This is a genomic window from Vibrio maritimus, assembly GCF_021441885.1.
Classification (GTDB): domain Bacteria; phylum Pseudomonadota; class Gammaproteobacteria; order Enterobacterales; family Vibrionaceae; genus Vibrio; species Vibrio maritimus_B.
Window position 1 is genome coordinate 576,713 of record NZ_CP090438.1, and the last position, 115,343, is coordinate 692,055.

Sequence of the window (115,343 nt, forward strand, 5' to 3'; positions counted from 1 at the left end):
TTCTTCTTCTTAAAGACAGGCTTTTTATGCGTTGGGCGCATGCCGTCAATAAAACGCTCTTTGATGGTCTCTTTGGTATAACGACCGACACGATCCATCATTGGTTGGTCATGCGCCTCTACGATAGAGATCGCGATGCCTTTCTTCCCCGCACGAGCCGTACGACCGATGCGGTGCAGATAGATATCAGCACTGCGTGGTAAGTCGTAGTTAATCACGTGCGAAACATCCGGCAGGTCGATACCGCGAGCAGCAACGTCGGTTGCAAGCAGTACGTTAACACTGCCATCGCGGAAACGGCTGATGGCGTTGTTACGGCGATCTTGCGGCATCTCACCTTGGATCCAAGAACATGGGATCTGAGCACTATCGAGTTGCTGGCGCAGTTCACCAAGGCGCTCACGGGTTTTGACGAACACTATGGTGCGCTGAGCTTGCTCGGTCAGGATGTGTTTGAGCAGGTTAAGCTTGTGTGCGGCATCATCGGCACGGTGATACCACTGGGTGATCTTCTTGCGCTCACGCGTCGATGGCTGTGCTTCGAGTTCAGCAGGCTCTTTTAGAAGATCAGCTGTAAAGCCTTCGACACCGCGTCCCTCTAGCGTCGCTGAGAAAAGCAGTGTTTGTTTACGCCAGCGACATTCTGCTGATAGTCGATCAACCGTTGGGCCAAAGCCCAGATCAAGCATGCGGTCTGCTTCATCCAATACTAACCATTCAATGGCACGACAATCAAAGCGCTCTGCCTCGATATACTCCATCAAACGACCTGGCGTCGCTACGACGATATCTTGAGTCTCGGCAAGTGTGGAGGCGTGTGAGTCATAGGTAACACCGCCCGTGATGGTTGCGACTTTAAGTCGAGTGTATTTTGCCAGCGCTGTTGCCTGCTCTGCTACCTGCATCGCAAGTTCACGAGTGGGAGTCAGAATCAAAATACGTGCAGGGCCGGCTTTTTTACGAGGGAAGTCGAGCAAGTATTGAATTGCAGGAATAGCAAACGAGGCCGTTTTACCTGTGCCTGTTGGCGCTGAAGCGAGAATGTCACGTGCATCCAATGCTTGTGGAATAGCCTGAGCCTGGATCTCGGTAGGGCGGCTAAAGCCCATTTCTTCAATCGCTTCTAAAAGGATTGGATCTAAATCTAGTTCGGCAAAGGTTCTGATCACGGTAGTGTCTCCACAAGACGTAGGTTGCCCCTGAGCAAAAAAACATCGAACAGGGAAAAAGTAGGGCGGCTATTATACTCAAACCGAGGCGAGGCGCACTTACATTTTAAGGTAAAAATCTTTGGTTAGGGCAATAAAGTCCTCAGAGTATCCGCCAGATGCGCTATGAATGATGAGGCGTTCTTCATCACAGGCTTCGGAGCGCTTCGTCAGCGTAAACAGTAATCGGTTACACGGCTTGTTGATGGTCGCCTGTACATAGCAAATTCGATTCAAGTGCCAGCCTTTGTGCTTGGCAAGTGCGATGAATTGTTCCCCCTCGACTTTAGGTAGCACAAAGCTCGCACTTCCTTCTTTACTGAGGAGCTTGTCACAACGATCTAGCAAGTGCTCATGGGAGAGGGAATGTGTATGTCTCGCGGTTGCTCTCTGGCTATTTTTCGCGGTCTCTCCGCTATTGAAATACGGCGGATTGCAGATGATGCCATCGAAATTGTGTTCAAATGGTTGCGCCAATATATCGCTGTGGAGCACAGTGATGCGTTCATGCCATGGTGACTGCTGAATATTATAGGTTGCATCGACGATGGCGGTCTCATCGATATCGACAGCAGTGATTGCGGCATCGACAAATCGCTGGGCGAGCATCAAGGTGAGTAGTCCGGTGCCAGTACCAATATCCAATAGGGTGTTAGAGGAATGAAACCTTGCCCATGCCCCTAGTAAAACACCATCAGTGCTGACAGGCATTCCTGAGTTGCCATCGTGGATAGAGAACTGCTTGAATTGAAAGCCTTTGGTTTTTGTCGTGCTACAAGTCATAGTTTATTTTGTTAATCGTTTGCTTTTAAGGGTTTGTCACTATTGTTAAATTATTGAGTAGTGAAATGCTCTGTATGTAAGCGATGTGTGTGAGAAAATGGTCAAGATAAAAGTTTACCTTTTAGTTCAAAACTAGTGAATCGAACTGCCAGTTAACTGTAACAACAAATTAATGTAATGTTTATCACCGCTTCTATTGCTTATTAATCATCGATTGTTCATCATGCCCGCCTAATTTTACGTGGCAACTAAGAGTGCTGCGGCAGACACAACATAACAAGTAAGGGCATATCTGTGAAACAGACGTTAAAAACAACAGATATTATAGCAGTCGGCTTTATGCTGTTTGCTTTTTTCCTAGGCGCGGGCAACATCATTTTCCCACCTCTAGCGGGTCAATTGGCGGGTGAAAACTTGCTACCAGCCATGACTGGCTTTCTTCTCACTGCAGTAGGTCTTCCTCTTATTACCATTATTGCTGTTGCAGTGGCAGGGGGCTCTTGGGAGCACCTTACGAAAGATCTGCCGAAGAAAGCAGCAACGCTAATCGCTGTCCTTATCTTTATTATTATTGGCCCTGCTTTCGCAGCTCCGCGTACAGGTCTTGTGGCCTATGAAATGGCCATTCGTCCATTCTTTGCTGATGCGGCGCAAATGCACCTAACGATTTTCTCAATCTTGTTCTTTGCAGTAGCCATGTCATTTGCATGGTCACAGGGTAAGTTGATCGATGTAATCGGTAAGGTGTTAACTCCGGTATTGTTTATCGGTTTGATTGTTTTGGCGGGTGCGGTGTTTATTGACCCACAAGGCGAGATGATTGCGCCGGTTGGCGAGTACCTAAGTCAGCCACTAACAAAAGGTTTCCTTGAGGGTTACAACACAATGGACACCTTTGGTTCGTTGATGTTTGGTATGTTGATTGTTGATGCGCTGCGCAAGAAAGGCATTACTGAGCAAGCTGCAACCACTAAATACCTGATCAGCTCTGCGCTTATTGCTGCTGCGGGTCTAGCGTTTGTTTACATCTCATTGTTCTACTTGGGCGCAACCAGTGCAACGGTTGCAGCGGGTGCGGATAATGGCGGCGCTATCTTAAGTCAGTATGTGCAGGCTCTGTTTGGTCCATATGGTCAGATTGTTCTGTCTGTTATTGTCCTATTAGCTTGTTTGACGACGGCGATTGGTCTTATCTCGGCATGTTCAGATTACTTTAGCTCACTAACGTCAATCAGCTATCAGAAATGGGTCGTTATCATTGGTGTTGCGTGTGCGGTTGTAGCTAACATCGGTCTGGCTCAGCTGATTTCTCTGTCTGTCCCAGTGCTCTTCGCACTCTATCCGGTTGCTATTGCTCTAGTAGCACTGACGTTTGCTCGCAAGTACCTAGCAAACCCGAAATTGGCATACCGCGTGGTTATTCTTGTGTCTCTGTCGTTCGCTATGATTGATGCAGCAAAAGTAACGGGTATTGATGTGTCATTTTTCAATGCATTACCACTCTTTAGTGTTGGTATGGGCTGGGTAATGCCAACGGTTGCCGCTATCATCTGTATGTGCTTTGTAGGTCGTAACGATGAGAAGCTAGAGCAAGAAGCGGCTTAATCACTATGTATCAATATAAAAACGGCGCCTTGTTAGGCGCCGTTTTTTTGTCTTTCAAGCTTAAAGCGTTTGCTGATACTCGACGAGGATCTGCTCACACCAAGTGGCGATACGCTCATCACTCAACTCATATTGTGAGTCCTCGTCTAGAGCGAGACCAACAAATTGGCTACCATCTTCAGTTAGTGCTTTAGAAGCTTCGAACTCATAGCCTTGGTTATCCCAGTAGCCAATGAACTGTGCACCTGTTGGCTTAAGCTCTTCATGAAGCATTCCCATCGCATCCAGATACCATTCGCCATAGCCTTCTTGATCGCCTAAGCCGAACAATGCCACGACCTTGCCGCTTAGCGACACGCCACCGATTTGATCCCATATCCCGCCCCAGTCTTCTTGGAGTTCGCCGAAATCCCATGTAGAGATCCCTAAGATAAGTAGATCGTAGTCGCTCATCTTGGAAATAGGTGTGTCTTTTACGTTAAATATGTCCACAATATCTGGACCAATGATCTCGCGTATTTTTTCTGACGCCATCTCGGTGTAGCAGGTTGATGAACCGTAAAATAAACCTATTTTCATAACTTCACTGTGTCGCTGTTGTAATGAGTGGCAGTGATTCTACTCTGAATTCGCCCATCTTTGCAGCGCTTATTGGTCTGCTTGCTGTTTTTTATAGCATTCTTGTTTTTTCTCGCTTACTCTGTTGAAAGTACTGTATAAACATCCAAGAGGTAGTCGTGAGCGACGTGAATATCCAAGATCAGGGGCTAGTGGAACAATTCTTAGATTCCATGTGGATGGAGCGAGGACTGTCAGAAAACACCCTGGCATCTTATCGAAATGACTTGGTTAAGTTATTGAAGTGGATGCACGAACACAACTACAGGCTGGACTTTATCAGTTTATCTGGCTTGCAAGAGTACCAAATGTGGTTAACGGATCAGAACTACCAACAAAGCTCACGAGCTAGGATGCTGTCTGCGATTCGTCGCCTGTTCCAATATCTTCATAGGGAAAAGCTTCGCTCCGATGATCCCACCGCTCTATTGGTTAGCCCGAAGCTCCCGAAGCGTCTGCCGAAAGACCTGACCGAGGATCAAGTTACCGCCCTGTTGGAGTCGCCAGATCCTAACGACCCGATTGAGCTTCGCGACAAAGCCATGCTAGAGCTTCTTTACGCGACGGGACTTCGTGTCACCGAGTTAGTCAGCCTGACCATGGAAAACATCAGTCTGAGACAAGGCGTAGTGCGTGTGGTCGGTAAGGGCAACAAGGAGCGCTTGGTCCCTATGGGGGAAAATGCCGTGGACTGGATCTCGGAATTTATTGAAAAAGGTCGCCCACTACTTCTTGGCGAGAAAACGTCAGACGTGGTCTTCCCGAGCAAGCGCGCCAAACAAATGACCCGGCAAACCTTCTGGCATCGTATTAAGTTCTATGCAGTGTTGGCGGACATCGATACCGAATTGTTGTCGCCTCACGTGTTGCGACACGCTTTTGCGACGCATCTTTTGAACTATGGCGCAGATCTGCGTGTCGTACAGATGTTATTGGGGCATAGTGACTTATCTACGACACAAATTTATACTCATGTAGCAACAGAGCGATTGAAGAACATTCATAGCCAGCATCATCCAAGGGCTTAATTTAACGTTTTCTATACAAAGGTGATTTTAATGAGCGTACTACGCCGCTTAACTCTACTCTCTCTGCCATTTTTCGTAACAGCTTGCGGAGCTGAAGAGACGCAAGCTACTCAAGCCGCGCCAGTGCCAGCGGCGGTCGCAGCAGAGATGAACACTCAGGCAGATGAAGCGGCGATTCGAGATCGTTTTGCCAAAATTGGTATTGAGATTTCCGAGATCGTCCCATCTGATATCCCAGGTTTAATGGAAGTGAGAACCCCAGGAGGCATTCTGTTTGCTTCCCCTACAGGTGACCATTTTATTGCGGGTACGCTTTATTCCATTGATGCAGAAGGTAATTACAAAGACGTGATTGCTGAGCGCCAAGCGCCAATCAACGCAGAGAAAATCGCTGCGTTTTCTGACAGTGTGATTGAGTATAAAGCCAAAGACGAAAAGTACGTGGTGACTATCTTCACCGACATTACGTGTGGATACTGCGTTCGCCTGCATAGTCAAATGGAAGGCTATAACGATCTAGGCATCACAGTTCGTTACTTAGCTTACCCTCGCCAAGGTGCAACAGGTTCGGTGGCAGAGCAAATGGCTAAGATCTGGTGTTCAGAAGACCCAGCTGCGGCGATGCACGATGCAAAAGTGAATCGCAAAGAAGCGACCTTCGATGGCGACCTTAAACAGTGCCAAGAGACGGTTGCAAAGCACTACAACCTTGGCCGTGAACTGGGCATTAGCGGCACGCCAGCGATCTTCTTGCCAAACGGCGAAATGGTGGGTGGCTACCTTCCACCGGCAGACCTGATTAAACGTCTAGAACAAATCAAATAAGAACTAGGATAGGGGCTCCGATTACGGGGCCCAATATACTTTATGATAGAAATCCAACGTCGTCCTGAAGTCGATATTTCCGCACTTCCAGACTCCATTCCTGCTTTACTGCGCCGCTTATACATCAGTCGCGGCGTCTCTGATGCTTCTCAACTAGAAAAAGCCGCCAAAGGGTTACACTCCTACCAACAATTGGCGGGTATTGATGCCGCCGTTGCCCTGCTATTTGAGGCGATTGAGCAGCAAAAGCGCATTATTGTGGTTGGAGACTTTGATGCTGACGGTGCGACAAGTTCGGCGCTTTCAGTACTGGCTTTGCGTATGCTCGGGAGTCGCAATGTTGACTATTTGGTACCTAACCGATTTGAGGACGGCTATGGTTTGAGCCCGGAGGTCGTCGATCAGGCGATTGAGATTGGTGCTGAAGTGATCATGACGGTCGATAATGGCGTGTCTTCTATCTCGGGTGTTCAATATGCCAAAGATAATAACATCAAGGTGTTGGTTACGGATCATCACTTACCTGGCTCTGAGTTACCTAACGTTGATGCGATGGTAAACCCAAACCTCAATGAGTGTGGTTTCCCATCCAAAGCGCTGGCAGGCGTTGGGGTGGCATTTTATCTGATGATGGCACTGTGCGTTTATATGCGAAAGCGCAACTGGTTTGCTGAGCAGGGTATGGCTGAGCCTAAACTCATGGAGCTTATCGATTTGGTGGCACTTGGCACGGTCGCTGACGTTGTTCCTTTGGATGAGAATAACCGTATCTTGGTGCACCAAGGACTACAACGTATTCGTGCGGGCAAGGCCAGACCGGGTATTCAAGCTCTGATTGAGATTGCAAAACGTGATGCGCGAAAACTGGTGGCGGCTGATTTCGGTTTTGCGCTGGGTCCGCGTATCAATGCTGCGGGCCGCTTGGACGACATGTCGTTTGGCGTCGAGCTACTCATGTCGGATAACATCCATGCGGCGCGTCGTATGGCGAGCGAACTCGATGGTCTTAACCAAACCCGAAAAGATATCGAAGAAGGAATGAAGCAAGAGGCTCTGGCTTTTTGTGAGCGTTTGCAAATCAGTGACAAATCAGAGCTGCCTTATGGTCTAGCGCTGTTTCAGCGAGACTGGCATCAGGGCGTCATTGGTATCTTGGCATCTCGAATTAAAGATAAGTTTCACCGCCCTGTGATTGCGTTTGCAGATGGCGGCGAGGGCACGATCAAAGGCTCATGTCGCTCGATTCAAGGTTTGCATATGCGCGATGCGCTCGACAGAATTGATACGCAAAACCCTGGGCTAATTTTGAAGTTTGGCGGCCATGCGATGGCGGCGGGTCTCACCATCATGGAAAAAGACTTTGAGCGCTTTAGTAAGCTGTTTGATCAAGTGGTGCGTGAGGAGCTTGGCGATACCGCGCTGAAGGGAATTATTTTGTCAGACGGTGAGTTAACACCCGAAGAATTCTCTATGCACACGGCAGAACAGATTCGCGCTGGTGGTCCATGGGGACAAGCTTTCCCAGATCCTGTATTTGATGGTGAGTTTAAGGTGCTGCATCAAAAACTGGTTGGTGAGAAGCATCTTAAGCTGATGGTTGAGCCCATGCACAAAGGGTTTGGCACCAACATTATGCTGGATGCTATCGCCTTTAATGTGGATCTGCGACGCTGGCCAGATGCTTCTGTAAAAACCGTCACCCTTGCCTATAAACTGGATATCAACGAGTTTCGTGGAAACCAGTCACTGCAACTGATGGTTGACCATATTGAGCCTCGCTAGAGGCTCATGAAATAGGTCAAGGAAAATCGATATTTTCCTGTATCTTCGTCACATTTTTGAGTAGAATTCTGCGGTTAAATTCTACTCATAAATGCTGAGCAAATATGTTTGAAATCAATCCTATCAAAAACCGCCTACAGGATGTGTCTGAACGCACAAATATCCTGAGGGGGTATCTTTGACTATGACGCTAAGAAAGAGCGTCTAGAAGAAGTCAACGCAGAACTTGAACAACCGGATGTATGGAACGAGCCTGAGCGTGCGCAAGCACTAGGTAAAGAGCGTGCCTCATTAGAAGCGGTTGTTGAAACCATCGACCTTCTTGACCAAGGTGTAGAAGACGTAGACGGTCTTCTAGAGCTTGCGGTTGAAGAAGAAGATCAAGAGACCTTCGATGAAATTGAACCAGAACTTGCTGAACTGGAAGCCAAGCTGGAGAAGCTTGAGTTCCGTCGTATGTTCGCTGGTGATCACGATGCGTCAGATTGCTACATTGACTTGCAATCGGGCTCTGGTGGTACGGAAGCACAAGACTGGACCAACATGATGCTACGTATGTATCTTCGTTGGGCAGAAGCGAAAGGCTTCAAGACAGAAATCATTGAAGTATCAGAAGGTGAAGTTGCAGGCCTTAAAGGCGCAACTGTGAAGGTATCAGGCGAGTACGCTTATGGCTGGCTACGTACAGAGACAGGTGTTCACCGCCTGGTTCGTAAGTCTCCATTTGACTCAAGCGGCCGTCGTCACACTTCATTTGCGTCTGCGTTTGTTTATCCAGAGATTGATGACAACATTGATATCGAGATCAACCCGTCTGATCTTCGTATCGACGTATACCGCGCGTCTGGTGCGGGTGGTCAGCACGTTAACACCACGGAATCTGCGGTTCGTATTACCCACGTTCCTACTAACATCGTGGTTCAGTGTCAGAACGATCGTTCTCAGCATAAAAACAAAGACCAAGCGATGAAACAGCTACGTGCAAAACTGTTCGAGCATGAACTGCAAAAGCAAAATGCAGAGAAGCAAGCGAACGAAGATGCCAAATCTGACATCGGTTGGGGCAGCCAAATTCGCTCTTACGTACTTGATGATTCACGCATCAAAGACTTGCGTACTGGCATTGAAAATCGCAACACTCAAGCGGTTCTTGATGGCGACTTGGACAAATTTATCGAAGCTAGCCTAAAATCAGGCCTGTAAGCTTTTCACCACTTTTAAAACAGGATACATCGAAAAATGACTGATGCTGTTCAAAACGAAAACGCACAAGAAGAGAATAAGCTAATCGCTGAGCGTCGTAGCAAGCTGGATCACATCCGTAAAAGCTGCAAAGCGAACGGCCACCCAAATGATTTCCGTCGTGAGCACCTAGCTGGCGACCTTCAAGCGGAATTTGGTGAGAAGACAAAAGAAGAGCTAGAAGAGCTAAACCACGTAGTGGCAATTGCAGGCCGTGTTATGGCTAAGCGTGGTCCATTCTTAGCGATTCAAGAAACGTCTGGTCGCATCCAAGCATACGCAGCAAAAGATGTTCAAAAAGAGCTGAAAGAGAAATACCAAGGCCTTGATATCGGTGACATCATCGGTGTGAAAGGTGCACTGCACAAGTCTGGTAAAGGCGATCTTTACGTGAACATGGAAGAGTACGAGTTGCTAACGAAAGCACTTCGTCCACTACCAGAGAAGTTCCACGGTCTCACTGACCAAGAGATGCGTTACCGTCAGCGTTACGTTGACCTAATCGTTAACGAAGACTCTCGTCACGCGTTCATCATTCGCTCTAAGCTAGTATCGGCAATCCGTAACTTCATGAGCTCAAAAGGCTACCTAGAAGTTGAAACGCCAATGATGCACGTGATCCCTGGCGGCGCGACAGCACGTCCATTTATCACGCATCACAACGCGCTTGATATCGATATGTTCCTACGTGTAGCACCTGAGCTTTACCTAAAACGTCTAGTGGTTGGTGGCTTTGATCGCGTATTCGAGATCAACCGTAACTTCCGTAACGAAGGCCTATCGCCACGTCACAACCCAGAATTCACAATGATGGAATTCTACCAAGCGTATGCTGACTACAAAGATCTGATGGATCTCACTGAAGAGATGCTAAGCACGGTAGCGATGGATGTTCTAGGTTCAACGTCTATGCCTTACGGTGACGAAACCGTTGAGTTTGGTGGCACTTACGCTCGCATGAGCATGTTTGAAGCGATCAAGCACTACAACCCTGATCACGCTGAAATCCAAGCGCTAACAGAAGAAGACCTAACTAACCGTGACAAGATGGTCGCGATTGCGAAATCTGTACACGTTGAGGTTGAGACGTTCTGGACATGTGGTCAGCTTCTTGAAGAGATCTTTGGTGAGACGGCTGAGCCTCAGCTAATCCAGCCAACATTTATCACTGGCTACCCAGCTGATATCTCTCCACTGGCGCGTCGTAGCGATGACAACCCATTCTTCACTGACCGTTTTGAGTTCTTCATCGGTGGCCGTGAAGTTGCGAACGGCTTCTCTGAGCTTAACGATGCAGAAGACCAAGACGCACGCTTTAAAGCGCAGGTTGATGCGAAAGATGCAGGTGATGACGAAGCGATGTACTACGATGCAGACTACATTACTGCACTAGAGCACGGTCTACCACCAACAGCGGGTCAAGGTATCGGTATCGACCGTCTGGCGATGCTATTTACCAACACGCACACCATTCGCGACGTTATCCTATTCCCAGCGATGCGTCCGCAACAATAATCGTATATCCATCAGCAAGATGGTGAATGATTCCTACAAAGCCTCTCTTCGGAGAGGCTTTTTTCATGCCACATTTCCGAGAATGTTTATAGAAAAGTTAGAAATCGTACACTAGTCTTAATTATGAGACACATCTGTACGTTTTAAACGCGATTGCCGTGTTTGATAGATGGTTTTATTTGCATAGAATAAATCTATTGAATCTAAAAACAATAATAGGAATGATGTAATGGGAACCGAATTTCGGATGGATTCAATCCCCGGCTCGTTAGTGGTTGTAGGGGGCGTGTACGAGCCATGGCTCTCTGTATTGGAGCAGGCGGGATGGCGCTGTACCCAATGTTCAGATTTACGTAAAGCTGATGCGTTATTTTCAGAGATTGGTCCCTGTATTGGAATTGTAGACCTAACTCGCGATGATTTCAGCCTTAACGGGATTGCGAAACTAGTCAGCACGCACAAGCAGGTGCGTTGGATAGCCTTTATTCGCGAGTCTCAATTGGGCTCCGATACGATTTGCCAATTTATCGTTAACTTCTGCATCGACTTTTTTACGACACCTATTCCGGACTCACGATTGATGAGTACCATAGGACACCAACTGGGTATGCTCAAGCTCGAGCAGAAGGTGTGGCCGCATAATGGTAATGACAGCGATCTCGGGATTGTCGGGCAATCTTTACCAATAAGACGTTTACGCGATCAGATTCGTCGAATCGGGCCTACTGATGTCAGTATCATGATTCATGGCGAAGTTGGCGCTGGTAAAGAGTCTGTGGCGAAAGCGATTCACCGCTGTTCTGCTCGCTCACAAAAACCTTTTGTTGCGGTAAATTGTCGCGCATTCTCAGATGCTCGATTTGAGAATGAGTTTTTTGGGATGCACGATCCCGAACAAAGCTCGCTACTTGATCAAGCCTCTGGGGGAACGATCGTTCTCAACGATATCTTTACTCTACCCGCGAAACAGCAGCTTAACTTATTGAAGTTCTATCAAGATGGTCAAATAGAAACGGCGAAAGGAACCAAAGAGTTTGATGTGCGTATTCTGGCTGCCGATTCTTCGGATATTGAAAAAGCCCTGGGAGACGGCTCCTTCAATGAAGAGCTATTTCACTGTATCAATGTGCTTAGAATTAATGTCCCTAGCCTAAAAGAGCGCGCGACTGATATTTCTTTGCTCGTCGCGCATTACATCAACCAGTTTGCAAAAGAGTTTAACTCTCCTGTTAAGTCGATTGATGATGATGCCATTAAAACGCTTACTTACTACCACTGGCCAGGTAACGTTAAAGAGTTAATGAATCAAGTTAAACGTGCCGTACTCATGACTGAAGAAGAGGTGTTAGTTAAGAAGCACTTCGAACTTCCAGGTACATTCTCTGGCAAGCGGAGCCTCAAGAGCATACGAGAGCGTTCTGAACGTGATGCGCTTATCTTGGTGCTAGATAGCCATAACGGCCAGGTTACTTTAGCGGCAAAAGAGCTGGGTATTTCTCGAGCTACTATGTATAGATTGCTCAATAAGCACAATCTAATCACGGAAGAAACAATTTAACTTCCTCCAGTTATTCAGCTTAATCACCTAAAGGCGCTGTGGCGCCTTTATTTTTTCATACAGGTTGCAGTCTAAACTAGATGTTAGTCGCACTATGAATATCCAGTACAATATCGTGTTGTATATTTCCGGTTTAAAATTAATCACCATAGTTAAAGGTAAAAGCTATGTAATAGTCGGCCTTTAAGTCGTCATTCGGTTTGTAACTAGAGTTTTCCGTTGTTTTTAACTTTTTTTTATATGATATGTTGATTTAATATACGGATTGAATAAGAATTAACCGTGAGCAAGACGCTCAACCTATCAAATTTCAGGATTAATAAGTCAGTATGGAGGCACAGAAAATGATGAATCGTATTTCTTTTATCAACACTTGTGCTGCTTTCCGTACCGATGCTGAGCATATTATCGATCGTGATTCGATCGTAATTATGGCCGATAAACCGGTAGTAAAATCAGCGCAAGATTAATTAATCCGTAACCTTATGAGGCTGCGGAATAGCAGTCACGTAAGAGTCTAATTAACTACAAGACCGCTATTTCTCTCCTCTGTAATATTCCAATCAGGAGATTATTATGCGTACATCTGTTTATCTAACTATCGCAACTTGGCTTATTAAAGCAGACATTCAAAAAGAAGAACGTGAGTGGAAACGACGCTACCGTCGCAGTGCTTATCAACTTCCTTTACACAATGAGCACTTGTTGAGAGACATTGGCTTAGACAAAGAAGGTCGTCCTCTAGGTCGTGTCGCTGCACCTCAAGTTGTCGCTAAACGTAAAGCTCGTCATCTTCGTCGAGAATTACAGTCGCGAATAGCTACGTAAACCAAGGCGGGTAGTACGACTACCCGCCGACTATCAGAATATCGAGAAATATCTAATGAGTTGTGGTAGATATTCTCAATACCTAAGTTTAGGGGCATGGATTAGAATACTGTGCCCCTATTAATTGAAGCTCTTCTAGTAATTCATTTGAAAGCGTAACGTCGATACTGTCTATATTGCTTTTTAACTGAGTGAGATTTGTCGCTCCAATTATATTCGAAGCAACAAATGGACGTTGATTGACGAAAGCGAGCGCCATTTGCGCGGGATCTAAACCATGCTTATGAGCGAGCTCGACATAAGCTTGTGTTGCTTCGATGCCCTGCGGCGTAAAATAACGGACGAAGCGTTCAAATAGACTACAGCGAGCGCCTGTGGGCTTTTGTCCATTAAGATATTTACCGCTCAAGCAGCCAAAAGCGAGGGGAGAGTAGGCGAGCAGCTCGACGCCTTCATGGTGGCTGATTTCTGATAAACCCACCTCAAAACTGCGGTTCAGTAGGTTGTAAGGGTTTTGAATTGAGATGATTCTCGGTAGATCGTGCTTTTCAGCGAGCTTAAGGAGCGTCATCACCCCCCATGGGGTTTCATTCGAGACACCGATATAACGAATCTTTCCAGCTTTGATGAGCTCATTGAGCGCCTCTAGCGTTTCAATAAGTGTGACTTCCTCATTGCTTTCAGGGTAGGGGTAATTGAGCTGGCCAAAGCAATTGGTTTTCCGTTGTGGCCAGTGCAATTGGTACAAGTCGATATAGTCAGTCTTCAAGCGCGTTAAGCTGTCATCGATCGCTTGGTGAATGTTACGTCGATCTAAGCTCATATTATCGCGGATGTAAGGTACGTTACGTGGGCCTGCAACCTTGGTGGCGACAATAACTTTTTGGCGCTTGTCTGAGTGAGATAACCAGTCGCCGATATAGGACTCCGTCAATCCCTGAGTTTTTTGTTTAGGTGGGACGGGATACATCTCTGCGGTATCAATGAAATTGACGCCACGCTCAACGGCATAATCCAACTGGTCAAATGCATCTTGTTTGCTGTTCTGTTCACCAAAGGTCATGGTACCTAAACAGATTTTGCTCACTTCGAGCGAAGAATGTGGGAGCTTGTGGTATTTCATTGAGCCATCCTTGCTTGTCGTTGTTTGATTCCACTATACCCCGTTTTTATAAAAGATCTGTTCAATAAATGCGCAACTAGCCACTTATTGGCTAAACTGAGAGTTATCAGTAAAGCATTATCCACAAAAGAGAAGGAGGTGGACTATGCAAAAGCATCAGCTCGATCGATGGTTACATGGACACCACAAAGATTCTTATAAACCGCCTAGAGTGTTCGTAATTGGTTGTGCTGATATTTCACACTATCTACTTGCAGTGGAATACAAGCACAAACTTGAACCGATCAAAGAAGACGATGAGCCGATCCATTACGAGTCTTTAGACTCGGTAAAAGAAGCTCTGACCCGTCTAGGCGTCGAGAAAGCATATTTGCGACTTCATAATGCCTATGATGAGTGCGGAAGCGCTGAGATGAACCGGTATTGCGACATTGAACTGAATCTGCATTGAAAACCAGGGCAGATGTTAGACGAAATAAGTATCTAGTATGTAGCTAGTAAATTTTGCCCTGAGGTAAAAGCCTCGAGGTAGGGTTTTGATTGGCTGTCCGCTCGCACCATAAGCTTCGGTTTTAGCGCGGCTGTTGGCGGCTTTCGGGCGTATTTGTAATACCTCGCCGCTTCTGGCTGTTATTTGGTTGACCCCGCCAAGCGCGATAAGATCCATCAACTCTTCCCAGTCATTGCGCAGCAGCGTCTCTTCTTCTTCTGACGGGCTCCAGATAAGTGGAGAACCCACTCGTCTCTCTGCGACCGGAATTTCACGTTCACCTTCAACTGGCAGCCATAGCACGCGAGATAGTTTGTTTCTGATGTGACTCGTTTCCCAAGTCAAACCTGTGATGCCAGTCAAGGGCGCAACACACACAAAAGTTGATTCTAGAGGTTTACCGTTGTAGCCGACAGGAATGCTCTTTAGCTCGACACCGATTTCTGGAAAGTCTTGAACCGGCTTACTGCCAGCCGTGGCACCAAGATGCCATTCGAGAAGTTGTCCCACCCAGCCTTTATCTCGTTTGAGATTTTCAGGCACTTTCATATTTGCTTGCTCGGCAAGTTCGCCAAATGACACACCTGCGATGCTGCGAGCACGTTCGAGCAGTTCTGATTCTGTAGCTGGAGTCGTTTTCATGTTTGCTAGTACAGTTGGCTGGATAGACGAGATTGAGTTTACCACGTTAGCGTATTTGTGCTCTGTACAAAAAGAGATCACTCTGGTGGAAAGTTGATCTATTAATGACTTATCCACAGGTGGGATGGTAAATACCGGTGATTTATCGACTTCTGTATAAATAATCAGTGGTATTGTGCCTATAAAACACTTGATATATCAGGGTTTGTATGAATCTTATCAAATTCGATGTGGATAATTTAGCTTGTGGTTGATCTTTAACCGATCTGATCTCTTCGTTAATTTTTAAATCGCCAGTTCAAAAACTAATGATCAATGTTAATTTAAGTTACTGAATTTATGGTGGTAAAATTTAATTGGTGCATTATTGGCTTTTCTAGGGCTTTTATACTAAGTTGAGTTTTTCCTAGAGATCAAAGATTCTGCACACAGTTATTCACAGAAAAGGTGAATAAATGTGGTCTAGGTCTCATTGCTATGTTGATAACTGGCGTTTTGTTCGAATCTTATCCAATGGTTCTCAAAGAACTGGGAATTGTTCAAATTTACACATCCTTAAGTTTGCTCAAGTTGGGGATATGTGGAAAAATCAAGGTAATGAAAATTTAATTGAGGTTGGCCAGTGATAGATGGCGATGGTTACCGACTGAATGTTGGTATTGTAATCTGTAACAACCATGGTCAGGTCTTCTGGGCTAAACGATACGGACAACACTCATGGCAGTTCCCTCAGGGCGGTATTGACGAAGGTGAATCCCCTGAAGAGGCCATGTATCGAGAACTGTATGAAGAGGTGGGGCTCACTAAGAACGACGTCAAGGTCGTTGCGGTCAGTCGCCATTGGCTAAGATATAAGTTACCCAAGCGCTTGGTTCGCTGGGATTCGAAACCTGTCTGTATTGGGCAAAAACAGAAATGGTTTTTACTGCGTCTGGATTGTGATGAATCCAAGATCAACATGCAGCGCGGTAATACCCCTGAGTTTGATGGTTGGCGTTGGGTGAGCTATTGGTACCCAGTAAGACAAGTCGTTTCTTTTAAGCGTGATGTCTATCGCCGAGCGATGAAAGAATTTGCATCCTTGGCAATGCCGTTTAAGGAACGAAAATTTAAAGGCAAAAGAAAGCATCGAAGAGGGTAAGTATGCTATCGCAACTAAGGGATATAGTTGAGCACGTTTCAAAGGTTGAAGACGTGCATGCGGCCCTCGAGATGTTAGTACAACAAACATGTGCAGCCATGAACACCGAGTGCTGCACGATTTACCTTGCTAACAAAGATAAGCAGCGCTTAGAGTTGATGGCCACTCAAGGCCTCACCTTTGAGGGTGACACAATCCAAATCGGTTTTGATGAGGGCTTGGTGGGGTTGGTGAAGCGTACAGCAGAGCCTATCAACTTAGCCGAAGCTGCTAAACACCCTGCTTTCAAGTTTTTCCCAGAACTTGGTGAGGATGTCTACCACTCCTTCTTAGGCACACCAATTATTCATCGCAAGCAAGTACTTGGCGTATTGGTCGTGCAACAAAAAACATCCCGTCAGTTTAGTGAAATGGAAGAGTCTTTCCTTGTCACGCTGGCTGCGCAGGTTGCGGTTTTGATAGCCCACGCTATCGCTCAAGGACATGGATTCTTTGACGACAACGCAGTCCCTGTGATTAAAGGTATTGGCGCGTCATCCGGTGTGGCCATAGGCCCGATTTGGTGGGACAACACTCAGCCTGATCTTAGTGATGTTTTTCCCGCCTCTACTCTTGATGTTGCTAGAGAGCAAGAGCTTCTTTCTGTGGCGATTGAGAATGCGCTGGCCGATTTTAAGCGTATGCGTAAAAAGCTCGATCTCGAGCTGAACAAAGACGCGTTAGCCATATTCGATCTCTTTACCCACTTGCTCAACGATCCTATGTTGAGAAATGATCTCAAGGCGCAGATTCAAAAAGGCGATAAGGCCGATTGGGCCTTACGACAAGTGGTTGAGAGTTACGCTAATCGCTTTGCAAAAATGTCTGACGTCTATCTACGTGAACGTGCGCAGGATGTGAAAGAGCTTGGACAGCGCCTGCTGTTTTTCTTACATGATACTGAATACCCGATTCATGAATTTAGTGAGCCGGTGATCTTTGTCGTTCGAGAACTCACCGCCTCGATTCTCGCTTCTATCCCTAAAGAACAACTGCTCGCAGTCGTCTCTCTTGAGGGGGCTGCCAACTCGCACGCAGCGATTTTGTCGCGTGCAATGGGTATTCCTGCTGTAATGGGCGTAAACACCAACCCTGCACTGCTTAGTGGCAAGCTCGGTATCGTTGATGGGTACAGCGGTGAAATATTCCCAGACCCGAGCCATGAATTGCTCTCTGAATATCGTGAGTTGGTAACGGAAGAATCTGAGTTGTCTCAGATGGTGGAGTCAACCGCGGGGCTAGAAGCTGCTACCAAAGATGGTCAGCGTATCCAAGTGATGCTCAACGCAGGTTTGAGTGCCGATACCAGTATTTCTATTAATAAGAACGTAGACGGTGTTGGATTATATCGAACCGAGATCTCGTTCTTGCTTCAGCAGCAGTTTCCATCTGAGGAAGAGCAGCTACATCAGTATCGTTCTGTCCTGAGTGCTTATCCAAGCAAGCGAGTTGTGATGCGAACGCTAGATATTGGTGGAGATAAAGCGCTGCCGTATCTGCCAATTGATGAAGACAACCCATTTTTGGGCTGGCGTGGTATCCGCTTCACACTGGATCACCCTGATATATTCCTTATTCAGATCAGGGCGATGTTGCGCGCCAGCGTCGGCATTGATAATTTGAGTATCCTCTTGCCCATGGTGTCGTCGGTGCAAGAGTTTGATGATGCCGCGACATTGATTGAACAAGCTTATCAAGAGGTTCTCGTTGAGCACCCTAAGGTGAAGAAGCCGGAAATAGGTGTGATGATCGAAGTGCCCTCTATGCTCTACATCTTGCCGTTTATGGCTGAGCGGGTCGACTTTGTCTCGGTGGGAACCAATGATTTAACCCAGTATCTGCTAGCGGTTGATCGAAATAATGCTCAGGTTGCCGACATCTACGAAACCTTGCATCCATCCGTATTGGCAGCGATGAAACATATATTTGCAACCTGTCAGTCTTATCATCTACCTGTTTGTATTTGTGGTGAGCTTGCAGGCGATCCTATTGGTGCACTGCTGCTTGTTGGTTTGGGGTATGACACGTTAAGTATGAACACCTCAAACGTTGCTAAGGTAAAGTATTTGCTTCAACAAAGCTCGCTTGATGAGCTTAAGCAACTTGCTGACAAAGCGCTGATGCAACCTTATGGTAAAACCATCTACAATCAGATGCGCGAATACTTCGAGAATAAAGGGCTCGCGGGCTTTATTCGTGCAGGCAAATTTTAACTTTACTATTTTGGTCGTTTTGTGAATTACGAATTAATACTGCTTTTGTTGCTGCTTGGCGCTGTAGTAGGGACCATGTCTGGTCTTTTAGGGATTGGCGGTGGACTTATTGTGGTGCCCGCACTGGCGTTTTTGCTGCCGAAGTTTCACATATCCAGTGATGTGGTGATGCACATTGCGTTGGCTACTTCGCTTGCCTCTATCATTATTACCTCTGGCTCTTCTGCGCTGAATCACCTCAAATTGGGAAACGTAGATCTGTTTGTTATTAAGTGGTTGATGCCTGGTGTCGTCATCGGTGGTTTTGCTGGATCTTATGTTGCTGAGTGGATTCCCTCTCACTATCTGCCGAAAGTGTTCGCGTTTATTGTGCTTATGCTCGCCATTCAGATGTTTTTATCGATTAAGTCGCAATCCGTGCGTTCGCTGCCTTCACCTGCGGTGACGACATGTTGCGGTGCGGGTATTGGCATGATTTCCAGTCTAGCCGGGATTGGCGGTGGCTCAATGTCGGTGCCATTTTTGAGCAAACACGGTGTCGAAATGCGTAAAGCAGTAGGCTCATCCTCAGTGTGTGGTTGTGTGATTGCGATTGCCGGTATGATAGGGTTCGTGATTCATGGTGCGAAAGTGGACGGTTTACCAGAGTACAGCGTCGGCTACGTCTATTTGCCCGCGTTATTTGCGATTGCCGCGACGTCGATGATTACGACTCGTTTTGGTGCCAAGTTGGCTACGACCATGCCAACACCGAAACTAAAGAAGATTTTTGCGGTCTTTCTATTGTTCGTTGCATTCTCTATGATGTTCTAGCCCCAATTAATCAATAATTTTTAAGTGAGCGTTTTATGTCTCAGGGATATATCCAATTTCCTAATATTGACCCTGTTCTGTTTGAGTTAGGTCCTTTGTCGGTTCGCTGGTACGGTTTGATGTACCTGATTGGCTTTGCTTTTGCGCTATGGTTGGCAAATCGCCGCGCCGATAAGGCAGGCTCTGGTTGGACTCGTGAACAGGTTTCAGATCTGCTGTTTGCTGGCTTCCTTGGGGTCGTTATTGGCGGTCGCGTCGGTTACGTGCTGTTTTATGGCTTCGAAGAGTTGATGCAAGACCCGCTTTACCTGTTTAAGGTATGGACCGGTGGTATGTCATTCCACGGTGGGTTGTTGGGTGTCATCAGTGCGATGTTCTGGTATGCACGAAAAAATGGTCGCACCTTCTTTAATGTTGCTGATTTTATTGCACCGCTTGTACCATTTGGTTTAGGTATGGGGCGTTTAGGTAACTTCATGAACAGTGAACTTTGGGGACGAGTCACCGATGTGCCGTGGGCGATCATCTTTCCTAACGGTGGCCCGTTGCCGCGCCACCCATCACAACTCTATGAATTTGCCCTAGAAGGTGTGGTTCTGTTCTTCATCCTGAACTGGTTTATTCGCAAACCGCGTCCTGAAGGCTCTGTCTCAGGTTTGTTCTTGCTCGGTTATGGTACGTTTAGATTTATGGTAGAGTACGTCCGCGAGCCGGATGCGCATCTTGGCTTGTTCGGTGGATTTATCTCAATGGGACAAATCTTATCCCTACCAATGGTTATCATTGGTGCCTTGATGGTTGCGTGGGCTTACAAAGTGAATGGCGCAACCACCTCAAACGTTTCAAAGTAATAGGAATTGTCGTGAAGCAGTATTTAGACTTATGTCAGCGTATCGTTGACGAGGGTGTATGGGTAGAGAATGAGCGAACAGGTAAACGTTGTTTGACTGTTATTAATGCGGATCTTACCTACGATGTTGCCGGCAATGCCTTCCCGTTAGTCACAACACGTAAGAGCTTCTGGAAAGCGGCGGTCGCAGAGCTACTGGGTTACATTCGCGGTTATGATAATGCGGAAGATTTTCGCAAGCTTGGCACTAAGACATGGGATGCCAATGCAAACCTAAATGATGCGTGGCTAAACAATCCTTACCGTAAAGGTGAAGATGATATGGGCCGCGTTTACGGTGTTCAGGGCCGAGCTTGGGCAAAACCGGATGGTGGTCATATTGACCAACTGCGTAAGATTGTCGATGATCTGACGAATGGGGTCGATGATCGCGGAGAAATCCTTAATTTCTATAACCCTGGTGAGTTCCATATGGGTTGTCTGCGCCCTTGTATGTATAGCCACCATTTCTCATTATTGGGCGACACTCTATACCTAAATAGTACGCAACGTTCATGTGATGTACCGCTGGGCTTAAACTTTAATATGGTTCAGGTTTACGTGTTCTTGGCGATTATGGCTCAAATCACAGGTAAGAAACCTGGCTTGGCGTACCACAAAATTGTCAACGCGCATATTTATGAAGATCAGCTAGAACTGATGCGAGATGTGCAACTTAAGCGCGAACCACTGGCAGCGCCAACATTCCGTATTAACCCTGATATTAAGTCTCTTGAAGACCTTGAAACGTGGGTGACATTGGATGATTTTGAGGTGATTGGCTATGAGAGCCATGAACCTATTCGTTACCCGTTCTCTGTGTAACGTTGATTAGAAACGCCGAGCTTGATGCTCGGCGTTTTTCTTTCTGCTTGTCACCAGCTTATCGCCTCGCGCTCGGTGAAGAAACCAGCCGTAGGGCCATCCTCAGCCAGTGTTGCTAGCCAAATCGCGGTATCAGCGCCTTCCCGCGGTGTTTTCAGTTTGACGCTCTCTCCGTACTCAGGGAGCTCTTCTAGATTCATCCCCGAATCAACCCAGCCTGGGCAGTAAGAGTTCACTTTAATTCCAAAAGGCTCTAGCTCTTTAGCGAACAGAACTGTGTTGGCGTTGACACCAATCTTGGACGATTGATACGCAGCGCAGATGTCATCTCGCCAAGGGGAATGCATGTCGGACAACTGCGACAGTTGGGCTGCTTGACTGGAAACATTAACCACCCTAGCACTGTTCGACTTCTTGAGCAGCGGCGTCAGTGCTCGTGTCAGCAAGAAGGGACCGATCTGGTTGACTTCAATCACGCGTCGATAGGTGTCTTCATCGATCAGAGATGGATGCTTACCGAAATCGGTTAGGATAGAAGCGTTGTTGACCAAAACATCCAGGCGACCAAACTCTTCGTGGATTTTATTGGCGATGGCTGGAAACATCGATGACATGGCGAGATCAATTTTAACGTGTGACGCCATATAGCCTTTATGACGGAAGTCATTGGCTAGTGCGCCGCAAGATTGAATATCGGCCATGATGACATGGAATCCTTGTTCCATAAGCATTTCTGATGTGGCTAAACCGATGCCTTGATATGCACCAGTAACGAGAGCAATTTTGTGCATGATTGACCTTATTTGTGGCGTTCAATCAAGACAGTTTATCGGCGGGGAACAGAAGATGGCAGTAACATAGGGGGATGTTACTTAAAGGTTACTGCCAAAATGTGAAGGTAAAATGCTAGTCGTAGTAGTACTCTTCGGCGATCTCTTCTTCAACAATTTCTTCCTCGACGATTTCCTCTTCGACAACAACGTCTGTTGCCACTTCACAAGCACCCTCGTCATACGCCCCGTCTATGGTACCGACAACCGCACCGGTACCGCCACCAATAGCTGCGCCAGCCGCTGCACCACTGCCACCATCGACAATACCACCAACCACGGCACCAGTAATAGCGCCGTCTACCGCACCATCAATCGCCCCTTCTGCGGTTTGATCGCAGTAATAGGCGAAGCTAGGGGAAGCGATAAGTGAGGCTAGAAGTAGAATTTTTGTTTTCATGACAAGGTCCTAGGTTGAGTAACTGCGTATTAGAGTAAACAAGGAATGTGCACTGGGTAAGGTCGGCAGCGTCAATCTTGGGTTAGATTCTGGTTGTCGTATTGTTGGGGTGTATTGGGCTTGATCAGAAGTGTTTGTGTATCAATATCTGGAAGCCTAAACTCAAGTCCAGGGTGTAACTTGCTAAGCGGTAACACCTTGACTCATAATGAAATGAGTAATGATTAGGAGAGCAAATAATGCGAGTGTACATATGGATTTTAGTCGCCTTGCTGGTGGGGTGTAGCAGTGGACCAGATGAGATTAAAGTGGCGGATGAAAAGCTGCTTGTTAGCTACCAAGACGCTCGTAAAGACGCGACACCTTTCAAGGGTCAACCCGCTCGTTGGGGTGGTGTGGTGGCTAAGCTCACCAATCCTTCAGCGAATAGTAGTGAGCTGCAGATCAGCCATTTTGAGTTGGACTCTAAAGGAAGGCCAGATGAGACACGTCAAGGTAGCAGTCGCTTTGTGGTCAAAGTAGATCGCTTTTTGGACCCAAAAATCTTTATGTTAGGCAAACCGATGACGTTTGTTGGCACTATTGAGGGGCAAACTGAGATAAAAGTGGGTGAGCAGACCCTATCTGTCCCTGTGCTCAAAGCATCAAATTATTACCTTTGGACAGAAGATAAGCGCATCAAAACCTACTATGTCGGCGACCCGTTCTATAACTACTACTATGACAGATATTATTATTGGGATTACGTCGATGAAGCGGATCTCATCGAGCATTATGACGCCTATGATGCTTACGACGCTTATGATGCCTACGACTATGGCGATTTTTAGATAAAAAAAGACCCAGCTTTTTAGCTGGGTCTTTTTTTAAGTTTTAATCTTAGGCTGTTAGCGCGAGGATGGAACCAGGAATCACTACGAAGATAGAGACTAGGTAACCAGCAACCACCGCTTTGTTTTTAATGGCCATATCTGAGATGTAGTCCGCACCTTTCACTGGAAGCTCACGTAAGAACGGAATACCAAAGATGAACACCGTTGCCATAATGTTGAACACTAGGTGTACGAGGGCAATCTGTAGCGCAAATACAGCGTATTCACCAGATACCGCCGTCGCAGCAAGTAGACCCGTGATACATGTACCTATGTTCGCACCTAGTGTGAATGGGTATACATCACGAACCTTTAGAGCACCTGTACCTACTAGCGGTACCATCAAGCTTGTTGTCGTTGATGAAGACTGAACCAGTACAGTAACGATTGAGCCAGATACGATACCGTGAATTGGACCACGACCAATTGCGTTCTTTAGAATCTCGCGAGCACGGCCAACCATTAGGCTCTTCATCAGTTTTCCCATTACAGTGATAGCGACGAAGATAGTTGCGATACCCAGAACGATGAGTAGTACACCACCTGTGACGCTACCAAATGCGCTTAGCGGCTCTTGGATCGCGCTCACTACTGGCTTGGTGATTGGTTTGATGAAGTTAAGACCACCCATACTTACATCACCAGTTGCCATCATAGGTGAGACTAACCAGCTAGAGATCTTATCCAACACGCCGAACATCATTTCCAGCGGTAGGAAGATAGCCACTGCTAGTAGGTTGAAGAAGTCGTGAATCGTTGCACTTGCAAAAGCGCGTTTAAATTCTGTATTGCAACGAACGTGACCAAGGCTTACTAAGGTATTGGTTACGGTTGTACCAATGTTAGCACCCATGATCATTGGGATTGCTGTCGTGACAGGCAAGCCACCGGCTACCAGACCAACAATAATAGAAGTAACGGTACTAGAAGATTGGATAAGTGCCGTAGCAACCAAACCGATCATCAAACCTGCAACTGGGTGAGAAGCAAACTCGAACAGCACTTTTGCGTGCTCGCCAGTCGCCATTTTGAAGCCACTACCTACCATCGAAACAGCAAGTAGCAATAAGTAAAGCATGAATGCCAAGTTAGCCCAGCGCAGCCAACGCGTCGTAGTCGACATAGGAGTCGTCGCTGTAGTTGCTTGGTTCATCATAGTTTTCTCCGTTTGGCCTTGGTTAATCTATTTGCGGCCTGTTGTTGAATCTGACGCGATAGTAGAACTCGAATATTACAGAAATATGACGAAACTATTTCTATGTGAATTAAGTGCGATCTTAGGTTGGTTTTTAGTCTGTAAATTTGAATTTACGACTTTAAGTTATTGAATTTTATTGATTATATTCTATGTGAGAAAAAGAGATTAATCTGACCTGATTAATGAATTAAATCGATTTATATTGTCTTGTTTGTCAGTTATATGACAGTGGTGTGTCTAATGTGACAGTTGGTGGTTCGTAAAAACAGTATCATTTGCTTAATAATTTCGGTTTTAACGAATATTGTTGGATTGGGCAGATTTTGCTATAAATGTAGGTCACTCTTTTTAGGCGAAATAGCATGTCTCACCTTAACTATAATCATTTGTACTACTTCTGGATGGTGTGCAAACAAGGTTCGGTCACCAAAGCGGCAGACGCTCTGTTTTTAACCCCTCAAACGGTCACGGGGCAAATCAAAGCACTGGAAGAGCGCATGGATGGCAAGCTAACCAAGCGAAACGGGCGTAGTGTTGAACCTACAGAACTAGGTCAGCTGGTGTATAAGTATGCCGATCGTATGTTTGGCCTAAGTTATGAGATGCTCGACATCGTTAATTACAGTCAGCGCTCAAATTTACTGTTTGATGTCGGCGTTGCTGACGCGTTATCAAAACGCTTGGTGAGTAAGATTTTGATGACGACAATACCAGAAGACAACAATATTCATCTTCGCTGTTTTGAATCGACGCACGAGATGTTGTTAGAACAACTCGCTCAGCACAAGTTGGATATGATCCTGTCGGATTGTCCAGTTGATTCAAGTCAGAGTCCGGGGCTATTCAGCAAGAAGTTAGGGGAGAGTCGTATGAGCTTCTTTACTTCAGGACACATGAACAATGTTCGCTTTCCAGAAGTATTAGAGCAGACTCGCCTTCTTATCCCAGGTAGTCGTACCTCAATGGGACGAAAAGTGCTTCAATGGTTTGATCAACAGGGGATTCAACCTAACATTCTAGGCGAGTTTGATGATGTTGCTCTGATGAAGGCTTTCTCTATGTATAAAGATGACGTGATTTTCCTAGCGCCGAGTATCTACATGTCGGAAATTAAAGATCAGCGACATTTGCAGCTTATCGGCGACATAGAAGATATCAAAGAAGAGTACTACGTCATTTTTGCGGAGCGTATGATTCAACACCCTGCGGTGAAGAGTGTATGCGAAGCGGATTTTACTGACTTACTTGCGTTCTGAGTTTAGAGTCAGCTAACAAATTACTCTTTCCAATTACACTTAATTAAACAAAGCGTTACCATACACGTCCTAACCATGTAGAATGTGCTGGAAATTGCCAATGTTGCTCAAAAAGCAGCCAGTAGGTAGTAATCGGTGTCGCGAAAAGATTTAGAGGTAGACTATGAACTTGCAGGATATGGAGAAAAACTCAGCACAAGCGGTTGTACTCTTGAAAGCGATGGCTAATGAGAGGCGCCTGCAAATTCTGTGTATGCTACATAATACTGAGCTGTCTGTCGGTGAACTGTGTTCTCGTCTAGAGCTAAGTCAGTCTGCATTATCTCAACACTTAGCTTGGCTTCGTCGAGATGGCCTAGTGTCCACCCGAAAAGAAGCTCAAACGGTGTATTACACACTAAGCAGTGGTGAAGTACGTCAATTAATTGAAACACTACACGGTATGTATTGCAGTGATCACTAGTAGGTAGTGGAAGGCGCGAGCAACGAATGTTGCGAAAGAGCGCAGCGAAAGATACAACAGATACAAAAAAACCGGCATTAGCCGGTTTTTTTAACACAATACAAAGTCTAAATTATAGAGCTTTGATTGCAGCTGAGAAGCGTGCCTTGTGACGAGCAGCTTTATTCTTATGAATAAGGCCTTTAGTCGCCATGCGGTCAAGGATTGGAGTAACTTCTGCAAATGCTGAAGTTGCTGCTTCTTTGTCGCCAGCTTCGATAGCTGCGATTGTTTTCTTCATGTAAGTGCGCATCATAGAACGACGGCTAGCGTTGTGCTGGCGACGTTTCTCAGCTTGGATAGCGCGCTTCTTAGCAGATTTACTGTTTGCCAAGGGTCTAACTCCCAAAAACTTAGTTCGGTGACAATTTAAGGGCGAGGAATATCCCTCATTTGCGCTCAATTGTCAAATGATTTGTGCAAAAACCCGACGATATAAAACAACTTTTGATATCTGTGGGCTATCGCGGTTAAGATGGCGGGGATTCTAACAGTATTTTTCGACCAATGCTAATACTAATCCTCTCTTCAATAACAAAGGCTATTGAAACCGATAAATAGCAAAGCATTGGCTAGGTAATTCAGAGGTTATCGTGAGTAAACGCCTTCTTAAGTCAGGCATGATAGTGAGTGCCATGACGCTGGTGTCTCGAGTATTGGGACTGGTTCGTGATGTGGTGGTGGCGAATCTAATGGGGGCAGGGGCAAGCGCTGATGTCTTCTTCTTTGCCAATAAAATCCCCAACTTTCTTAGACGCCTTTTTGCAGAAGGCGCATTCTCTCAGGCATTTGTGCCGGTACTTACTGAATATCATGCCTCGGGTGATAAAGACAAAACTCGAGAGTTAATCGCCAAAGCCTCAGGGACGCTTGGCGTCATTGTTACCATAGTTACCTTGCTGGGTATTCTTGGCTCGAGTGTCGTGACGGCACTGTTTGGCTTTGGTTGGTTTCTTGATTGGCTCAACGATGGACCCGCAGCACCCAAGTTTGAACTCGCCAGTTTGATGCTCAAGATCACTTTCCCTTATCTTTGGTTCATCACCTTTGTCGCCTTGTCTGGGGCGATTCTCAATACCTTAGGTAAGTTTGCGGTTTCCTCTTTTACCCCTGTTTTTCTTAACGTGATGATCATTGCCAGTGCGTGGTTCATTTCACCTAACCTTGCTCAACCCGAGATTGGTTTAGCGATAGGGGTATTCTTAGGCGGCTTTGTCCAATTTGCGTTTCAAATTCCCTTCCTTATAAAAGAGGGGGTACTCGTTAAACCTAAATGGGGTTGGCGCGATCCCGGTGTAACTAAGATCCGCACCTTGATGATCCCTGCATTGTTCGGTGTATCGGTTAGCCAAATTAACTTGCTATTCGATACCTTCATTGCCAGTTTTCTTGCGACGGGCTCTATCAGTTGGCTCTATTACTCAGATCGCCTATTAGAGTTTCCGCTTGGTCTGTTTGGTATCGCTATTGCGACGGTGATTTTGCCTGCCCTGTCTCGTAAGCACGTGGATGCGCACAGCGAAGGCTTTGCCCATACCATGGATTGGGGGGTGCGTATGGTGATCCTACTCGGATTGCCTGCCATGTTAGGTTTGATGGTGCTCGCTAAGCCAATGTTGATGGTGTTGTTTATGCGCGGTGAGTTTACGCCTCACGATGTTGAGCAAGCGTCTTTGTCTCTCTTAGCTTATGCATCCGGCTTGCTTAACTTTATGCTGATCAAGGTGCTAGCTCCGGGCTATTACTCACGTCAAGACACAAAGACACCAGTGAAATATGGCATTATTGCTATGGCGTCCAACATGGTCTTCAATGCTATCTTTGCTTACTACTACGGGTATGTGGGTCTGGCGATGGCAACGGCCCTGTCTGCCTTCATTAACATGGCACTACTCTATCGTGGTCTTCACCGTCAAAATGTTTACCGTATAACCAAGAAAACCATTGGCTTTGTTATTCGTCTAGTGGTTGCGGTTGCAGCCATGGTGGCGGTCTTGCAGTGGCAGCTACAAGACATGCAGCAATGGCTAAGCTGGGGCTTATCAGAACGTATTTTGACCCTGACGGTTCTTATCGCTCTCGGTGGCGTCACTTACTTAGTTGCACTGCTTATCTTGGGAATTCGTCCTAAAGACGTAAAAGCAGCGACAGATTAACAATGATTGGTTATAATCCGTCAGTTTCACACTCGTAACATTTACTCAAGCAGGTGGTTTAGTCGTTTCATGGAACTCATTCGAGGCATACATAACCTTAAAAATCAGCACCATGGCTGCGTTTTAACCATCGGCAATTTTGATGGTGTTCACCTCGGACATCAGCGTGTACTGAATCAAGTTAAGCAGAAAGCATCGCAACTGGGTTTACCTGCGGTTGTCATGACATTTGAGCCTCAGCCTATGGAGCTGTTTGCCAAAGACAAAGCGCCAGCGCGTTTGACTCGGTTGCGTGATAAGTACGAGCTGCTTGAGAAAATGGAACTGGACCGCCTATTGTGTGTGAATTTTAATCAGCGATTTGCCAGCTTAACGGCGGAGTCTTTTATTCGAGACTTGTTGGTGGGTAAATTGGGTGTTAAGTTCCTTGTCATCGGCGATGACTTCCGCTTTGGTAAAGGGCGTGAAGGCAATTTCGAGATGCTTCAAAAAGCGGGCGAAGAGTTCGGTTTTGAGGTGGTGAATACGGCAAGTTTTCGTGTTGAAGAGACTCGAGTCAGTTCAACGGCCATTCGTCAGGCTCTTGCCAATGACGAGCTCGATGCAAGCGCAGAAATGTTGGGGCGTCACTATACTTTGTCCGGGCGTGTTGCCCATGGTCAAAAGCTAGCGCGTGGCTTTGGGTTTCCAACCGCCAATATTTCACTTAAGCGTTATGTCGTTCCTGTCCGCGGCGTTTATGCGGTGCAGGTGTTTGGTGTTGATGATAAGCCGCTACCGGGCATTGCCAATGTAGGTAAAAAGCCAACGGTTGCGGGGACAACGCCAGATCTTGAAGTGCATATCTTTGATTACGAGGGCAACCTCTATGGTCAACAAATTGAAGTGGCACTGCTTCATAAAATCCGTGATGAGAAAAAGTTCGAGTCATTGGAGCTGCTTAAGCAGCAAATAGAATTGGATGCTGATGTAGCAAGGGTGTGGCTACGTCAGTTTAAGGGTTAGCGGAAGATTCCACCGCTAACATAATGTCTAACTTTCGCCCAATACAACGGAATTAAGAATCGATGAGTGAGTATAAAGATACCCTGAACCTACCTGAAACAGGGTTTCCAATGCGCGGCAACCTGGCCAATCGTGAGCCAGAAATGCTTAAGCGTTGGTACAAAGAAGATCTTTACGGTGAGATCCGTAAAGCTAAAAAAGGCAAAAAATCCTTCGTGCTACACGATGGCCCTCCATATGCGAATGGTGACATTCACATTGGTCACGCTCTAAACAAGATTCTTAAAGACATTATTATTAAATCCAAAACACTTTCAGGTTTTGACGCACCATATATTCCAGGTTGGGATTGCCACGGTCTGCCTATCGAACTAATGGTAGAGAAGAAAGTGGGTAAGCCAGGTCAAAAAGTGACTGCGGCTGAATTCCGTGAGAAATGTCGCCAATACGCGGCAGGCCAGGTTGAAGGTCAAAAAGAGAGCTTCAAGCGTCTAGGTATTCTTGGTGAGTGGGACAAGCCTTACCGCACTATGGACTTTGCAACTGAAGCAAACATCATTCGTGCTCTAGGTAAGATTGCTGATAACGGCCACCTACTAAAAGGCTTCAAGCCAGTTCACTGGTGTACAGACTGTGGTTCTGCACTTGCTGAAGCTGAAGTAGAGTACAAAGATAAAGTGTCACCTTCTATCGATGTACGCTTTAAAGCGGCAGACGAAGCTGCGCTAGTGTCTAAGTTCGCACTAAGCGAAGGTCATGAAGGTCAGGGTGACATCTCAATTGTTATCTGGACGACCACACCATGGACGTTGCCAGCTAACCGTGCGGTATGTCTACGTGACGATCTTGAGTACGTACTTATCCAAACTGAGGGTGACAACCCTGAGCGTATTATCGTGGCTTCTGAGCTTGCGAAAGACGTGATGGATCGTGCGGGTATCGAGCACTTCCACAACCTTGGTTTTGCGAAAGGTGCGGATCTAGAGCTTTCTCAGTTTAACCACCCATTCTACGATTTCACTGTTCCGGCGATCCTGGGCGATCACGTAACGACTGAATCAGGTACCGGTGTGGTTCACACAGCACCAGGTCACGGTCAAGAAGACTTCGCGGTTGGTCAAAAATACGATCTAGAAGTGGCGAACCCAGTAGGCTCAAACGGCGTTTACTTGCCAGACACTGAGCTATTTGCCGGTCAACACGTGTTTAAAGCGAACGATGCGGTTGTAGAAGTACTAAAAGAAAAAGGTGCACTACTTCATCATCACGCATACGAGCATAGCTACCCACACTGCTGGCGCCATAAGACGCCAATCATCTTCCGTGCAACACCTCAGTGGTTCGTATCTATGGACCAAGCGGGTCTACGTGCAAAAGCACTAGAGTCAATCAAGGGTGTTGAGTGGATGCCTGAATGGGGTCAAAGCCGTATCGAAGGCATGATTGAGGGTCGTCCTGAGTGGTGTATCTCTCGTCAGCGTACTTGGGGTGTGCCAATCGCTCTATTCGTTCACAAAGAGACCGCAGAACTTCATCCAAACTCGCTAGAGCTGATTGAAAAAGTCGCTCAGCTAGTGGAAGAGAAAGGCATCCAAGCTTGGTGGGACGTAGAGATTGCAGACCTACTTGGCGATGACGCTGAGCAGTACGAGAAAGTTTTGGATACACTCGACGTTTGGTTCGATTCTGGTGTGACACACTACTCGGTTGTAGATTCTCGTGAAGAGTTCAATGGCAACAGTGCAGACCTATACCTAGAAGGTTCTGACCAACACCGTGGTTGGTTCCAGTCTTCGCTGATTTCATCTATCGCGATGAAAGACGAAGCGCCATACAAGCAAGTGCTAACGCACGGCTTCGTGGTGGATGGTCACGGCCGTAAGATGTCTAAGTCAATCGGTAACGTAGTTGCGCCAAAAGATGTGACTAACAAGCTAGGTGCAGACATCCTGCGTCTATGGGTTGCATCGACTGACTACACGGGTGAAGTTGCAGTTTCTGATGAAATCCTAAAACGCTCAGCAGATGCTTACCGTCGTATCCGTAACACGGCTCGCTTCTTCCTAGCAAACCTAAACGGTTTCAACCCAGAAACTGACCTAGTACCAGCAGAAGAGATGGTGGCACTGGATCGCTGGGCAGTTGGTCGCGCGCTAGCGGCTCAAGAAGAGATCGTAAAAGCATACGAAGAGTACAACACGCACGGCGTGACTCAGCGTCTAATGCAGTTCTGCTCTATCGAAATGGGCTCGTTCTACCTAGACGTGATTAAAGACCGTCAGTACACAGCGAAACTGGGCGGCCACGCACAGCGCAGCTGTCAGACAGCGCTTTACTACATCGTTGAAGCACTTGTTCGTTGGATGGCACCTATCATGTCGTTCACTGCTGATGAAATCTGGAACGAAATGCCAGGCAAGCGTGAGAAGTTTGTGTTCGCTGGCGAGTGGTTCGAAGGTTTGTTCGGTCTTGCTGAAGGCGAAGAGCTAAACAACGAATTCTGGGCTGAAATCCAAACGGTTCGTGATGCAGTAAACAAGCAGCTTGAAGCGGCGCGTAGCGAGAAAACCATCGGTGGTGCACTGCAGGCTGAAATCACACTGTTTGCTGATGATGCGCTAACTGCGAAGCTAAGCAAACTAGAAGACGAGCTACGTTTTGTATTGCTAACGTCTGCAGCAGCGGTCAAGCCAATGTCTGAGAAGACAGATGCAGCGAAAGCGACAGATCTAGAAGGTCTATTCGTTGAAGTAGCAGCTACTGAAAACGAGAAGTGTGACCGTTGTTGGCACCACACTCCTGACGTAGGTACTATCGCGGGTCACGAGAAGATTTGTGGTCGCTGCGTATCGAACGTAGACGGTGAAGGCGAAGTTCGTAAGTTCGCTTAATGGTAAGCTAACCGGAACTTTTGAAAGATTTAACAGCCCCAGTTTTTACTGGGGTTGTTTTTATCAGCTAACTGATTGAACATATAATTCATTGAGTGTTTGCTACCAAAGGTAGCGATAAAGGAAACAGATGAGCGAAACGGCAATCACATTTCGACAATCAGGTGTACGCTGGCTTTGGCTAGCGGTGGTGATTTTTATTGCTGATATCAGCATCAAGCTCGTAGTCATGGATAACATGGGTTACGGTTGGGCAAATCGAATTGAAATCTTGCCATTCTTCAATTTGCTCTACGTCCATAACTATGGTGCAGCATTTAGCTTCTTAAGCGACCAGGCAGGTTGGCAGCGCTGGCTGTTCACCGGCATCGCGTTTGTCGTCACCGGTATGCTAACGTACTGGATGAGCAAGCTTCCGGCAAAAGAGAAGTGGAACAACATTGCGTATGCCATGATCATCGGCGGCGCAGTAGGTAATGTCTTTGACCGCGTAGTTCATGGCTTTGTTGTCGACTACTTGGACTTCTACTGGGGCAACTATCATTGGCCTGCTTTCAACCTAGCAGACATGGCGATCTGTATTGGTGCGGCGATGATTATTATCGATAGCTTTCGCAATAAAGAGCAAAAGTAGCGCAGATAACGAATAACCTTAAGCGCTGTGCGTTGATATGCACGGCGCTTTTTTATATAACAAGCTAAATGATAAAGAGCTACTGTGCGTATCAATCAACACAGACTCAATAACACAAGGAAGCCGTAACGTGAGCATCATTTCCCAAGATAGCGCTGTCACCCTACATTTCACCATCAAGCTGAGCGATGGCTCAGTAGCCGACAGCACCCATAATATGGGTAAGCCTGCCAAATTTATTATTGGTGACGGTAGCTTAAGTGACAATTTTGAAAAATGCTTGGTGGGTTTGACGTCTGGTGACAACAAAGCCATTGAGTTAAAAGCCGCAGATGCGTTTGGTATGCCAAACCCAGACAATGTTCACCATATGGATCGCGCAAAGTTTGTAGGTGACTCTGAGGTTGAAGTCGGTACAATAATGGCCTTCTCAGGTCCTGATGGCATGGAGATCCCTGGTATCATTACGGATATTGCGGGCGATTCGGTAACGGTGGACTTTAATCACCCGTTAGCAGGCCAAGATGTCACCTTTGAAGTTGAAATTCTCGAAGTAGAATAAAACCACTCAGATAAATACGATAAGTAATAGCGGTTCCTCAATGAGTAATGAAATGAAAATTAAACTAGCTAACCCACGTGGCTTTTGTGCGGGTGTAGATCGCGCGATCAGCATTGTTGAGCGCGCGCTTGAGATGTATCAGCCGCCAATCTATGTTCGTCATGAAGTGGTACACAACCGTTTTGTGGTTGAAGGTCTAAAACAGCGTGGTGCGATCTTTGTTGAGGAACTGAATGAAGTGCCTGATGACAACATTGTGATCTTCTCAGCTCACGGTGTGTCTCAAGCGGTTCGTAAAGAAGCAAAAGCGCGTGAACTGACGGTGTTTGATGCGACTTGTCCGCTGGTAACTAAAGTCCATATGGAAGTGGCTCGTGCGAGTCGCCGTAATATGGAAGTAGTGCTTATTGGCCATGCAGGTCACCCAGAGGTGGAAGGGACAATGGGTCAGTACTCAAGTGAGACAGGCGGCATGTACCTTGTTGAGCGTCCAGAAGATGTATTAACGCTTGAGGTTAAAGACCCAAGCAACCTTCATTACGTGAGTCAAACCACACTGTCTGTGGATGAAACCGCGGATGTGATTGATAAGCTTCGCGAAGTGTTCCCTGATATCCAAGGTCCTCGTAAAGACGACATCTGCTATGCAACGCAAAATCGCCAAGATGCTGTCCGTGAACTCGCGGGTGCTGTGGATGTTATGGTTGTTGTAGGTTCTACTAACTCTTCGAATTCGACGCGTCTGAAAGAGCTTGCAGAAAAACTCGGCACACCGGCATACCTGACAGACACGCCTGATCTGATTGAAGCAGAGTGGTTTGAAGGAAAAGGACTGGTTGGTGTGACCGCGGGTGCGTCAGCGCCAGAGGAACTGGTTAATCAAATCATCGACAGAATCAAAGCGTTGGGCGCTGATGACGTGGAAGAAGTCTTGGGCCGTGAAGAGAACATGTTCTTTGAGGTGCCAAGAGAGCTTCAAGTGAAGGTTGTCGATTGATAGTGATATCAATGTCTATCGAATACGCCGCGTTTCTTACGCGGCGTTTTTTATTGCGTTTTTTTGTTGCATAAGAATAAAGAAAAACAACGAGTTCGTGCCTGTGCAATGACACTTATATGAACAAAAGTAAAAAAAGATTTCTATACCGAAATTGGACTTTACTCGCAGTCGTATTTTGGTATCCTACGCCGCGCTACCAGTAGGGTAGTTTTTTCGGAGATAACTATGAACAATACCGACCATCCTCCTAGTATGAAAGGAGAAGAATAGCCTCACGTCGGTAATTGCGATCTTCGCTCCTACCGTTGAGGTAGGTGTATTTCCTTTCTGTAACACCCTGATATTTTTCTCCTTTCTTCTATTTAGTCACTCTATAAGTGTGCTTGTTGCATGGCAGTTGTGCTGTGTCTAACTGTGCCCATAGAGAGCTGACGTTTTGATGGTCGTTACCAACGCTAATCGGGAGATTCGCCATGACGGTAATGAGCAATACATATATTGAAAATGCAGCACCTCGCTTCTCGGAAGAGGAGATCAGTGCAGCAACAAAAGCATTCCTACAATACGACACAGATCAGCAACTGAACTTACTGACAGTGATGCCGATTGATGAAGCAGTAGGTGTGCTACAACACTGTGCCCTAGGGCAAGTGCAATTTCTAATTGAAGAACTTGATCTGCAAGGTCACGATAAGCGAGCAAGACTGTTCGCTCACCATTTGGGGTTAATTCACTCAGAAGCGGAAACCACAGGTGGCTATCTAACAACAGGTGTACTCGAGCACGTTAAGCAGCGTATAGGCTGGATCATTACGTTGGCTCTATTGGGTATCGTATCTGGGCTTATTATTGCTCAGTATGAAGATACGCTTAGTCAGCTTGTACTGCTTGCCGTCTATATGCCGGTGATCGCCGCCGCTGGTGGTAATACAGGTACTCAGGCTGCGACCTTGGTCATTCGCGCCTTAGCGACAGGCGAGCTACGCAAAAGGCAGTGGCTTGACGTGTTGTGGAAAGAAAGCCGCGTGGCGGTCTGTCTTGCGGCTGCCGTTGCACTCGTAATGGTAGGGCGCATACTGGTCTTTGGCGATGCGAATTCAGCTGGCGGCTTTGATATTAACTTGATTGCGATGGCCATTGCCGTGGCGCTGTTTATTCAGGTCACAGTGTCCACGACATTGGGTGGCGTGCTACCAATCATTGCACGTGTATTCAAGTTGGATCCTGCTGTACTTGTGAGCCCAGTGCTAGCCTCTATCGTGGATATCTCAGGTATGTGGATTTACTTCACTGTGGTCAATCACTTCTTAGGATTGTCTTAACCACTCAAGAACTCGGCTATCTAATCGCAGAGAACGCAGAGCGCAGCTATTGCTGCGCTTTGTTGTTTGAGCGTTCTAACGAGAAACTGTAATCGACGACTTGTCGATAATAGGCTTTCTCGAACTGGGTGAGCGGCGACTCTACCGGTTTGCTCGTCGTAGGCTTCTGAGGGTGATAATCCGTCACAAATTGCACGAACAAGCTCTCACGCTCTCCTTTGCTACCCAGGCCAAATCCCATCATATTGTAAGTACCGAACAGTGAACCACTTTTGGCGACAATTGCGCCCTTTATAGGGGCTTTTCGCATGCTTGAGCGATACTTTAGCGTGCCGTTATTTCCTGAGACTGGCATCAATCGCGCGAGTTTTAATTGGCTGTCATTGTTATGGATGTAGCTAAGGACTTGCTGCATCTGATTGGCTGTCACACGGTTATTACGAGATAATCCTGAGCCATCTTCAAGCACGGCGAGTTCAAGATCGATGCCCGCTTTATCTTTCAAAATGGCTTTAATCGCTTCAGTACCGTTGTTAAAAGAGCCGGGCTCATTAAAGTAGGTCGCGCCTAGGGTTTTGGTGATGTTATCCGCATAGAGGTTGTTGGAATCTTTGAGCATGACAGCAAGCAGGTCATTCAGCGGACGAGAACGCTGGACGAACAGTGGCTTCTGGCTGGTTATGTTGGGCGTACCTACTCGCACTTCACCTGAGAGCGTGACGCCAAGGCGTTGTAACTCAGATTTAATTACGTCGACTGTAAATTGCTCAGGAGAAGAGACAGCAAATTTAAGGGGGATGGGGGACTGACGTTGCACCGCGCAGCCACTAATCGAGTACTGGTTATTTGGGCTGACTTCGAGCTCTAGGTCGCAATGACTTTGCTCTTGTTGTTGTTTGGATACGCTAAGCGCCGTAGTTGATGCACTGACAGGCTGGTGTGATGGGATATTCACACGTGTGGAACCATTGCTATTGGTGTAGAGCGCGCCTTGGACACAATTACCGTCAAGGGTAATGGCCGACGCTGGAGCGCTGTAGCAAACCCCAAGAATATCCCAAGGCCATCCTACACCACGCTGATAACCTGAAAAAGCCCGGTCATCCAACCAAATATTATTGAAGCGAGAACCTACTTCTGACTTAGCTTCTTTGAGCATAGTCGTCAGTGATGCTCGACTAAACGTTGGGTCTCCAGAATACTTGATGATCAGGTCATTGCCTGATGTATAAAGCGTGGTTTCAAATCGAAAACTATCAGGTAGCGTCAGCTTTGCTGCCAAAGCTGTGACCACTTTGAGCGTACTCGCTGGTGGAAAGAATTGATCGATATTTTCTGCGATAAGAGGCTGCTCTGGGCTTGAGAGTGGCGCGATTAGCTGCGCATTGCGACTACCATATGGTAAGTGCTTGCTGGCATCGATGCCGGTGGCAAATATCGACGATGAAAAAAGCAGAAGACAGCTGAGTGAGAGTTTTGGTGTCATGGCGATTCAAAGAAGAATGGGCTTAGTTTTAATGTAGGCTAGCAACCTATTAAGTCGAGATAAAGCGTTAAATTTTCGCAAAAAGTCGCTTTGAATGGTCTTTGTACTACACAGAGAAACGGACGTAAGGTCGCTCACACTTTCATACTATCGTTGGCGTGGTTTACCTTGCGAAATCAAAGCCAACTAGGCTATATTGTTGCGTTGCTCGAAGAGATCTATTCCGATCCTCTTAACTAAGAGCACTAAAGCCAGTGCAAGTAGTCGGGTGTTCCCATTACCTTAATATCCGAATCTCAGTGATTTGTATCCACGGATTGATTACACTAGGCTTAATCCAGTTTATTTTTCAAATTGTACTCAGGCTTGCTTGAGTAGGGTTTTATTGTCCAAAGGATGCTTTGGAAAAGAGGTTGTTATAATGGAAAAGGTTCCAATGACTGTACGTGGCGAACAGCAGCTACGTGAAGAGCTAGATCGTCTACTTAAACTTCGTCCACAGATTTCTGAAGCAATTGCAGAAGCGCGTGAACTTGGTGACCTGAAAGAGAACGCAGAATATCACGCGGCTCGTGAAGAGCAGGGCATCTGTGAAGCCCAAATTCGTGATATTGAATACAAGCTGTCGGTAGCGCAAGTTATCGATGTGACTAAGCTAGATAACACAGGCAAGATCATCTTTGGCTCTACTGTGACTCTCATTGATATCGATACGGATGCTGAGCAAACTTACCAAATCGTGGGTGATGACGAAGCTGATATTAAATCTGGTCGCATCTCAGTAAGCTCACCGATCGCGCGTGGCCTTATCGGTAAAATGGAAGGTGACGAAGTAACTATCGTAACTCCTGGTGGTCAAAAAGACTTCGAAATCGACAAGGTAGCTTACGTTTAAGCTGCGTTGTTGACTGAAAGGTCGAAAGAAAGTCGCCAATTTGGCGGCTTTTTTTGTGCCTGCATGATGGTGGCATCGAACTCGTTTGACAGATACACGTTGTCGGAAAAATGAAAAGGCCGCAGATGCGACCTTTTCCACTTTGAAACAAATTGTTTCTATAAAATCAACTGATCAACAAATTACTTGCGTGGCAGTTCGATTTTCTTTTGCTCTGACTGACGGTAAAGAACAAGAGTCTTACCGATAACCTGAACTTTTTCCGCTTTCGTTTCGCGCACAATAGCGTCGATAATCAGCAGTTTAGTTTCACGGTCTTCTGACGCCACCTTCACTTTGATCAGTTCGTGGTGGTCAAGAGCGATTTCGATTTCCGCTAGAACAGCCTCTGTTAGTCCATTTGCGCCCATAAGCACAACGGGTTTCAGTGCGTGTGCTAGGCCTTTTAGGTGCTGTTTTTGTTTGGTGCTTAGGTTCATAACGCGGCCAAATTTATTTACTATTAGGGTTGAAAAGTCGTATTTTAACGCCATCTAATGACGAAGACTATACTTTATTCTAAGGGCTTGCCCTTATCGAGTTGGAAATTGAATGAGTAAGCAAAAACATTCGGCCAGTTCTGGTCGTTGGCTAAAAGAGCATTTTGATGATAAATATGCCAACGAGGCCAGAAGAAAAGGCTATCGTTCACGTGCTATCTTTAAGATTGAAGAGATTCAAAATAAAGATAAGCTACTGAAACCTGGGATGACTGTGGTTGACCTTGGTGCTGCTCCTGGTGGGTGGTCTCAATACGCAGCCAAAGTCGTTGGCGATGAAGGGCAGGTGATTGCCTGTGACTTGTTGCCAATGGATCCTATCTCTGGTGTGAGCTTCCTTCAGGGCGATTTTCGTGAAGAAGCGGTGCTCGATGCACTACTAGAAAGAATCCAACCGGATATGGTCGACGTAGTAATGTCTGATATGGCTCCGAACATGGCAGGAAACTTATCTGTCGATCAGCCTAGAGCAATGTATCTTGTTGAACTAGCATTAGATATGTGTCATCAAACTTTAGCACCTGGCGGCAGTTTCGTCGTGAAAGTGTTCCAAGGCGAAGGATTTGATGAATACGTAAAACAGGTACGTGAAGCCTTCAAAGTGGTGAAGATTCGCAAGCCTGACTCATCTAGAGCTCGCTCTCGTGAGGTGTTTATTGTGGCTAATGGTTTCAAAGGCTGAACATTAGTTTACAAAGACAAAATTAACAATGTAGCTACAGCCTAAAAACTGTAGTACCCTACCTTTAATTACAATTAGTTATCGAGAGGCTGACACCTTGAGTGACATGGCAAAGAATTTAATTTTGTGGTTAGTCATCGCCGTTGTGTTGATGTCGGTATTCCAAAGCTTTGGGCCGGGAGAAAGTAACGGTCGAGCGGTAGATTACACCACGTTCGTACAGGAAGTTGGCAATGGCCAGATTCAAGAAGCTCAATTCAAAGACAGCGAGATAACCTTTACTCGTCGTGGCGGTGGCGGTCGTTTTGTGACTTACATGCCAGTTTATGATCAAAAACTTCTTGATGACCTAATTAATCAAAACGTGAAAGTTTCGGGTACTCCACCGGAAGAGCAGAGCCTGCTTGGCACTATCTTTATCTCGTGGTTCCCTATGATTCTTCTTATCGGTGTCTGGATTTTCTTTATGCGCCAGATGCAAGGCGGCGGTGGCAAAGGCGCCATGTCGTTTGGTAAGAGCAAAGCTCGTATGATGAGCGAAGAACAGATTAAAACTACCTTTGCTGACGTTGCAGGTTGTGACGAAGCAAAAGAGGACGTTAAAGAGCTCGTAGACTACCTACGTGATCCAAGCCGCTTCCAGAAGCTGGGCGGTAAGATCCCAACGGGTGTTCTAATGGTTGGTCCTCCAGGTACGGGTAAAACGCTTCTTGCTAAAGCGATTGCCGGCGAAGCGAAGGTACCGTTCTTCACGATTTCTGGTTCTGACTTCGTAGAAATGTTCGTCGGTGTAGGTGCATCTCGTGTACGTGACATGTTCGAACAAGCGAAGAAAGCAGCACCTTGTATCATCTTCATCGATGAAATCGATGCGGTAGGTCGTCAGCGTGGCGCTGGTGTTGGTGGTGGTCACGATGAGCGTGAGCAAACCCTTAACCAAATGCTCGTAGAGATGGATGGTTTCGAAGGTAACGAAGGTATCATCGTTATCGCGGCAACTAACCGTCCAGACGTACTTGACCCAGCTCTACTTCGTCCTGGTCGTTTTGACCGTCAAGTTGTGGTTGGTCTACCTGATGTACGTGGTCGTGAACAGATCTTGAAAGTACACATGCGCAAAGTACCTCTAGCGTCAGACGTTGAGCCATCTTTGATCGCACGTGGTACGCCAGGCTTCTCTGGTGCAGACCTTGCTAACCTAGTAAACGAAGCTGCTCTGTTTGCAGCGCGTGGTAACAAACGCAACGTGTCTATGGTTGAGTTCGAACTAGCGAAAGACAAGATCATGATGGGTGCAGAGCGCCGCTCTATGGTGCTTTCTGAAGAAACCAAAGAATCAACGGCATACCACGAAGCGGGTCACGCCATCGTTGGTCGCTTGGTACCTGAACACGATCCTGTGTACAAGGTATCTATTATCCCACGTGGTCGTGCACTGGGTGTGACTATGTACCTACCAGAGCAAGACCGTGTGAGTATGTCTCGTCAGCACCTTGAGTCGATGATCTCAAGTCTATACGGCGGCCGTCTAGCTGAAGAACTTATCTACGGTAAAGACAAGGTATCGACAGGCGCATCAAACGATATCGAACGTGCGACAGATATCGCTCGTAAGATGGTGACACAGTGGGGCTTCTCTGAAAAACTGGGTCCTCTACTGTACGCGGAAGATGAAGGTGAAGTGTTCCTAGGTCGTAGCGTAACTCAAACGAAACACGTATCGGGTGAAACGGCTAAACTGATTGACGAAGAAGTTCGTCTCTTGATTGACCGAAACTACGATCGTGCTAAGCAGATACTCGAAGACAACATGGATATCATGCACGCCATGAAAGATGCGCTTGTAAAATACGAGACCATCGATGCAGGTCAGATTGATGACCTGATGGAGCGCAAATCAGAGATTCGTGAGCCAGCAGGCTGGGCTGACCAAGCGGCAGCGCAGCAAGAAAAGGCAGAGGCTAAACCTGAGCCTAAAGCTGAAGAGCCTAAAGCTGAAGAGCCTAAAGTAGAAGAGCCAGCTGCGCCAGCCGCTGACTCAGAAACAAAGGCAGAAAACGTGTCCTCTGAGTCAACCAAGAAAGACTCAGAGTAACCACTTGTGATTAAGCCCCGAGCCTAGCTCGGGGCTTTTGTCGTTTAAAGCAGTTATGATTTTACAAGCAAACAACAAAACACTCTCTCTCGATACGCCCCAAGTCATGGGCATCGTCAATGTCACGCCAGACTCATTCTCCGATGGTGGGAAATTCAATTCGGTTGATGCCGCGCTTGAACAAGTTGACGCTATGGTCGCGTCTGGGGTTACCATTGTCGATGTAGGTGGCGAGTCAACGCGCCCTGGAGCGCCAGATGTTGAACTACAAGAAGAGCTAAAGCGTGTTATCCCGGTCATTAAAGCCATCCGTGAACGACATGACGTGTGGATTTCTGTCGATACGAGTAAGGCAGAAGTGATGCGTCAAGCGGTAGAGGCGGGTGCCGATATCATTAATGATGTCCGTGCACTTCAAGAACCAGGCGCTTTAGACGTTGCGGCTAAAGCTGGGGTGCCAATCTGTCTGATGCATATGCAAGGCCAGCCGCGCACTATGCAAATGAATCCGACCTATGAGGATCTTTTGAAAGACGTGGCGGAATTCTTACAAGAACGTATCTCTGCGTGCGAAGCGGCCGGCATTTCTCGTGATAGACTCATCCTAGATCCGGGGTTTGGATTTGGCAAAACACTCGAACATAATTATCATCTGCTAGCGCATCTAGATAAATTCCATCAATTTGAATTGCCTATTCTTGCTGGTATGTCGCGTAAATCAATGATTTTCAAATTGTTAGATAAAGCACCCGCAGATTGTTTAGCGGGAAGCCTTGCCTGTGCGACGCTCGCTGCCGCGAAAGGGGCACAGATTATCCGCGTTCATGATGCGGTGGAAACCGTTGAGGCGATGAAAATCGTCCAGATGATGCAATCAAATTTATAAAAACGAATAAGGAAATAGAATGTCACAACGACGTTATTTTGGTACCGACGGTGTTCGTGGAAAAGTGGGTCAATACCCAATTACACCTGACTTTGTACTTAAACTAGGCTGGGCTGCAGGTCGTGTTCTTGCAAAGCAAGGCACAAAAAAAGTGATCATCGGTAAAGACACGCGAATCTCTGGCTATATGTTGGAATCGGCTCTAGAGGCGGGTCTTTCTGCTGCGGGTTTAAAAGCCATCTTTACTGGTCCATTGCCAACTCCTGCTGTGGCTTATCTAACGCAGACTTTCCGCGCGGAAGCTGGTATCGTTATTTCAGCTTCGCATAACCCATATTATGACAACGGCATTAAGTTCTTCTCTTCTGAGGGAACGAAACTTCCGGACTCAATTGAGCTAGCGATTGAAGAAGAGCTGGATAAAGAGATTGAGTGTGTTGAATCGGCTGAGCTTGGTAAAGCAAGTCGTTTGACCGATGCTGCGGGTCGTTATATCGAGTTTTGTAAGAGCACCTTCCCACACGATTTGAGCCTAGCAGGTCTAAAAATTGTTATCGATTGTGCTCATGGTGCCACTTATAAGATTGCACCTTCAGTATTTAAAGAGCTTGGCGCTGAGCTAATTTCTATTGGTGTTGACCCAGATGGTACCAACATTAACGCTGAAGTGGGTGCCACGGACGTACGAGCTCTACAAGCAAAAGTGGTTGAAGAAAAAGCCGACCTTGGCCTTGCTTTTGATGGTGATGGCGACCGCATCATCATGGTCGATCACCTAGGTAACAAAGTGGATGGCGACCAAATTGCTTACATTATCGCCCGTGACGCTCTACGTCGTGGTGAGCTAAAAGGTGGTGTTGTCGGTACTCTAATGACCAACCTAGGTATGGAAAATGGTCTTAAGCAACTTGGAATCCCATTCGTTCGCGCAGCCGTTGGTGACCGCTATGTCATGGAACAATTGCTTGAGCGTGACTGGCGTATCGGTGCAGAAAACTCAGGTCACGTTATCCTGCTTGATAAAGTCACGACGGGTGATGCTATCGTGGCTGCGCTGCAAGTGCTTGCTTCTGTGATTGGTGCGAAGATGTCGCTCAATGAACTCGCAAGTGGCATGACGCTATACCCACAAGTGCTGATTAACGTGCGTTTCAGTGGCGATGCAAACCCGCTAGAAGCAGAAGCTGTAAAACAGGCGGTAGCGAAAGCGGAAGCGGATCTTGGCGATAAAGGTCGTGTCCTACTTCGCAAATCGGGCACAGAGCCACTGCTGCGTGTCATGGTTGAAGGCGAGGATGACGCGCTAGTGAATCAGTCAGCACAGTACATTGCTGATATCGTAAAAGAAAACTGCTAAATAGAGACTATTTAGCATGAGCAAGAACCAAATTAGTTCTTTTGGTTCTTGCTTATTTTTTATATGATTACTCGCTTATTCTTATCGGTAATTGTTCTTTTGCCCTTTTTTTGAGCGTTCGGTTGCTCGGCGAAAGATTTTTGTCATTTTTCTCTTGTCAGTCAGTGCGGCATTCGCTAGTATTGCCACCGCCTTCGCTTAGGAGGTCATAGCCAGGTTTTCAGTGCGTACAGCAAGGAAAGCGGCGCTGGCTCAACAATTAGGAACATAGGTGGACACATGATTCAAGTTCTACTTGTGATTTACCTGTTGGCTGCGCTTGGTGTTATTGGCCTAGTGTTGATTCAACAAGGTAAAGGCGCAGATATGGGAGCCTCATTCGGTGCTGGCGCTTCAAACACAGTGTTTGGTGCTAGTGGCTCAGGAAATTTCCTAACCCGAATGACTGCAATTTTTGCAATCGTATTTTTTGTTATCAGCTTAGTACTTGGCAACATGTACACTCACAAAGGTGAGTCTCAATGGGTTGACCCTACTCAAGGTCAAGTGATTGAGCAAGCAGCTGATGCAGCGAGTGATGTTCCAGCTGAAAACAGCGACGAGATCCCTCAATAAGTTGATTGATTCTAACGAATCGAAAAGCTTAGATGCCGAGATGGTGAAATTGGTAGACACGCTAGCATGAGGTGCTAGTGCCTTTGGTGTGAGGGTTCGAGTCCCTCTCTCGGCACCATTATTTATAAACTTGTAATACAGGTGGTTGAGCGTATAATGCTCAGCACGTCGGACGCGGGGTGGAGCAGCTTGGTAGCTCGTCGGGCTCATAACCCGAAGGTCGTCGGTTCAAATCCGGCCCCCGCAACCAATACTTTCTAAGTGTTGATGGATTGCAAGTTTAGCAGTGTGAAAAAATCACTGCACATCGAGGAAACACCAACTATCTTTTTAGGGTGTTATTTTTTCTCGATGATCAGGGTCCAGCAACAAAAAACCCCGACTATCGGGGTTTTTTGTTATTTGCGCTTTTTAAAAGGCTGCAAATACAAGTGCTTGGAATTTAAATTGGGCTATATGCCCTTTTTTTGTTTCTGGAGTGGTTAAATGACTGGTTTAGAAAGACAACTTACAGAATTGCTCGAAGCGCCTGTTGAGGCAATCGGCTACGAGCTTGTTGGTTTAGAGTTCATCCGTGCAGGTGAGCATTCTACCCTTCGAATCTATATCGACCATGAAGATGGTATTACTGTTGATGCTTGCGCAGAAGTAAGTCATCAAGTAAGTGCAGTAATGGATGTCGAAGACCCAATTACGGTGGCTTATAACCTAGAGGTGTCTTCACCAGGCCTAGAAAGACCACTTTTCAAAGCAGCACATTACCAACAATTTATTGGTCACGAGGTCAGCATCGTTCTAAAAATGGCTGTCGGAAACCGTCGCAAATGGAAAGGTGTCATCCAATCTATTGAAGGCGAGACAGTGACCATCCTTGCTGATGGTAACGAAGAAGAAATGGCGCTAAGCAACATTTCAAAAGCTAACCTTATCCCTAAATTTTAGGTCCCTAATAATAAAAGCTTAGAGGCTAGATAAATGAGTAAAGAAATTTTAGCGGTAGTAGAAGCAGTTTCTAACGAGAAAGCTGTTCCTCGTGAGCGTATCTTTGAAGCGCTAGAGATTGCACTGGCGACCTCTACAAAGAAAAAACACGAAATGGAAATTGAAGTTCGTGTTGCTATTGACCGCAAAACTGGCGAATTTGAAACTTTCCGTCGCTGGATGGCAGTAGAAGAAGTTGAATTCCCAACGAAAGAAATTTCTATCGAAGCTGCGCAGTACGACGATGAATCTGTTGAACTAGGCGACTTCGTAGAAGAAGAAATCGAGTCAGTAACGTTTGACCGCATCACGACGCAAACAGCGAAGCAAGTTATCGTACAGAAAGTACGTGAAGCCGAACGCGCGCAAATCGTTGAGCAGTTTATCGACAACGAAGGCGACCTAGTGACTGGTGTGGTTAAGAAAGTTAACCGTGACACTATCATTCTAGACCTTGGTAACAACGCTGAAGCCGTGATCCTACGCGATGACCAGCTTCCACGTGAAAACTTCCGTCCAGGTGACCGTGTACGTGGTCTTCTGTACAAAGTGGCTCCTGAAGCTCGCGGTTTCCAGCTATTCATTACTCGTTCTAAGCCAGAAATGCTTGCTGAGCTGTTCCGTGTAGAAGTGCCAGAGATTGCTGAAGAGCTAATCGAACTGAAAGGCGCAGCGCGTGATCCAGGTTCTCGTGCGAAGATCGCTGTGAAAACAAACGACAAGCGTATCGACCCTGTGGGTGCGTGTGTTGGTATGCGTGGTGCACGTGTACAAGCGGTTTCTGGTGAGCTTGGCGGTGAGCGTATCGATATCGTTCTTTGGGACGATAACCCAGCTCAGTTTGTTATCAACGCAATGGCGCCAGCAGACGTTGCTTCTATCATCGTTGATGAAGATGCGCACGCAATGGACATCGCAGTTGAAGCAGATAACCTAGCGCAAGCTATCGGTCGTAGCGGTCAAAACGTACGTCTAGCATCTCAACTTACAGGTTGGGAACTGAACGTAATGACAGTTGCAGACCTTCAGAAGAAACACCAAGAAGAAGCATCAGCTTCTATCGAAAACTTTATGAAGCACCTAGACATCGAGCAAGACTTCGCGGAAATGCTTGTTGAGGAAGGCTTCTCAACTCTAGAAGAAGTGGCATACGTGCCAGTTAACGAGCTTCTAGAAATCGACGGCTTAAACGAAGAGCTTGTAGAAGAGCTCCGTAGCCGTGCAAAAGATGCCCTAACGACACTTGCTCTTGCTCAGGAAGAGTCATTCGAAGGTGTTGAGCCAGCTGAAGACCTACTAGGACTAGAAGGTCTAGAGCGTGAAATGGCATTTAAACTGGCTGCAAAAGGTGTAGCTACTCTTGAAGACCTTGCAGATCAAGGTGTCGATGAGCTAGAGGGCATTGAAGGGCTAACAGAAGAGCGCGCAGGTGAGCTAATCATGGCTGCACGTAACATCTGTTGGTTCGGCGACGAAGAATAATAATCAGCAAGGAGGTAGTTGCATGACAAAACTTACGGTTAAAGCACTTAGCGAAGAGATTGGTACGCCAGTTGAACGCCTAATTGAACAACTTGCTGATGCTGGTCTGAAGAAATCAGAAAGCGATCAGGTGAACGATGAAGAGAAGCAAACGCTTCTCACTCACCTTAAGAAAGAACATGGTGATACATCTGGTGAGTCAGAGCCTACTCGTCTTACGCTGCAGCGTAAAACTCGTAGCACTCTGTCTGTTTCTGCCGGTGGCGGTAAGAGCAAAGATGTACAAGTAGAAGTGCGCAAGAAGCGCACTTATGTCAAGCGCAGTGCGATCGACGAGCAAGCAAAACGTGAAGCTGAGGAAGCAGCAAATCGTGAGGCGGAAGAGCGTGCCCAACGTGAAGCCGAAGAGCTAGCCAAACGTGAAGCTGCAGAGAAAGCACAGCGTGAAGCAGAAGAGAAAGCTCAGCGCGAAGCCGAAGAAAAACGTCTAGCAGAGGAAAAAGCTAAACGTGAGGCTGAGCAACCTGAAGCAGATGCTGCTAAGCGCGAAGAAGCGGAAAAGGCTAAGAAAGAAATGAACGCAAAGAATGCTGAAGCGAAGAAAGAAGCTGACGAACTAAAACGTCGTCAAGAGGAAGAGGCGCAACGTAAGGCGGAAGCTGAAGCGGCTCGTCTAGCTGAAGAAGCTCGCAAACTAGCGGAAGAAAACGAAGCTCGTTGGACTGCTGAAGAGAAGAAACCAAAAGAAGAGGGTGACTACCACACCACCACTTCTAAATACGCTCGTGAAGCAGAAGATGCTCAAGACCGTAAAGAAGAAAAAGCACCTCGTCGTCGTAAGAAGAAGGCGAGCCCACAAGAAGACAACCGCGGCGGTCGTGGCGGTCGTAACCAACGTGGTAAGAAAGGCAAACTGGCTAAGCCTACGTCTATGCAGCACGGCTTCGATAAGACAGCTCAGGTTGCTAAGCAAGATGTTGTTATCGGCGAAACCGTTGTTGTTTCTGAGCTAGCAAGCAAGATGTCTGTTAAAGCAACAGAAGTTATCAAGGTGATGATGAAGATGGGCGCAATGGCGACTATCAACCAAGTTATCGACCAAGAAACTGCACAGCTTGTTGCTGAAGAAATGGGCCACAAAGTTGTTCTACGCAAAGAGAACGAACTCGAAGAAGCAGTACTGTCTGACCGTGATGAAACATCAGAAGCAGTTTCTCGTGCTCCTGTTGTAACTATCATGGGTCACGTTGACCACGGTAAGACATCGACACTTGACTACATCCGTCGTACTCACGTTGCTTCAGGCGAAGCGGGTGGTATTACCCAGCACATTGGTGCATACCACGTAGAAACTGAAAACGGCATGATTACTTTCCTTGATACTCCTGGACACGCGGCGTTTACCGCAATGCGTGCTCGTGGTGCTCAAGCGACAGATATCGTTGTTCTAGTTGTAGCTGCAGACGATGGTGTAATGCCACAAACAATCGAAGCGATCCAACACGCGAAAGCGGCGGGTGTTCCGCTGATTGTTGCAGTGAACAAGATCGATAAAGAAGACGCGAACCCAGACAACGTTAAGAACGAGCTGGCGCAGTACGACGTTATCCCTGAAGAGTGGGGCGGTGAGAACATGTTCGTTCACATCTCTGCGAAACAAGGTACTAACATCGATGGTCTTCTAGAAGCTATCCTACTTCAATCAGAAGTACTTGAGCTAACAGCAGTTGCTGACGGCATGGCATCTGGTGTGGTTGTTGAATCATTCCTAGATAAAGGCCGTGGTCCAGTTGCAACAGTTCTAGTTCAATCTGGTACGCTACGTAAAGGCGACATCGTACTTTGTGGTCAAGAATACGGCCGTGTACGTGCGATGCGTGACGAGCTAGGTAAAGAAGTGACTGAAGCTGGTCCATCTATCCCAGTTGAGATCCTTGGCCTATCTGGTGTTCCATCATCAGGTGACGAAGCAACAGTTGTACGTGATGAGCGTAAAGCACGTGAAGTAGCGAACTACCGTCAAGGTAAATTCCGTGAAGTTAAGCTAGCACGTCAGCAAAAAGCGAAACTAGAGAACATGTTCTCTAACATGGCTGCTGGTGATGTTGCTGAACTAAACGTAGTACTAAAAGCGGACGTACAGGGTTCTGTAGAAGCAATCTCTGACTCTCTACTGAAACTGTCTACTGATGAAGTTAAAGTGAACATTGTTGGTTCTGGTGTTGGTGGTATTACAGAAACTGATGCAGTACTAGCAGCAGCTTCTAACGCTATCATCCTAGGTTTTAACGTACGTGCTGATGCATCTGCTCGCCGTGCTGTTGAAACTGAAAACCTAGACCTACGTTACTACTCAATCATCTACCAGTTGATTGACGAAGTGAAACAAGCAATGGGCGGTATGCTTGCTCCTGAATTCAAGCAAGAAATCATCGGCCTTGCAGAAGTACGTGACGTATTTAAGTCTCCAAAACTTGGTGCAATCGCGGGTTGTATGGTGACAGAAGGTACTATCAAGCGTAACAACCCTATCCGCGTACTGCGTGATAACGTTGTAATCTACGAAGGTGAGCTAGAATCTCTACGCCGCTTCAAAGATGACGTTCAAGAAGTTAAGAACGGTTACGAGTGTGGTATCGGCGTTAAGAACTACAACGATGTTCGCGTTGGCGACCAAATCGAAGTATTCGAAATCGTTGAAATCAAACGTACTCTAGACTAATTGACAAAATCGCTACTCGGTTTTTAACTTGAGTATTGATGGTTGTTGAATACGCCATGGGGGGCTGGTATTTACCATCCCCCCATTCTTTCTATAGTGAGAAAAGAAATGTCAAAAGAATTTAGCCGCACACAACGTGTTGCGCAGCAACTACAAAAAGAGCTTGCTCTTATCCTTCAACGCGAAGTTCGCGATTCTCGCCTAGGTATGGTGACGATTTCAGACGTAGAAGTATCTCGTGACTTAGCATACGCAAAAGTATTCGTCACTTTCCTATGTGTGGGCGAGCAAACGCCTGAATCTAGCCTAGCAGCACTTCGTGAGCACGAAGCTCATATTCGTATGATGCTAGGTAAGCGCATTCGCCTACGTCTAACGCCAGAAGTACGTTTCCACTACGACAACACGCTTGTCGAGGGTATGCGTATGTCTAACCTAGTGAGCGAAGTGGTTAGCGAAGACAAGCGTAAGCAAGATGAAGCTGGTCGTAGCGAAGAAAACGGCGCTGAGGGAGAAGAGCAGTAATGGCTAGACGTCGCAAGGGACGTCCAGTCAACGGCGTTATCCTTCTAGATAAACCTACCGGTATCTCATCGAATGATGCTCTGCAAAAAGTAAAGCGTATCTACTTTGCTGAAAAAGCGGGGCACACGGGTGCTCTTGACCCACTAGCAACTGGCATGCTGCCAATTTGCTTGGGCGAAGCCACCAAGTTTTCGCAATTCCTATTAGATTCAGACAAGCGCTACCGCGTGATCGCTAAACTTGGTGAGCGCACCAATACCTCTGACTCTGATGGCGAAGTGGTGGAAACTCGCGATATCAACGTAACTCCAGAGCTTCTTGATGAATGCATCGATAAGTTCCGTGGTGAGTCTGATCAGGTGCCCTCAATGTTCTCGGCTTTGAAATATCAAGGTAAGCCGCTTTATGAGTACGCTCGCCAAGGTATCGAAGTGCCGCGCGAAGCACGCAAGATCACCGTGTATGAAATCGTCCTACATCGCTTTGAAGGTGATGAAGTAGAGATGGAAGTACACTGCTCAAAAGGCACGTACATCCGTACTATCGTCGATGATCTCGGTGAAATGCTAGGCTGTGGTGCGCACGTGACTATGCTGCGTCGTACGGCGGTTGCTAAGTACCCTTATGAGAACATGGTGACCCTAGAGCAGCTTAACGAGCTATTCGAGCAGGCAAAGCGTGAAGAGCTTCAGCCGCGAGAGTTGCTTGACCCACTGCTAATGCCAATGGACAGTGCAGTACAAGATCTTCAAGAAGTGAATGTATCACCTGAGCTTGGTGATTTGCTTCAGCATGGTCAGCCAGTGCAGGTTTCAGGCTTACCAATCGATGCGCCAGTACGCATGACCATGGGTGAAGAGCGTTTATTCATCGGCGTTGGCGCGATGAATGATGATGCGAAGCTTGCACCCAAGCGACTCGTTGTTTTCCGTGAGGAAGAAAGTGCTCAATAGAGCAACGAATACTCCTTGCTCTAGCTAGAATTATTCCCTATAATTCGCGCTTCGCGTAGCGGCTGAATCAGAGATTGGCTGCTACAACTTTTAAACTTACTCTTATTAGGAGAGAATTATGTCTCTGAATGCAGAAACTAAAGCAGCAATCGTTGCAGAATACGCACAAGGCGAAGGCGACACTGGTTCACCAGAAGTTCAAGTAGCTCTACTTACAGCTTCTATCAACCACCTACAAGGTCACTTCAAAGCACACAAAGGCGATCACCACAGCCGTCGTGGTCTTCTACGTATGGTTTCTCGTCGTCGTAAGCTTCTAGATTACCTAAAAGGTAAAAACCTAGCTCGCTACCAAGACCTAATCAAACGTCTAGGCCTACGTCGCTAATCAGCGTCTGCATAGAAAGTTTGTTAAAAGGGGCTATATGCCCCTTTTTTGTTAGCTAAATTCTTTAGTTAATGGCAAAACTTCCACTAAGTAGTTTATACTACGTCCCGTCTAAACAGAGTTGTCTAAAGCATATCCGTTTAGCCACAATCTGCTCAGTACATTACAGTCCATTTTGTCGACCGCAGGGTCGCGACTATTCCAAGCACATTTGCTCGCTTTTAGCGGCATAGAACTAGCTGCTTAGAGTTAAGTTTGTTTGAACTAGTCGCGATTTGTAATGCATTGAGCGCACAATCAAATGGTCTGGACTCGCTCCAGAAAAAAGGAAATACAATGTTCGAAAAACCAGTTGTTAAGTCGTTCCAATACGGCAACCACACTGTGACGCTAGAAACAGGCGTTATCGCACGTCAAGCTACTGCAGCTGTAATGGTAACAATGGACGATACAGCAGTATTCGTATCTGTTGTTGGTAAAAAAGAAGCGGTTGAAGGTCAAGACTTCTTCCCTCTTACAGTTAATTACCAAGAGCGTACTTACGCGGCAGGTAAAATTCCAGGTGGCTTCTTCAAGCGTGAAGGTCGTCCATCTGAAGGTGAGACACTGACAGCTCGTCTAATCGACCGTCCAATCCGTCCACTATTCCCAGATGCATTCAAAAACGAAGTTCAGGTTATTGCAACGGTTGTTTCTGTTAACCCGAACGTACAGCCAGACATCCCAACAATGATTGGTACGTCTGCAGCACTTGCTATCTCTGGTATCCCGTTCAACGGTCCTATCGGTGCAGCACGCGTTGGTCACATCGACGGTCAGCTTGTTCTTAACCCAAGCAACACTGAGCTAGAAACATCTAAGCTTGATCTTGTTGTTGCGGGTACTGAATCTGCAGTACTAATGGTTGAATCAGAAGCTGATAACCTAACTGAAGAAGAAATGCTATCTGCAGTTGTGTTCGGTCACGACCAACAGCAAACTGTCATCACTGCAATCAACGAGTTTGCAGCTGAAGTTGCTACTCCTGCTTGGGATTGGGTTGCTCCAGAAGAGAACACGGCTCTTAACGAGCGTATCGCAGAGCTAGCTGAAGCTAAGCTAGTTGAAGCGTACCAAATCACTGAAAAGATGGCTCGTTACGATCGAATTCACGCGATTGCCGCAGAAGTGAACGATGTTCTTCTTGCTGAAGATCCAGAAGCGAACACGAAAGAAATCCACACTATCTTCCACGATCTAGAGAAGACAGTTGTACGTCGCAGCATCATCGCGGGTAATCCACGTATCGATGGTCGTGAAAAAGACATGGTTCGTGCACTGGATGTACGCACTGGCGTTCTTCCACGTACTCACGGTTCTTCACTGTTCACTCGTGGTGAGACTCAGGCGCTAGTAACTGCGACTCTTGGTACGCAGCGTGATGCTCAAATCATCGATGAGCTAACTGGTGAGCGTAAAGATCACTTCCTACTACACTACAACTTCCCTCCATACTGTGTTGGCGAAACGGGTTTTGTAGGTTCTCCTAAGCGTCGTGAAATCGGTCACGGTAAACTGGCTAAGCGCGGTATCGCAGCAGTAATGCCTTCTGTTGAAGAATTCCCATACACAGTACGTGTTGTATCGGAAATCACTGAATCTAACGGTTCATCTTCAATGGCTTCTGTATGTGGTACGTCTCTAGCACTTATGGATGCTGGTGTACCAATCAAGTCTTCTGTTGCGGGTATCGCAATGGGTCTTGTTAAAGAAGGCGACGACTTCGTAGTTCTTTCTGACATCCTTGGTGACGAAGACCACCTAGGTGACATGGACTTTAAAGTAGCAGGTACTAACACTGGTATCACTGCACTTCAAATGGACATCAAGATCGAAGGTATCACTAAAGAGATCATGCAAATTGCTCTTAACCAAGCGCAAGGTGCACGTAAGCACATCCTTTCTGTAATGGATGAAGCTATCTCTGGTGCTCGTGAAGAGATCTCTGAGTTCGCTCCACGTATCCACACAATGAAGATCAGCGCAGACAAGATCAAAGACGTTATCGGTAAAGGTGGCGCGGTTATCCGTCAGCTAACTGAAGAAACTGGTACGACTATCGAGATCGAAGACGACGGTACTATCAAGATCGCGGCGACTGACGGTGACCAAGCGAAAGATGCGATCGCTCGTATCGAGGCTATCACAGCAGAAGTTGAAGTGGGTAAGATCTACACGGGTAAAGTTGCTCGTCTAGCAGACTTCGGCGCATTCGTAACGGTTCTTCCAGGTAAAGATGGTCTAGTACACATCTCTCAAATCGCTCAAGAGCGTGTTGAGAAAGTGACTGACTACCTGAAAGAAGGCCAAGAAGTTCAAGTTAAAGTACTTGAAATCGACCGCCAAGGCCGTGTACGTCTAAGCATGAAAGAAGCGGTAGAACAGCCAGCAGAAGCTGCGAATGAAAAAGCGGCACCTGACGCAGAATAATTCGCATTTCTAGACCATTGCGTCTAAAAGCATGCTATAAAGAGGGGGCAATCGCCCCCTTTTTTAGTGCGCGAAGGAAATTACCTGCTATACCATTAAAGCAGCACGGCAAAAAAATTTAATAAAAGCCGTCAGTTACGCTTAGCGATAGTAGGCATTAAGGAGAAGAATATAGTGAAGTGGTTTCGAATCTTAGGATTGAGTTTAGTGGCCGTCGTGACGGGTTGTGCATCCAACTCATCAACGCAAGATCAGCAGTGGTTAAATCCACCAATGGCAGTGCCTTTGCAAGCCAATGTTCAATATGAAGTACAGGTTGCAAGACTGACTCAGCTACTTCAACGCAGCGATCTTGATAATGACGTGCGTGCTAAAATGCACTTTGAGCGTGGTTCTTATTTCAATAGTCTAGGTATGCGTGATTTGGCGCAGCTTGATTTTAACCAATCGCTTCAGCTTAATCCTGCTCAGCCAGTGGTGTTCAACCAAGTTGGCCAATACTTCACGCAGATTGGTGATTTTGATTCAGCCTATGAAGCATTTGATTCAAGTTTAGAGCTGGATCCTGCCAACTCTTACGCGCTTCGTAACCGTTCTATCGCACTTTACTACGGGGACCGTATCCCTCTCGCTATCGAAGGCATGACGCGTTATTACCAAGAAGAGCCATCAGATCCATACCGCGCGTTATGGCTTTACATCATCTCTCGTGAAGCGAGTCCATCAGAAGCTGCGATTAACCTCAATAAGCAATATCTATCTCGCAATAAAGATTGGGGCTGGATCTTGGTCGCGCTGATGTTAGATCAAGTATCAGAAGAGCAGGCCTTCCAAGCGATTCTGGCAAGCAGCCGAGACAACAATGTATTGGCAGAGCGTTTGACAGAAGTGTACTTCTACCTTGCGAAGCGTCATCAAATCGACGGTGATTTCCCAACCGCCGTATCGTTATATAAGTTGGCAATCGCCCAAAACGTCTATGATTTTGCAGAGCATAAGTACGCATTCCTAGAGCTGACAAAAATCTTTGAAATCGTTAGAGCTCAACAAGCAGAAGAAGCGAAGAAACAGCAAGAAGAGCAAGCGAACGCAGAGCCTAGCGACGCCTAATTCTCTGAGACACGTTGAATTCGAAAACACCAGCCATTGGCTGGTGTTTTTTTATGCGTTGAAGTTTATTTCTAATCGCCCTAAAATAGTTAGCCATGCTAATTAATAAGTAATGTGAATGTCTATAGAAGTCAATTTAGAGAAAATGGAGCGACTGACTGCTAAGGTCTGGCGCAGTTACTGTAAGGAAGATCCACTCTCGCATCTTAGTTTTAATGAGTATGACTATTTGAAGACGGTACAGGCTTCATTAGAACCAATACGCCTTACCGACCTCGCCAAGGAGTTAGAGGTGTCTAAACCTTCAGCAACCAACATGGTTAAGCGGTTGGAAAAGAAAGGGTTGGTGGAGCGCCTACCATGCCCAGATGATGCTCGCGCGAAAAGGGTGATACTGACTGAGAAAGCTCGCATTCCTTTGGCATCAGAAACGGAGATTTACGGCGCCGTTGCTGAAAAACTAAAAGTAAACCTCTCACAGAGTGAGTTTGCGTCGCTCAACCAGCTACTGACAAAGGCTCTGAGGCCTGAATAGGGTTCTGGATGAGCCATCTGATAACAATAAAATCGTAGTAAAGTCGTTATGGAACAAAAATCAATCTATCAACAGTTTTGGCGCTATGCGATCCCAACCATTGCCGCCATGCTCGTCAACGGCTTGTATCAAGTCGTGGATGGGATATTCATTGGCCAGTATATGGGTGGGGAAGGCCTCGCGGGTATCAATGTCGCTTGGCCTGTTATCAGTGTCATCCTTGGACTTGGGATGATGGTCGGCGTGGGTACAGGCGCTTTGGCCTCAATCAAACAGGGTGAGAATGACCTTGCGGGTGCTAAACAGGCATTGGCAACCGGTATGATGGCCTTGTTCGCGCTAAGCCCTATTGTCGCGATTGCTTTGTGGCAATTTGCAGATGATATGATATTGCTTCAGGGCGCGCAGGGGCGCATGTATGAACTGGCGATGCAGTATCTCGATATACTCATTGTCGGTGGCGTATTTGCGCTTGGCTCCATCGCTGTCCCGTTTCTGCTGCGTAATGACGATAGCCCTAATATGGCGACTTTGCTCATGGTGCTGGGTGCGGTGATCAACATCGCCCTAGACTATTGGTTTATTGCTTTATTGGGGTGGGAGCTTACAGGGGCTGCACTGGCAACGGCCATCGCCCAAGCTGTCGTCACTGTGCTAGGTATTGGTTACTTCTTTACCTCGAGAGCCAAAATGCGCTTAACACTGAAGGACTTTAAGTTTCAGTTCCATTTGCTGCCTAAGATCTTTTCGATCGGCTTGGCGAGCTTCTTTATGTACGCTTATGGCTCATTTATGGTGGCGATACATAATGCACTCTTTGCAGAGTATGGCTCGGTGACCTTAGTCGGGGCTTATGCGATACTTGGTTATATCGTCGCATTCTACTATTTGATTGCCGAAGGCATTGCCAATGCGATGCAACCGCTGCTGAGCTACAACTACGGTGCGCGCCGTGAAGATAATATGCGTAAGCTGTTTAATGTCGCTATGTTAAGTTCAGTTGTAGGTGGCGCTGCATTTATCGGACTGTTAAATCTGTTCCCGTATCAGGCGGTATCGGTATTTAACTCATCAGAACCGCAGCTTATTGAACATACGGTGATGGGGATACGATTACATCTTTTCTCGATGTTCTTAGATGGATTTCTAGTCGTTGCCGCCGCTTACTATCAAGCGATAAGCTACAGCAGAAAGGCGCTATTTGTTACCTTAGGGAACATGCTGATTCAATTGCCATTTCTTTATGTGATGCCAAAACTCTGGGGAGTCACTGGTGTTTGGATTGCTTACCCGTTGTCAAACGTCGCGCTGAGCCTGGTGGTTGGCGTGATTATCTGGCGTGATATACGTAAGCTGCAAACCAATGGTTATACCGCAGCGACGGCTTAATCTAATGAAACTAAAGGGCCTCGCGAATAGCGAGGCCCTTTGTATTGGATTTGCTTTGACTAGATCTGTTTAATATCGAGACCAGCAATCTGATGCCAGTAACCGTTGCACTGACGGTCGAGTGAGGCGACTGGGTTACTGCCGTCTTCATTGGCTCTGAAGCGGTCAACCTCAGCAAAGGTATCCAGTCCAAGTGGGCTCAAACGCACAACATCGACCAGGCCTTCCATCGACTTAAGATCGTTGATTAGGTTGTACTGATATCCAGATTGCGTTTGGATACCGTTGAGGTTGAACACCGACTGGCCCTCTTGGCTCTCTACTTGGAGGCCTGTCGGGTATTTAATACAGCAGGTTTCGCAGTCATCTTTCGCACGGTTTTCCGCACGTGCAGTGAAGCAGCGCGCAGAATAGGCGAGCGGTAAATAACCGTGGCTAAATACTTCCACCTCGAACTGACCACGAATGCCCAAGTCGTCTGCTTGGTTCATGGCGTTTTCTAGCCATTCGCGTGACAGTTCCACTGGCATACACCAACGAATCATGCCTTGCTTAGCAAACAACTGTAGCGTGCGAGCGTTGTAGGTGTTCACCGCTGGCCCGACGACAAATGGTACCTTACTTTCACTGGCAAGTTGGATAGCGGATACGTCATTGGCTTCAATCGCAAAGTCACCGTTATCGATGTACTTCTTCATGATATTCACTTCACTCGGCGCTTCGAGTAGTGCCATAGTGGATAGCACCACTTGCTTACCAGATGCGCTGAGCTCTTTAGCAATATCAAACCAATGAGTAGGTTTCATTTCACGGCGCTTAGAACACACGCTCTCGCCTAGATAGATAATATCGGCAGAGCTTGATTTTGCTTGTTCGTAGAAGCTCTCTACATCTTGCTTTGGCCAAAAGTACAACAGTGGCCCTAATGCATACTTCATGTATTTTGCTCCTTATTGCCACTTACGGTGGTAAGCACCGAGTGTCGTTTGTGTGCCTTCAGAAACGTTGGCTAGAGCACTATCCCAGCTTGGTTTTACTTGGTATTGCTCTGGGTTGCGTTGGTACATATCAATGGCTTCTCGCCAGGTGCGAGTCACCTGCTCGACGTAGGCAGGACTGCGTTGGCGACCTTCAATTTTCACTGATGCTACATTTGCAGCAAACAGCTCAGGCAACATAGATAGGGTATTTAGGCTAGTTGGCTCCTCAAGGGCGTGGTAGCGCTTGCGTTCACCGTCAACTTCCGCTTCAAAACGCCCCTTACAAAGCGTAGGGTAGCCAGCGTTTTCACCTTGTGCATAGCGGTCGATTAGAATGTCATTTAGACGTGACTCTAACCCGCTTTCCGTCTCTTGCCAGCGCACATATTTCGCCGGAGAACAAGCGCCCACCGTGTTCGGAGATTCGCCTGTCAAATAAGAGGAAAGATAGCAACGTCCTTCAGACATGATGCACAGGCTGCCGAACGCAAACACTTCAAGTTCAACATCTGACGTCATGTTTCGAGATAGCTGTTTGACCTGATGAATCGACAGCACGCGAGGTAGAACCACGCGCTTCACATTGAAGTTCTTGTGGTAGAAATCGATGGCCGCTACGTTGGTCGCAGAGGCTTGTACTGAGAGATGCAATTCAAGATCTGGGTACTTGTTTGCAGCATAATCCAGTACGGCGATATCGGCCACGATCAATGCATCGACACCAAGGTCTACCGCCTGATCAACGGCATTCGTCCAGCGCTCAAAGCCATTTGGGTGAGCAAAGGTATTTAGGGCGATATGCAGCTTTTTATTGTGGTCATGAACATACTGCGCGGCACGTTCAAGCTTTTTACCCGTGAAGTTCAACCCCGCAAAATGGCGGGCATTGGTATCGTCTTTAAAGCCGATATAAACGGCATCGGCACCGCAATCAATTGCAGTTTTTAGCGCAGGTAAGTTGCCTGCTGGGCATAAGAGTTCCATATGCTCATTACCATAAATCTGTCAGTAGAGCGCATTTTATGAAGATTTGATAAAGGTCAATTTGATATAAGGCAGGTTTCGCTTAATAAGCAACGAATTAACACCAAAGAGGTAAGCTAATTTGGGGGATAAACGCTCAGTCTCTTTGGTTAGTTTCTGTGTCGGCGGTTTTGAGCAAATAGCGCTTCGACTTCATGCTTTGGTTGTGGGCGATGGAAGTGGAAACCTTGAATCGAATTGCAGTTTAAGTTGGATAGTAGTGTCGCTTGATGGCGTGTCTCGACCCCTTCGGCAACAACAGACAGATTCAGTGATTTACCTAGGTTGATGATGTTCTCGATCACCGTGAGCTGTTTTGGCAGCGTATCGATATCCATGATAAACGCTCGGTCTATCTTAAGTTCATCGATAGGGAAGTGCGCAAGGTAAGAGAGCGAAGAGTACCCGGTACCAAAGTCATCAATAGAGAGCGCAAAGCCAAGCTTCTTGATTGAGTTGAGCATCTGCAAGGTGTGTTCACTGTTACTCATTACCGCACTTTCGGTCAGCTCAAAGGTGATACAGCTAGGATCGAGTCCGGTGCTGCGCAGTAAGCGCTCCATGTAGTCAATAAGCTTAGGGTTGCCAAATTGCTCAGGCGATAGGTTGATCGCGACGCGGCCTGGCAAGATGCCTTGAAGTTTCCAGCGTTTCACAGTGGTGAAGACATCACGCATAACCACTCGGCCTAAACTCTCGATTAGGCCCGCTTGCTCGGCGACAGGGATGAAAGATGCTGGACTAATGTAACCTTCGACAGGGTGCTTCCAACGCACCAACGCTTCAGCACCATTAATGCTGAAGTCACGCGCGTTCACCTTAGGCTGATACCATACCTCAAGACCATTTTGTTGCAGTGCTTTTTGGAGCTCGATCTCAAGCCACAAGCGCATGCGTGCTTCTTTGTTCATTTGGTCGTTGAACTTCACCAAACGGTTACGACCACGCGCCTTTGCTTCGTACATTGCGGTATCGGCGTTTTGCAGAAGGATGCGAGCATCATTGCCATCGTTTGGTGATTGGACGCTACCAATCGAGCAAGCGAGTCGTTTGCTGAAATGGTGTAGGTCGAAGGGTTGGTTAATTAGGCTAATGATTTTCTCTGCTAGCTCATCAGCGGCAATGTTGCTATCAGGCTCTGGCAGAATGATGCCAAACTCATCGCCACCAAGGTGAGCGAGAACCGCATGCTGAGGCAAGTAGCGTTTGAGGCGTGCTGAGACCTCTTGAATCACTCGGTCGCCGATATGGTGACCCAATGAGTCATTAATATTCTTAAAATTGTCGATATCAAGGTAAAGCATCACAAACGGGGTGCTTTCCTCAATAAAATGCTCCAAACAGCGTGTAAACCCGAGGCGGTTATACAGCTTGGTGAGCGCGTCGATATTCGCGTCTTCATGACTGTTTTTTGCAACAGGACTCGGTTTCTCATCAAGGTCTTGTACTAATATTAGGTGCGCATTGGCACCAAATAGATTGGCACTATCGACATGCAATGAGAGTCTGCGTTGAATGCCGCAATAGTCACTGGTTGAGAAGGTAAGTGGTGTCTTTGCGTCGACCTGACTCAGGTCAAGTTGCACTCGTTGATTGTCGTTTTCGTTGCGCAGGAGTCGTGTTAGTGACTCTCCGAGTAAGTCGCTTTGACTTGAGTAGCCAAATAGGCGTGCTGAAGCTGGGTTTGCCGACAAAATGCAGCCATCTTCAACCAGTAGCAACCCATCGGGAATTAACTCAGCAAGCTTTAAAAATTTGCTTTCGGATTCCTCTAGGGAGCGAGTGATGATCTGCTTTTCTGACGTATCGATGGCATGGAAGACGATGTATTCGATTACGCCATTGAGTTCAATAGGAGAGACGCTAAAGTGAAGGCTAGACTCGATATCTGATTCATCGAGTGTGACTTCGGCTTCAATGGATTCACCAAGAAAGGCACGCTCGTAGTATGGTTTGAGGTGATTGTAGAAACGGGCGCCTAAAACCTCGTGGTCATTCATGCCAACCAGGTCACTGTGGGTAAGTCCCGCGACATCGCAATAGCGATCATTGACCATCCAGTAACGGTGCTCGTCATCCAAAATAGCAAAAAAGAAAGGGCTATTGGATGTTAACTTAGCAAAGTATTCCTTTAACAATTTGGATGACATCAATGTACTACCAGTTTTCTGAAGCGCTTATATATCAGTAACCCACACACTATAACTGTGATTTATCCGTTAGAAAAGGGTTAAGACAAAAGCAAAAAATATTTGACGCACAACAGGATTTTTTTTGTACGAATACCGTATTATGTCGTTTCTTAAGTACAAACTAACGGAAAAACCGCGTGTTAGACAAGATTCGAAGTCAACTAGTTAAAAACGCAGCACAAATTTTGCGATCTCCAGTCCATTTTCTGCCAACCAAAATTCAGAATAAAGCGCTGCTTGAAGGGCTAAAAACCGTTTTTAAAGAAGCACTTGAGGACGGTGACTTCGAGTTTTTAGAACAGAAGTGGTTGAAAGTTCATATTCGTGATCTAAACCTCAGTTGGTATATTTCCTACAACGATGAGACGCTCGTCGTTTCCGAATCTGTTGAGCAAGAAGACGTCAGTTTTAGCGGTAATCTGAATGACTTAGTCCTAATAGCGGGGCGTAAGGAAGACCCAGATACGCTGTTTTTCCAACGCCGTCTAAGCATTGAGGGTGATACCGAACTAGGCTTAGAAGTAAAGAACTTAATGGATAGTGTTGATCTTGACGCGCTTCCAAAACCAATGTTGTCAGCATTGATGCATCTTGCAGAGTTCGTTCATAAAGGATTGCAGCCAGCTCAAGGCGCAAGTGAGGTACCTAATGCTTATTCGAACTGAAGCACCCGCTGACATTCTTGCCATCGACCGTCTACTTAAGTCAGTGTTTGAGACAGAGGCGGAAGCAAACTTGGTGATGGCACTTCGCGAGAACAGTCGCTTGACGCTGTCGCTTGTGGCATGCAGTGACGAAGGGGAAGTGATCGGCCACGTGCTGTTCTCACCAGTAACACTCAATGGCGAAGACTATGCTTGGCAGGGTTTAGCTCCACTTGCTGTGGCTCAATCGCACCAAGGCCAAGGTATTGCAAAGGCTTTGGTAAAAGAAGCGTTCGAGACTCTACCAGACTTTGGCTATCCAGCGTGTGTGGTGCTTGGCGATCCGAATTACTATTCAAAGTTTGGCTTCAGTTCCGCAAGCGAAGAGGGATTGAGCTGTCAATGGGAAGTACCAGAAGGTGCATTCCAGGTAAAATCACTGACGGCAGACTCGATTCAGACTCTTCTTTCTGGTAAATCGGGTGTGATTGAGTACAGCCCAGAGTTTCTACAGCTTTAATTCATTTTTCACACGAGTAAGATCCTACTTACTCGTGTGTTGGTGATCCAATTCGCCTCTGTTACACTTCGCCCAACATACTCGGATTTTGGTCGAACCTGATAAGCAGGCAGTCCTATGCATAACAGCACCACGCTACAGCTGATGGGTATTCAAACTTGGGAGCTCACTCACCCAGAGAGAATGCCAAACAGTGCTCAAGCCACATTTTCACTCACTCCATCTTGCCAGCTGCTGTTTGTATCAGCCGTGAAGCCGGAGGGAGAGCTCGTCTCATTCTTTGAAAAAATCTTAAAGGCGATGAAGTTAGAGCTTGATAGTGTCTTGCACATCACGCCAGAACAGCTTGGTCAACTCGACGCGCAGTCTGTCCCGACTTGGATGTGGTTCGCAGGCGATGAACATGCTGCTGACCGTTTTGAGCACTGGATGCAACTGCGTGACATACCATCAAAACCTAAGTTTCTTCAATCGTCTTATTTGGCCGAAATCGAGGGTGACGACAGTCAAAAACGACAGCTTTGGAATCAAATTCGTGCCTACAACTGATATCACCTTTACTGAGATACAAACATCCCATCTCGACGCTATTGTAAATATTGAGAGTCAAGCGCATAGCCACCCTTGGAAAACTTCCATGCTCCATGACCTAAACGGTCGAGGCGCACACAATGTGGTTATGCTGGTGGATGAACAGCCGGTTGGCTATTTCTATGCTCAGAATATTGTTGGTGAAGTGTCGCTATTAAACATTGCGGTGTCACCACTTCATCAAGGCAAAGGTTATGGTCGTCAATTGGTCCAGCACTTTTTAGCCTACTGTGAGACTGCCCAAGCGGAGAGTGCATGGCTAGAGGTGAGAGAGAGTAATGTGCCCGCTGTGTCACTCTATTTGGCGGAGGGCTTTAATGAGGTCGACCGACGCCGTGATTACTACCCAACCGAAGATGGTCGTGAAGACGCGGTCATCATGTGCTATCACTTTCTGTTTTCAGCAATGTGACAGAGGTGTGTCGTACGCGCCTCAACTCTAAATTTCCGCTCTATCGTGCCTAAAACTTAGTTAGAATGCCGACTAAACCGTCAGATTTATAGATAGGTTACATTACCCAGAGTTACTTCGAATAACTCGCCAGTGCTTCATACTGCCCGCAATTATTGATAATCATGGGATTAAAAACATGAAGCACATTCCAACTCTTTCTGCAGCGATCCTAGCCGCACTGACAGTCAATGCTCAGGCATCGGAAGAGCAAACCAATGACCCTGCTGACGTGACTCGTCCTCAAACCTACCTAAAAGTTGATTCTGGCGCGAAAGGCAAAGACGGCCTAACTCGCCTGCAATTGAACATGGCTGGCTCTTACAATGAAGACATTGGCTACCTAGGTCAGTTTGAGACCGACTTCCAGACCAACCTTGACGGACAAGAAGGTAAGTCGAAAGACTTTGGCCTGTCTCGTATCCGCGCACGTTACTTCCAAGTGCATGCAACGGGCTCAGAGGTGCTTCCTGAAATTGGCTTCTCGCTTGATTACATTAGTTATGGTTCAAACTGGGTAGCAAAGCAAAGTGGTGTAGAGCAAACCGCAGCAGTAGGCGCCGTTGCCAAAGTGATTACTCCGTTTGAAAACTGGGTCTCTTACCCGAATATCGCCGTGATGCGTAACGAGTACGACAACGGTCGTTCTGAAAACGGCTGGCAGGCAAACTGGTTCAACTCATTCTATCTGTCTGAGCAAGGTCACTATGTCACCGTGAACCCACAGTACGCGAACTACAACAACGCGTTTGGTAAAAACGAGCAGTCACTTGAGCTTAACTTCGAAGGTGGTGTGCCACTGACTTCCGATGGCAGCGTTTGGGGTAACGTCACATACTCAGAACACTTCTTCAAAGCAGGTACAGAGTCACGCATGAAGCATCTAGATGGCAATCGTGAAGTGCGTATTGGTGCCACTTGGTTCTTCTAACCAATTAGCGTAGACAGTTCCTCTCAACTCTAAGGCAAGGATGCCTTAGTTTCTACTTTATTCCTATTTTTAGTTCCCTTGTTACTGGATCGTTTCCAGTTACTAACTCCATCCCAATTCGCAGAGTCGTTACACTGAATCACAGTGAAATTCTAACCGAGTTAAATCCATGAGGACGCATAATGTCTATGCCATTTCAGCTTACCGATAAAGTCGTTGTATTGATCGGTGGAACATCAGGTATCGGAGAGGCGATTGCTAAGCGTTTAATCAATGCAGGCGCAAAACTGGTGATCGCCGGTGTCAATGCGAACGAGCCGGCGCTGCAGACGTTGGAGGCGCACTATGTCTATGCCGATGTGACCGATGAGTTCTCGCTAAGCGAGCTCATGGCGATTGCGTTCGAGCGCTATGGCCAGATTGACGTGTTGGTGAACTGTGCTGGCTCGACCAATGGCTACAGCACCATCATGGAGTCGAAGAAATCGGAGTACAACGCCAACTTTGAAGTGAATGCGTTGGGTACGGCTTTGACGATCAAACACGCTGTACCTTACATGCCAAAAGGCAGCAGTATTATCAATATTGCATCGGTTGCCGGTACACAGGGCGTGCCATACCTAGGGGCGCTTGCTAGCTCAAAGTGGGCGGTTTTGGGTATTACTCAAACAGCAGCACTTGAACTTGGTACCAAGCAAATACGTGTCAACGCCGTATGCCCTACCTCTGTCGATACCCCGCGTGCGCACACGTCCGGTGGCGAGCCACAACTTCGCATGGAGAAGCGCGCCGTCCCACTTGGTCGTATCGCGCAGCCAGAAGAAGTCGCCGCGGTGGTGCATTTCTTAGCATCGGAAGACAGTAGCTTTGTGAATGGCCAATCAATTGGTGTTGACGGCGGTTTCAGCGCCGGCATGAGTATTGATGCCTACAATCAGCTCGCACAGTGATCAGCTCGCACAGAGATCAAATTGCACAAGAACCAACTAGCACAATAATTTGGAGCTTATTTATGAATAAAACCCGTTTACTTTTAGGAGCATGCCTATTGATGCTCAGCTCAAGTACTTTTGCTTATTATTGCGATCAAGAAGCGGAAGGCGCTGTTGTCGGTGCCGTCGATGGTGCGATTACCGGTGCGATTGTTGGTGGTATTGTTGATGGCAGTGATGGTGCGAAAACTGGCGCTGTGATTGGCGGCGGTGCTGGCGCGGTCGGTGGTGCTATTGATGGTGCTTACTATGAGGGTGCTTGTGAAGTGGCAACGGATGTGATCGTTGAAGACGAGATCATTGCAGAGGAATATCTGGCGGAAGAGTATATTGAAGAAGAGTACATCGCCGAAGAGATAGTCGAAGAAGAAATTGAAGATGAGTACTTAGCTGAAGAGATCTACGACGACGCTTTGTACGACTAATTCGGAATTCACAGCCATCAAACTATAAGAAAAGAGAGCCAATCGGCTCTCTTTTTGATTCTAACTTTTTATAAACGTTCGAGGGCTTCAAGTAGCTTGTTTTTAATTGCCGGGCTTGAGATAAAGGCACCCAAATATCGCTCTTCATTACCCTCGAAGTCAGGGCGGATTTGCAGCATTTCTTTGTAGCTTGCTTGAGCTTGTTTAAACTCACCCTTGTAGACTTGGATGACCGCTTTGAGCATCGGGATCCAAAATAGACGACGTAGCGATAGCTTGCTGACCGACTTCTCAGCACCGTCAAAGTCATCTTGCATGATCTTATACACCACAGAGGCAATCGAGAACCAAGGTGGACGGAACGGGTTCAACTCTTTAGAGCTGCGAATCAGCTCTAGGCCTCGTTCGAATTCGCCTGCCATGCACAATGCCCAGCCACACAAACCAATCTGATAAGCCGCATTCGGGTTGATATCCAATACCTTGTCGACGGTCTCTATAATGCCGTTAACGTCGTCTTTCAACTGATGCGCCATCAGCATTGCCATTTGTGCTTCTTGGTTGCTTGGCTCTAGCTCTACCGCGCGACGAGCGTGGTTCAGACCAGTTTCAACAGCGTTGTCGACCTGTCCCATACCGAGCATCTCGGCATCAAAGTACAGAACCGCGAGCATAGAGTGAAGCAGCGCCACATCAGGCTCGTTCTGTACCGCGCTAAGCAATGCTTGCATGGCTTGAAGGTGGGTATCTTCTGTCAGCGTCATTAGGTAGTGACGATAGCGCAGGGTAGCTTCATAAGTCGATAAGTGCTCAATCTTCTTCTGATTGCAGCTCGCATAGATTTCACGATGGATAATTCCAAAGCTAGACGCAAGCTCAGCAACAATCTCGGCGATGATGTCGTCTTGAACAGAGAATAGGTCTTCAGTGGCGAGGTCACAGGTGTACTTTTCAGCCCAGACTTGCTCACCGCTGTCGGTGCGATACAGCTTGGCATAGATGCGTACCTTGTTGCCAAGGGCCTGCATAGTACCTGATGTAATAAACGATACATTGAGCTTCTCACCAAGACCTTTCACATCTGCGGACGTGCGAGGGTCAATATTGGTATCACCAAGGGCATGCATCGAGACAACTTTTAGCATGTCAAAGCGAGCAAGCTCAGTGGCGAGCTCTTCACCAAAGCCTTCTGCAAAGAAGCGTTTTTCAGCATCATCTGATAGAGACAAAAATGGCAGTACAGTAATGGTTGGATTAAGAGATTTATTGGTCTCGCCAACCATTTGCGCCAGAGTTGTTGATTGACGAGCGGCCTGTGGAACCTGAGGGGTAAAGAGAGGGCTGTAGCGACCTTTAGGGATCGACAGTACCAATGGGTCATTAACCCCTTCCGTTAAATAATACGTTTCGAGAGTGCGTCGGACGCGACCCGCTTGAATTCGAACAATTGGGTCTGCTTGATGATCAAAATCAGCATCACGATCAAAGACCTCGGTAGCAATCGTAAATTGCTTTAAGCGATCTCCATTACCCGCCAAAGTTTGCTCTACAACGAAAGAGAGGAGCTGCTTCATCTTAGGGCTTTGGTCGAATGCTTTGCTGGAAAGAATTCGATTGAGTTGATCTTTCACACGGGCTTGATTTTCTTCGATTCGAATATCTAATGGAGCTTGTTCTGACACCGTTGGTAACTCTCTCTTTGTAGGATCTGCGTATTCTGCCACTTTAGGACATTGAAAAATAGTAACGAGTTCACTTCTTGATTAAAAACTAGATATCACTCGCTACTCATACCAATATAAAAGTATGCACGCCGTTAAAATAATAATCTAAACCATAGACTTATCATCAGTAACTATAGACGAGCTGAATGCTTACAGCGAGCCGACAGGCTGAGATTTTTACTAAAAAGTGCCGCCAACTCAGTGGCTTTTGTTATCTAAACGTGATTATTATGTAACGATTGATATCCACTAATGCTGTGCGTTTTTACGCGTGGGGAGAGGTCATGGAAAAGACGAATAATAGGATAATTCTGGCAGCGATTTCAGCCTTGTGTGTCTCGTCAAATGTTGGAGCGATGGGACAGTTTATTGATCCCAAGGATGGAATGTTTGATGCGAGTAAATGGGTGCTGGATAACGCCGTGGGTTTTATGCCTGTGCCCATCATTATTACTGACCCAGCCGTTGGCGCTGGTGGTGGTGCAGCGTTACTGTTTTTCCATGAATCTGAGAAGCGCAAACAGCTTAGAGAAGATAACCCCGACGAAGTGGTGGGTTTGCCGCCAAGTGTCACGGCAGTGGCAGCGGCGGCAACCGAGAATGGCTCTTGGCTAACCGGCGCATTCCATTTTGGTTCATGGCAAGAAGACACTTGGCGCTACCAAGGTGGTTTGTTCTATGGCTCTTTCAACCTCAAATACTACGTTGTCGATACCCCGTTTGATTTTAATATCGATGGTCTCTATTTCATGCAGGACATTGACTATCGAGTTGCGGGCAGCGATTGGTTTGTTGGTGCTAAGTACTCGATTCTTTCTTCAAAAAGTACGTTCGATTTAGGCGGCTCGATCCCAAATATTCCGCCAATCGATTTTGATTTAGAGGACGCAGGTGTCGAGCTTAAGGTTACCTATGACAGTCGGGATACCATCTTTACGCCTAATGATGGGCTAAAAGCTAAGCTAAGTGCTGACTTCCACAATACGGCATTTGGTGGCGACGTCGACTACACAAAAGCTCGTGCACAGGTGAACTATTTCGCCCCTGTTCGAGATGATCTCATTATCGGCGTCAGAGGGGATTACCAAACGGTTACAGACGATGCGCCATACTACGCAAGACCTTTTATTAATATGCGCGGTATTGCCGCCATGCGTTATCAAGGGCAGGATATGGCATTGGCTGAGCTTGAGGCGCGCTATGACATTACACCTCGTTGGTCAATCATCGGATTTACTGGAACCGGTAAAGCCATTGAAGATGGGCAAAGCTTCTCCGATGCAGAGTATCAGAGTGTCGTCGGTGGAGGCTTCCGATACCTTGTTGCAAGACAGCTTAATATGCGGGTAGGTGTGGATGCTGCGAAAGGTCCAGAGGAGTGGGCGTATTACATTACTGTCGGGCATGCGTGGCAGTTATAGTGGTTGGAGAAGCCCACATCACGTGGGCTTGCTAAAGCTACTTTTTCTTGAGAAGTAAGGTTACCCCCGCGAGTATCAGTGTAACCACAATACTGCCTGCACAATAGTTAACCACCGAGACAAACCCGTTTAGCTCTATTAATTGACCTGCGATAAAGGTGCCCGCACCAAAACCCCCAGCCATTGCAAACAATAGTAACCCTTGTGTCAGCGCCGGTGAGCTTGGGCTAAGTGACTCAGCAATCGCGGGTATAGCCATATCAAACCAAGAGATTGCCTGCATCATCAGCATAATGAGTAGGATAGGGACCAAGCTCGACACGCCAGTATCGACCGCTAGCCATAAACCTATTGAGGTTACGGCATAGCAAGCCAAAGCTGCCATCCAGACAACATAAGACCCAAACTTCTGCGCGTAACGTCCCGCTGGTTCAAGTAGTAGCATCGTAACTACGGCTGAAGCAGCAAGGCCAAAGGCGGAGTGCCCGAGGTCTACATTAAACACCTCTTTTATGATGATAGGCCCCGTTTCCATCAGGTTGCTTGAGGTGAACATCGAAATGAACACGGTCACGAGAAACACTATGAAAGCAAGAGTACTGGCACTTTTTGAAGTAGCTTGAACGCTGTCTTCAGATTCACCGCTTGTGGTGATTCGTGGAGGAGGCGAGATAAACACGGTGATGATCGAAACCACGACAAGCATCATCAATAGCAGCAATTGCTGCTCAGAGCTCCAGCCTAAAAGTGATACCAAGCCAACTAAACTACCAGCGACCACAATGCCAAAAAACTGCATTTGAAATAACCGACTTAACCCACGGCTTTGATCTTGTTCATTGAGTGCATTGAGTACAAAGGCAGGGTTGAGCACAAGCTGTGTGACGGTGCCAATACCAATACTGAGTCCAACCAGAATATACATGTAGCTTGTGGTGCCAGCAAAGTAGAGCAGAATGAGTGAGGTTAGGTGGGAAAACAGCGCCACCTTTTGCAGCTCGCGGTGAATGGAGTATTTGTCTGCCAGCCAACCAATCAAGGGTGCGCAGACACCAAACAGACCGACCAGCGACATTACCGTACCCATTAGAGCCCCGCTGCCTGTTCGCTCAATAATGAGCGGTGTCAACATAAGGGCAATACCAACCCACTGAACGACACCAACGGACATCTGTGCCAAGTACCATGGCCTAAATATGGTCATAATCAAACCTCATAATATTTTCAAAACTAGAACTGATACCTAATGCACTGATTTGAAGAACAATTAGGGCTTAGGTATCGGCTCTCTGCTGTGTTGGACTATATCGATTTGAAGGCAATGGACGCAGTGTATTACTGGTTGTTACTCAAAAGGCTAGGTATCTTACTGGCAGAGATGAGGGCTAGATGAGACCTTGTCAAAACTAGTGATTGAGAATCACAGCCAGATCGGTGAAAATAGCGCCCATTATTTTTTCGACGCCTTCGAGTAGTGGTTGAGCCAATACTCTCAAACGCTATTCTACAAACCAAGAAGATCGAGATTCATGTCAAATCCTCAATTTCAGCAAGAAGTTTCTAAGCGCAGAACTTTTGCGATCATCTCTCACCCGGATGCGGGTAAAACCACCATTACTGAAAAAGTACTGTTGTTCGGAAACGCGATTCAGAAAGCAGGCACAGTAAAAGGCCGTGGCAGTGCACAGCACGCAAAATCGGACTGGATGGAAATGGAAAAAGAGCGTGGTATCTCGGTAACAACCTCCGTGATGCAGTTCCCATACAACGACTGCTTGGTGAACCTTCTTGATACCCCAGGGCACGAAGACTTCTCGGAAGATACCTATCGAACACTGACGGCGGTTGACTCTTGCTTGATGGTTATCGATGCGGCGAAAGGTGTCGAGGATCGTACTCGTAAATTGATGGAAGTTACCCGTCTCCGCGATACGCCTATCGTTACCTTCATGAACAAACTCGACCGTGACGTTCGTGACCCAATGGAAGTATTGGACGAAGTAGAAAGTGAACTTGGCATGATGTGTGCGCCAATCTCTTGGCCAATTGGTTGTGGTAAAGAGTTTAAGGGTGTGTATCACATCCACCGCGATGAAACGATTCTTTATGAATCAGGTCACGGCCACGAAATCCAAGAAGTACGCATCATCAAAGGTCTTGATAACCCAGATCTTGATGAAGCAGTGGGCGCTGATCTTGCTGAAAGTGTACGTGAAGAGCTTGAGCTAGTAATGGGCGCATGCCCTGAGTTTGAACTTGAGTCATTCCTAAAAGGTGAACTGACGCCAGTTTACTTCGGTACCGCTCTTGGTAACTTCGGTGTTGACCACATGCTAGATGGTCTGACTAAGTGGGCGCCAGCGCCACAAACTCGTCAAGCAAACGAGCGTGACGTTGAAGCGACAGAAGACAAGTTCTCTGGTTTCGTGTTCAAGATCCAAGCAAACATGGACCCTAAACACCGTGACCGTATTGCCTTCATGCGTATCGTATCGGGTACCTACAAGCAAGGTATGAAGATGAACCACGTTCGTACTGGTAAAAACGTCAGCATCTCTGACGCAGTAACCTTTATGGCGGGTGACCGTGCGCGCGCAGAAAATGCGTACGCAGGTGATATCATCGGTCTTCACAACCACGGCACTATCCAGATTGGTGATACCTTCACTCAAGGTGAATCACTGAAGTTCTCTGGTATTCCAAACTTCGCACCGGAACTGTTCCGTCGTATCCGCCTAAAAGATCCATTGAAGCAGAAGCAGCTTCTGAAAGGTCTGGTTCAGTTATCTGAAGAGGGTGCAGTACAGGTATTCCGCCCACTACAAAACAACGACCTGATCGTTGGTGCGGTTGGTGTACTTCAGTTTGACGTGGTTGTTGCGCGTCTGAAATCTGAGTACAACGTGGAAGCGATCTACGAGAGCGTTAACGTCGCAACAGCACGCTGGATTGAGTGTGACGACGATAAGAAGCTCGAAGAGTTCAAGCGCAAGAACCAAACCAACCTAGCGCTGGATGGTGGCGACAACCTAAGCTACGTTGCACCGACTATGGTGAACCTAAACCTAGCGCAAGAGCGTTTCCCAGATATTAAGTTCCGCGCGACGCGTGAGCACTAATACTGGTTGATTGAATAAATAAAACCGCTCGATTGAGCGGTTTTTTTGTACTCGATGTTAGAGAGAATAAAAAACGCGAAGCGTTAGCTACTCACGCTCCTTAGTATAAGGCACCCCAATCGCCTTAGGCGCCACCGCCTTACCAATAAACCCAGCCAACAAGAACACCGTCAACACATACGGAATCGCCTCAATCGCCTGTACAGGAATTGGGAAGTCACCAATCGATACACCCTGCATACGAATCGCCAATGCATCCAAGAAGCCAAACAGCAAACATGCACCCATTGCTGTAAACGGACGCCACTTACCAAAGATAAGCGCCGCCAAAGCCATATAGCCCTTACCCGCACTCATGTTTGGAATAAACTGCGCCGTTTGTGCCACGGACAAGTAAACGCCGCCGATACCAACTAACACGCCACAAATAGCGACCGCAGCATAACGCATGCGAACTACTGATATACCTGCGGTATCAACGGCTGATGGTGATTCACCCACAGCGCGTAGACGAAGTCCAAAGCGCGTCTTAAACAGTAGGTACCAACAAGCTGGGACGATGAAGACCACCATGTAAACCAGAATCGAGTGGCCACTGATAAGCTCTGAGTAAAGGAGACCTAGAACAGGCACATCCGCTACCGCATCAGCACCTGGGAAGGTGATAGGCGCAAATCGCGCATCGCCTGAAAGTGCTGGTGTTTGACCGCCTTGTTGGAACCAGTGACGACCAAGCGTAATGGTGAGGCCAGCAGCGAGGATGTTGATTGCCATACCACTGACGACCTGATCGCCGCGGTGGGTGATCGAGGCAAAGCCGTGGAGTAACGCAAGTAATACCGACACGCCAACACCCGCAAATAAACCGAGCCAAGCGGAGCCTGTGACATGTGCCGTCGCAGCACCCGCAAATGCAGCAGCCAGAAGCTTACCTTCTAGGGCAATATTAACGATACCCGAGCGTTCACAAAACATACCGGCAAGCGAGGCAAGGATAAGCGGGGTTGCCACACGTAGCGTGGCATCAAGCATGAGAATAATCGTTTCAAACATAATCAAGCGACTCCTTTCTCTGCTTGTTGCTCAGCTTGCTTCTTGCCGAACAGTTTGAGGTAGGTTCTCTCTAGAGATGGGCGGAACATATGCTCAAGTGCGCCAGAGAATAGGATCACCAAGCCTTGCAGTACCACAACGATGTTTCGGTCAACACCGTACTCAAAGCTTAGCTCCGCACCGCCTTGGTATAGGAAGCCGAACAATAAGCTTGCGAGCAGTACACCCACTGGGTGGTTACGACCCATCAGTGCAACGGCGATACCGGTAAAGCCAAAGCCTTCAACGAAGTTCAGTTTGATCTGGTGTAGCTCACCTTGAAGTACGTTCAGGCCAAAGAAGCCCGCCAACATGCCTGAGATAAGCATGGTCAAGATGATGATCTTCACATACTTGATGCCTGCGTAGTTAGCTGCCGATGGGTTAGAGCCCACAGAGCGGATCTCGTAGCCCCAGCGTGAGTGCCACATCAGTAGCCACACAAACACACAGCACAAAAGAGCAAAGATAAAGCTCAGGTTCATTGGGCTTGGTGCCATTTCAATCCCAACGACCGAGAGGATCTCATGCATCTTTGGTAGCCAACTTGAAGCCGCAAAGACCCGGCTTTCTGTTGCCATGGTGGTTTCTGGCTTGAGGATATCGACCAACAAGTACGCCATCAAAGAAGAGGCGATAAAGTTGAACATGATGGTGGTGATAACGATGTGAGAGCCCCGTTTGGCTTGTAGATAAGCAGGGATAAACGCCCACGCTGCACCAAATAGGCCGCCGACAACAATTGCTACCGGAAACACAAAATACCAAGGGGCATATTCGCCTAAGGTGAGGCAGATAAGCCCCACACCGAGACCGCCAATGTAGGCCTGACCTTCGCCACCGATGTTAAACAGACCCGCGTGAAACGCGACGGCGACAGCAAGTCCGGTAAAGATAAAGCCTGTGGCGTAATACATGGTGTAGCCAAAGCCCTCGGCGTAACCAAAGGCACCCGTCCACATCACTTTTGCAGCATCAATCGGATTGATGTCGATATACATAAACAGCAGGGCAGACACTAGGAATGCCACCAGCACGTTAATCGCTGGTAGCAGAGCCACGGTTACCCAAGCTGGAACTTTTGCTTGGCTCATGCACTTTCTCCTTGTGGCTGATTGGCCGCTGCCGATTTAAGGTGGTCAGGCATGATGTTTGCCATCATAAGACCTAGGGTTTTCTCATCGGCATCTTTGATTGACACTTCGCCGACAATCGCGCCATCGAACACGACAAGAATTCGGTCAGAAAGGCTCAATATTTCATCGAGCTCTACCGAGACTAAAAGTACGGCTTTATCGGCATCACGCGCTGCGATGATCTGCTGGTGGATGTATTCAATAGCGCCGATATCAACCCCACGAGTCGGCTGTCCGACCAAAAGCACATCCGGGTTTTGTTCCATTTCACGGGCAATCACTAGCTTTTGCTGGTTACCACCGGAGAAGTTAGCGGTTTTCAAAGTCGTGTCGTTAGGGCGCACATCCCACTTATCCATGCTCGCCTGACAGCTCTCCTTGATGGCCTGCTTGTCTTGCAGAAGACCTTTGTTGTATTGCGGCAGGTGATGGTAGCCAAGGATATAGGCCTCTTGCGCCTCGAACTTGTTGATGAGTCCTTGCTTGTGGCGATCTTCAGGAATATGACCGACGCCGATCGCGCGAACCTGCTGCGGATCAAGCACGGTGTGCTTATCGATGTGGCTGCCGTTAATGTCAATGCTGCCCGAATAAGGCTGGATGATGCCGGAAAGCAGGGCGAGGATCTCGGATTGCCCATTGCCAGATACGCCGGCAATACCGACCACTTCACCTTGACGCACGCCAAAGCTCACGCTTTTCACGCGCTCGACGCCTGCGTCATCAAAGTACTGTAAGTTATCGACTTTAATCAGCTCTTTCTTCGGATTGGCTTCTGACTTATCGACTTTGAGGCGAACTTTGCGTCCTACCATCAGCTCAGCCAGTTGCTCTTTATTGGTGTCGGCGGTGACCACATGTTCCACCATCGCCCCTTGGCGCATGACGGAGATGTTATCGGTGATCGCCAATACTTCACGCAGTTTGTGCGTGATGATCATAATGGTGGTGCCTTGCTGGCGCAGTTTGTCGAGGATCTTAAATAGGTGATCCGCTTCTTGAGGTGTCAGCACGCCCGTTGGCTCATCGAGGATCAAGATCTTCGCGCCGCGATAGAGCGCCTTTAAGATCTCCACTCGCTGTTGAAGACCTACCGGAAGCTCGCCAACTATGGCGTCTAAAGGGACCTCCAAGCCATAATCTTCGGCCAGTGCTTTGAGTTTCTTCTTAGCTTTGCCAAGGCTTTCTTGTAGCTTCCATCCATCTTCAGCGCCGAGAACAATGTTCTCGAGTACGGTAAAAGTCTCCACCAACATAAAGTGTTGGTGCACCATGCCGATGCCTGCCTTGATCGCTTCCTGAGAGTTCGCTGGCTTATAACGTTCGCCATTGACGGTCATCTCGCCTGCATCTGCGTGGTAAAAACCGTAAATAATACTCATAAGAGTGGACTTGCCTGCACCATTTTCACCAATGATGCCGTGAATCGTGCCTTGTGGAACTTTCAGGTCGATATACTTGTTGGCGTGCACCGCGCCAAATCGCTTATCGATCTGCTTGAGTTCGATGGCAATAGATTGTCCATGTGTCACTAGATACTGCCTTATAATTATACGCCGCTGTTTTTAGGCAGCGGCGTTGTTATATTTGAACCTAGGTTATTGATAAATAACTACAACATAGGTTTTCATTCTGAGTGTATGAGGTTAGATGTTACACGTGTTGTCAGACATGTAGTCGTGAACGGCGATCTTGCCTGATACGATGTCAGCTTTAAGGCCGTCTAGGTACTCTTTCATTTCTGGTGTGATTAGATCTTTGTTGTAGTCATCGTATGCCCACTCAACCGCACCTTCTTTAAGACCTAGCACCTTGATGCCTGCTTCCCAGTTACCTTGCTCAGCTTCTTCCCACGTGTTGTAAGCGGCAACGCCTACCTTCTTAACCATTGACGTCAGCATAGTGCCTGGTTGTAGGTGGTTTTGGTTTGAGTCAACACCGATAGCTAAGTTGCCCGCATCTTTCGCTGCTTGGTAAACACCCATACCTGTGCCGCCTGCTGCTGCGTAGATAACGTCCGCGCCTTTAGAGAACTGAGATTTAGCAAGCTCAGAGCCTTTCGCTGGGTCAGCAAATGCTGCTGGCGTAGAGCCTGTCATGTTTTGGAAGGTTTCGATTTGTGGGTTTGCGTATTTCGCACCTTGGCGGTAGCCGCACTCAAACTTACGAATTAGCGGAATGTCCATGCCACCTACGAAGCCAACCTTCGCAGTTTTTGATGCTTTAGCGGCAAGTGCGCCGACTAGGAATGAACCTTCATGCTCTTTAAATACAATAGATTGCACGTTTGGCTTATCAACCACCATGTCGATGATCGTGAATTGAATGTCTGGGAATTCAGTGGCAACCTTTTCTACCGCTGAAGCCATGTTGAAGCCAACAGCAACGATTGGTGTGAATCCACGGCTCGCTAGACGGCGCAGACCTTGTTCGCGCTGTGCTTCATTCTGTGGTTCAAATTCACGTACCTTAATGCCTTTATCTGCATTGAAGACTTTTACACCATTTTGGAACACGGCTTCGTTGAATGATTTGTCGAATTTACCGGCTGTATCGTAAACCACTGCTGGTTTTGCTGCGAATGCACCAAATGAAGTAACTGCCACTGCGAGTGCAGACATTTTTAGAATAGTTTTTTTCACGATCAATTCCCTTATAGTGTCGAATGATGGGGCATCATTGACGATTCGATAGGCTAGGCGTATCCAAAATAACTTGCCTAGAAAGTAGTCGTTTGTAAAAACATGATCTGGCCAGCCACAAGCAAACCGAACAGTTTACAAACAATGCGTGCCATTTTATCGTTTGCTTGTGCAAAAAAAACGCTTTGCATGGCAGCATTGAGGTATAAGTCACAACTTAGTGACAAAACTCTAACTATTGCAGCTATCCTTTGTATAGCGTGGCGCGACGCGCTAAATGCTGCAATCGATTACACCTTTTTTTTGGAGTCATGATGTTGAAGTTAATGAAGAAATGGCTAAAGAAGTATGACGAATGGTGTGCCTCTCTCGGTCTCACTCCAGAGAACAAACGCAGCTGCGTTCCATACAAAAAAGAGCCCAACCGCGATGATAGATAGTCACTGTCATCTCGATCTACTTGCGGATAAAAAAGAGATCCAACAGGTACTTCTCGATGCGAAGAGCGCTGGTGTACAGAAAATTGTTGTCCCTGGGATCAATGAAGCGAATTGGGAGCGAATTAGAAAGCTCTCGACAGACTACGACCAGATCCATTATGCATTAGGCTTTCATCCGCAGTTTTTGGATGGTGTTACGAAAAGCAGTCTCGAGCGACTCGCTCAACGGGTTGAGGAACAGGTTCCAGAAAAATGTGTGGCGATTGGCGAGTGCGGGCTCGACTTTTATCAGGGTCGTGTAGGTGAAGCCTTTCAAAAGCAGGTTCTAGAAGCTCAGATAAAGTTAGCCAACCACTGCAAGTTGCCAGTATTACTCCATTGTCGAAAGGCTCATCAAGACCTTGTGGTATTACTTAAACAAACTCAGCCGAAATATGGCGGAGTTGTACATGGCTTTAGTGGCAGTCTGCAACAAGCGATGGACTTCGTAAAACTGGGTTTAAAAATTGGCGTAGGCGGTGTCATTACCTACGAAAGAGCAAAGAAAACACGCGCGACGATAGCGGCTTTGCCTTTGGAAAGTTTGTTAATAGAAACAGACGCACCTGATATGCCATTAAGTGGTTATCAGGGCAGTCCTAATGAGCCTAAAATGATAAGTTTGGTGCTATCTTCTTTAATTGAGTTGAGAAATGAATCCGAGCAAACGGTTGCCTCACAATTGGATGTCAATAGCAAATCTACGTTTAAATTTTGTGATTAAAATTGACTTAAATTGTGAATTCGAAAACGTTTGCAGAGCTCAATTGTGAGATCGATCACAAATCTCAGTGTATCTCCCATGTGTTCAGAACGAAAGTGTGAGGGGGGTACTACTTTCTTTTCTGTGGGTTTGTATAATCGCCCCCGCTTTTGAGCTTCAATTTTTGTTACACGCCAAATTTATTATATAAGGAAGTCATAAACTATGAGCCTGTTTATGAGCCTGGTTGGTATGGTAGTGCTTATTGCAATCGCAGTACTACTATCGGATAACCGCAAAGCTATTAATATCAGAACTGTGGCTGGCGCATTTGCTATCCAATTTGCACTAGGTGCATTCGTTCTTTACGTACCTTGGGGTCAAGAGATCCTACGTAGCTTCTCTGACGCTGTATCTAGCGTGATTAACTACGGTAACGACGGTACGTCATTCCTATTCGGTGGTCTTGTTTCTGACAAGATGTTTGAAGTATTCGGCGGCGGCGGTTTCATCTTCGCTTTCCGTGTACTACCTACACTAATCTTTTTCTCTGCGCTAATTTCTGTACTTTACTACCTAGGTGTAATGCAGTGGGTTATCAAGATTCTTGGTGGCGGTCTGCAAAAAGCGCTAGGTACATCTCGTGCGGAATCTATGTCAGCAGCAGCTAACATTTTCGTAGGTCAAACCGAAGCACCTCTAGTTGTACGTCCTTTCGTACCTAAGATGACTCAATCTGAGCTATTCGCGGTAATGTGTGGTGGTCTAGCTTCTATCGCTGGTGGTGTACTTGCAGGTTACGCTTCTATGGGCGTGCCAATCGAGTACCTAGTAGCAGCATCTTTCATGGCAGCACCTGGTGGTCTTCTATTCGCTAAGATCATCAAGCCTGAAACGGACGAGCCAGTAGAACAACTACACAGCATGCAAGCTGAAGGTGAAGACAAGCCAGCTAACGTTATCGACGCAGCAGCGGGCGGTGCATCTGCAGGTCTTCAACTAGCGCTGAACGTAGGTGCAATGCTAATCGCATTCATCGGTCTTATCGCTCTAGTTAACGGTATGCTTGGTGGCATCGGTGGCTGGGTTGGTATGCCTGAGCTACGTCTAGAAATGATTCTAGGTTGGATCTTCTCACCACTAGCATTCCTACTTGGTGTGCCATGGTCTGAAGCGACAATCGCTGGTGAGTTCATCGGTATGAAGACGGTTGCGAACGAATTCGTAGCATACGCGAACTTCGCACCATACCTAGGTGAAGCAGCTCCAGTTGTTCTTTCTGAGAAAACTAAAGCAATCATCTCATTCGCTCTATGTGGTTTTGCGAACCTTTCTTCTATCGCAATCCTACTAGGTGGTCTGGGTAGCCTTGCACCTAAGCGTCGCGGTGATATCGCTCGCATGGGTGTGAAAGCAGTAATCGCAGGTACGCTATCTAACTTGATGGCAGCAACGATTGCTGGTTTCTGTCTAAGCCTTGCTGGCATGTAATTGCTCGCGTTAAGGTAATTAGTATATAGACGCCGTATTAAATCGCCCCGTAGCAAGAAATTGCTGCGGGGCTTTTTTGGTTTTTGGGGGCCAGAAAACCTCAATAGTCCTTTTGGGATAAGGGATGAATGATGGACAACGGAACTTTTTTGAGATACAAACCGTTTGCGTTTTAATCGGTACTACCGTTTTTGAGATCACTCCTATACTGTATAGGCTACTCAGTAACTCATCGTGTGTTTAAGGTAATGACACAGACAATTGATGAGTTATTCAGCCAGAGCCAGTTCTCACCACAGATAGGAATCAGGTGATCTAAACGAGCAGGTACTGTGCGGTGACAGGGATAGCAATTGGTGAGGCAGCGAATTTGCCGAGCCGAGTCTTCAAGGAACCAAGTCCGTTCATTTATTGCTGACGTGTTTGTCAGGTAATTAATTGAATATATTGACCGGAGATAGAAATGAGCGATTTAAAATCAGCAGCTCTACGTGCACTAAAACTTATGGATCTAACCACGTTAAATGACGACGACACTAACGAGAAAGTGATCGCACTATGTCATGACGCGAAAACGGCTGTGGGTAACACAGCTGCGATCTGTATTTACCCTCGCTTTATTCCTATTGCTAAGAAAACCCTTCGTGAGCAAGGTACACCAGATGTACGTATCGCGACGGTGACTAACTTCCCACACGGTAACGACGACATTGAAATCGCAGTAGCAGAAACCAAGGCTGCAGTTGCTTACGGCGCAGATGAAGTAGACGTGGTGTTCCCATACCGCGCACTTATCGCTGGCAACGAAGAAGTAGGTTTCGAGCTAGTGAAACAGTGTAAAGAAGCGTGTGGCGATATTCTTCTGAAAGTTATCATCGAAACCGGTGAGCTAAAAGAAGAAGCTCTAATTAAGAAAGCATCAGAACTCTGTATCAAAGCAGGTGCTGACTTCATTAAAACCTCTACAGGTAAAGTGCCAGTTAACGCGACTCCAGAGTACGCTCGCATGATGCTAGAAGTGATTAGCGATATGGGCGTTGCTAAGACCGTTGGTTTCAAACCAGCTGGTGGCGTGCGCACTGCGGAAGACGCGGCTGCTTACCTAGCAATGGCAGACGAAATCCTAGGCGCAGACTGGGCAGACAACATGCACTACCGCTTTGGTGCATCAAGCTTACTGACCAACCTATTGAATACATTAGAAGTAACTGACGAGACGGCGGATCCAAGCGCTTACTAAGTTACTTTGCGGGATTTGGGGTTTCGCGATTGACCTGACCCCTCCTAGCCTCCCCTTACTAAGGGGAGGAACCACTGGCTCGCTAGCGCATCGCCCTATATTCAAAAATATAGGCGACGCGACGATAGGAGCGAGCCCGAGGTTCTCCCCCTAATATAGGGGGAGTTAGAGGGGGTATAAAACGCCTATCTAAACCATCCACACGCCCGCAACTTCTACCCTACACTTATTTTGTACTTCAGCACTTCGCTGTGGAGGCACTAATGTATTTACCTCAAGAAATTATTCGTAAAAAACGCGACGGTCACGAACTGAGCGCGGAAGAGATCAACTTCTTCATTCAAGGTGTTGCGAAAGACACGGTATCGGAAGGTCAAATTGCAGCATTTGCGATGACCATCTTCTTCAATGAAATGACCATGCCAGAGCGCATTGCGCTGACTTGTGCCATGCGCGATTCTGGCATGGTTATCGACTGGAGCCATATGAATTTTGGCGGTCCGATTGTCGATAAGCATTCAACCGGTGGCGTGGGGGATGTTACCTCGCTAATGCTTGGTCCAATGATTGCAGCTTGTGGTGGCTTCGTTCCTATGATTTCAGGTCGTGGTCTTGGCCATACAGGCGGCACACTGGATAAGCTTGAAGCTATCCCAGGCTACAACATTACCCCGACTAATGAGGTATTTGGTGACGTAACGAAGGAAGCGGGTGTCGCAATTATCGGTCAAACCGGCGATCTCGCACCAGCTGATAAGCGCGTTTACGCGACACGTGATATCACGGCGACGGTTGACAACATTTCGCTTATTACAGCGTCTATTTTGTCGAAGAAGTTGGCTGCGGGCCTAGAATCTCTAGTGATGGACGTAAAAGTCGGCTCTGGCGCCTTTATGCCAACCTACGAAGCATCAGAAGAGCTTGCAAACTCAATTGTTGCAGTGGCAAACGGCGCGGGTACAAACACGACTGCGATCCTCACTGATATGAACCAAGTACTGGCATCCTCGGCGGGCAATGCGGTGGAAGTGCGTGAAGCCGTACAGTTCTTGACTGGTGAATACCGCAACCCTCGCTTGTACGAAGTGACGATGGCTCTGTGCAGTGAGATGTTGGTACTTGGTAAGCTGGCAAGCGATACCGAGCAAGCGGAAGTGATGCTTAATGAGGTACTCAATAACGGCAAAGCCGCTGAGTGCTTTGGCAAGATGGTGAAAGGTTTAGGTGGTCCAGCAGACTTTGTTGCTAACTACGATAATTACCTAGAGAAGGCAGAGATCGTTAAGCCAGTGTTTGCTGATGTTGACGGTATTGTCTCAGCGATGGACACACGTGCGATTGGCATGGCTGTCGTTGGTATGGGCGGTGGACGTCGCGTAGCAACAGATACTATCGATTATGCGGTTGGATTCGATCAATTCATCAAACTTGGTGAAAAGGCAAGTGCAGACAAGCCGCTTGCTGTTATCCATGCTCGCAATGAAGCGCAGTGGCAAGAAGCCGCAGACGCGCTGAAAGCCGCCATCACCGTTGGTGATACAGTTTATACAGAAACCCCTTGTGTATACCGCCATATTCGTGCGGAAGATCTAGCATAAGGGTGGAGAGAAGTTATGAAACGTGCATTTATTTTAGTTCTAGATTCTTTCGGTATTGGCGCAACAGCGGATGCCGATAAGTTTGGTGATGTGGGCTCAGATACCATGGGTCATATTGCTGAGCAGTGTGCGAAAGGTCTGGCAGACAACGAACAACGTAGCGGTGAGTTGAAGTTGCCAAACCTATCCAAGTTAGGCTTGGCTATGGCCCATAAAGAGTCAACGGGCGCACTTGCAGCTGGTTTGCGTGATGACGTCGAGGTCATTGGTGCTTACGGCCACGCTGCTGAACTGTCTTCGGGTAAAGATACACCATCTGGCCACTGGGAAATTGCCGGTGTACCAGTATTGTTTGATTGGGGTTACTTCACAGACAAAGAGAACAGCTTCCCTAAAGAGCTAACAGATCGCATTTTAGAGCGTGCAGGTATTGACGGCTTCCTTGGTAACTGCCATGCCTCTGGTACTCAGGTTTTGGATGATCTTGGTGAAGAGCATATGAAGACAGGGCAACCTATCTTCTATACCTCTGCGGACTCGGTATTCCAGATTGCATGTCACGAAGAGACATTTGGCTTAGAACGCCTACTTGAGCTTTGTCAGATCGCTCGTGAAGAGCTTGAAGACTACAACATCGGTCGTGTTATCGCTCGTCCATTTATTGGTCCTGGCAAAGGTCAATTTGAGCGTACTGGTAACCGTCGCGACCTTTCTGTCGAACCGCCAGCACCAACTGTGCTGTCTAAACTGGTTGATGAAAAGCAAGGCCAGGTCGTGTCCATCGGTAAGATTGCTGATATCTATGCCAACTGCGGCATCACTAAGAAAGTGAAGGCGACAGGCATTCCAGCACTGTTTGAAGCAACCAAAGAGCAGATCAAAGAGGCAGGTGATAACACGATTGTTTTCACTAATTTTGTCGATTTTGATTCAGCGTACGGTCACCGTCGCGATGTTGCCGGTTACGCTGCAGCGCTGGAATACTTTGATTCTCGTATTCACGAAGTGATCGAGTTAATGCAAGAAGACGACGTGCTTATTCTGACGGCAGACCACGGCTGTGATCCAACATGGCAAGGTACCGACCACACTCGCGAGCATATCCCAGTCATCGTTTATGGTGAGAAAGTACCTGCAGGTTCTTTGGGGCTACGTGAAAGCTTTGCTGATATTGGTCAAAGTCTTGCGAGCTACTTTGGTACATCCTCAATGGACTACGGAAAGAACTTCCTGTAATGACAGTAAGTTAAGAGCAAGTTAGCTTGCTCTTAACTCGTTTAAACCATTTTTCAGAATTGATAACGAACAACGTAAAGGAAATAACAATGGCGACTCCTCACATTAACGCGGAAATGGGTGATTTTGCTGACGTAGTATTGATGCCAGGTGATCCACTTCGCGCAAAATACATTGCTGACACATTCTTGGATGATGCAGTACAAGTATGTGATGTTCGTAACATGTACGGCTACACAGGGACCTACAAAGGTCGTCGTATCTCTGTGATGGGCCATGGCATGGGTATCCCTTCATGCTCAATCTACGTGACAGAGCTGATTAAAGACTTTGGTGTTAAGAAGATTATTCGTGTTGGTAGCTGCGGTGCGGTGAACGAAGACATTAAAGTACGTGACGTAGTGATCGGCATGGGTGCGTGTACTGACTCAAAAGTAAACCGTATTCGCTTTAAAGATCATGACTTCGCAGCCATCGCTGACTACCACATGGTGAAGAATGCAGAAGAGGCGGCTAAAGCACGTGGCATTAATGTGAAAGTGGGTAACCTTTTCTCTGCTGAGCTGTTCTACACACCGGATCCAGAAATGTTCGATGTTATGGACAAGTACGGCATTGTTGGTGTTGAGATGGAAGCGGCGGGTATCTACGGCGTTGCAGCCGAGTACGGTGCGAAAGCGCTGGCTATCTGTACTGTCTCTGACCACATCAAAACGGGTGAGCAAACCACTTCAGACGAGCGTGCAACAACGTTTAATGAAATGATGGAAATTGCACTGGACTCAGTACTTCTGGGTGACGCTGAATAAGCACGTTTTCTTAGATAGTTTAAGGCCTCGCAATTGCGAGGCCTTTTTGTATTCTATGGTTGCTTAAGAAGTCAATGGTTGCTTAAGAAATCTAGGGCTGCTTGAGAAGTAGGTTTTCGCCTTTGTCTTTCGATTGCCGTCTAAGCAGTACCATTAGCAAGATGCCGCACAAGAAGCTCATCAGGATCATCATATACATAAAGCGGTCACTTTTTCTGTAGTGGTGATCTGAAATCGCCGTTACTTTGCCGGTTTCAAAGGTAATACGAACAAAGCCAATAATCGTATTATCGTTAATGATAGGCTCGACCAGTTGCTGGCGTCCGATACTGGCAGTCGATAGTGGGGTATCGAGCCCCAATACTTCACGAACCGTCTGAGCATTGTTGCTCGACGCAACTTTAACCCCTTCAGAATCATAAACTGTCGCATCTAGAACCAGGCGTTCTTTGGACAGCTGATTCGTCAGTGCACCGAGACGCTCTTGGTCTTGGTCTATAAGCATCTGCCTTGCCGACTTTGAGGCTTGCGAGATAAGTACTTTTGAGAGCACTTCTAATTGGTTAGCTTGAATGCGCTCGTTTCCCTTGCTGATCAGTACGCTGTTACTGGTAATAAAAAACACCATCGCCGCAATCAAGCACAAGGCAACCAAACGCAAAAAATTCCTAAACGAAAACAGTGAACCGTCCATAAAAGTGCAAAAGTACTAAGAAATTACTGATTGGTTCATATTGATGCTTGCACAACCAAATTGCAATAGGGTAACGTTTCGGGAGCTCATTTGAAGGAAGGATTAGCCATGGATGCTATCAAACCGCTTGCGATTAGTAAGCGTATCCCACTAAAACAAAGGTTTCCGGAGACATTACTCTCTCACTCGTTAGAGAAGCGCGCTGCTACCTGGATTGTCTACGCACCCACTTTATACACCGAATTGTTCAATGATTTGGACTTCTATGTTGGCGAGACCACTCGAATCCTAGATATCTGGCAGGTTGGTCAATACGAGGTCGCGTTGATGGAAGGTAACCTTACCCCAGACCATATTCGTATTCTTGATGAACTGAACGTTGATTATGCAAGGCTTTGCGATGTTCCTGATCTTAACAAGCCAGGTGTTATTGTGCTCGATATGGACTCAACCGCGATTCAGATAGAGTGTATTGATGAGATTGCTAAGCTTGCTGGAGTTGGTGAGCAAGTGTCAGAGGTCACTGAGCGAGCGATGCAGGGTGAACTCGATTTTGAGCAAAGCCTTCGCCAACGTGTTGCTGCATTAAAAGATGCTGACGAATCTATTTTAAGTGAAGTGCGTGAATCTTTGCCTTTGATGCCAGAGCTTCGCGAGATGATTAAAACACTGCAAAGCTACGGCTGGAAAACCGCGATTGCGTCAGGCGGCTTTACCTACTTCTCTGATCACTTAAAAGAGATGCTCGACCTAGATTTTGCACAATCCAACACATTGGCAATCAAAGATGGCAAGCTATTGGGAGAGGTTGTTGGAGAGGTGGTTTCGGCGCAAACCAAAGCGGACATTCTGCTTGAGCTTGCTGAAGAGTACGACGTGGAGCCGCATAACACGATCGCTGTGGGTGATGGTGCGAACGACCTAGTGATGATGAAGGCTGCGGGTCTTGGCATTGCGTATCATGCAAAACCTAAAGTTGAGGCGCAGGCTCAAGTCGCGATTCGACATGCTGGATTGGGTGGTATCGTTTGTATCCTGTCAGGTCTGCTTGCAAGACAAAAGAAAATTGGTTGGTAATTGATAACCAGTGAATCCAAGAAAAAAAGCCCTCGCTGGTTAACCTGCGAGGGCTTTTTATATGGCTTGGCTAATGATTCATCTCAAGTCGTATCAACACTTCTTCTGTAATGTCCACGAGCTCGCAATATCCAATGATAGAGGTCATTTCGTTTTCTAGGTTGCGTGCATGGCTTAAGCTCAACGACAGCAGCTCGTTGATGTCTTTTTTCATGAGCGTAGTCAACGCGTCATAAACAGGTCCGGAAGAGACTCTCAGAATGTACAGCTCACCCATGCTAAGGGCATCTTTAATGAACTTAATGCGCTGCTGGGTAGACTCGAAATCATCGCGAACCTTAGTGTGAATCGATTGGATTCTATCGCCGAGTTTAAGGACGCCAATATAGAGCTCACAGGCAATAGGCTTGGCACCTGGTTTTCGTTTGAGGGGCTCAGCCAATAACGAATTACTTCTGCCTTTAAAGATGGGTTCAAGCGCCAGTTTTTGGTCGTGCCCAATGCGTTCAAAGAACTGCAAGTAGCCGGGTAGTGGAAAATTGACACCCACTGAGCGGCATTTGACTGAGGTACCGCGTTTATCGACATAAACGGGAGTAGAGACCATTTTTCCTAGTAACACGTTGTGCAGTGCCTCAAGCAATGAGCTACTTGGTAAGATTTCTTGCTGAGCGACTAACTTGTCTTGGTTGTTCTCTATAATGCCTCTAAAGAAGGCGATTGTTTTGACCGTCTTTCCAGATTCAACAATAGAGAGGTGCACCGTTTTTCTGTCTGCGGACATGCGAACGACTTCGTACGGTACCTGGTTCAATGGAATTCGGTCGTTGTAACGTTTGAGCTCCAAATAGTCGACACTAATGATTGAACCAGAAGGAATAGCCAAAGGCTCTGCTAGCTTGATGCTCGCGCCGTGCTTAGATAAATCGACGGTCTGTCCTTGAATTCGAACATTCTCTCCCGCGCTGACAACAAGTGGTGAAGAGAACTGATATCTCGGCTCTCTTCGACGAGATTTGGCATCAAAGTACAGCCCTCTAGGCTGCGTTTTGACATTTCTCGGGTGTCGGAACTGATTGAGAGTACTGGCTGGCAGTCTTGGCTTTTCAGTAAATAGATAGTCGCTGGCGGATTTGTCGTCACTGATTTCTTGCAGTATGCCAAAATGCGTCAACTTCTCGTCGTGCCCAACAAGCTCACTGTAGTGTTTTGATATGGTCAACATATCATCGGTTGATAGCTCAAATACCGATAGCCTAAATGCACGCCAACTCGCTCTTCTGCCGCCAACATGCCAGAACAATTGACGCTCTTGGCGATCCGCCTCGGGCATCATCATGGAATAGAACAGCTTCATTCCATTGTGTTCGTGGGTAAAGGTATAGAGAACGTTACTGCATCCTTTTATCCCAGCTTTGACTAACAGGTCCATTCGCTGGTTAGAGAATAACGAGGCCAGCGATTGCTGGTTACGCTCGTCGTGCCAATAACGCCAGATATCTTGGTTATTTTCTGTGAGCAACGCGACTTTCAGATCGTTGCCACTGAAGAATAGTGGTAGGTTACACGCGTGTTTTAGGTAGGTATGCTCAAAACCACGAGTCCGCGCACGAGTAATACGATCTTGGTTATCATGGCGAACCTTTTTGGATTCAGTGTTGAGCATCTTGTCGACGACAAGCTCTACGGCGTTGGTGCGCGTTAACCTAAGTGTGCGTAGATACTTCACCGGAGAGATGCCATGCAGACCATCAACACCAAGCACTCGGTACTCAATAGGTTTGGTGATTTCTTTTAGTTGACTGGTTTCCGCTAGCTCGTCGAATGTAACAGAAATAACTTGCCCTAAATCGTAATCAAAGGTGCCAGGTACTTTAAACTTAGCTCCAGAGCTAGAGAGGTCGACGCTCAGACCAATAACGGTTTCACCGTTCTCGAGCGTAATAGATACCTGCGACTCGACCTTTAAGCGGCATTCCTTGCGCTTGAGGTCATAGCCTAGGTTTATTGGGGTGGCAGCATAAGGACTTTGCGGGTCGGTTAAATCTCCGCTGTTGGCATTGCGTTGCTCATCACCCAAGTTGCTCAAGGTTTTCTTGTCAACAAGTAGCTCCCATACTCCCTCGGTGTAACCACCGTATTTGCGAGTGAGCTTGTGATAGGAGTTAAATGCGCGATCGTCCAGCCAGTGTGCAAGACCATCTAATTGGTACTCGTGACAGTTGGTAGAGACGCGTCCACGAAGGTCAATACGTTTATAGCAGGGCGCCATAAGACGATTGAGCTCCATCTTCACCAGTAACTTAGTAGACGCAGATTCGCCTTCGGTGACTTGGTTGAGAACTTGGTCGAAGTCCTCAGCGTGGTAAGCTGAAATCAAACGTTCGGCAATGGAAAGTATTTCTGTTTGCTGCATGAGTTTTGTTAAAGTGTCCCTTTGATGATGAGTTTCATCAGAATAAGTACAGCGTAATGCCTTATTATATCGGCAGCCATGCCGAAAACCTTAACGGTATGTATAGGAAAGATAAGGTATTGTCTCACTTTATTCTTAGGGTATTGTCATATATTGACAATACTTTTCATTGGTTACACACCGAAACTAATAGATTAGTCAATAAATAAATGCAACTCAGTGCATTGTAACGCTAGAGTAAGTAGGTTAGTTCAAATTATGGCAAAAGCGAAAAGAGCTTACGTTTGTAATGATTGCGGAGCAGATTTTCCCCGTTGGCAAGGTCAATGCAACGCATGTGGCAGTTGGAACACGATCAGTGAAGTCCGTCTGGCTGCATCACCTCAAGTGGCTCGCAACGAGAGACTGACGGGCTATGCTGGTGGAGCGACGGAGTCGACAATCCAAACCCTCTCTGAGATTGATCTGCAAGAAGTGCCGCGATTTACCAGTGGCTTCAAAGAACTGGACCGAGTGTTAGGGGGCGGCGTTGTACCTGGCGCGGCCATCCTCATCGGCGGTAACCCTGGTGCAGGTAAATCAACATTGCTGCTGCAAGCTATGTGTTGGTTGTCCTCTCAGATGCCTACTTTATACGTCACTGGTGAAGAATCTCTGCAGCAAGTCGCCATGCGCGCTTCTCGCTTAGGGTTGCCGAAAGAGCATCTCAAGATGCTTTCTGAAACCAACGTTGATCGTATTTGCCAAATCGCTGAAAAAGAGCAGCCAAAGCTGATGGTTATCGACTCTATTCAGGTAATGCATGTTGCTGATGTCCAGTCATCACCAGGCAGTGTGGCGCAGGTACGCGAATCAGCGACGGCACTAACTCGTTATGCTAAGCAAAACAATGTAGCGATATTCATCGTTGGTCATGTGACTAAAGATGGTACCTTGGCAGGTCCAAAGGTGCTGGAACACATCATCGACTGCTCAGTACTACTTGATGGTGGTACAGATAGCCGCTTTAGAACACTTCGAAGTCATAAGAACCGCTTCGGCGCGGTAAATGAGCTTGGCGTATTTGCGATGACGGGGCAGGGGTTAAAAGAAGTCAGTAATCCATCTGCGATTTTCCTCTCTCGTGGCGAAGAAGAAACATCGGGCAGTTCAGTCATGGTGGTGTGGGAGGGGACTCGTCCGCTCCTCGTTGAGATCCAGGCACTGGTTGACTATAGCCAACTGGCGAACCCGCGCCGCGTCGCGGTAGGTCTTGAGCAAAACCGTCTGTCGCTTCTATTGGCTGTGCTCCATAAACATGGCGGTTTGCAGATGGCGGACCAAGATGTATTTGTCAACGTCGTGGGTGGCGTCAAAGTTACCGAAACCAGTGCGGACCTTGCTTTGGTTATGGCATTGCTTTCAAGCTTTCGCGACCGTCCGCTACCGAAAGATGTGGTTGTGTTTGGTGAGGTGGGACTTGCTGGCGAGATTCGCCCAGTACCGAGTGGCCAAGAGCGATTAATGGAAGCGTTTAAACACGGCTTTAAAAAAGCGATTGTTCCGGCGGCCAATATGCCGAAAGGCGGTATTGAAGGCATGCAAATCCACGGAGTGAAGAAGCTTTCAGAAGCGATTTCAGCATTTGATGAACTTTAATGGTGGCTTTTGCTCAATTTCAGGTAGAATACCGCCAACAAAAGTACGATTTTGCGAAATGACATCGAAAAATCACCAAGAGCAGCTAAAATTAACTGCGATCTGGTAACAACACCCAAATCCGTTGAAGCTTGATGATATAAGCCTTGAGAGACCATTTCTCCCAAGGTGGCGTGTGATCGAGTCGGGTTCGGATAACTTTTTTTTAATACACATGCACGCAGAGGTATCGGTCTTTACAGATTGTGATATACTCTGCGCGCAATTTATACCTTATAAACAGAGTAAGACAATGGCAGATTTATCAAAGTACAGAAACATTGGTATTTTCGCGCACGTTGATGCGGGTAAAACTACCACCACTGAGCGTATCCTTAAGCTTACTGGTAAAATCCACAAAACTGGTGAAGTACACGACGGTGAGTCTACAACTGACTTCATGGAGCAGGAAGCTGAGCGTGGTATCACAATCCAGTCTGCTGCGGTAACTTGTGAGTGGAACGGCCACCGCCTAAACGTTATCGATACTCCGGGACACGTTGACTTCACAGTTGAAGTATATCGTTCACTTAAAGTACTAGACGGCGGTATCGGTGTATTCTGTGGTTCTGGTGGTGTTGAGCCTCAGTCAGAAACAAACTGGCGTTACGCGAACGAATCAGAAGTATCTCGTCTGATCTTCGTTAACAAACTAGACCGTATGGGTGCAGACTTCTTCAACGTTGTTGACCAAGTTAAGAACGTTCTTGGCGCTAACCCACTAGTAATGACTCTGCCTATCGGTCGTGAAGACGATTTCGTTGGTGTTGTAGACGTACTAAACCGTAAAGCTTACGTTTGGGATGATTCTGGTCTTCCAGAAAACTACGAAATCCAAGACGTTCCAGCTGACATGGTTGACGATCTAGAAGCTTACCGTGAAGAGCTAGTTGAGACTGCTGTAGAGCAAGACGACGACCTAATGGAAGCGTACATGGAAGGTGAAGAGCCTTCTATCGAAGACCTTAAGCGTTGTATCCGTAAAGGTACTCGTGACCTAGCGTTCTTCCCAACATTCTGTGGTTCTGCATTTAAGAACAAGGGTGTTCAACTAGTTCTTGACGCTGTTGTAGATTACCTACCAGCTCCAACTGAAGTTGATCCTCAGCCTCTAACAGATCCAGAAACTGGTGAGCCAACTGGTGAAGTTGCTACAGTTGACGCTGACGCGCCACTAAAAGCACTTGCGTTCAAAATCATGGACGACCGTTTCGGTGCACTAACGTTCATCCGTATCTACTCAGGCCGCATGAAGAAGGGTGACACTATCCTTAACTCTGCAACTGGTAAGACTGAGCGTATCGGTCGTATGTGTGAGATGCAGGCTGACGAGCGTAACGAACTTACTGAAGCACAAGCTGGTGACATCATCGCTGTAGTAGGTATGAAGAACGTTCAAACTGGTCACACTCTATGTGATCCTAAGCACGAATGTACTCTAGAAGCTATGATCTTCCCAGAACCAGTAATCTCTATCGCTGTTTCTCCGAAGGACAAAGGTTCTACAGAGAAGATGGGTATCGCTATCGGTAAGATGGTTGCAGAAGATCCATCTTTCCAAGTTGAGACTGATGAAGATTCAGGTGAAACTATCCTGAAAGGTATGGGTGAACTTCACCTAGACATCAAGGTAGACATCCTTAAGCGTACGTACGGCGTTGAGCTAGAAGTAGGTGCTCCACAGGTAGCTTACCGTGAAACTATCACTCAAGCAGTTGAAGATAGCTACACGCACAAGAAGCAGTCTGGTGGTTCTGGTCAGTTCGCGAAAATCGACTACCGTATCAAACCAGGTGAGCCAAACTCTGGCTTCACGTTCTCTTCTTCAGTTGTTGGTGGTAACGTTCCTAAGGAATTCTGGCCAGCAGTTGAGAAAGGCTTCGAAGCTATGATGGACAACGGTGTTCTAGCTGGCTTCCCAACGCTAGACGTTGAAGTTGAGCTATTCGACGGTTCATTCCACGCAGTTGACTCTTCGGCAATCGCTTACGAAATCGCAGCGAAAGGTGCATTCCGTCAGTCTATGCCAAAAGCTGGTGCACAGCTTCTTGAGCCAATCATGCACGTTGACGTGTTCACTCCAGAAGATCACGTGGGTGATGTAATCGGTGACCTTAACCGTCGTCGTGGTATGATCAAAGACCAGCAAGCTGGTACTACTGGTGTTCGTATTAAAGCTAACGTTCCTCTATCAGAAATGTTTGGCTACATCGGTCACCTACGTACTATCACTTCAGGTCGTGGTCAGTTCTCTATGGAGTTCGAACACTACGCAGCATGTCCAGCAAACGTTGCTGAAGAAGTTATCGCTAAAGCGAAAGAAGACAACAAGTAATTGGTCTTTGACTTCAGATAGTAAAAACCCGCCTTTCGGCGGGTTTTTTATCGCCTAATTTTAAGGTTCTACAGTGAGTTTGGCCTTAGAACGTAGTCGGTTTCGATAACTGAGAGGTGCGACATATCACAGCGCTTAAACTCATCCACTTCTTGGTTAAGCCAAGATAAGAAGGTTTGAATTTTAGGCCGATTGAAGTGGTTTGCCGGTGCACACACGTAGTAGGCGAATCTAGGTTTTAGCGCGAAATCACCGATACGAACCAGTGTCCCTTCTTTGATGTACCTGTAAGCGAGGCTGTGCTTAATCAATCCAACCCCCTGCACAGACAATGCTCCTTCGACAACAAAGTGCGCCCCATTATATTGAAGCGTTCGCGTGCCTATTGGCGCACCCACATGATTAAGCCATAAGCTCCAGTCCATATCCGGCCAGGTATCTTCAATTAAATCTGCTTTATGCAGATCATGAATCGTGTGGATGTTGTGTTGCTGCTGATATAGAGGGTGACAAACGGGATAAATAATGTCCTCCATCAAAAGTCGGCTCTCGACATCAGGGTATTGCCCCTTACCATAGCGAATACAGATATCCACCGAGTCATCTTGAAATGTCACCAGTTTATTATTGGGTTCAAGTAGCAGGCTAAGCTCTGGATACTGTTCACGAAAGCTCTGAATTCTGGGTACCAACCAATGTTGAGCAAACGAGGGAAGGGTAGAGATAGAGAGTCGATTGGGCTCTGCGTCGTTATGGATGCTCTGAACGCCGCGAAGAATATGTTCAAAGCCCTGATTTAACTCCTTAAAAAGCGAATGTCCTTCGGCTGTGAGCATGACTTTTCTATGCTGTCGATAAAACAGCTCACAACCAAGTTGCTCTTCTAGCTGACGTATCTGCTGGCTGATTGCTGCTGCTGAGACATAAAGCGTTGAAGCAGCATCCTTAAAGCTGCCAAGCTTGGCGGCTTGATAGAAATAATACAGCCCTTGAAGTGGAGGGAGTTTATCTTTCACTTAAGTTTTCCTTAACTCAATGGCAAGATAGATCGTTTGTCAGTTTTCTCTGTGTGCACAAAAATTATACGAAAAGACGGAGGGAAAACAAATGGACAGAACAATTACGACGCTAGAATGTGCAGAGCAAGGAAACGGTGGATTTCAACTGAGAAAGAATATCTTAACTGTACTTGGCGTTTGGTATCGAAATTACAGAACTCGAAAAGCGCTTGCAGAGATGTCAGAACGGTTACTTGATGATATCGGAATCACTCCCTATGAAGCGAAGCAAGAGTCCCGTAGGCCTTTCTGGAAATAAAATAGGCGACCCTAAGGTCGCCTATTCTGCGATAAAGAGTGATTACTCTTCCCATACCACCAGCTGACCTTTTGGCCAGTTCTGACCGACTTCGTGGTACTTCTGCTCCAGAAGGTGGCGTTTAATTTTAAGGGTAGGGGTTAGCAAACCGTTTTCAATGCTCCACGGCTCTTTAACCATAAGAACGCCTTTGATGTGTTCGTGAGATTCCAGCTCTTGATTCATGCGTTTGACGACTCGTTCCGCGGTACGAGCATAACGCTCGCGGTCGAAGTTCGGGAAGTCGTGAGGGACGACCAGTAAGATCGGCGCAGGCAGGCCTAAACCAATCAAACACATCATCTCAACGCGGCTGTATTCAGCGAGCTTTTTCTCAATAGGAACGGGCGCAACAAACTTACCTTTGGCGGTTTTAAAGGTGTCTTTTTTACGACCTTGGATAGTTAGGTAGCCTTCACTATCGATCACACCAATATCACCGGTATGCAGCCAGCCGTCACTATCAAATGATTCTTGTGTTGCGATATCGTTTTTGTAGTACCCAGAGAACAAGCCTTTACTGCGAACCATGATCTCTGAGTCATCGGCAATCTTGAGCTCAATACCCGGGCCTGCATTACCCACCGAACCGATTTTATCCCCGCGGAAAGGATGGTTGAGGGTACTGTAGGCGAAGGATTCCGTCATCCCCCAAGCTTCGGTAATATTCAAGCCGACGCTGTGGTACCACTCGAGAAGAGCAGGTGAGACAGGGGCTGAGCCACAACCTAAAACACGAGCCTGATCAAGGCCTAGACCGTCAGCGAGTTTCTTCTTAATTAGTGTGTTGACGAAAGGTATCTTCAACAGGATATTGAGTTTTTTCTGCGGTAGTTTGTCTTGAATTCGTTGTTGGAACAAGTTCCACAGACGAGGTACAGAGATAAACAGCGTTGGGCGCTGCATCTTCACGTCTTCAATAAAGGTATCCAGTGATTCTGGGAAAGCAGTGGGTACGCCACCCTGCACTGAAGAGCCAAAAATATAGACTCGCTCGGTAATGTGTGCGAGTGGCAAGTAAGAGAACAAGCGGTCATTGGCTTCAATACCGATATGATCAATCAGTCTTTGTACCGACCAAGAAAAAGCGCCATAGGTCAGCATCGCACCTTTGGGTAGACCTGACGTACCTGAGGTATAAACCAGTGACATCAGCTTATCATCGTAGTGAACAGGACGCTCTTCACTTGGCTCATTGTCGGCGACCAGCTGAGTAAAGCTGTGTTGGCACTCTGGCGCCGAGTCATAAGGTAGAGAGATAGTAACCAAATCGCTAAGATTTCCCATCACCTCACTGGTGGCCGCTGCGTCATCCAATTTTCCTGCAATAAGTACCTTACTCTCACTGTGAGTGAGACAATATTCAATGGTATCAGGACCTGCTGTAGGGAAGATTGGCACACTGACATAGTCACCGAGCATCATCGCAAGATCGCAAATAAACCACTCGGCACAGTTTTTCGAGATTAGCGCGACTTTATCACCAGGCTGAATGCCAAGCCCACGAAGTGCCGAAACTAATCGTAGTGCTTTATCAGCAACCTCGGCATACGTGAATTCAACAAATTGTCGGTTAATGATTTGTTTTAGGTAAACCTCGTTAGGTTTCTCATGCGCCCACTTTAGGATCATTTCGTTAGGCGGTGGTAGAGTACAGCTAGAAGTAGTCGTTTCGTTAGGCAGTATCATTCTTGAACTCCGTTTACGTGTAGAACGATAAATTTTATAGTTGTATTTATGTTAATTGATTGTTAACACTACAATACTAGACATACTGAGAATGGACTGCAAGAAGCGATTGGCGCATAAATGCGGCCCCGAGCACATAAGTCGAGTAAAAACTCAATTTTTCGGGGCGCATTCACAACGAGTAGAAGGCCGTTTATTTGTTAACGGTTAATGTCTCGGTAGAAAGTTTGACTGCATCACAAGCTTTACAGCGTCTTGCTGCGCACGTAGGGCTTGAACACAGTTTCCGTCGATCTTGCCGAGGGTAACCATTTTCTCTAGCTCTAGAAGCGCATGGGTCAGTGACCAAGATTCGCTGTAGGAGCGGTGACTTGTCAGGGCATCAAAAATGTTAGCAACGGTAACAATTCGCGCTGATACAGGAATATGTGCATGACTGAGGCCGCGAGGTGCACCACTGCCATCGAGATACTCATGATGATACTGAATGATCTCTCTTAGCAGTTGAACACAGGTTTGTTGCTCTTCGTGAATCTGCCGAGCTAAAGCGTTAATCAGATTGAGACCTTGCTGGATCTGTGCGGTGAGTTTCAAATGATCCCCCCAATCCTCCAGCCAAAGGCTTTGCTGCTTACTACCAAGATTCGAGTATTTACCAACATCATGCAGCTCAGCAAACTGAACCATATGCTCGATAGTTTCATCGTTCAGTTGATAAAGCTCTGCTACTTTCTCACCAATTAGGCGCGTGTACTGACCAACACGATAGGCGTGATCAAGGCTCTCGTTCTGATGCTCGAAGTTGGTGCGGCGAAGAGAGAAGCCTAAATCGGACATAGCGTTGACGCACTGGCGCTGTTCACAAATCTGACGTACGAGATTATCAGAATCTTTGATGAGCTCGCTGGTGGTTGATGAGTCGAAGAACCCTTTGCGATCAGCATCGAAAAACAGCAGGCCTATAAACTCACCGTTATCAAACACAGGTCGAGTGAATGAGGCTTCATAGCCCTGTTCAAGTAACCATTTAGAATGCTGCGAGTCATTGGCAATTTCGGTAGGGATATCATTGACCACACGAGTTAGTTGGCGAGTGACCATCTTACCTAAGCGAGACTGAGCAGAGATAGGCGCGCTATAATGAAGCAAGGGAGTGCCTTGTAACGTACTGTGCGCAAAGGTTCGAAGCTGACCGTGAGTACTGTCATAGGATGCAAAGGCCATTCTGACGACTTCAGGTATTTGCTCGTGAATAGCGAGGTGCGTCTGCTCAATAGCTTGATTGATTGAGTCGGCTTTGGCGGTGTTGAGATGCCGATTGCGGGGTGTAGATTTGTCCATAACTCGCCTCCTTACTCTCACCTACAAACATGGCACGCGAATCTGGTTGCGGTTACAGTTGCTCTCATAGATACAGCCGCAGGAGCAAGAGGTTCGTGTGCGAACCGTGTCGGAAGGTGATTCTATAAATACACGCTTTTGCTTATATCGTTAACCCTTTTGATGCAGTTGACGGTCGATAAGGGGCATTTGCCCCTCATAATTAGTGTATGAATCAGCTAGAAAAGTTGCGAGAAATATCGCTCAAAATCAGAGCGATACTTGATTTAGATTAAATTTGCTAGGCTCGGAGCAATCAGGCCAGCACACGCAAAATAGATGACCATCCACACAATAGGCAGTTTAAACTGTTTCATCAGTAAGGCGCCCAATAGAACCCAGGCTAAGTCAAGCGAAGAGACCACAGCGCTGACGAAAACGGGTTGGTACAGGGCAGAGAGTAGTAGACCAACCACCGCAGCGTTGACCCCCATGAGAGCCCCTGAAACCGCTGGAATGCTTGCGAGCTGTTGCCAATTCTTAAGAACGCCTACCAGCAATAGAAAGCCTGGAACGAAAACGCCAAGAGTGGCGATGATGGCGCCCACAATAGGTGCCGTTGGCATAAGCTCATAACCAATATAGGTGGCGAAGGTAAACATCGGCCCTGGAACCGCTTGCGCCGCCGCGTAGCCTGTCAGGAATGCATCTTGAGTTAATTGGTCACCAACAATATTTTGAAGTAACGGTAGAACCACATGACCACCACCAAACACTAAGCTACCTGCCTGGTAGAAGTCCGCGAACAGTTGCAGTGACGGCGAAAAGTGTCCAAGTAGCGGCAGAGCAACAAGCAAAGCAAAAAAGCTAACTAATGGCATTACCGAGAAAGAAAGTGAGCCTGCAGGGGAATCATTGTTGCCAGTCGCTAGATAGCGAGTACCTACAAGAGCTGCGATAATTAGCACGATGATTTGCGTGGCAATACCCTGGAAGACCAACAGTGCAATGGCTGTCCCGATGCACAAAGACACGGTAAGCGTAGACTTGCAGAAGTTTTTATACATTCCCCAAGCCGCGTCAGCCACGACCAGTACAGCAAGTAGCTTCAAGCCATGGACGATGTTTTGGAATACGCTCGACTCGGTTAATTGGCTGCTCAATACTGCCAGTGCCAACATGAGAATAACTGAGGGCAGTGTAAAGCCAAGAAAGGCCATGATGCCGCCGCCAAGACCGGCGCGCTGATAACCCACAGCAAAGCCCACTTGACTTGAGCCTGGTCCTGGTAAGAACTGGCTGAGGGCAACGATTTGTGCGTAGTCGTTATCACTGAGCCATTTGAGCTTTTCAACAAAGGTATTTCTAAAGTAACCAATGTGTGCAGCAGGTCCACCGAAGCTTACCCAGCCAAGGGCAAAAAAGATCTTAAAGATGGCAAACAAGGATTGCTGCTGAGTGGGTTCGCGAGTGAGCGAATCTGAGTTGCTTGTAGACAAAGTAATACCTGCGTAGCGATAACATTTTCGATTAGCGCTGATACTAAGTCGTGACATATAATGATTCAAATCGATAGTTTTGATACCTACTATGAATGAAATGGGACGAGGAAAATTAGATTGGAAGCGGATAGATCTCAACTTGTTGATTGTGTTCTATCACCTATATCAGACCCGCAGTGTCTCTGTCGCCGCGCAGAACTGTTTCGTTAGTCAGTCTGCAATGAGCCATAGTCTCGCTAAACTTAGAGAACTGTGTGGCGATAAGCTGTTTGAAAGAAAGTCGCACCAAATGGTGCCGACAGAGCGTGCGAGTGAGCTCTTTCCAACCGTAGAGCAGATCCTTAGCTTGGTTCAACATAAGGTCTTGCCAAAGACGGTATTTGATCCCAATGAGTATCGAGGCGTCTGTAAGATAGGTCTGACCGACTACGCTGAGTTTATTTTTGGTCCGGTGATTTACGATGCCATCCTAACCGATGCCCCTCATTCAAAGGTTAGCTTCGTCAACGTGAATCGCAATAATTATAAGTCGATCAGTGAGCAAGAAAGTCTAGATATGATCATCGGCAGCATTACTGAATTGGATGAGCAGTTCGATGGACAAACGTTATATACAGAAAAACACGTTTGTATCTATGACCAATCTCAGGTGCCCATTGAGCATGTTGATATCGAAACCTTCGTCTCTCTGCCGCACTGTTTGGTCAGTCCTGAGGGAGCCTTTACCAGCAATGTAGACAAACACTTGGATGCCGTAGGACTGACTCGCTCGGTAACCGCAGTGTCTCGCAATTTCCTCACCATCGGACGCTTGGTAAGTGGGCGTGCAATGTTTGCCATTGTTCCTGAAAAAATGGCGCAGATTAGCCTTATGCAGCCACACCTTACTGCCGTTGCTCCGCCAGTACCTGTTGCCGACTTCGACATCGCATTGATTTGGAGAAAGCAATCACAGTTGAGTGCAAAAGCTAAGTGGCTCAAAGAGGCCCTTTATGAAGCGGTGTTGACGTCAATTAGGGAGAGCAGTTTGTAGTTCGAGCACATCGTTTGAGTGATGTGCTCGATGGCTTCTTGAAGGTGACTGTGGAGGTTAAGTCAGGGCAAAGCGAGTCCACACTTTGGATCGCCAACGATGAATCATAACCAATCCGCGCAGCCACTCATCCATACCTATGGCTATCCAGGCGCCCAAGATACCAAAGCCCCAATGCAGACCAAGCAAGTAGGCGAAGACAACAGCAATGCCCCACATACTCAAGATCCCCATTTTTACAGGGAACTTGATATCGCCAGCACCTTTCAGAGCGGCGATGAAAATGAGATTAGAGACTCGACCTGACTCAACAAAAATAGAACCACCAATGAGCATCGCGACAAGTGTGACGATTTCCGGGTCTTGGGTGAACAGATCGATAAGTGGATATCGGAACAAGAACAGCGTAATCACTATGCCTGTCGATGCCGCAAGACCCACTAGGTAGTATTTCTGGATGCGACCCAGTATGTCATCAGCCCAGCCTTTACCGATAAAGTAGCTCGTTTGAATCTGCCCTGCCTGACCTAGAGCAAGTGCAAAGGCAAAAGAAACGCGCGTGATGTTCTGAGCATAGGTAAATGCCGCCAATGATGCGGTGCCCATCTGCACGACAAAGTAGACAATCGTCATCTGCGCCATGTTATAGGACAGGATCTCTCCGGCATTCATCATGCCGATCTTCATGATCTTTTTGTAGAGTGTGCTTGGGATAGCTCGCCAGGTCTCGAATGGCAGGTCAATGCGTTTTCCACGTACTGCTAATATCATTAATAGTGTGCCGATCACTTGGCTCACTACGGTTGCCGTTGCTACGCCACTGACACCGAATACAGGTAAGCCAAATGGCTGATAGAGCGCGACATAGTTACCGAATATATTAATAACGCCCGCAATTAAGTTAATGACCATAGGAGAGCGCGAAAAGCCATGGCTTCTCAATATAGTGGTCAGTACGATACCAAGAGTGACGTTGAAGGTCATTGAGCCGCTGATGATGAGATAGTCGTAACCATAGGCTGCAACTTGTTCTTCTAATCCAAACAGCGCAATAAAATGCTCAGCACCCACAAGCAGCGATAGGCTCAAAATAGCACCTAAACCAAGAGCCAATAGAATGCTCGCGACCCCCGTTTGTGCGGATTCAGAAAATTTCGATGCGCCATTGTATTGAGCGATGAGAATGCCTGTGCCACTGCTGACCATCATGGACACGACGATAAGAAAAAAGCTGATCTGGGTGATCACACCGACCGCGGAAACCGCTTGATCAGAATAGCCACTGAGCATAAACACATCGGTAGTATTGAGAGCGGTGCGCAGTAAGACTTCGATAAAAATGGGCCACGTCAGCGCGACGATGTTCATTCGCTTGTTGAGCGATGAAACACTGTTAGACATTCGTTTTCACCTAGTATTAATAGGGTTTTGATTAAAGGGTCGGAAAGTTTACTCTCTATTGGCGCAAACACAATACAATACTCATCTCCTCGAGAGAGTTTGACATTTTGTTCTATCAACGAGCGTTGTTATAAAAAATAGAGCCCTGATAAGAAGAACCTATTGCGTGATTCTTTCATTTTGTCCCAAAGTAACTTATTACTTAATGACTATTTCGTGTCCTTATGACTCTAAGTCTTGGTGAGTCAAAAAGACACTTATTTATTCTATATATCTGATAAATAGTGATTTAAAGTGTGGCATGCTTCATGCAATAGGTTCTTGGTTAGAGATTAGATAGCGAGTTGAGATGTTAAATATCGTCGATAAAAAAGCCGAAGAAGCGATTCCTGCTTGGCTTAGGTTGGGCTTTCGTCCATTTTTCTTACTCGGTAGCGTTTACGCTATTTTTGCAGTTGTGGCTTGGGTCATTATGTTCCAAACCGGTCAACCTGATGCACTCAAGGTGCCGGCGTTGTGGTGGCACGCACACGAAATGATTTTTGGTTTCGCGATGGCAATAGTGGTGGGGTTTGTACTTACTGCAGTGCAAACTTGGACGGGTATTAATGGAACTAAGCATTATCGTTTGTTAATTTTGGTGGGGCTATGGGTTGCCACTCGTATCTTGTTTTGGACGCCTGTGCCTTTGTGGTTAACCTCAAGTATTGAATCTCTGTTCATTGCTTTGGCCGCCTATGAGGTTGGCTTTCGTGTGTATCGCTCAAAAGGGTGGCGCAATCTGTTCTTTGTTCCTCTTTTTTTATTGGCGATTTTTGCGAACTTCGCGAGCTATGCAACGATCAAAGGCATGCCTCCATTTAGCTCCAGCGCGGTATGGCAAGCGATGTTGTGGTGGTTTACTATCTTGTTGTCAGTGATGGGAGGGCGAGTTATTCCGTTCTTTGCTGCCCGTCGTTTTCAGTATGAAAAGCCACAGCCCATTGTATGGCTCGAATGGCTATCGACCTTGCCGTTGATGATGCTGTTTGTGCTGAGCTTCTTCCCGCTGTCGCTAGCCACTCTAGGGAAACCTTTAATGTTGATTGCTGGGGCGTTGCAATTGGCTCGTTGGATCCGCTGGAAACCTTGGTTAACCTTATCTGAGCCTTTGGTATGGTCGTTAATGCTAACCTACTTATGCTTGCCATTGAGCTTGTTATACCGTGGTATTCTCACTGACGCTTTCGCGGCTCACGCGATGCTTCATTTGTTTGCGGTAGGGGCCTTAGGTGGTCTTGTGCTTGCTATGATAAGTCGCGTCACTATGGGTCATACTGGAAGAGCAATCTACGAAGGTCCAAACATGACACTGGCGTTTGGCGCTATCATCTTGGCAGCGGTCGTGCGCAGTGTCGGAGTCCCGCTTTGGCCTCAACACATGTTTACCATGGTGGATATTAGCGCCGGTCTATGGGCGTTTGCGTTTGCTATGTATGTGTATCACTTTGGCAAAATGCTCGTGACACCAAGGGCGGATGGACATCCAGGCTAGACCTATACAATAGACGTAAAAAAACCAGCCGAAGCTGGTTTTTTTGTATCTTAGTAAGCGTCGTTGTGAACAGCTTGAACTGCACGGCCCGATGGGTCAACACAGTTTTGGAATGACTCATCCCATTCAATTGCTTTCGCTGAAGAACAAGCGACAGATGGACCACCCGGTACACACTTCGCTGCTGACTCTAGCGGGAACAACTCTTCAAAGATTTCACGGTATGCATAACCTTCTTTCGTTGTTGGTGTGTTGTATGGGAAGCGGAATGCCGCGGTTTCCATTTGTTGATCAGTGATCTTAGCTTCAGCCACTTCTTTTAGCGTGTCAATCCAGCTGTAGCCAACGCCATCAGAGAATTGCTCTTTTTGACGCCATGCGATTGATTCTGGTAGGTAATGCTCAAAACACTCACGAAGAATGTGTTTTTCCATCTTACCGTTACCACACATCTTATCTTCTGGGTTCAGGCGCATAGCCACGTCGATAAATTCTTTATCTAGGAATGGAACGCGACCTTCTACCCCCCAAGCTGCAAGCGACTTGTTGGCACGAGCACAGTCAAACATGTTCAGTGCGAGTAGTTTACGCACAGTCTCTTCGTGGAACTCTTTCGCGTTTGGCGCTTTGTGGAAGTAAAGGTAGCCGCCAAAGATCTCGTCAGCACCTTCGCCAGATAGCACCATCTTAATGCCCATCGCTTTGATCTTACGACCCATTAAGAACATTGGTGTTGAGGCGCGGATGGTGGTGACGTCATAGGTTTCAATATGATAGATAACATCACGAATCGCATCCAAACCTTCTTGGATTGTGTAGGTCATCTCATGGTGAACGGTACCGATTTGATCGGCAACTTCACGAGCTGCTTTAAGATCTGGAGCACCCTCAAGACCCACTGCGAATGAGTGAAGCTGTGGCCACCATGCTGCAGACTGCTCATCGTCTTCAATACGCATTGCCGCAAAGCGTTTTGCAACCGCTGAGGTGATAGAAGAATCTAGGCCGCCAGATAACAACACACCATAAGGTACGTCAGTCATAAGCTGGCGCTTAACCGCCGCTTCAAGGGCTTCCGTCAGCTCTTCTTTGCTGGTGGTGTTACCTTGAACTGCTGCATATTCGTTCCAGTCACGGATGTAGTAACGCTGAGGTTCTGCATCTTTAGAACCGTAATAACAACCAGGAGGGAACTCACTAATGGTTTTACAAACTGGTACCAGTGCTTTCATTTCTGAAGCAACGTAGTAGTTACCATGCTCGTCATAGCCTTGGTAAAGTGGGATGATACCGATATGGTCACGGCCCACTAGGTACTCATCTTTTTCTTCATCGTACAGTACGAATGCGAAGATACCGTTTAGCTCTTCAAGCAGATCTGCACCCATATCTTCATAGAGCGCTAGAATAACTTCACAGTCAGAATCCGTTTGGAACTCGTATTTACCTTCGTAGCGAGCACGAATTTCTTTGTGGTTATAGATTTCACCATTTACTGCAAGGATGTGTTTTTTATCTTGGCTGTAAAGTGGCTGCGCACCACTATTAAGACCAACGATAGCTAGGCGCTCATGCGCAAGAATTGCTTTATCTGAAGCATAGATACCTGACCAATCAGGACCACGGTGGCGAAGCTTTTTAGACATTTCTAACGCGATTGGGCGTAGAGCGGCTGCATCACTTTTAATGTCTAAAATGCCAAATACTGAACACATACAACTTCCTTTTTGATGAAATTTAACGCTGTTGAGTTCAATTTGCCATCTGCACAAAAAAAAGCAACCGTGAACAATGAAAAATAGAATAAAAGGCGATGTTAATTAGAAATTATTTAAATAAAATCCATTTTTGATGAATGAAATCAATGTTTGGGTGCTTTTTTGGTCGCTAAAAGCAAAACAGCCGCTATTTAGCGGCTGTTGAATTGATAAATTTGGCTTACTTTAGATTCGGCTGCAGTTGGTCACATACATGGCGAGCAAAACCACTACCTGCCTCGCTGTAGATGTTAAATGCAGCATTGACACCCATTTCTTCAAGTTCCGCCAATTGATCTGGATAAGCAGCAATAGCTGCGACTTGTCCCTTGAACTGTTTTTTCTGAAGTAGCTCTAGCGCCGTTTGGTTACCTTGGTGGTGTGGCATTGCCAGAAGAACCAGCTTTACATGGGCGGTATCAAGGATGCGTTCCCAAAAATCAGGGTCAGTCGCATCACCAGCGATAACATTTCGACCTTTAGCTTGGTGATCGGCGGCGGCCTCTTCGCGAACTTCTACTCCCAAGCTTACCTTTCCATAGCGTTCATAAAGTTCATCGTATGCTCCGCTACCGATTCTTCCCATCCCTAGGATCAGTACCTGTGCTTCTCCTGGGTTGATAAACTGATCTCGTGTATTAATTTTCTCTGCTGCTTGCTCCTTGAGCCATTTTGCTGAGCGTAAATAGATACTGTGACCCACGCGGTTGAGCGGGGCAGAAATAATAAATGACAGCGATACCGATATCGCTAATGCCACCAAAATATCGCCTGAGATCCAGCCAAGCTTGTAGGCAAGGCCGCCAACAATCAATCCAAATTCACTAAAGTTGAATAGGGTGAGTGTGGTTAATAGGCAAGTGCGGACGCGGAATTTAAACGCGTTGATCACCACGAAGTAAAGAATACCTTTAAGCGGTAGCAATAGAAGCAGCAACACGCCAAGGATAAAGCCTTGCATCGTCGGCTCGTCTGCTAACCCTATATTCAGGAAGAAGCAGACAAGGAACAGCTCTTTGAGGTTAAAGAGTGACTTAGACAGCTCAGACGCCTTGCGATGAGAAGCGAGCAGCATACCAAGTATAAGTGCACCAAGATCTGGTTTCATGCCTACTAGCTCAAATAGACCGGCACCCATGACCAAAGCAAAGAAAATACCACTCAATACTAGCATTTCCCCGTGACCCGCTTTGTCGAGCAGCTTGAACATAATTGGACGCAATAGCGGTAAACCAAAGAGGGCGATGGCGTACCATTCAGGGAACTTACCTGTCGATGCGGTCAAGAAGATAACCGCAAAGATATCCTGCATAACCAGGATACCGATCGCCAGTGTGCCGTAGGTGGCATTCATTTCCCCTTTTTCTTGTAGTGTCTTCACCGCAAAAACAGTACTGGAGAAAGAGAGAGCAAAGCCAAGCAATATCAGTTGATCGATGCCTAGCGTTGCCAAACTGGTCACGCCAAGGAATTTTAGTCCCAGAAGTAGTAAGGCAAAGAGTAGGGTAGAAAGTAGATTGTGGACGGTCGCGCCGGCCCAGATTTCCTTGGACAGCAGTGTTTTAACGTCGAGCTTAAGACCGATGGTAAATAGCAGCAAGGTGACCCCAAGGTCTGCCAGGGTGGTGATGGTCGACGTTGATTCAAAGCCAAAGTTATGCAGCAAGAAGCCTGCGAGCAAAAAGCCGACTAAAGGGGGCAATTGGCATTTGAGAGCGAGAAAGCCTGCAATAAAGGCGACGGTGATTAGAATCAGTTCCATATTATTCTATTAGTTTTCCACAAAAAAAAAGACCACACATGCGTGTGGTCGTCTATTCTACTCGAAATTACCGCTTAGGTGCTGCGGAATTTCATTACACTTGTTCAATCTTCAAGTAGTTTTTGTAACAAAACGCCGTTGAGCATTGCTCTCTTGATCATCGCGAAAGCACCCATGGTTGGCTGCTTGTCTATCTCTGAGGCAACAATGGGTAGATCGCTATGGAAGGTGGTTAGCGATTGATTCTCGACATTGCGGCGGATTGCAGGGAAAAGGATGTCTTTCGCCATGGTAATATCGCCAGCGATGATGACTTTTTGTGGGTTGAATAGGTTAATAGTAATCGCAATCGCTTTACCTAATTGATTACCCACGCGAACTAAGCTCTGTTTCGCCAGTTCGTCACCATTGAGTGCGTGAGAGCAGACATCTTCTATAGTGATGTGCTCTTTGAGTGCCAGCGTTGACTCATAGCCTTGTTCGATGAGGGTGCGAACTCGCTTAACGATGGCTGGGTTAGCCGCTACGGTCTCTAGACAACCAAAGTTGCCACATTGACACTGCTCGCCAAGTGGATCGATTTGGATATGACCAATCTCACCAACGTTACGGTTGTGCCCTAAGAAAACCTGACCGTTGACAATAATGCCGGCACCAGTGCCTCGGTGAACGCTAACTAGAATTGAATCTTGGCAATCACGGCTGGCACCAAAATAGTGTTCAGCGAGTGCTAGGCCACGAACGTCATTGCCAACGAAACACTCTACCTTAAACTGCTGCTTCACAAGATCTGCAAGCTCGAGTTTGTCGATATCGGTGTTTGGCATGTATTCTACAACGCCCGTAGTTGGGTTGACCAAACCTGGCAGGGTAACGCCAATAGCAATAAGCTGATCGATCTTCGGGCTGTGTTGTTTAAGGAACTCACGGATTTCAGTGATTAAGCCTTCACTCAGCTCGTTTTGATTGGTGTAGTAAAGCTCTTTATGGGCAAAAGCGAGTTCTTTACCACCCAAGTCATAAAGTGAGAAAGAGATGTAATCACGGCCTAAGCGGACTGCAACGGAGTGGAAGGGTTCGACAGCAGTGGTCAACGATATCGCACGTCGGCCACCGGTTGAAGCTTGCTGAGCGACCTCTTTAATAAGGCCGCGTTCGAGCAATTGGCGGGTAATTTTGGTAACACTTGCAGGAGCCAGTTGGCTGACGTCTGCAACTTGAATGCGCGAGATAGGACCTTGCTGGTCTATCAAACGGTAAACCGCTGCGCTATTGAGTTGTTTTACTAAATCTACGTTACCTATTTGTCCGCCATTCATGCTTAATTTTGCTCGTATTGTCCGTTAACAACCGTGCCTTGAACATTGAAGTCTCTGTCGAACACAGTCAGGTTAGCAACCATGCCTTTTTTGATACGACCGAGTTTGCCTTCGATACCCATCGCTTTCGCAGGGTAGAGCGTAGCCATACGTAGAGCTTCGTCCAAAGCGATACCAGCGTGTTCTACTGTATTTTGAACCGCTTCTATCATGGTCAGTGCGCTGCCACCCAAGGTGCCATTTTCATCCACACACTTACCATCCTTGTAATATACTTTCTTACCGACAAAAATAAAGTATTCCATGTCAGCACCCGCCGGAGCTGTGGCGTCCGTCACTAATACGAGCTTTTCGCCCTTCACTTTATGCGCGATACGAATATTCGCATAGTCGACGTGAAAACCGTCAGCGATAATACCGGCGTAGACATCTGGAGTGTCATAAATCGCGCCAACGACGCCAGGTTCACGGCCTGTCATTGGAGTCATCGCATTAAACAAGTGTGTCGCAAAGGTGATGCCTGACTCAAAGCCCTGGCGAGCTTGTTCGTATGTCGCATTGGTGTGACCAATAGAAACCACGATACCTGCATTGTGAAGTTTTTCGATGTGCTCTGGCGCATTTTGCTCAGGGGCCAGTGTTACCTTGGCAACGAGATCGCGGTTTTCGCAGATAAGGTCAATCATTGCGTCGTCAGACTGACGAATGAAATCTGGGCTGTGGATGCCTTTTTTCGCAACGTTCAAATATGGACCTTCTAGATGCAGACCTAGAGAGTGGTTCTTATATTGGTCGTGGTACTCACGAGCTGCCGATAGCGCCTGACGCATATTCTCATCTGACGATGTAATCAGAGTTGGCAGAAAGCTGGTACAACCCGACTTTAGGTTAGCTCTATGCATGGTGTGAATTGTATCTGCGGTGATTTCGTCGTTAAACATCACACCGCCACAACCGTTAAGCTGCAGATCAATAAAACCTGGGCTTAGGTTAGCGCCATTCAAATCCACACGTTCAATTGACGAAGACAGTTCTGAATCATGAACGATAGAATGGATGTCTTCTCCATCAATAAGCACTGCATGATTGGTGAGAACATCAGAACCAGTGAAGACCTTACAGTTCGTTAATGCATACATAGTTAGCGAATCCTTGTGTTGTATTCTTTCTAGCTTGTTACATCGCTGAGATTAATCGTATTGATTTTACTTGATTTCTAGCACTTAGTAACAGGGCGAATTTTAAGTCAGCAAGTTATAAATAGTTAATATGGTCAAAGTAACTTAATGATTAATCGAGAGTTATTATCATTTTTTCTATATGAGCGGTTGTTGAAAACTTGATTTATATCGCAGTTTAACCGCCATTCTTTGCAACTCTCACTATGGAAATCCTACTTAGATTTGATCATTTTTTCGTATGATAAAATAAGTTTTATGATCTCGCTAGCAAAAAGCCTGAATTTTGGCAAAAACTGGTGATTAGGATCACAAATGATAAGGTTTTAATTTGCGGGGCGAATTTAATTCCATACACTGAAAAGGACTAAATTGAACGGCTAAAATAAGTCGTCCAAAAAAATTCAAATCCTATAGGGGGAACTTAAGGTGAATATTCTAGGATATGCGCAGAAGCTAGGTAAAGCATTGATGCTTCCTATCGCAACGCTTCCAATTGCGGCGCTTCTACTACGTTTGGGCCAACCTGATCTATTAGACGTTCCATTTATGGCGGCTGCAGGTAATGCAATCTTCAGTCAGCTACCACTGCTTTTCGGTCTAGGTATCGCGATTGGTCTATCTAAAGATGGTAACGGTGCAGCAGGTCTTGCTGGTGCAGTTGCTTACTTCTCACTAACAGCGGCAGCAACCACAATTGATGCAAGCGTTAACATGTCATTCTTCGGCGGTATCTTCGCAGGTATCATCGCTGGTCACTCATATAACGCATTCCACGCTACTCGCCTACCAGAATGGCTAGCATTCTTCTCAGGTAAGCGACTTGTACCTATCATGGCAGGTCTGTTTGCTCTCGTAGCTGGTGCTATCTCTGGTGTGGTTTGGCCTTCAATCCAAGGCGGTCTAGACGCCCTAGCACACGCAGTATCTACATCTGGCGCAGTAGGTCAGTTTGTTTACGGTACACTTAACCGTGCGCTTATCCCTGTTGGTCTGCACCACGTACTTAACTCTTATTTCTGGTTCGGTATGGGTACATGTCAAGAGATCATGGTAACTGGCGCGCAAGCAGCTGGCCAAGCTCTACCTGCACTACAACAGCTTTGTGTTGACCCAGCTCTTGCTAAGACTCTAGTTGCTGGTCAGTCTCACACATTTGAATTCGCTAACTCAGTAACGCCTGAAATCACTGCAACAGTTAAAGAAGTTACTGAAACAGTGAAGTCTGGTGACCTACACCGCTTCTTCGGCGGCGACAAAGGCGCTGGCGTATTCATGAACGGCTTCTTCCCAGTAATGATGTTTGGTCTACCTGGTGCAGCACTAGCTATGTACCTAGCAGCTCCTGCTGAAAAACGTGGTCAAGTTGGTGGCGCTCTATTCTCAGTAGCATTCTGTTCTTTCCTAACAGGTATCACTGAGCCACTAGAATTCATGTTCGTATTCCTAGCACCTGCACTATACGCAATGCACGCCGTGTTCACAGGTCTGTCTCTAGTCGTAGCTAACATGTTTGGTACGCTACACGGCTTCGGCTTCTCTGCTGGTCTAATCGACTTCGTACTGAACTGGGGTCTAGCAACGAAACCATTCATGCTACTAATCATCGGTCTAGGTTTTGGTGCTCTATACTTCTTCACTTTCAGCTTCGCAATCCGCGCATTCAACCTGAAGTCGCCTGGTCGTGAAGATGATGACGAAGCAGTAGAAGTTGCAGCTGGCGAAGGCAAAAACGGTGACCTAGCTCGCCAATACCTAAAAGCGCTAGGTGGTCATGACAACCTAACGTCAATCGATGCTTGTATCACTCGTCTACGCCTAACACTTAAAGACCGCTCTGTTGCTGACGAAGCAGTACTTAAGAAACTTGGCGCGAAGGGTGTGGTTAAACTAGGTGAAAACAACCTACAAGTTATCCTTGGCCCTCTAGCTGAAATCATCGCTGGTGAAATGAAGTCTATCGGCGCTGGTGAAGACCTATCAGAAGTGAAACTGCCATAATCACTCTGACTTATTGATTTCCATACCAAAGCCTCTCCCCCGAGAGGCTTTTTTTGTGCCTGTAGAACCGCCTGTGTTACCTGTTCATAATTCAGTACTAAAATAATCTAATGAAAATGCGAGATCTTGTTGAGGTTTCTCAAAGAATTGTGGATCATTAGCGTTTATATATCTGACAATACTTAAAACATAGAGGTGTTATAGATGAGTGAAGCTGAGGCTCGTCCATCGAACTTTATTCGCCAAATCATTGATAAAGATTTAGCGGATGGCAAGCATACTAGCGTGCATACTCGTTTCCCGCCGGAGCCAAATGGTTACCTGCACATCGGTCACGCGAAATCTATTTGTTTGAACTTCGGTATTGCTCAGGACTACCAGGGTCAGTGCAACTTGCGCTTTGACGACACCAACCCTGAAAAAGAAGACGTTGAATACGTTGAGTCAATTAAGAATGATGTAAGCTGGTTAGGCTTCGATTGGTCAGGTGAAGTGTGCTACTCATCTAACTACTTCGACAAGCTTTACGAGTATGCGGTTGAATTAATTAACAAAGGCTTAGCGTACGTTGAAGAGCTAAGTCCAGAGCAGATCCGCGAGTACCGTGGTACGCTAACCGCACCAGGTAAGCCAAGTCCTTACCGCGACCGTCCAGTTGAAGAAAACCTAGCGCTATTTGAGAAAATGCGTGACGGCGGCTTCGAGGAAGGTACGGCATGTCTTCGTGCAAAAATCGACATGGGCTCTTCGTTCATGGTAATGCGCGACCCTGTTCTATACCGTGTTCGTTTTGCTGAGCACCATCAAACAGGTGACAAGTGGTGCATCTACCCAATGTATGACTTCACGCACTGTATTTCAGATGCGCTAGAAGGCATTACGCACTCACTATGTACGCTTGAGTTCCAAGACAACCGTCGTCTATACGACTGGGTTCTAGATAACATCACTATCGATTGTCAGCCTCGCCAGTACGAGTTCAGCCGACTAAACCTTGAATATACGGTAATGTCGAAGCGTAAACTAAACCAACTTGTGACAGAGAAACTGGTTAACGGTTGGGACGACCCTCGCATGCCGACTATCTCTGGTCTGCGTCGTCGTGGCTTCACGCCAGCGTCAATTCGCGAGTTCTGTAAGCGTATTGGTGTGACTAAGCAAGAGAACATGATCGAGTTTGGTTCACTAGAATCTTGTATTCGTGATGACCTAAACGAGAACGCACCTCGTGCGATGGCAGTACTTGACCCAGTTAAGATTGTTATCGAGAACTACGAGGGTGAAGGTGAGACGTTAACCCTTGCGAACCATCCAAACAAAGAAGAAATGGGCACTCGTGAAGTACCATTTACTCGCGAAGTTTGGATTGAGCGTGAAGACTTCCGCGAAGAAGCGAACAAGAAGTACAAGCGTTTGGTGCTAGGCAAAGAAGTACGTCTACGCGGCGCGTATGTGATTAAAGCGGAGCGCATCGAGAAAGACGATGCAGGCAATATCACCACTATCTTCTGTAGCTACGATCCAGAAACGCTAGGTAAAAATCCAGCGGATGGTCGTAAAGTGAAAGGCGTTATCCACTGGGTATCAGCTGACAAAGGTCTTCCAGCAGAGATTCGTCAATACGATCGCCTATTTACCGTCGCTAACCCAGCAGCGGCAGATAACTTTGCTGAAACCATCAACCCAGACTCACTGGTAGTGATCAACGGTTTTGTTGAGCCAAGTCTAGCGGTAGCGAAAGCTGAGCAAGGTTACCAGTTTGAGCGTATGGGTTACTTCTGTGCGGACTCTAAAGATTCTACTGCTGAGTCTTTGGTGTTTAACCGTACGGTTGGTCTTCGTGATACTTGGGCGAAGATTGAAGGGAAGTAGGTTTAAGAGCTGTTAAGAGCTGACCCCTCCTAGTCTCCCGGCTGCGCGCCCCGCTTAAAAGGGGAGGAACTACTGGCTCGCTGCGCATCGCCTTATTTTGTACGATGCGACGATAGGAGCGAGTAGTGGTTCTCCCCCTTAATAAGGGGGAGCTAGAGGGGGTAAAAACAGCGCTCACCAAACCCAACCCACAAAAAAACCAGCCATCAGGCTGGTTTTTTCATATCCAAACAAAGACTTACTTAGGCTTATGCGCCTTAGGGTCAGTCTTACACGCGCCGCCAATACACTTACCGTATAGGTACAAGCTGTGGTTAGTCAGCTCGATATTGTATTTCGCCGCGATTTCTTTCTGACGAGTTTCGATTAGGTCATCAGAGAACTCAATGACTTCACCACAGTCTAGGCACACTAGGTGGTCGTGATGGTGCTGAGTTGATAGTTCAAATACTGACTTGCCGCCTTCGAAATGGTGACGAGTGACAATGCCGGCATCATCAAATTGGTTCAATACTCGATAAACTGTTGCTAGACCGATCTCTTCGCCAAGGTCGATAAGCTTCTTATACAAGTCTTCTGCGCTAATGTGTTGGTACTCTGGCTTCTGCAGTACTTCTAAAATTTTAAGTCTTGGCAACGTGACCTTCAGTCCCGCGTCCTTAAGTGCCTTGTTATTGTCTGACATAAACTTTCCTGTGATGATCTGCAGCAATAAACAGATTTCATGTATCCATTCATTATAGGGTACTACAGCGTAACAATAAACCACGAACTTCAAAGGGTTACTAACTATTAACATAGAAGCAGAACTATGTCACTTTACAAACACATCTGACCAGTTACAATTTGTTTACATCTAGTGAAGAGTTGTAGTTATGGATAGACGATTAGCGAAAATTTATAAACCTAAATACGTTAAGTTTGCTTTGAATATTTGGCCACCTTTTTGGGGGGCGGGCATACGCATTGAAGAGATCAGTGAGGACTTTCGTTCTGTGAAGGTTCGTTTGAAGCTGCGCTGGTGGAACAAGAATGCCAACCGCTCTCAGTTTGGAGGCAGCATCTTTGCAATGACGGATCCTATCTACTCTTTGATGCTGATGGGGATATTGCGCGAACAGTATTATGTATGGGATAAAGAAGCAAGTATCGATTTTATTAAGCCGGGATTTTCCGATCTTCGAGCCGAATTTGTGGTGAGTCAGGACATGTTGGATGACATATTGCAGAGCACTGCCACTGGAGAAAAGTGCTTTCCTGAATTTGTTACTCATATCCAGAACAACAAGGGCGAGGTTGTATCGACTATTCAGCGTAAGCTGTATATTCGTAAAAAGGCTGAGTATCGAGAAATGCAAGCCAGTGATACCGAATCAGTGGGAGCATAGAGTTTTGCTGCTTTAGATACAAAAAAACCTCCAATAGGAGGTTTTTTACGTTTATGAAGAATTAGTCTTCTAGCTCAGCTAGGCACATTTCTTCATAAAGCTGCTTAGTCCAGCTCGATACGCGCTCATCCGTCAGCTCTGGTTGACGATCTTCGTCAATACATAGACCAACAAATTGAGATTCGTCACCTTCAACGAGTGCTTTTGACGCTTCAAATTCGTAGCCATCTGTTGAAGTGTAACCGATGATAGTGCCACCTTTGCCTTCAACGATGTCACGTACTGTACCCATAGCGTCACAGAAGTATTCTGCGTAATCTTCTTGGTCACCACAGCCGAAGATAGCCACTAGCTTAGTAGAGAAGTCGATGCCCTCTAGCTCAGGGAAGAAGTCATCCCAATCTGCTTGAGCTTCGCCGTAATACCAAGTTGGGATACCAAGTAGAAGCAGATCGAAGTTATCGATGTCTTCTTTACTACTTTTAGCGATGTCTTGAACGTGGATGAGCTGTTTACCCAATTGTTTTTGGATCATCTTTGCAATAGCTTCTGTGTTGCCAGTATCGCTACCAAAGAATAGACCTACACTTGCCATAGATTCAGTACCTTTTTATCTGTCTTCGTTGGATTCAGGAACAGTGGCGATTAGCCCAGTCCTGTGCCTTCCCAGCTAAGCTGAATAATGCCTTTTGCGACAAAACCTGCACAGCCTAAGAACAGCACAAGCCACACAATACGTCGACCAAACTCGGGGACATTGCCTTGTTTTAGTACATCTTTGATTGCCATACCGATCAGAAAAAAGATGGATGCAAACAATAGATCCAAACCAATGGACTCGAGTTTATCTATATGCTCGTAAAGCATGGTATTCCTTTGTGCCAATATGCTTGCGCGGAACTATACCATTGTTACTCGGTAAAGTTAATCCATGGAAATCAACCTGCTTACGATGTAGGTCAAAATTAGATGAATTTGCGTATCGCTCGCAATACCTCGTTTGGCTTTTCTGCGTGCAGCCAGTGACCCGTGTTCGCGACAATGTGGACCTTTACCTGACCAAACTGCTGTTGAATCTGTTGCTGATGATCCGCTTGGAGGTAGTCAGAGTCGGCACCTTTTAGAAACAGGACAGGCGTCTCGGTCTTGCGGATTGGTTGCCAGTCGAGTATCTGCATGTAGTTTTGCTCTAGGCCTTTGAGGTTAAAACGCCATCCCATATGCTCACCGGTGTTATAGAGCGACTTACCGAGAAACTGCCTAACTCCTTCCATTTCGATGTGCTCGCTCATTACTGCCATGGCTTCGCCGCGTGTCTTTGGTGTTTGCTGACAAACGGCATTGAGCCCCGCGAGCACGTTGTCATGTCGTCGGGTGTCGTATTTGACCGGAGACATGTCCATCACCACGAGTTTTTGGATAGGGTAGTCGTAATCACAAAGCTTCATCGCGACCTTTCCGCCCATGGAGTGACCAATAATAATCGGGTGTTTTACATTAAGTTCTTCAAGTAACTCAATGATATCGTTCGCCATTAATGAATAGCTATGTTCTTCGCTGTGAAACGAACGCCCATGATTGCGAAGATCGATGCTGATGACATCATGATCTTGCTTAAGTTCTCGAGCAAGCACGCCAAGGTTATTGAGGTCACCAAATAGTCCGTGGATGAGAACGACTGGCGCGCCG

At 46.8% G+C, this 115,343-nt stretch carries 101 protein-coding genes and 2 tRNA genes (2 of these 103 running past the window's edge); 68 read left to right on the top strand and 35 right to left on the bottom strand.

Going from position 1 to position 115,343, the window contains the following annotated elements:
• Together srmB and LY387_RS02625 are read right to left on the bottom strand one after the other, a co-directional pair.
• A protein-coding gene (gene srmB, locus LY387_RS02620; protein WP_234495222.1) for an ATP-dependent RNA helicase SrmB crosses the window boundary here: on the bottom strand, positions 1 to 1,169 show its 5' portion. Its footprint begins 61 nt before the window's first position; the window shows 1,169 of its 1,230 coding nt (coding positions 1–1,169); the start codon lies at positions 1,167 to 1,169; its stop codon lies beyond the left edge, outside the window.
• 99 nt (positions 1,170 to 1,268) lie between these two features.
• Entirely contained in the window at positions 1,269 to 1,991 is a 723-nt protein-coding gene (locus tag LY387_RS02625; RefSeq protein ID WP_234495223.1) for a tRNA1(Val) (adenine(37)-N6)-methyltransferase, read from the bottom strand.
• Between the two features lie 294 nt (positions 1,992 to 2,285).
• Between LY387_RS02625 and brnQ the strand changes: the two genes are divergently transcribed.
• On the top strand, positions 2,286 to 3,596 hold the full coding sequence (gene brnQ / locus LY387_RS02630; RefSeq protein WP_042473523.1) for a branched-chain amino acid transport system II carrier protein: 1,311 nt from the start codon (positions 2,286 to 2,288) through the stop codon (positions 3,594 to 3,596).
• A gap of 60 nt (positions 3,597 to 3,656) precedes the next feature.
• On the opposite strand, the gene fldB is transcribed toward brnQ, so the two are convergent.
• The gene (gene fldB / locus LY387_RS02635) at positions 3,657 to 4,175 is read right to left on the bottom strand and encodes a flavodoxin FldB (RefSeq protein ID WP_234495224.1); all 519 of its coding nucleotides are present in this window, start codon (positions 4,173 to 4,175) and stop codon (positions 3,657 to 3,659) included.
• Between the two features lie 212 nt (positions 4,176 to 4,387).
• Between fldB and xerD the strand changes: the two genes are divergently transcribed.
• The 8 genes from xerD (at position 4,388) to LY387_RS02670 (ending at position 12,992) form a co-directional block, all read left to right on the top strand.
• Positions 4,388 to 5,242 carry a site-specific tyrosine recombinase XerD gene (gene xerD / locus LY387_RS02640; protein ID WP_419153434.1) on the top strand — a complete coding sequence of 285 codons (855 nt, stop codon included), beginning with the start codon at positions 4,388 to 4,390 and terminating at the stop codon, positions 5,240 to 5,242.
• Between the two features lie 30 nt (positions 5,243 to 5,272).
• On the top strand, positions 5,273 to 6,067 hold the full coding sequence (gene dsbC / locus LY387_RS02645) for a bifunctional protein-disulfide isomerase/oxidoreductase DsbC (RefSeq protein WP_234495225.1): 795 nt from the start codon (positions 5,273 to 5,275) through the stop codon (positions 6,065 to 6,067).
• Positions 6,068 to 6,109: 42 nt separating this feature from the next.
• The gene (gene recJ, locus LY387_RS02650) at positions 6,110 to 7,849 is read left to right on the top strand and encodes a single-stranded-DNA-specific exonuclease RecJ (RefSeq protein ID WP_234495226.1); all 1,740 of its coding nucleotides are present in this window, start codon (positions 6,110 to 6,112) and stop codon (positions 7,847 to 7,849) included.
• A gap of 104 nt (positions 7,850 to 7,953) precedes the next feature.
• A protein-coding gene (gene prfB / locus LY387_RS02655; RefSeq protein WP_156110994.1) for a peptide chain release factor 2 occupies positions 7,954 to 9,052 on the top strand; the annotation gives its coding sequence in 2 pieces (ribosomal slippage) (positions 7,954 to 8,028 and positions 8,030 to 9,052; 1,098 coding nt in all).
• A 36-nt stretch (positions 9,053 to 9,088) separates the two neighbouring features.
• Positions 9,089 to 10,606, top strand: coding sequence for a lysine--tRNA ligase (lysS, locus tag LY387_RS02660; protein ID WP_234495227.1), 1,518 nt, complete (start codon positions 9,089 to 9,091; stop codon positions 10,604 to 10,606).
• Positions 10,607 to 10,835: 229 nt separating this feature from the next.
• Positions 10,836 to 12,164, top strand: a complete 1,329-nt coding sequence (locus LY387_RS02665) for a sigma-54-dependent transcriptional regulator (RefSeq protein WP_234495228.1) — start codon at positions 10,836 to 10,838, stop codon at positions 12,162 to 12,164.
• A 344-nt stretch (positions 12,165 to 12,508) separates the two neighbouring features.
• Complete coding sequence (locus LY387_RS27170) at positions 12,509 to 12,634, top strand: hypothetical protein (RefSeq protein WP_267967700.1); 126 nt, start codon at positions 12,509 to 12,511, stop codon at positions 12,632 to 12,634.
• A gap of 106 nt (positions 12,635 to 12,740) precedes the next feature.
• Positions 12,741 to 12,992 carry a hypothetical protein gene (locus LY387_RS02670; protein ID WP_042473538.1) on the top strand — a complete coding sequence of 84 codons (252 nt, stop codon included), beginning with the start codon at positions 12,741 to 12,743 and terminating at the stop codon, positions 12,990 to 12,992.
• A gap of 88 nt (positions 12,993 to 13,080) precedes the next feature.
• Here the strand turns inward: LY387_RS02670 and LY387_RS02675 are convergent, their stop codons facing one another.
• Complete coding sequence (locus LY387_RS02675; protein WP_234495229.1) at positions 13,081 to 14,115, bottom strand: NADP(H)-dependent aldo-keto reductase; 1,035 nt, start codon at positions 14,113 to 14,115, stop codon at positions 13,081 to 13,083.
• Positions 14,116 to 14,260: 145 nt separating this feature from the next.
• On the opposite strand from LY387_RS02675, the gene LY387_RS02680 reads away from it, so the two are divergent.
• Complete coding sequence (locus tag LY387_RS02680; RefSeq protein WP_128648275.1) at positions 14,261 to 14,566, top strand: DUF6482 family protein; 306 nt, start codon at positions 14,261 to 14,263, stop codon at positions 14,564 to 14,566.
• A 15-nt stretch (positions 14,567 to 14,581) separates the two neighbouring features.
• On the opposite strand, the gene mutH is transcribed toward LY387_RS02680, so the two are convergent.
• On the bottom strand, positions 14,582 to 15,247 hold the full coding sequence (mutH, locus tag LY387_RS02685) for a DNA mismatch repair endonuclease MutH (protein WP_234495230.1): 666 nt from the start codon (positions 15,245 to 15,247) through the stop codon (positions 14,582 to 14,584).
• 622 nt (positions 15,248 to 15,869) lie between these two features.
• Between mutH and rppH the strand changes: the two genes are divergently transcribed.
• The 5 genes from rppH to LY387_RS02710 are packed head-to-tail and all read left to right on the top strand — an operon-like array spanning position 15,870 to position 21,167.
• Complete coding sequence (rppH, locus tag LY387_RS02690; RefSeq protein ID WP_042473544.1) at positions 15,870 to 16,388, top strand: RNA pyrophosphohydrolase; 519 nt, start codon at positions 15,870 to 15,872, stop codon at positions 16,386 to 16,388.
• A 2-nt stretch (positions 16,389 to 16,390) separates the two neighbouring features.
• Positions 16,391 to 18,640 carry a phosphoenolpyruvate--protein phosphotransferase gene (gene ptsP / locus LY387_RS02695; protein WP_234495231.1) on the top strand — a complete coding sequence of 750 codons (2,250 nt, stop codon included), beginning with the start codon at positions 16,391 to 16,393 and terminating at the stop codon, positions 18,638 to 18,640.
• A 21-nt stretch (positions 18,641 to 18,661) separates the two neighbouring features.
• The gene (locus LY387_RS02700) at positions 18,662 to 19,453 is read left to right on the top strand and encodes a sulfite exporter TauE/SafE family protein (RefSeq protein ID WP_128648276.1); all 792 of its coding nucleotides are present in this window, start codon (positions 18,662 to 18,664) and stop codon (positions 19,451 to 19,453) included.
• Positions 19,454 to 19,488: 35 nt separating this feature from the next.
• Positions 19,489 to 20,304 (top strand): prolipoprotein diacylglyceryl transferase, encoded by an 816-nt coding sequence (gene lgt, locus LY387_RS02705; RefSeq protein WP_128648277.1) that lies wholly within the window; start codon positions 19,489 to 19,491, stop codon positions 20,302 to 20,304.
• Positions 20,305 to 20,315: 11 nt separating this feature from the next.
• A complete protein-coding gene (locus LY387_RS02710; protein ID WP_234495232.1) occupies positions 20,316 to 21,167 on the top strand; it encodes a thymidylate synthase in 852 nt (283 codons plus the stop codon).
• A gap of 50 nt (positions 21,168 to 21,217) precedes the next feature.
• Here the strand turns inward: LY387_RS02710 and LY387_RS02715 are convergent, their stop codons facing one another.
• Both LY387_RS02715 and LY387_RS02720 read right to left on the bottom strand, forming a co-directional pair.
• On the bottom strand, positions 21,218 to 21,958 hold the full coding sequence (locus tag LY387_RS02715; RefSeq protein ID WP_234495233.1) for an SDR family NAD(P)-dependent oxidoreductase: 741 nt from the start codon (positions 21,956 to 21,958) through the stop codon (positions 21,218 to 21,220).
• Between the two features lie 115 nt (positions 21,959 to 22,073).
• Positions 22,074 to 22,397 (bottom strand): hypothetical protein, encoded by a 324-nt coding sequence (locus LY387_RS02720; protein ID WP_128648280.1) that lies wholly within the window; start codon positions 22,395 to 22,397, stop codon positions 22,074 to 22,076.
• A gap of 239 nt (positions 22,398 to 22,636) precedes the next feature.
• Here LY387_RS02720 and LY387_RS02725 point away from each other — a divergent pair, with 239 nt between their 5' ends.
• Positions 22,637 to 23,227 (top strand): Slp family lipoprotein, encoded by a 591-nt coding sequence (locus LY387_RS02725; protein WP_234495234.1) that lies wholly within the window; start codon positions 22,637 to 22,639, stop codon positions 23,225 to 23,227.
• Between the two features lie 49 nt (positions 23,228 to 23,276).
• Here LY387_RS02725 and LY387_RS02730 read toward each other — a convergent pair whose 3' ends face one another.
• Positions 23,277 to 24,422 (bottom strand): Na/Pi symporter, encoded by a 1,146-nt coding sequence (locus tag LY387_RS02730; protein WP_234496041.1) that lies wholly within the window; start codon positions 24,420 to 24,422, stop codon positions 23,277 to 23,279.
• 407 nt (positions 24,423 to 24,829) lie between these two features.
• On the opposite strand from LY387_RS02730, the gene nhaR reads away from it, so the two are divergent.
• Entirely contained in the window at positions 24,830 to 25,723 is an 894-nt protein-coding gene (nhaR, locus tag LY387_RS02735; protein WP_234495235.1) for a transcriptional activator NhaR, read from the top strand.
• A gap of 163 nt (positions 25,724 to 25,886) precedes the next feature.
• On the top strand, positions 25,887 to 26,186 hold the full coding sequence (locus LY387_RS02740; RefSeq protein ID WP_042473561.1) for an ArsR/SmtB family transcription factor: 300 nt from the start codon (positions 25,887 to 25,889) through the stop codon (positions 26,184 to 26,186).
• 112 nt (positions 26,187 to 26,298) lie between these two features.
• Here the strand turns inward: LY387_RS02740 and rpsT are convergent, their stop codons facing one another.
• The gene (gene rpsT, locus LY387_RS02745) at positions 26,299 to 26,559 is read right to left on the bottom strand and encodes a 30S ribosomal protein S20 (protein ID WP_042473565.1); all 261 of its coding nucleotides are present in this window, start codon (positions 26,557 to 26,559) and stop codon (positions 26,299 to 26,301) included.
• A gap of 259 nt (positions 26,560 to 26,818) precedes the next feature.
• Here rpsT and murJ point away from each other — a divergent pair, with 259 nt between their 5' ends.
• The 7 genes from murJ (at position 26,819) to LY387_RS02780 (ending at position 35,795) form a co-directional block, all read left to right on the top strand.
• Positions 26,819 to 28,381, top strand: a complete 1,563-nt coding sequence (murJ, locus tag LY387_RS02750) for a murein biosynthesis integral membrane protein MurJ (RefSeq protein WP_326491999.1) — start codon at positions 26,819 to 26,821, stop codon at positions 28,379 to 28,381.
• Positions 28,382 to 28,450: 69 nt separating this feature from the next.
• Positions 28,451 to 29,386: a bifunctional riboflavin kinase/FAD synthetase gene (gene ribF / locus LY387_RS02755; RefSeq protein WP_042473567.1), complete on the top strand. Its 936-nt coding sequence runs from the start codon at positions 28,451 to 28,453 to the stop codon at positions 29,384 to 29,386.
• Between the two features lie 62 nt (positions 29,387 to 29,448).
• Positions 29,449 to 32,277, top strand: coding sequence for an isoleucine--tRNA ligase (gene ileS / locus LY387_RS02760; RefSeq protein WP_234495236.1), 2,829 nt, complete (start codon positions 29,449 to 29,451; stop codon positions 32,275 to 32,277).
• 130 nt (positions 32,278 to 32,407) lie between these two features.
• The gene (gene lspA / locus LY387_RS02765; protein ID WP_042473570.1) at positions 32,408 to 32,911 is read left to right on the top strand and encodes a signal peptidase II; all 504 of its coding nucleotides are present in this window, start codon (positions 32,408 to 32,410) and stop codon (positions 32,909 to 32,911) included.
• Positions 32,912 to 33,041: 130 nt separating this feature from the next.
• A complete protein-coding gene (fkpB, locus tag LY387_RS02770) occupies positions 33,042 to 33,473 on the top strand; it encodes an FKBP-type peptidyl-prolyl cis-trans isomerase (RefSeq protein ID WP_112459689.1) in 432 nt (143 codons plus the stop codon).
• A 40-nt stretch (positions 33,474 to 33,513) separates the two neighbouring features.
• Positions 33,514 to 34,470, top strand: coding sequence for a 4-hydroxy-3-methylbut-2-enyl diphosphate reductase (gene ispH, locus LY387_RS02775; RefSeq protein WP_234495237.1), 957 nt, complete (start codon positions 33,514 to 33,516; stop codon positions 34,468 to 34,470).
• Between the two features lie 476 nt (positions 34,471 to 34,946).
• The gene (locus LY387_RS02780) at positions 34,947 to 35,795 is read left to right on the top strand and encodes a magnesium transporter (RefSeq protein WP_234495238.1); all 849 of its coding nucleotides are present in this window, start codon (positions 34,947 to 34,949) and stop codon (positions 35,793 to 35,795) included.
• A gap of 46 nt (positions 35,796 to 35,841) precedes the next feature.
• On the opposite strand, the gene dacB is transcribed toward LY387_RS02780, so the two are convergent.
• Positions 35,842 to 37,281: a serine-type D-Ala-D-Ala carboxypeptidase gene (dacB, locus tag LY387_RS02785; RefSeq protein WP_234495239.1), complete on the bottom strand. Its 1,440-nt coding sequence runs from the start codon at positions 37,279 to 37,281 to the stop codon at positions 35,842 to 35,844.
• 421 nt (positions 37,282 to 37,702) lie between these two features.
• Here dacB and greA point away from each other — a divergent pair, with 421 nt between their 5' ends.
• Positions 37,703 to 38,176 (top strand): transcription elongation factor GreA, encoded by a 474-nt coding sequence (gene greA, locus LY387_RS02790; RefSeq protein WP_042473574.1) that lies wholly within the window; start codon positions 37,703 to 37,705, stop codon positions 38,174 to 38,176.
• Between the two features lie 182 nt (positions 38,177 to 38,358).
• Here greA and yhbY read toward each other — a convergent pair whose 3' ends face one another.
• On the bottom strand, positions 38,359 to 38,655 hold the full coding sequence (yhbY, locus tag LY387_RS02795; protein ID WP_042473875.1) for a ribosome assembly RNA-binding protein YhbY: 297 nt from the start codon (positions 38,653 to 38,655) through the stop codon (positions 38,359 to 38,361).
• A gap of 112 nt (positions 38,656 to 38,767) precedes the next feature.
• Between yhbY and rlmE the strand changes: the two genes are divergently transcribed.
• The 17 genes from rlmE to LY387_RS02880 all read left to right on the top strand — a co-directional run bounded on the left by rlmE (position 38,768) and on the right by LY387_RS02880 (position 56,904).
• Positions 38,768 to 39,397, top strand: a complete 630-nt coding sequence (rlmE, locus tag LY387_RS02800) for a 23S rRNA (uridine(2552)-2'-O)-methyltransferase RlmE (protein WP_042496566.1) — start codon at positions 38,768 to 38,770, stop codon at positions 39,395 to 39,397.
• A 106-nt stretch (positions 39,398 to 39,503) separates the two neighbouring features.
• Complete coding sequence (ftsH, locus tag LY387_RS02805) at positions 39,504 to 41,492, top strand: ATP-dependent zinc metalloprotease FtsH (protein ID WP_234495240.1); 1,989 nt, start codon at positions 39,504 to 39,506, stop codon at positions 41,490 to 41,492.
• Between the two features lie 55 nt (positions 41,493 to 41,547).
• A complete protein-coding gene (gene folP, locus LY387_RS02810) occupies positions 41,548 to 42,378 on the top strand; it encodes a dihydropteroate synthase (RefSeq protein ID WP_234495241.1) in 831 nt (276 codons plus the stop codon).
• Between the two features lie 19 nt (positions 42,379 to 42,397).
• Positions 42,398 to 43,735 carry a phosphoglucosamine mutase gene (gene glmM, locus LY387_RS02815; RefSeq protein ID WP_234495242.1) on the top strand — a complete coding sequence of 446 codons (1,338 nt, stop codon included), beginning with the start codon at positions 42,398 to 42,400 and terminating at the stop codon, positions 43,733 to 43,735.
• Between the two features lie 279 nt (positions 43,736 to 44,014).
• Entirely contained in the window at positions 44,015 to 44,350 is a 336-nt protein-coding gene (secG, locus tag LY387_RS02820) for a preprotein translocase subunit SecG (protein WP_042473582.1), read from the top strand.
• Positions 44,351 to 44,384: 34 nt separating this feature from the next.
• A tRNA-Leu gene (locus LY387_RS02825) sits at positions 44,385 to 44,468 on the top strand.
• 55 nt (positions 44,469 to 44,523) lie between these two features.
• Positions 44,524 to 44,600: transfer RNA gene (locus tag LY387_RS02830), tRNA-Met, on the top strand.
• A gap of 236 nt (positions 44,601 to 44,836) precedes the next feature.
• Positions 44,837 to 45,292: a ribosome maturation factor RimP gene (gene rimP / locus LY387_RS02835; protein WP_042473583.1), complete on the top strand. Its 456-nt coding sequence runs from the start codon at positions 44,837 to 44,839 to the stop codon at positions 45,290 to 45,292.
• Between the two features lie 33 nt (positions 45,293 to 45,325).
• Positions 45,326 to 46,813 (top strand): transcription termination factor NusA, encoded by a 1,488-nt coding sequence (nusA, locus tag LY387_RS02840; RefSeq protein ID WP_234495243.1) that lies wholly within the window; start codon positions 45,326 to 45,328, stop codon positions 46,811 to 46,813.
• 22 nt (positions 46,814 to 46,835) lie between these two features.
• Positions 46,836 to 49,535 carry a translation initiation factor IF-2 gene (gene infB, locus LY387_RS02845; protein WP_234495244.1) on the top strand — a complete coding sequence of 900 codons (2,700 nt, stop codon included), beginning with the start codon at positions 46,836 to 46,838 and terminating at the stop codon, positions 49,533 to 49,535.
• 108 nt (positions 49,536 to 49,643) lie between these two features.
• Entirely contained in the window at positions 49,644 to 50,060 is a 417-nt protein-coding gene (rbfA, locus tag LY387_RS02850) for a 30S ribosome-binding factor RbfA (protein WP_234495245.1), read from the top strand.
• The gene (gene truB, locus LY387_RS02855) at positions 50,060 to 51,013 is read left to right on the top strand and encodes a tRNA pseudouridine(55) synthase TruB (protein ID WP_234495246.1); all 954 of its coding nucleotides are present in this window, start codon (positions 50,060 to 50,062) and stop codon (positions 51,011 to 51,013) included. Before rbfA ends, truB begins: the two co-directional genes overlap by 1 nt.
• 118 nt (positions 51,014 to 51,131) lie before the next feature.
• On the top strand, positions 51,132 to 51,401 hold the full coding sequence (gene rpsO, locus LY387_RS02860) for a 30S ribosomal protein S15 (RefSeq protein WP_005380094.1): 270 nt from the start codon (positions 51,132 to 51,134) through the stop codon (positions 51,399 to 51,401).
• A gap of 336 nt (positions 51,402 to 51,737) precedes the next feature.
• On the top strand, positions 51,738 to 53,870 hold the full coding sequence (pnp, locus tag LY387_RS02865) for a polyribonucleotide nucleotidyltransferase (protein WP_234495247.1): 2,133 nt from the start codon (positions 51,738 to 51,740) through the stop codon (positions 53,868 to 53,870).
• 174 nt (positions 53,871 to 54,044) lie between these two features.
• Positions 54,045 to 54,980 (top strand): lipoprotein NlpI, encoded by a 936-nt coding sequence (nlpI, locus tag LY387_RS02870; protein ID WP_128648289.1) that lies wholly within the window; start codon positions 54,045 to 54,047, stop codon positions 54,978 to 54,980.
• A gap of 118 nt (positions 54,981 to 55,098) precedes the next feature.
• Positions 55,099 to 55,515 carry a MarR family winged helix-turn-helix transcriptional regulator gene (locus tag LY387_RS02875; RefSeq protein WP_234495248.1) on the top strand — a complete coding sequence of 139 codons (417 nt, stop codon included), beginning with the start codon at positions 55,099 to 55,101 and terminating at the stop codon, positions 55,513 to 55,515.
• Between the two features lie 48 nt (positions 55,516 to 55,563).
• Positions 55,564 to 56,904 (top strand): MATE family efflux transporter, encoded by a 1,341-nt coding sequence (locus tag LY387_RS02880; protein ID WP_234495249.1) that lies wholly within the window; start codon positions 55,564 to 55,566, stop codon positions 56,902 to 56,904.
• A 59-nt stretch (positions 56,905 to 56,963) separates the two neighbouring features.
• Here the strand turns inward: LY387_RS02880 and LY387_RS02885 are convergent, their stop codons facing one another.
• From LY387_RS02885 to LY387_RS02895, 3 genes are all read right to left on the bottom strand, one after another.
• The gene (locus tag LY387_RS02885; protein ID WP_234495250.1) at positions 56,964 to 57,842 is read right to left on the bottom strand and encodes a U32 family peptidase; all 879 of its coding nucleotides are present in this window, start codon (positions 57,840 to 57,842) and stop codon (positions 56,964 to 56,966) included.
• A gap of 12 nt (positions 57,843 to 57,854) precedes the next feature.
• The gene (gene ubiU, locus LY387_RS02890) at positions 57,855 to 58,868 is read right to left on the bottom strand and encodes a ubiquinone anaerobic biosynthesis protein UbiU (protein WP_234495251.1); all 1,014 of its coding nucleotides are present in this window, start codon (positions 58,866 to 58,868) and stop codon (positions 57,855 to 57,857) included.
• A 149-nt stretch (positions 58,869 to 59,017) separates the two neighbouring features.
• Positions 59,018 to 61,057 (bottom strand): putative bifunctional diguanylate cyclase/phosphodiesterase, encoded by a 2,040-nt coding sequence (locus LY387_RS02895; RefSeq protein ID WP_234495252.1) that lies wholly within the window; start codon positions 61,055 to 61,057, stop codon positions 59,018 to 59,020.
• Between the two features lie 179 nt (positions 61,058 to 61,236).
• Here LY387_RS02895 and ubiT point away from each other — a divergent pair, with 179 nt between their 5' ends.
• The 7 genes from ubiT (at position 61,237) to LY387_RS02930 (ending at position 65,653) form a co-directional block, all read left to right on the top strand.
• The gene (gene ubiT, locus LY387_RS02900) at positions 61,237 to 61,764 is read left to right on the top strand and encodes a ubiquinone anaerobic biosynthesis accessory factor UbiT (protein ID WP_042473597.1); all 528 of its coding nucleotides are present in this window, start codon (positions 61,237 to 61,239) and stop codon (positions 61,762 to 61,764) included.
• Complete coding sequence (locus tag LY387_RS02905) at positions 61,748 to 62,263, top strand: GNAT family N-acetyltransferase (protein ID WP_234495253.1); 516 nt, start codon at positions 61,748 to 61,750, stop codon at positions 62,261 to 62,263. Before ubiT ends, LY387_RS02905 begins: the two co-directional genes overlap by 17 nt.
• Before the next feature lie 117 nt (positions 62,264 to 62,380).
• Positions 62,381 to 62,812 carry a DNA polymerase III subunit psi gene (locus LY387_RS02910; protein ID WP_234495254.1) on the top strand — a complete coding sequence of 144 codons (432 nt, stop codon included), beginning with the start codon at positions 62,381 to 62,383 and terminating at the stop codon, positions 62,810 to 62,812.
• Positions 62,799 to 63,266 (top strand): ribosomal protein S18-alanine N-acetyltransferase, encoded by a 468-nt coding sequence (gene rimI, locus LY387_RS02915; protein ID WP_234495255.1) that lies wholly within the window; start codon positions 62,799 to 62,801, stop codon positions 63,264 to 63,266. Before LY387_RS02910 ends, rimI begins: the two co-directional genes overlap by 14 nt.
• A gap of 178 nt (positions 63,267 to 63,444) precedes the next feature.
• A complete protein-coding gene (locus tag LY387_RS02920) occupies positions 63,445 to 64,236 on the top strand; it encodes a hypothetical protein (RefSeq protein ID WP_234495256.1) in 792 nt (263 codons plus the stop codon).
• Between the two features lie 182 nt (positions 64,237 to 64,418).
• Positions 64,419 to 65,186, top strand: a complete 768-nt coding sequence (locus LY387_RS02925) for an SDR family NAD(P)-dependent oxidoreductase (protein ID WP_042473607.1) — start codon at positions 64,419 to 64,421, stop codon at positions 65,184 to 65,186.
• Between the two features lie 62 nt (positions 65,187 to 65,248).
• Complete coding sequence (locus LY387_RS02930) at positions 65,249 to 65,653, top strand: hypothetical protein (protein WP_128648295.1); 405 nt, start codon at positions 65,249 to 65,251, stop codon at positions 65,651 to 65,653.
• Between the two features lie 68 nt (positions 65,654 to 65,721).
• Here LY387_RS02930 and LY387_RS02935 read toward each other — a convergent pair whose 3' ends face one another.
• Complete coding sequence (locus tag LY387_RS02935; protein ID WP_234495257.1) at positions 65,722 to 67,335, bottom strand: FlgO family outer membrane protein; 1,614 nt, start codon at positions 67,333 to 67,335, stop codon at positions 65,722 to 65,724.
• A 326-nt stretch (positions 67,336 to 67,661) separates the two neighbouring features.
• Between LY387_RS02935 and LY387_RS02940 the strand changes: the two genes are divergently transcribed.
• The gene (locus LY387_RS02940) at positions 67,662 to 68,798 is read left to right on the top strand and encodes a BamA/TamA family outer membrane protein (protein ID WP_234495258.1); all 1,137 of its coding nucleotides are present in this window, start codon (positions 67,662 to 67,664) and stop codon (positions 68,796 to 68,798) included.
• Positions 68,799 to 68,835: 37 nt separating this feature from the next.
• Here the strand turns inward: LY387_RS02940 and LY387_RS02945 are convergent, their stop codons facing one another.
• Positions 68,836 to 70,002 carry an MFS transporter gene (locus LY387_RS02945; RefSeq protein ID WP_234495259.1) on the bottom strand — a complete coding sequence of 389 codons (1,167 nt, stop codon included), beginning with the start codon at positions 70,000 to 70,002 and terminating at the stop codon, positions 68,836 to 68,838.
• A 325-nt stretch (positions 70,003 to 70,327) separates the two neighbouring features.
• Between LY387_RS02945 and prfC the strand changes: the two genes are divergently transcribed.
• On the top strand, positions 70,328 to 71,917 hold the full coding sequence (gene prfC / locus LY387_RS02950) for a peptide chain release factor 3 (RefSeq protein ID WP_234495260.1): 1,590 nt from the start codon (positions 70,328 to 70,330) through the stop codon (positions 71,915 to 71,917).
• Between the two features lie 87 nt (positions 71,918 to 72,004).
• Here the strand turns inward: prfC and LY387_RS02955 are convergent, their stop codons facing one another.
• From LY387_RS02955 to LY387_RS02970, 4 genes are all read right to left on the bottom strand, one after another.
• Positions 72,005 to 72,970, bottom strand: a complete 966-nt coding sequence (locus tag LY387_RS02955; RefSeq protein ID WP_234495261.1) for an ABC transporter permease — start codon at positions 72,968 to 72,970, stop codon at positions 72,005 to 72,007.
• Positions 72,971 to 72,972: 2 nt separating this feature from the next.
• Positions 72,973 to 74,103, bottom strand: a complete 1,131-nt coding sequence (locus tag LY387_RS02960; protein WP_234495262.1) for an ABC transporter permease — start codon at positions 74,101 to 74,103, stop codon at positions 72,973 to 72,975.
• Entirely contained in the window at positions 74,100 to 75,677 is a 1,578-nt protein-coding gene (locus LY387_RS02965) for an ABC transporter ATP-binding protein (RefSeq protein WP_234495263.1), read from the bottom strand. The genes LY387_RS02960 and LY387_RS02965 overlap by 4 nt, the downstream gene beginning before the upstream one ends.
• A gap of 114 nt (positions 75,678 to 75,791) precedes the next feature.
• Complete coding sequence (locus tag LY387_RS02970; RefSeq protein WP_234495264.1) at positions 75,792 to 76,787, bottom strand: BMP family lipoprotein; 996 nt, start codon at positions 76,785 to 76,787, stop codon at positions 75,792 to 75,794.
• Between the two features lie 314 nt (positions 76,788 to 77,101).
• Here LY387_RS02970 and LY387_RS02975 point away from each other — a divergent pair, with 314 nt between their 5' ends.
• From LY387_RS02975 to deoD, 7 genes are all read left to right on the top strand, one after another.
• Positions 77,102 to 77,227 carry a DUF5363 family protein gene (locus tag LY387_RS02975; RefSeq protein ID WP_128648315.1) on the top strand — a complete coding sequence of 42 codons (126 nt, stop codon included), beginning with the start codon at positions 77,102 to 77,104 and terminating at the stop codon, positions 77,225 to 77,227.
• Positions 77,217 to 77,990, top strand: coding sequence for a TatD family hydrolase (locus tag LY387_RS02980; protein ID WP_234495265.1), 774 nt, complete (start codon positions 77,217 to 77,219; stop codon positions 77,988 to 77,990). Before LY387_RS02975 ends, LY387_RS02980 begins: the two co-directional genes overlap by 11 nt.
• A gap of 204 nt (positions 77,991 to 78,194) precedes the next feature.
• Entirely contained in the window at positions 78,195 to 79,460 is a 1,266-nt protein-coding gene (locus LY387_RS02985; protein WP_234495266.1) for a NupC/NupG family nucleoside CNT transporter, read from the top strand.
• Positions 79,461 to 79,923: 463 nt separating this feature from the next.
• Complete coding sequence (gene deoC, locus LY387_RS02990; protein ID WP_234495267.1) at positions 79,924 to 80,700, top strand: deoxyribose-phosphate aldolase; 777 nt, start codon at positions 79,924 to 79,926, stop codon at positions 80,698 to 80,700.
• Between the two features lie 263 nt (positions 80,701 to 80,963).
• Complete coding sequence (gene deoA, locus LY387_RS02995; protein ID WP_234495268.1) at positions 80,964 to 82,298, top strand: thymidine phosphorylase; 1,335 nt, start codon at positions 80,964 to 80,966, stop codon at positions 82,296 to 82,298.
• A 15-nt stretch (positions 82,299 to 82,313) separates the two neighbouring features.
• Complete coding sequence (locus tag LY387_RS03000; RefSeq protein ID WP_128648299.1) at positions 82,314 to 83,534, top strand: phosphopentomutase; 1,221 nt, start codon at positions 82,314 to 82,316, stop codon at positions 83,532 to 83,534.
• A gap of 89 nt (positions 83,535 to 83,623) precedes the next feature.
• On the top strand, positions 83,624 to 84,343 hold the full coding sequence (gene deoD / locus LY387_RS03005) for a purine-nucleoside phosphorylase (RefSeq protein ID WP_042473625.1): 720 nt from the start codon (positions 83,624 to 83,626) through the stop codon (positions 84,341 to 84,343).
• A gap of 91 nt (positions 84,344 to 84,434) precedes the next feature.
• Here deoD and LY387_RS03010 read toward each other — a convergent pair whose 3' ends face one another.
• Entirely contained in the window at positions 84,435 to 85,037 is a 603-nt protein-coding gene (locus tag LY387_RS03010) for a YtjB family periplasmic protein (RefSeq protein ID WP_042473628.1), read from the bottom strand.
• 108 nt (positions 85,038 to 85,145) lie between these two features.
• Here LY387_RS03010 and serB point away from each other — a divergent pair, with 108 nt between their 5' ends.
• Positions 85,146 to 86,114: a phosphoserine phosphatase gene (gene serB, locus LY387_RS03015; protein WP_234495269.1), complete on the top strand. Its 969-nt coding sequence runs from the start codon at positions 85,146 to 85,148 to the stop codon at positions 86,112 to 86,114.
• Between the two features lie 70 nt (positions 86,115 to 86,184).
• Here serB and LY387_RS03020 read toward each other — a convergent pair whose 3' ends face one another.
• Positions 86,185 to 88,530 (bottom strand): PilZ domain-containing protein, encoded by a 2,346-nt coding sequence (locus tag LY387_RS03020; protein WP_234495270.1) that lies wholly within the window; start codon positions 88,528 to 88,530, stop codon positions 86,185 to 86,187.
• A 258-nt stretch (positions 88,531 to 88,788) separates the two neighbouring features.
• Here LY387_RS03020 and radA point away from each other — a divergent pair, with 258 nt between their 5' ends.
• On the top strand, positions 88,789 to 90,168 hold the full coding sequence (gene radA, locus LY387_RS03025) for a DNA repair protein RadA (RefSeq protein WP_042473633.1): 1,380 nt from the start codon (positions 88,789 to 88,791) through the stop codon (positions 90,166 to 90,168).
• A gap of 292 nt (positions 90,169 to 90,460) precedes the next feature.
• Entirely contained in the window at positions 90,461 to 92,542 is a 2,082-nt protein-coding gene (gene fusA, locus LY387_RS03030; RefSeq protein WP_234495271.1) for an elongation factor G, read from the top strand.
• 68 nt (positions 92,543 to 92,610) lie between these two features.
• Here the strand turns inward: fusA and LY387_RS03035 are convergent, their stop codons facing one another.
• On the bottom strand, positions 92,611 to 93,558 hold the full coding sequence (locus LY387_RS03035) for a LysR substrate-binding domain-containing protein (protein ID WP_234495272.1): 948 nt from the start codon (positions 93,556 to 93,558) through the stop codon (positions 92,611 to 92,613).
• Between the two features lie 91 nt (positions 93,559 to 93,649).
• On the opposite strand from LY387_RS03035, the gene LY387_RS03040 reads away from it, so the two are divergent.
• Positions 93,650 to 93,859 carry a DUF1127 domain-containing protein gene (locus LY387_RS03040; RefSeq protein ID WP_234495273.1) on the top strand — a complete coding sequence of 70 codons (210 nt, stop codon included), beginning with the start codon at positions 93,650 to 93,652 and terminating at the stop codon, positions 93,857 to 93,859.
• Positions 93,860 to 93,901: 42 nt separating this feature from the next.
• Here LY387_RS03040 and LY387_RS03045 read toward each other — a convergent pair whose 3' ends face one another.
• From LY387_RS03045 to chrA, 3 genes are all read right to left on the bottom strand, one after another.
• Complete coding sequence (locus LY387_RS03045; protein ID WP_042473641.1) at positions 93,902 to 95,587, bottom strand: AMP-binding protein; 1,686 nt, start codon at positions 95,585 to 95,587, stop codon at positions 93,902 to 93,904.
• Between the two features lie 207 nt (positions 95,588 to 95,794).
• Positions 95,795 to 96,928 carry an HD-GYP domain-containing protein gene (locus LY387_RS03050; protein WP_234495274.1) on the bottom strand — a complete coding sequence of 378 codons (1,134 nt, stop codon included), beginning with the start codon at positions 96,926 to 96,928 and terminating at the stop codon, positions 95,795 to 95,797.
• A gap of 266 nt (positions 96,929 to 97,194) precedes the next feature.
• Entirely contained in the window at positions 97,195 to 98,352 is a 1,158-nt protein-coding gene (chrA, locus tag LY387_RS03055) for a chromate efflux transporter (RefSeq protein WP_234496043.1), read from the bottom strand.
• Positions 98,353 to 98,497: 145 nt separating this feature from the next.
• On the opposite strand from chrA, the gene LY387_RS03060 reads away from it, so the two are divergent.
• Positions 98,498 to 99,442, top strand: coding sequence for a LysR family transcriptional regulator (locus tag LY387_RS03060; protein ID WP_419153421.1), 945 nt, complete (start codon positions 98,498 to 98,500; stop codon positions 99,440 to 99,442).
• Positions 99,443 to 99,499: 57 nt separating this feature from the next.
• Here LY387_RS03060 and LY387_RS03065 read toward each other — a convergent pair whose 3' ends face one another.
• Positions 99,500 to 100,843 carry an MATE family efflux transporter gene (locus tag LY387_RS03065; RefSeq protein ID WP_234495276.1) on the bottom strand — a complete coding sequence of 448 codons (1,344 nt, stop codon included), beginning with the start codon at positions 100,841 to 100,843 and terminating at the stop codon, positions 99,500 to 99,502.
• Between the two features lie 349 nt (positions 100,844 to 101,192).
• Here LY387_RS03065 and LY387_RS03070 point away from each other — a divergent pair, with 349 nt between their 5' ends.
• Positions 101,193 to 102,377, top strand: coding sequence for an NnrS family protein (locus LY387_RS03070; protein ID WP_234495277.1), 1,185 nt, complete (start codon positions 101,193 to 101,195; stop codon positions 102,375 to 102,377).
• 50 nt (positions 102,378 to 102,427) lie between these two features.
• On the opposite strand, the gene asnB is transcribed toward LY387_RS03070, so the two are convergent.
• The 4 genes from asnB to nagA form a co-directional block, all read right to left on the bottom strand.
• A complete protein-coding gene (gene asnB / locus LY387_RS03075; protein ID WP_234495278.1) occupies positions 102,428 to 104,092 on the bottom strand; it encodes an asparagine synthase B in 1,665 nt (554 codons plus the stop codon).
• 223 nt (positions 104,093 to 104,315) lie between these two features.
• Positions 104,316 to 105,896, bottom strand: a complete 1,581-nt coding sequence (locus LY387_RS03080) for a cation:proton antiporter family protein (protein ID WP_234495279.1) — start codon at positions 105,894 to 105,896, stop codon at positions 104,316 to 104,318.
• Between the two features lie 104 nt (positions 105,897 to 106,000).
• Positions 106,001 to 107,215 carry a DNA-binding transcriptional regulator NagC gene (gene nagC / locus LY387_RS03085; protein WP_234495280.1) on the bottom strand — a complete coding sequence of 405 codons (1,215 nt, stop codon included), beginning with the start codon at positions 107,213 to 107,215 and terminating at the stop codon, positions 106,001 to 106,003.
• A gap of 2 nt (positions 107,216 to 107,217) precedes the next feature.
• Positions 107,218 to 108,354 (bottom strand): N-acetylglucosamine-6-phosphate deacetylase, encoded by a 1,137-nt coding sequence (gene nagA, locus LY387_RS03090; protein ID WP_234495281.1) that lies wholly within the window; start codon positions 108,352 to 108,354, stop codon positions 107,218 to 107,220.
• 468 nt (positions 108,355 to 108,822) lie between these two features.
• Here nagA and nagE point away from each other — a divergent pair, with 468 nt between their 5' ends.
• Together nagE and glnS are read left to right on the top strand one after the other, a co-directional pair.
• Positions 108,823 to 110,394: an N-acetylglucosamine-specific PTS transporter subunit IIBC gene (gene nagE, locus LY387_RS03095; protein ID WP_234495282.1), complete on the top strand. Its 1,572-nt coding sequence runs from the start codon at positions 108,823 to 108,825 to the stop codon at positions 110,392 to 110,394.
• Positions 110,395 to 110,598: 204 nt separating this feature from the next.
• Positions 110,599 to 112,266, top strand: coding sequence for a glutamine--tRNA ligase (glnS, locus tag LY387_RS03100; protein WP_234495283.1), 1,668 nt, complete (start codon positions 110,599 to 110,601; stop codon positions 112,264 to 112,266).
• Between the two features lie 238 nt (positions 112,267 to 112,504).
• On the opposite strand, the gene fcrX is transcribed toward glnS, so the two are convergent.
• Positions 112,505 to 112,951, bottom strand: a complete 447-nt coding sequence (gene fcrX / locus LY387_RS03105) for a ferric iron uptake transcriptional regulator FcrX (RefSeq protein ID WP_042496644.1) — start codon at positions 112,949 to 112,951, stop codon at positions 112,505 to 112,507.
• A 190-nt stretch (positions 112,952 to 113,141) separates the two neighbouring features.
• On the opposite strand from fcrX, the gene LY387_RS03110 reads away from it, so the two are divergent.
• Complete coding sequence (locus LY387_RS03110) at positions 113,142 to 113,654, top strand: DUF4442 domain-containing protein (RefSeq protein WP_042473656.1); 513 nt, start codon at positions 113,142 to 113,144, stop codon at positions 113,652 to 113,654.
• Between the two features lie 61 nt (positions 113,655 to 113,715).
• Here the strand turns inward: LY387_RS03110 and fldA are convergent, their stop codons facing one another.
• From fldA to LY387_RS03125, 3 genes are all read right to left on the bottom strand, one after another.
• Complete coding sequence (fldA, locus tag LY387_RS03115) at positions 113,716 to 114,249, bottom strand: flavodoxin FldA (RefSeq protein WP_042473660.1); 534 nt, start codon at positions 114,247 to 114,249, stop codon at positions 113,716 to 113,718.
• 50 nt (positions 114,250 to 114,299) lie between these two features.
• The gene (locus LY387_RS03120; RefSeq protein WP_234495284.1) at positions 114,300 to 114,521 is read right to left on the bottom strand and encodes a DUF2788 domain-containing protein; all 222 of its coding nucleotides are present in this window, start codon (positions 114,519 to 114,521) and stop codon (positions 114,300 to 114,302) included.
• Between the two features lie 98 nt (positions 114,522 to 114,619).
• Positions 114,620 to 115,343, bottom strand: partial view of an alpha/beta fold hydrolase gene (locus LY387_RS03125; protein WP_234495285.1) — the 3' portion only. 35 nt of this gene lie beyond the right edge of the window; only the last 724 of its 759 coding nucleotides appear in the window; its start codon lies beyond the right edge, outside the window — the gene reads right to left on this strand; it ends in the stop codon at positions 114,620 to 114,622.

Excerpts from the sequence above, each read along its gene's own strand:
- LY387_RS02625 (WP_234495223.1), bottom strand. The coding sequence starts at position 1,991 with ATGACTTGTAGCACGACAAAAACCAAAGGCTTTCAATTCAAGCAGTTC.
- fldB (WP_234495224.1), bottom strand. The coding sequence starts at position 4,175 with ATGAAAATAGGTTTATTTTACGGTTCATCAACCTGCTACACCGAGATG.
- xerD (WP_419153434.1), top strand. The coding sequence starts at position 4,388 with ATGTGGATGGAGCGAGGACTGTCAGAAAACACCCTGGCATCTTATCGA.
- dsbC (WP_234495225.1), top strand. The coding sequence starts at position 5,273 with ATGAGCGTACTACGCCGCTTAACTCTACTCTCTCTGCCATTTTTCGTA.
- recJ (WP_234495226.1), top strand. The coding sequence starts at position 6,110 with ATGATAGAAATCCAACGTCGTCCTGAAGTCGATATTTCCGCACTTCCA.
- lysS (WP_234495227.1), top strand. The coding sequence starts at position 9,089 with ATGACTGATGCTGTTCAAAACGAAAACGCACAAGAAGAGAATAAGCTA.
- LY387_RS02665 (WP_234495228.1), top strand. The coding sequence starts at position 10,836 with ATGGGAACCGAATTTCGGATGGATTCAATCCCCGGCTCGTTAGTGGTT.
- LY387_RS27170 (WP_267967700.1), top strand. The coding sequence starts at position 12,509 with ATGATGAATCGTATTTCTTTTATCAACACTTGTGCTGCTTTCCGTACC.
- LY387_RS02670 (WP_042473538.1), top strand. The coding sequence starts at position 12,741 with ATGCGTACATCTGTTTATCTAACTATCGCAACTTGGCTTATTAAAGCA.
- LY387_RS02675 (WP_234495229.1), bottom strand. The coding sequence starts at position 14,115 with ATGAAATACCACAAGCTCCCACATTCTTCGCTCGAAGTGAGCAAAATC.
- LY387_RS02680 (WP_128648275.1), top strand. The coding sequence starts at position 14,261 with ATGCAAAAGCATCAGCTCGATCGATGGTTACATGGACACCACAAAGAT.
- mutH (WP_234495230.1), bottom strand. The coding sequence starts at position 15,247 with ATGAAAACGACTCCAGCTACAGAATCAGAACTGCTCGAACGTGCTCGC.
- ptsP (WP_234495231.1), top strand. The coding sequence starts at position 16,391 with ATGCTATCGCAACTAAGGGATATAGTTGAGCACGTTTCAAAGGTTGAA.
- lgt (WP_128648277.1), top strand. The coding sequence starts at position 19,489 with ATGTCTCAGGGATATATCCAATTTCCTAATATTGACCCTGTTCTGTTT.
- LY387_RS02715 (WP_234495233.1), bottom strand. The coding sequence starts at position 21,958 with ATGCACAAAATTGCTCTCGTTACTGGTGCATATCAAGGCATCGGTTTA.
- LY387_RS02720 (WP_128648280.1), bottom strand. The coding sequence starts at position 22,397 with ATGAAAACAAAAATTCTACTTCTAGCCTCACTTATCGCTTCCCCTAGC.
- LY387_RS02725 (WP_234495234.1), top strand. The coding sequence starts at position 22,637 with ATGCGAGTGTACATATGGATTTTAGTCGCCTTGCTGGTGGGGTGTAGC.
- LY387_RS02730 (WP_234496041.1), bottom strand. The coding sequence starts at position 24,422 with ATGAACCAAGCAACTACAGCGACGACTCCTATGTCGACTACGACGCGT.
- nhaR (WP_234495235.1), top strand. The coding sequence starts at position 24,830 with ATGTCTCACCTTAACTATAATCATTTGTACTACTTCTGGATGGTGTGC.
- LY387_RS02740 (WP_042473561.1), top strand. The coding sequence starts at position 25,887 with ATGAACTTGCAGGATATGGAGAAAAACTCAGCACAAGCGGTTGTACTC.
- ribF (WP_042473567.1), top strand. The coding sequence starts at position 28,451 with ATGGAACTCATTCGAGGCATACATAACCTTAAAAATCAGCACCATGGC.
- ileS (WP_234495236.1), top strand. The coding sequence starts at position 29,449 with ATGAGTGAGTATAAAGATACCCTGAACCTACCTGAAACAGGGTTTCCA.
- lspA (WP_042473570.1), top strand. The coding sequence starts at position 32,408 with ATGAGCGAAACGGCAATCACATTTCGACAATCAGGTGTACGCTGGCTT.
- ispH (WP_234495237.1), top strand. The coding sequence starts at position 33,514 with ATGAGTAATGAAATGAAAATTAAACTAGCTAACCCACGTGGCTTTTGT.
- LY387_RS02780 (WP_234495238.1), top strand. The coding sequence starts at position 34,947 with ATGACGGTAATGAGCAATACATATATTGAAAATGCAGCACCTCGCTTC.
- dacB (WP_234495239.1), bottom strand. The coding sequence starts at position 37,281 with ATGACACCAAAACTCTCACTCAGCTGTCTTCTGCTTTTTTCATCGTCG.
- greA (WP_042473574.1), top strand. The coding sequence starts at position 37,703 with ATGGAAAAGGTTCCAATGACTGTACGTGGCGAACAGCAGCTACGTGAA.
- yhbY (WP_042473875.1), bottom strand. The coding sequence starts at position 38,655 with ATGAACCTAAGCACCAAACAAAAACAGCACCTAAAAGGCCTAGCACAC.
- rlmE (WP_042496566.1), top strand. The coding sequence starts at position 38,768 with ATGAGTAAGCAAAAACATTCGGCCAGTTCTGGTCGTTGGCTAAAAGAG.
- ftsH (WP_234495240.1), top strand. The coding sequence starts at position 39,504 with ATGGCAAAGAATTTAATTTTGTGGTTAGTCATCGCCGTTGTGTTGATG.
- folP (WP_234495241.1), top strand. The coding sequence starts at position 41,548 with ATGATTTTACAAGCAAACAACAAAACACTCTCTCTCGATACGCCCCAA.
- glmM (WP_234495242.1), top strand. The coding sequence starts at position 42,398 with ATGTCACAACGACGTTATTTTGGTACCGACGGTGTTCGTGGAAAAGTG.
- secG (WP_042473582.1), top strand. The coding sequence starts at position 44,015 with ATGATTCAAGTTCTACTTGTGATTTACCTGTTGGCTGCGCTTGGTGTT.
- rimP (WP_042473583.1), top strand. The coding sequence starts at position 44,837 with ATGACTGGTTTAGAAAGACAACTTACAGAATTGCTCGAAGCGCCTGTT.
- nusA (WP_234495243.1), top strand. The coding sequence starts at position 45,326 with ATGAGTAAAGAAATTTTAGCGGTAGTAGAAGCAGTTTCTAACGAGAAA.
- infB (WP_234495244.1), top strand. The coding sequence starts at position 46,836 with ATGACAAAACTTACGGTTAAAGCACTTAGCGAAGAGATTGGTACGCCA.
- rbfA (WP_234495245.1), top strand. The coding sequence starts at position 49,644 with ATGTCAAAAGAATTTAGCCGCACACAACGTGTTGCGCAGCAACTACAA.
- truB (WP_234495246.1), top strand. The coding sequence starts at position 50,060 with ATGGCTAGACGTCGCAAGGGACGTCCAGTCAACGGCGTTATCCTTCTA.
- rpsO (WP_005380094.1), top strand. The coding sequence starts at position 51,132 with ATGTCTCTGAATGCAGAAACTAAAGCAGCAATCGTTGCAGAATACGCA.
- pnp (WP_234495247.1), top strand. The coding sequence starts at position 51,738 with ATGTTCGAAAAACCAGTTGTTAAGTCGTTCCAATACGGCAACCACACT.
- LY387_RS02875 (WP_234495248.1), top strand. The coding sequence starts at position 55,099 with ATGTCTATAGAAGTCAATTTAGAGAAAATGGAGCGACTGACTGCTAAG.
- LY387_RS02880 (WP_234495249.1), top strand. The coding sequence starts at position 55,564 with ATGGAACAAAAATCAATCTATCAACAGTTTTGGCGCTATGCGATCCCA.
- LY387_RS02885 (WP_234495250.1), bottom strand. The coding sequence starts at position 57,842 with ATGAAGTATGCATTAGGGCCACTGTTGTACTTTTGGCCAAAGCAAGAT.
- ubiU (WP_234495251.1), bottom strand. The coding sequence starts at position 58,868 with ATGGAACTCTTATGCCCAGCAGGCAACTTACCTGCGCTAAAAACTGCA.
- LY387_RS02895 (WP_234495252.1), bottom strand. The coding sequence starts at position 61,057 with ATGTCATCCAAATTGTTAAAGGAATACTTTGCTAAGTTAACATCCAAT.
- LY387_RS02905 (WP_234495253.1), top strand. The coding sequence starts at position 61,748 with ATGCTTATTCGAACTGAAGCACCCGCTGACATTCTTGCCATCGACCGT.
- LY387_RS02910 (WP_234495254.1), top strand. The coding sequence starts at position 62,381 with ATGCATAACAGCACCACGCTACAGCTGATGGGTATTCAAACTTGGGAG.
- LY387_RS02920 (WP_234495256.1), top strand. The coding sequence starts at position 63,445 with ATGAAGCACATTCCAACTCTTTCTGCAGCGATCCTAGCCGCACTGACA.
- LY387_RS02925 (WP_042473607.1), top strand. The coding sequence starts at position 64,419 with ATGTCTATGCCATTTCAGCTTACCGATAAAGTCGTTGTATTGATCGGT.
- LY387_RS02930 (WP_128648295.1), top strand. The coding sequence starts at position 65,249 with ATGAATAAAACCCGTTTACTTTTAGGAGCATGCCTATTGATGCTCAGC.
- LY387_RS02940 (WP_234495258.1), top strand. The coding sequence starts at position 67,662 with ATGGAAAAGACGAATAATAGGATAATTCTGGCAGCGATTTCAGCCTTG.
- LY387_RS02945 (WP_234495259.1), bottom strand. The coding sequence starts at position 70,002 with ATGACCATATTTAGGCCATGGTACTTGGCACAGATGTCCGTTGGTGTC.
- prfC (WP_234495260.1), top strand. The coding sequence starts at position 70,328 with ATGTCAAATCCTCAATTTCAGCAAGAAGTTTCTAAGCGCAGAACTTTT.
- LY387_RS02955 (WP_234495261.1), bottom strand. The coding sequence starts at position 72,970 with ATGTTTGAAACGATTATTCTCATGCTTGATGCCACGCTACGTGTGGCA.
- LY387_RS02960 (WP_234495262.1), bottom strand. The coding sequence starts at position 74,103 with ATGAGCCAAGCAAAAGTTCCAGCTTGGGTAACCGTGGCTCTGCTACCA.
- LY387_RS02975 (WP_128648315.1), top strand. The coding sequence starts at position 77,102 with ATGTTGAAGTTAATGAAGAAATGGCTAAAGAAGTATGACGAATGGTGT.
- LY387_RS02980 (WP_234495265.1), top strand. The coding sequence starts at position 77,217 with ATGATAGATAGTCACTGTCATCTCGATCTACTTGCGGATAAAAAAGAG.
- LY387_RS02985 (WP_234495266.1), top strand. The coding sequence starts at position 78,195 with ATGAGCCTGTTTATGAGCCTGGTTGGTATGGTAGTGCTTATTGCAATC.
- deoC (WP_234495267.1), top strand. The coding sequence starts at position 79,924 with ATGAGCGATTTAAAATCAGCAGCTCTACGTGCACTAAAACTTATGGAT.
- deoA (WP_234495268.1), top strand. The coding sequence starts at position 80,964 with ATGTATTTACCTCAAGAAATTATTCGTAAAAAACGCGACGGTCACGAA.
- LY387_RS03000 (WP_128648299.1), top strand. The coding sequence starts at position 82,314 with ATGAAACGTGCATTTATTTTAGTTCTAGATTCTTTCGGTATTGGCGCA.
- deoD (WP_042473625.1), top strand. The coding sequence starts at position 83,624 with ATGGCGACTCCTCACATTAACGCGGAAATGGGTGATTTTGCTGACGTA.
- LY387_RS03010 (WP_042473628.1), bottom strand. The coding sequence starts at position 85,037 with ATGGACGGTTCACTGTTTTCGTTTAGGAATTTTTTGCGTTTGGTTGCC.
- serB (WP_234495269.1), top strand. The coding sequence starts at position 85,146 with ATGGATGCTATCAAACCGCTTGCGATTAGTAAGCGTATCCCACTAAAA.
- LY387_RS03020 (WP_234495270.1), bottom strand. The coding sequence starts at position 88,530 with ATGCAGCAAACAGAAATACTTTCCATTGCCGAACGTTTGATTTCAGCT.
- radA (WP_042473633.1), top strand. The coding sequence starts at position 88,789 with ATGGCAAAAGCGAAAAGAGCTTACGTTTGTAATGATTGCGGAGCAGAT.
- fusA (WP_234495271.1), top strand. The coding sequence starts at position 90,461 with ATGGCAGATTTATCAAAGTACAGAAACATTGGTATTTTCGCGCACGTT.
- LY387_RS03040 (WP_234495273.1), top strand. The coding sequence starts at position 93,650 with ATGGACAGAACAATTACGACGCTAGAATGTGCAGAGCAAGGAAACGGT.
- LY387_RS03045 (WP_042473641.1), bottom strand. The coding sequence starts at position 95,587 with ATGATACTGCCTAACGAAACGACTACTTCTAGCTGTACTCTACCACCG.
- LY387_RS03050 (WP_234495274.1), bottom strand. The coding sequence starts at position 96,928 with ATGGACAAATCTACACCCCGCAATCGGCATCTCAACACCGCCAAAGCC.
- LY387_RS03060 (WP_419153421.1), top strand. The coding sequence starts at position 98,498 with ATGAATGAAATGGGACGAGGAAAATTAGATTGGAAGCGGATAGATCTC.
- LY387_RS03065 (WP_234495276.1), bottom strand. The coding sequence starts at position 100,843 with ATGTCTAACAGTGTTTCATCGCTCAACAAGCGAATGAACATCGTCGCG.
- LY387_RS03070 (WP_234495277.1), top strand. The coding sequence starts at position 101,193 with ATGTTAAATATCGTCGATAAAAAAGCCGAAGAAGCGATTCCTGCTTGG.
- asnB (WP_234495278.1), bottom strand. The coding sequence starts at position 104,092 with ATGTGTTCAGTATTTGGCATTTTAGACATTAAAAGTGATGCAGCCGCT.
- LY387_RS03080 (WP_234495279.1), bottom strand. The coding sequence starts at position 105,896 with ATGGAACTGATTCTAATCACCGTCGCCTTTATTGCAGGCTTTCTCGCT.
- nagC (WP_234495280.1), bottom strand. The coding sequence starts at position 107,215 with ATGAATGGCGGACAAATAGGTAACGTAGATTTAGTAAAACAACTCAAT.
- nagA (WP_234495281.1), bottom strand. The coding sequence starts at position 108,354 with ATGTATGCATTAACGAACTGTAAGGTCTTCACTGGTTCTGATGTTCTC.
- glnS (WP_234495283.1), top strand. The coding sequence starts at position 110,599 with ATGAGTGAAGCTGAGGCTCGTCCATCGAACTTTATTCGCCAAATCATT.
- fcrX (WP_042496644.1), bottom strand. The coding sequence starts at position 112,951 with ATGTCAGACAATAACAAGGCACTTAAGGACGCGGGACTGAAGGTCACG.
- LY387_RS03110 (WP_042473656.1), top strand. The coding sequence starts at position 113,142 with ATGGATAGACGATTAGCGAAAATTTATAAACCTAAATACGTTAAGTTT.
- fldA (WP_042473660.1), bottom strand. The coding sequence starts at position 114,249 with ATGGCAAGTGTAGGTCTATTCTTTGGTAGCGATACTGGCAACACAGAA.
- LY387_RS03120 (WP_234495284.1), bottom strand. The coding sequence starts at position 114,521 with ATGCTTTACGAGCATATAGATAAACTCGAGTCCATTGGTTTGGATCTA.